The sequence below is a fragment of the Rhizobium sp. X9 genome, assembly GCF_018873185.1.
In the GTDB taxonomy this organism is placed as follows: Bacteria; Pseudomonadota; Alphaproteobacteria; order Rhizobiales; family Rhizobiaceae; genus Agrobacterium; species Agrobacterium oryzihabitans.
The window spans coordinates 2,369,903-2,485,245 of the sequence record NZ_CP071311.1 but is presented as its reverse complement, the minus strand read 5'-3'; the positions used below and the strand labels follow the sequence as shown (position 1 = coordinate 2,485,245).

Genomic DNA, 115,343 nt, shown 5'->3' with positions numbered 1-115,343 from the left:
TTAGTTAAGTAAATAATGGAATTATACTCGGACGCTGATCGGTGGACAATTTGACAATTATTGGTGATGCGATGACTATATGTGTGTTCGCTGTTTGTGGCGAACTTATAGTGTCAGTAACCAGTGAGGTTTACCGTGAGTGCATCCAAGTTTGTTCTGCCTGCCGCCTTCGTCCATCACTATGAAAAGCTTGGGATCGCAGATCCGGCTCTTCGTGACCAGCTCGAAATCACTGCCGGGAATATCTCCGATCTCGGCCGCCGCACGACCGAGCAGAGCTTCCTGCTCGGGGAGCATCTTGTTGCCGCTTCTGGACTGCTCGCCGACGGTCTCTTTGACAAGTGGGTCAAGAGGCGGTGCAGCTTGGCCGCCCGCACTGCGAGGGCCTATATGTCCGTCGCGCGTAATCTCGGCGAATTCCGGGATGATCTGGTCGACCTGTCGGCCAGCCCGACTGTCATGTTCCATCTGGCGCACGCGCCGCATGACAAGATCCGCAATGCGATCGCCCACGGCGAGGAGCATGGCCGTCTTCGTGTGCTCGATGTGAAAACCATCCTGGGTGATGGCGATGAGGGCAAGGGCAAGACTGCCCGGGGCGATCTCCATGGAGCAGGGGGTGTGACCGGCCTGAAGGCGCTGATTGCGGTCAAGACCCGCGATGGCCTGAAGATGTTCGTGACGCATATCGAGGTCATTGTGCAGGCCATCAAGTCGGCGCTGGACCAGAAGCGGGTGATCAAGGAGGCGCTGGCCAGGGAGGTTGAAGATCTCGCCCGTGTCGCGCGCATGGAACTGGAAAGCCTGGCGCAGTTCGTGGAACCGGACAGCGACCTGCGCCGCCATCCGCGCTCGACCCAGTTCCCGAACAAGACCGAGTGGGCGGTGGTGAACGAAACGCTGCAGAAGCTTGGGCTCTTCGATATCTGGCCGAAGTCCAAGGAATTGCCCGGTTGGCTTCGCGATGAGGTCTTGCCGGTCCTCGAATGGGCGATCTCGAAGGAGCGCAAGCCGAAATGGCCGCTGGCTGCGTCGGGGGATGCGGCGAACCTCGATCCGATTGTGGTCGAGGATGGGGTTGAACAGGCAGCGGGCGGAGTAATCAGGCAGAACAGCGAAACGCCGCGGGCTCGCAAGACTATCGACATGGTTCCGCCACTGGCGGCCGGGGTCGAGTCCGAAGGCGCGAACGAAGCATCTCCGGCACTGGCTGCTACGGCGTAAGCTGTCGCGATCGTTCGGATGGCCGGGTCACCGGCCTTCCGATCATGTTTTGAAAGGGCCGCTTGTCGGCTCTTTGTCTTGTCCGGCGTTTTGATGCCGCGGCGTCAATGACAAGCCTTTGGGAGTTGACGCGCCATGATGATCGTGAGCCCGGCGTTAACCTTGTTCCGGTCCCGTTCTCATTTTTTGGCCCAGGGGTCCTTGAGCCCGAGCGCCGGTCCTGCCAGGTTGCGGCTGTTCCGGATGGCCGGGACAAAGACGGCCCCTGCCAGTGTTTGCACCACCGACAAGGGCCTGACCGTCAACCTTGGTTAGAAGGAATCGGGCTATGAGCACGAATATCGTTTCTGTCCCTTATGGGGAAGTTCTCCGTTCCATGATCGACGCGGCCGAGGCTGCCGCAGCTTGCGGGTCCCGCCTGCGCCCCTTCGGCTTTGGCCGCAATGCGGTTCGGGCTCCGGTTCGCGAACCGGCGGTGCTGCGCCGTCATCCGCATCTCGTCCGCTTTACCGATGTCGAGGCCGATCTCGAACTGCTGATCGACCGAGCCATCAACGCCATCATGGACGGCGAACCGGCCGAGGACGAGATCCTCGGTCACTACGTCAACATCGCCTCGCTCGTCCGGGCAGTGTCCTTCAGGGAAGGCAAGCTGCTGGAGCAGGCGGTCGAGCGTCTGGCGAAAGCGAACCCGAGCATCATCGTCCTGACCCAGTCCCTGAAACTGCCGCTGGTCAAGGCCGCCATGGAGGCAGTTGCTGGAAACAACTGGTCAAGCCTCGACGGCATCAAGCTCGATTGCGAGGCACCGGCCAAGGGCAGCTACACGCCGGACCTGATCGTCGTGAACCGCGCCCGGCACACGGCCTATATCCTCGACGTCAAACGGTCGCTCGCATCCTATGGCGACACGAGCCGTCTCGAGGAACTGAAGCTCAAGATGATGGCCACGGCCATGGTCCTGCCGGACTGGCTCTACAAGAACCAGAAGCGGCTGATGGTCGATGCGGTCGAAGTCGCGATCGTCGACGGCGCCAGCCGTCCGAGCGACCATGCCAACGGGGTCTGGGCGCTGTCCGAACTCGATGACCTCTTGGAGATCGACGGCGTTGCCGCCTGCATGGCCGAACTGCGCCTGCGCTTCGCCATCCGGGTGCAGCAGCTTCTCGAGGCCGAGGCGCGCAAGGCACTCGGCGGCAAGGAAGAGGCTGTAATCTCCGCGCCGGAGGCGGTCGTCGCGCCTGCACCCACGTACTCGCGGATCAATCTCAACGGTCCCAGCCGGACTTATGAAGAAGACCAGGCGGCGCGCTCATACGATGATGATCACGATCGCGACGAACCGGGCTTCGATGATGGGTCCGATGAGGACGAGCCGACACCAGCCTTCATCCGGATCGGCTTTGCCCGGCGCCCTGCCAGGCACTGAGCCCGGCCGCACATTGCTCGCTGCCGCCTTAATGGCCTGACCGCCGCGCCCTGACGCTTGCCGTCAGGTGTCGCGTGGCGATCACTGGCTTCAAGGCCGAGGCTTTCCCATCCCGTTGTTCTCATAAGCGCTGGACCGAACGCGGTCCGGCCAAGGAGTTCCCATGTCTTCCGACATCAATCCGGATGTGCCGCCACGCATCCGTTGCGAGGCGATCCCGCCGTCCTCGACGTACCAGAATCTCACCTGCCATCGTGCGCATGGCACCGTCCTGCGCTATCCTCGATCCGGTACTGGTCGCCCGACTGGCGACGATCCCGCGCATCTGATCGGCTTGGCGCTCGGCCATGTCCGGCAGGGTACGGGCTTGACCGGCCTCGTACCGGACACGGTCATCGGCCGATTGCAGACCCATGCCGATACAGGCGACCCGGCCTGCCGCCTGCTGCTCGACTGGCTTTCCAGCCGTAATCGCGATCTGGCGGTCTCAGCTCAGCCGGATGCGGGCAGTCCGGGTTCGGCCGAGCCCCGTCCTCTTCGCCGCCTGATCCGGGAGCGGCGCCAGGCAAGACCTGGGAGCTTGAAGAAGCGCGGGCCGACGAAGGCGCAACCGTCCAATGGCGAAACGGCAATTATTGCCGCGATGACGGAGGGGCGGATCGATGAATAAGCTGTCCCGCCTGTTCCTTCGCCGCCTCGAGCGCATCGCTCGGCGTGACGCCCAGCGCAACGCCCATCTCAACGGCCTCTTGTCGTTGAAGATCGTCGAAGTGGATGGCCACGTTCTGCGGCGCTACTCGCCAGTCTTCGAAACCGCGTCTCTTTCCGGAGACCGCGACCGCGATGTGGCTTGGGTCCGTAGGACCTTCGGCGGCTACCTTCTGCCTCCGCCTCCGCAGTCCGACATTGTGATCACCGAGGGCAAGTCGTCGGCGTCCTTCCTGCAGTCTTTAAACGGGCTCGGTCGGGTAACGGCCAGAGATCATGCCGCAGCGATCGATCACAAACGCCGTGCCTATGCCGTCGGTCTGGTCGGGCGAGCGGGCAGGGCACCGTTGGTCAGCAACATCGTCGCGGCCCTTGTGTTGGCCCGTGCGATCGAGAACGGTCGTGTGCCGCTTGCCAGGATCGTCCGTGCTGCCGCCATGCCGGCGCCTGTCGTCGCGCTGCATGGGCCGATCGCCGGCTTCGAGCAGGCCATGCGCCGCCTCATCGAGACACCGGGCTTCGTGCCGGGCGGCGCCTTGAGTGGTATCGATGGCGAATACGTCTATGACGATGGCACTTTCGCAGGATCCGAAGCGCCGGGGCGAATCTACATTCAGTTTCTCGGGCAAAGCATCGCGCGCCTGACCGGGGCCACGCTTCAGCGGCGGCTGGTGAGTGCAACGACGCGCGACTATCCCGTCGTGGCGATCAGCGAGAGGGCAGAGGCCATTCCGCCGGAAATCGCCATTGCGGCCGACATCGGCCTTGTTGGAGGCTGGTTGGATTACCCCTTCGTCAGTACCATGATCGCGGCGATGCACGGCGCCAGCGGTCTGGCGGCGCTGGAGCAATGGTCGACGGCCTACGACGCGCATTACCTGACGATCGATGACGTCGTGCTGGCCTTCCGGCCGGGTCGCGGCGCATCCGAGGTCATTGCCGTGCTGGCATCCCTCACTGAGCGCAATCGTGTTGCCGCTCGGGAGGATGACGATGATGACGACGAACCGCCTTCCAAGAACACCGGCAAATCGTCGAAGTCGAAGCAGGATGCGAAATCGTCGGAGAAATCTTCATCCGGAAAAGACAGCGGCGGCGGATGGAAGCGGGATAAGCCGTCGGGTGCCGAGGTGATCCAGCCGGAGCCATTGGGGCAGGGGGAAACTGATCGGCCGTCGCTCGCGGTCGAGACGCTCTCCGGTTACGGCAAGGCCAAGACCTGGGCGCTGGATCTGAAGGCTGATCTGGCCGATCACAGGGCGGGTTCTCTCGCCTGGTCGGACATGAGCACCAAGCTTCTGCTCCATGGGCCGCCCGGGACCGGCAAAACGACTTTTGCTCGGGCGCTGTGCAACAGTCTGCAGATCCCGCTGGTCGTCACGTCAGTCTCGACCTGGCTACAGGGCGGGCATTTGAACGACGTCATCGCCAAGATGGCCAAAACCTTCGTAGAGGCCCGCGCGCTAGCGCCCGCCATCCTGTTCATCGATGAGATCGATGGCATCGGCAAGCGGCAGCCGGCCGAACGGGAATATGCCGACTATTGGAACACGGTCGTCAACAAGGCGCTTGAGCTATTGGACGGGGCGGTCAAGAGCGAGGGAGTGATCATCGTCGGCGCCACGAACAGGCCCCAGGAGATCGATGCTGCGCTGAAACGCTCCGGACGCCTTGAGACGCATATCGAGATCCCGATGCCCGATGTCGCAACGCTCACGGAAATCTTCGCCCACCATCTCGGCGATGATCTCGCATCGCTGGTCAATGGAAAGGCGTCGGATGAGACCAAGGCCGATGAGGCTGGTTCCGAGGCCGCGGGGATGAATGCCGACGAGGCAGCACCATCCGACATCCATGCCGATCGAGACAGCGACGAACATACCTTGAGGGACGCTCGGGAAGGAGCCGCGACATGACAACGACATCGAAGCACATTGAACCGGGTACGCCTGAGGCGGCCGTGTCCCTCCTGAAGCGGCTGGCAACGAGGGCGATGGGCCTCACCGGCGCAGACATCGAACGCATCGTTCGGCAGGCGCGGCTGAAGGCCCGCCGCGAAAAGCGGTCGATCCGGTACGAAGATCTCGAGGACGGCATCCGGATGGACCGGCCGCAGGTGCCGTATGATTTGCGCTGGCGGTTCGCCATCCATGAGTCTGGTCACGCAGTCGTACATCATGCCTTGAGGTTGGGACCGATCCATGGGCTCAACATCGATGTGCCTGGAGGCGGTGGTTACAGTCAGCTCGGGTTCACCGCGTCCGGCAGCGACACGCTTGGCTATCGCGAAGATATGCTCGCCATGCTCATGGCCGGACGTGCCGCCGAGCAGATCGTCGTCGGCAAGGTGTCCGCCGGTTCCGCTGGTTCGGACGAAAGCGACCTGGCGCGGGCCACGAAGATGGCGCTCGCCATGGAGCGGTCCCTTGGCTTCGGGGCGATCCAGCCGCTGCTGTACCGCGATGACAAGGATCCTACCATCGTGCTCGACGGCAATCCCGATCTCGCCGCCCGCATCCATGCGCGGTTGGAAATGGCATTTGCGCGGGCCGTCGAGATTGTCAATGAGAACCGCGATAAGCTCGATGCGCTCACCAACGCGCTGTTCGATGCGCAGGCTTTGGATGGCGAGGCCGTAAGACGCCTCCTCAAAGACGGTGATCGACCGCCTTCCGTGTAGACTGTGATTCGGGCGAGCATCGATTGCCATCGGTGATTGCTCCGATGTTGAGTCAACGTCAGTTTGCCATCAAACGGGGTAAGGCGGCGCGCTTGGACAGAGGACGTTTTGGCGAGTCTCGCCGTTCGTTGAGCTAAATCAAGATCCATTGCGCGAAAACGTCTAACCGGCTCACTTCTGCGCGGAAACCAACACTCCAAAGGTCGGTTGTATCTTGAATTAGTCTTTTAATTAGAATAATTCTAAACAGAATATCTTTCTGTGCTTTCCTTTCATCACGGAATGAGGTTGCGTCGACGCAGCATCATCCCGCTGCACACACCATCGCTGCCCGGAGCACCATTCATGCGCGCCCTTCACAAGGAAAATCATCTCATCGAACGCATAGGCTGGCTTCGGGCGGCGGTACTGGGCGCCAATGACGGGTTGATCTCGACGTCGAGCCTGATCGTCGGTGTCGCCGCGGCGACCAACGCCTCGCATGAGATTCTTGTGGCCGGTGTTGCCGGACTCGTGGCCGGGGCGATGTCGATGGCGGCGGGCGAATATGTGTCGGTCAGTTCGCAGGCCGATACCGAGGAAGCCGACATGGCGCGGGAGCGTCACGAACTGGCGACGCAGCCGGAGGCCGAGTTGGCCGAACTCGCCGCGATCTACGAGCAGCGCGGCGTGGCCCCGGAGCTGGCCCGGCAGGTCGCCGAACAGATGATGGCGAAGGACGCCTTCGAAGCCCATGCGCGGGATGAACTCGGATTGGCGAGCCATGTGATGGCAAGGCCGGTTCAAGCCGCGCTGACCTCGGCGGTCACGTTTGCGGCGGGTGCGGCTTTGCCGTTGATCGTCGCCCTGCTTGCGCCGGCCGGAACGGCTGCATGGACCGTATCCCTTGCTTGCATCATCGGTCTTGCGGTGCTTGGCGCAATCGGGGCACAGGCGGGCGGCGCCAGCATCTGGAAACCGACCATCCGCGTGGTGTTCTGGGGCGCTGTCGCGCTGGCCTCGACCGCATTGATCGGCTCCCTGATCGGCCGGGCGGTGTAGCGATGAAACGTCTGTCGCTCGATTTCCAGACCGTCATGTCGGCAATTGCAGTCCTCGGGATGATGCTGGCCGTCGCCGGGACCTGGCCGCCGGCGGAAGGCCTTTCCATTCTAAGATCTCCCGGTCTGGCGATGGTCTATTTGGCCGGAGGGCTTCCCGCCACCTGGAGCGCCCTGACGGCGTTGTGGCGCGATCATATCCTCGACATCGATCTTCTGATGGTCGTCGCGGCCGTGGCGGCGGCGATCGTCGGGGCGCCGTTCGAAGGCGCGGTGTTGCTGACGTTGTTCAGCGTGTCGACCACGCTTGAGCACCAGGCATTGGGACGCGCGCGCAGGGCTGTTGAGGCGCTCATGGCGCTCCGGCCGGAGACGGCTTTCCGCAAAGGAGAGGACGGGACCACGGTGGAGGTTCCTGCTGCGGAGCTTGCCGTCGGCGATGTGGTGGTGCTGCGTCCGGGCGCACGCGTGCCGACCGACGGTGTGATCCTCCATGGCCGCGGCGGCATCGACGAGGCCAATATCACCGGTGAATCCATGCCGGTCTCGAAGGAGCCGGGCGAGCAGGTTTTCGAGGCGACAGTCAACCTTGACGGGGTCCTCGACGTCACCGTCACCAGGACGGTCGGCGACAGCACGATCGCGCGCATGATCCAGCTCGTCACCGAGGCGCAGGAGGCGAAGGCGCCGTCCGAGCGCTTCAGCGCGTGGTTCGGCCAGCGTTATACGGTCGGTGTCCTGCTGGGCTCCGCTCTGGCCCTTGCGGTCTTCTATTGGCTTGGCCGCGACTGGGAACAGGCCCTCTACAAGGCCGCGACACTCCTGGTCGCCGCCAGTCCCTGCGCGATCGTCATCTCAGTCCCGGCAGCGATCCTGTCGGCGCTCTCCGCCGCGGCGCGAGGCGGCGTGCTGTTCAAGGGGGGCGGTGCGCTCGAAACGCTCGCCGCTGTCGATACCTTCGCCTTCGACAAGACCGGGACCCTGACCAATGGACGTGCGGAGGTCACGCGCATTGTCGCCCTGGATGGTGAGGATCGCCGTTTCCTTTCGCTCCTTGCCGGGCTGGAAGCGCATTCCGAGCATCACATCGCTGCCGCCATCCGTCGTGAGGCCCTGGTTCATGGCGTTGAGCCGGTGGCGGTCGTGGACGTTACGTCGCATCCGAGCGCCGGCATCGTCGGCTACGATTCCTTCGGCCCGATATGGGCCGGCAACGCTCACCTCGTCGAGGACATGGGCGCCTCCGTCGATGATCCGGCGTTCCGTGAACTCGCCGACAGTTCTCAGACCGTGGTCTATCTTGGGCGCGGTGCGACCGTTCTGGGGGCGGTCAGTGTTGCGGACGAAGCAAGAGCCAGCTCAGCCCCGGCGCTGGCCGCGCTTCGCGCCGGTGGCGTCAACCGCATCGTGATGATGACCGGCGACCGCAGGCCGGTGGCCTTGCGCATCGGTACGGAACTTGGCCTTGCGCCCGGCGAGGTTCATGCCGAGATGCTGCCGCAGGACAAGGTGCTCCAGGTCGGCGACCTCGCGCGTGATGGCAAGGTCGCTTTCGTCGGCGATGGCGTCAACGATGCCGCCGCATTGGCTCGCGCCGACGTCGGCATCGCGATGGGAGCGGCGGGGTCGGACGTCGCACTGCAGGCCGCCGACGTTGCCCTGCTGTCGGAAGACATGAAGAAGCTGGCGGATGCGCACCGGCTTGCACGGCGGACGGCCGTCATCATCCGACAGAATCTCGTCGTCGCGATCGGCGCCATGCTGGTACTTGTGACCGGCGGCCTGTTCTTCGACCTGCCGCTTCCGCTCGCGGTGATCGGACACGAAGGCGGTACCGTTCTGGTCGTGCTGAATGGCCTACGCCTCCTGTCGGACCGAATCCGCGCCACCGACGGGTATTTCCACCATTCTCGTCAATCTGAGTTCCAGGATCTGTAGAAAAGTAGGGACCTTCGAGACATCCTGTTTTTGACTTTCGATCACAAGGATAATCGCGATGATGACATTCCGACGGGAAGTTTCACATAAGCTGCGCGTTCTTCAACATGCCGACCGTCACGGTGACGTTTCGCAAACCTGCCGCTATTTCGGTATTGGCAGAGCCAGCTTTTATCGATGGAAATCGGCTTTCGAGCGCTTTGGCGAGGCCGGGCTTGAGAACCGATCCTGCGCACCAAAAAATCCCGCTAACCAGAAGCCTGCAGAAATCATCGAGAAAGTCTTGCATCTGCGCACCAGATATCATCTCGGCCCGATGCGCATTTCCTGGTATATGAGCAGGTACCATGCCATCACCATCTCCGACGCCTGCATCTATCGAATTCTGAAGCGGAACGGGCTCAGTCGGCTTCCCGGCGGTACACGTGTCAGGAAAATCCATACTCAGAGATACGAGCAGCGTGTGCCGGGGCATCAGATACAGGTCGATGTAAAATTCCTGAAATTTGAAGGCGTTGACGGCAAGATCGTCAAGCGTTTCCAATACACGGCAATCGACGATGCAACCCGCATCAGAGCCTTGAAGGTCTATGATCGCCACACCCAGGCCAACGCGATAGACTTCATCGACACCGTAATCGCCAAATTCCCGTTCCGCATTCGCGAAGTGCGCACCGATAATGGGCACGAGTTCCAGGCCAAATTCCACTGGCACGTCGAAGACCAGGGCATTCGGCACGCCTATATCAAGCCAGCGTCGCCCCAACTAAACGGGAAAGTCGAACGGTCACACCGTACCGATGATCAAGAATTTTATCAGCTTATGTCATACAAAGATGACACCGACCTCGTTCAAAAGCTTAGCGAATGGGAGAGGTTCTACAACCTTGCAAGGCCGCATGGCGCTTTCAATGGCAAGGCACCTTACGAAATCCTACGCGAACGCCTATAATCAACACCAGGATGTCTCATCGCCCTTCAGAAGATTACAATCTGGACCCACATACGCGCGCATTGGAAGAAGAATGGCCAGCGATCAGCTAGAGGTAAGACTGAGAGGGAAGCATCCGACTGAAGACCTTATCTATGATCGGCTTGTCGACGCAATCATCGACAAGCACCTGCGTGCGGGGCAACATCTGAACGAGGTCAAGCTAGCTGAAGCCTACGATGTTCCCCGATCACGCGTCCGCCGGGTGCTGGAACGTTTGCGAGACGAAGACGTAGTTGTGTTCGAGCTCAACCGCGGAGCTTTTATAAGCCGACCCACCGTCGAAGATGCGCGTCACGTTTATGAGGCTCGACGGGAACTTGAGGTTGTTGTTGTCAAACTGGCATGTCAGCGGGCCACGCCCGCGGATATCGCTCGCTTGCGCGATCACCTTCAGTACGAACGGGAGTCGTTTGATAGGCAGGATCCCAGTGTCAATCGAATTGCCAGCGAGTTTCACCACTTAATCGCAAAGATTGGGGGCAATCCAGTCTTTGAAAAGATGCTCTCCGTTCTGATTCGCCGCGGCGTCCTCATCCAATCCGTTTATGAACGAAAAAGCGGCATTCTGTGCTTAACACACGAGCATGAAGGGCTGGTAGATCTCATTGAGCAGGATCGCCCCGAAGAAGCGGCGCGCGAAATGATCCACCATTTCGACCATATCCTTTCGAGCCTGGATCTCAGTGAAACTAGGCGTCTTGAAGCTGACATATACGAGTTTTTGAAGAGCTGAGGCGCGTCATGCGACGGCTCAGCTAATGTAGCATCCCATTTGGCACGCCACTTGCATTTCACTTATTATTGCACGCAATCGTGCTTGCAATAATGGGGATGAGCAGCTGCAATGGGATATTTCGCACCGATCCGGGACTTAGTCGGCTACGGTCCAGCCCGCCCAACCGGCACATGGCCGAACGGCGCGCGGCTCGCGATCAATGTGGTTGTCAACTACGAAGAGGGGTCGGAGCGATCCTTCGCCATGGGCGATCCCGATCAGGAGGCGATGACGGAGTGGGGAAGCTATCCCTTTCCGAAGGACATCCGCAATTTGGCGATGGAGTCAATGTACGAGTACGGCTCACGCGTCGGGATCTGGCGCATCCTCGACGCCCTCAGGGATTCGCACATCCCCGCTACGTTCTTCGCCTGCGCCGTTGCCTTCGAGCAAAATCCGGCTGTCGCACGCATTGCAGTCAATGACGGCCATGAGATCTGCAGCCACGGCTACCGCTGGGAAGAGGTCTTCCGCCTGACGGAGGATGAAGAGCGTGAGCACATTGCGCTCGCGATCCGCTCATTCGAGAAGACCTGCGGGAAGCGTCCGGTGGGCTGGTATTGCCGATACGGGCCAAGCGTCCGCACGCGAAAGCTGATCTCCGAGGAAGGCGGTTTCCTTTACGACTCAGATGCCTACAACGACGACGTTCCGTACTTCGTGACTGTGGACGGGCAGCGTCGCCTCGTGGTCCCGTACACCTGCGACGTCAATGACATTCGCTTCTGGAACTCCCCGGGCCTCGCCCAAGCCGACGACTTCTTCCTCTACATGCGGGAGACGTTCGAAGTCCTTTATGCCGAGGCTGCCAGCGGTCCGCGAATGATGTCGATTGGTCTCCATCCCCGCATGATCGGGCGGCCAGGCCGCATCCGCTCTCTCAAGCGCTTCTTCGACTTTGCTCGACAGTACGGTGATGTCTGGTTCGCAACTCGGGAAAACATCGCGCGTGCTTGGCTGGAACGCCCGGACTCCGCCGATGCTTGAGCTCATCGCGATCCCTATCACCTCAGAAGCTTTCGAGCCTTTCGGCGATGTTATCTTGGGAGCATCGGGTTCGCTTGAGCCGTGGAACGGCCGCTCCGATGCCGCAGCCACTTTGGAAAGACTGGTCGCGGCGAGGCCCCTCGCGCCCGACCAACACGTCCTGCACCTTCTGGAGCGTCACATCCACTCGACACAGGCGTTCTTCCCCCTCGCGCCCGAACCCTACCTCATCGTGACGGCCCAAACTGCGTCGGACGGAAACCCCGATCTAACAGGCCTTCGCGCATTCGTCGTCCCCGGTCAATCAGTCATCCAGTACCGTCCGGCTGTCTGGCACGCACCGCTGACAACGCTGGGCTCCGGCGGCCACTTCGCGATGCATGTCCACAAGGACGGGTCCGACGCGGATTGCGAGTTCTTCGAGATACCTCCCGTCGCGGTGCGGTTGGAGGTTGCTAAGCGCGCCCGGTGCCGCTCCCCAAACCGGAAAACTGCAGACTTCCAAGACATCCTTCTCAAGGAGTGACAGCAATGCGCATGAACAAATGGTCATCCACCCTTTCCGCCCTGGCTTTGTCCCTCTTGGCGGCAACCTCCACTGCCATGGCGCAGGTGGCGAACGAGACGCTAATCGTGGCGGGTCCTCGTACGCCTGAGTCGCTCGATCAGGAGTACCCGCCGACGGAAGCCGGGCATGAAGCACGCAGAAACATCTTCGAGCGCCTTCTAGTTTACGGCATGAAAGCTGACGAAAGCGGCGCTCAGGTCGAGGACTTCTCCAAGATCGAGGGTGCGCTGGCGGAGAGCTACGAGCTTTCGCCGGACAACAAGTCCATCACCTTCCATCTTCGCCGCGGCGTGAAGAGCGCGGTCGGCAACGAGATGAGCGCCGACGACGTGATGTGGACCTTCGAGCGCGGCTGGAACATGAAGGCCACGTTCCACTGGTACATGACCCAGATCCTCAAGATCGAAAGCTTCGATTCCTTCCAGAAGATCGACGACTACACCGTCAAGGTGACGATCCCCAATCCATCGCTCCTCTTGGCACGCATCTGGATCAATAACGACCTTGGCATTATCGATTCTGTCGAGGTCAAGAAGCATATTACGGCCGAGGATCCTTGGGCCGCGCGGTACCTGGCGACCGATTCCGCATCCTTCGCCCCCTATCACATCGCAAAGTTCTCGCCTGGGCAGGAGGTCGTCTACGAATCCAACCCAAACTACTATCGGGGTGAGGCGAAGCTGAAGCGCGTCATTTTCCGCGAAATGCCGACGTCTTCGAACCGTGTCGCTGCACTTCAGGCCGGGTCGATCGATGTGGCCGAGTGGTTGACGCCGCGCGAGATCTCACTCGTCGAAAAGCTCCCGACCGTCAAGGTATGGAAGGTCTTCGGCAACTATACGCACCGGCTGGAGATGAACAATTCAACGGCTCCCTTCGACAAGGTCGAGGTACGCCAAGCGCTGAACTACCTCGTGCCACGTCCCGAGATCGAGCAGAGCGTCTACATGAACACGGCTCGCCCAACGAAGAGCCCGGTGTCTGAGATCTATCCAGCCTATAGCGAGGCAGCATTCGCCTATGACGATAATGTCGAAAGGGCAAAGGAACTACTCGCCAAGGCCGGCTATCCGGAAGGCTTTAAAACGGAACTTGGCTACCGGACCGGCGAGCCTCTGGAGGAGCAGATCGCCGTCGTTTTGAAGACCGCATTTGCTCGCGCCGGCGTCGAACTAGAACTCGTCAAGTTGCCCGCATCGAGCCTCGTAGAGCGTTACTCCAAGGGCACGATGCCAATGTTCTTTATCCGCGACATGGCAATCGTTCCGGATGCGGCTTACGTGGCCAACCTGTTCATCAACAGCCAGTCGATGGTGAACTTCTCGAAGTACAAGAACGAGGAGGTCGATACGCTGATCAACAAGGCGCTGACGTCGACCGATGAAGCCTCGCGCGAAGCCGACATGAAGAAGGTCCAGGACATCGTGGTTGAGGAGGCTCCTTGGGTCTTTCTGTTCAACCCCGGTTACCAGCTTGCCGTCAGCAGCAAGGTGAAGGGCTACGCTTGGTACACGCCTAACAGCAACAACTGGTACGACTTCAGCAAGTAAGCCTAGGCTCGCGACTTGTACCGTATCGGGCTCGTCCCGGTACGGTACACCCCCAGAAACCGTTCTCGATCGCGGAGACATCCATGTTCATTGCAGCCCGCCGAGGGTGGCAGTCCCTGCCGCGTAGCCTCCAAATCGTCTTGGCAAGGCTCGCCCTCGTCATCCCGCAGATGTTCGGCGTACTGTTCGTCACCTTCTTCCTGATCCGTCTACTTCCGGGTGATCCGGCGGTCCTCCTCCTTGGCAACATGGCGACGCCGGAGGCGGTTGAGCAACTACGGGAGCGCCTCGGCCTCAACGACAGCATTTGGGCGCAGTTCGTCGCCTACTGTGGCAATGTTCTTCAAGGCGATCTCGGCATTTCCATTTTCACTTCGAATCCGGTGACGGTCGACTTGATGGAGCGCGCTCCCGCCACCCTCGAGCTAATCTTTTATGCAATGCTCCTCACCGTCGTCATCGGCGTGACCGTTGCCGTCATGTCGGTCGTTCGGGCCGGCGGCGCCGTCGATATCGGATCTCGCGCTTACGGTCTTGCGGCCGGAGCCATCCCAGATTTCTGGATCGGGCTGATCCTGATTTACGTCTTCTTCACCTTGCTCGGTTGGGCTGCCGCGCCCTTCGGTCGCATCGACGCCCTGCTTTCCGCTCCGCCATACGTAACCGGCTTCTACACGATCGACGCACTGCTGGCCGGCGACATGGAAGCCTTTCGGTCCGCTGTCGGTCGCTTGACACTGCCTGTTGTCACGATCGCCGTTGTCAATGCCGGCGCCTTGATGAAAATGACGCAAAGCATTTTCGCCGGCGTGTGGAGAAGCGACTTCGTACGCCACGCGCGAGCCTGCGGTGTGCCGGAGCGAGTGATCGTCCGGGCAGCCCTGCGCAACAGCCTCCCGCCGATCATCACCATCGTCGGCTTCCTGATGGGCTTCCTTCTTGGGGCAGCCGTTCTGGTGGAAACCATCTTCTCGTGGGGCGGACTTGGCCAATACGCGGTCCAAGCTGTGATGAGCAGCGATTACCCGGCCCTACAAGGATTCATCCTCGTGGCGGCCGCTTTTATCCTGCTCGTCTATCTCGTCGTCGACATCCTCTACGAACTCGCCGATCCGAGGATCAAGGTATGAACATTGTTCCCATTCCACTGCGCCGCCCGGCGGCAGTTATAGGCTTGTCGCTGCTCCTTCTCCAGATGGTGGCGATCGTCTTCGCCCCGCTTCTCAGTCCTTACGATCCAACGCACGCCGATCCGTTGGCCTCGCTCATGCCGCCATCGGCCACGCATTGGTTCGGCACCGATATCAACGGCATGGACGTCCTGTCGCGGATCATCTACGCGACCCGCATCAACCTGCTCATTAGCGTCTCGTCCGTGCTCTTGGCGTTTGTGGTCGGAGTTCCGCTTGGATTGCTGATCGGCTATTATCGCGGCCTCCCGTCGAACCTTGCCATGCGCTTGTTCGACTTCGTTCAGGCCTTCCCGATTTTCGTACTCGGTATGGCGCTCGTTTCGGTGATGGGCCAGGAAATCTGGAATGTAGCGATCGTCCTCGCCATACTCTTCATACCTATCTTCGCCCGTCTAATCCGCGCCGAGGTGCTGTCATTGCGGGAGCGGCCATTCGTGGCGGCGGCACGGTGCAGCGGCGCCACCGACATCGACATCATGTTCCGCCATCTTCTGCCGAACGCTTTGATGCCCGCCATGGTGCAGGTGTCGATCTCCATAGGCATGGCAATCCTCTTGACGGCCGGCCTGTCCTTTATCGGAGCCGGTGTACGCATGCCCGTTCCCGAATGGGGTTTGATGGTGTCTTCCGGCGCTCAGCAGATGATTCTCGGTGTGTGGTGGGTCTCCTTGTTTCCGGGTCTCGCCATTGTCATTGCGGTTTTATGCTTCGCACTCCTCGGCGATGTGGTGCGCGACCTGCTCGATCCCACCAAGGCAAGCAGAAGCGATAAAAAGGCAGAAGAACCGCCAGCCCTACCGATAGGAGAAACGCGATGAGAGGCGTCCGCACATCAGTCGAGCTACCGCTGCTCAAGATCGAAGGCCTGGACGTCGCATTGGCGTATCCGGAAGGGGATAAGCCCATCTTGAAGGATGTCGATTTCGAACTGCGTCCAAACGAGATCCTGGGCATCGTCGGCGAAACCGGAGCCGGGAAATCGATCCTCGCGCGTGCCATGATCGATCTCCTCCCACCGGGCTTCCGCCGCACGAGCGGGGAAGTCTTCCTGCGAGGCAACGCCATCAGCCAGTTCAGGGACGCAGAACGTCGTGCGATGAGAGGGGGAGAGATCGCCCTGATCGGCACCAACGCGAAGGCTCTACTCGACCCTGTCGAGATGGTTGGAAAACAGGTGGCGCGGGTTCTGCGCAGCCACCGACGCTTGTCCAAGGGGGAAGCCTGGCAACAGGCGGTGGAACTTCTGGCCAGCGTCGGGATCGTTAATCCGGAGCAGCGGGCAAGAGCTTATCCGCACGAACTCTCCGGCGGCATGGCCCAGCGCGTTGTCATCGCAATGGCGTTGATCACTGAGCCAAAAATCGTGCTTGCCGACGACGCGACCCTCGGCCTCGATGCAACGGTGTCGGTGCAGGTCCTTGACATGTTGGTGGAGCGTGCCCGGACGCTCGGAGTGTCTATCGTCCTCATCACGCACGATCTCGGCATCATAGCGCATTATTGCGATCGCGTGGCCATCATGCGCCAAGGACGGATCGAGGAGATGCGCGACACGGCTGGCTTCCTGGCTGGCCCGCGGACCTCCTACAGCCGCGAACTTCTGGAGGCTGCGAAGGCTCGCCCCGTTCCCGCCTTGCGACCGACGGGACGGGATGAAGCTGCTCTTCTCGAAGTACGCAGCCTCGTGAAAATCTTCCCTGGAAGTCGACCGGGAGAGACTGTTCGGGCCGTCGACGACGTGTCTTTCAGCGTCAGGCGAGGCGAGACCTTGGCGTTGGTTGGCGAAAGCGGATCCGGCAAGACCACCATCGGTCAATGCTTGGTGCGGTTGCTACAAAGCACGTCCGGGCAGATCGTGTTTGATGGCGAGGATGTCACGCAGTGGCCGGAGACGAAGTTCCGCAAGCTGCGCCGCAGGGTCCAGATGGTATTTCAGGAACCCTACGTCGCTTTGAACCCGCGCTGGCGTGTGCGCCACCTCATCGACGAGCCGCTTCGCATGTTGGAGCGGATGTCGACCGAGGAGCGCCTGAAGCGCGTCCATCACGTCCTCGATCTTGTGAACTTGCCCAGCCGCCATGCGGAGCTCTTCCCGCACGAACTAACGGCTGGCGAACAGAAACGCATCGGTATGGCGCGGGCTCTCGTCACTGAGCCGGACTTCGTGATCTTCGACGAGCCCACGACCGCCCTGGATATCCGGGTGCGCGCCCAGATCATCGATCTTGTGCGGGACCTTCAGTCGCGCATGGGGCTGTCGGCCCTGTTCATCACGCATGACCTGAATTCGGTTCGCTCGCTCGCCCATGACGTGGCGGTGATGAACCGCGGGCGCATCGTGGAAACCGGCGCGATGGAGGATGTGTTCCGGCAGCCGCGGGACCCCTACACCAGAAAGCTGCTCCTGGCGGAGTTAGCCGTCGAGCATGTGGCAGCAGCTCAGGGCATCACACCTGTCTGGAGGGAAACCATCCAATGACCGCAGGATCAATCATCGTCACGGGCGCGTCAGGCCTCGTCGGGCAGCGTCTTCTCGCCCGGCTCGAGGCAGACGGACGTCCGGCGCTCGGTATCGACCTCGCGGCCAAGCCAGGGCATCTGCCGATCGAGATTGCCGATGTCGGGGACATCCATAGGCTTCATGCTCTAGCGGCAAAGACGAACGCGACCTCTGTCATACACTGCGGTGCCGTATCAGGTCCGATGGTGATGATCGACAACCCATACGGCATCGTCCAAGCAAACGTCATGGGAACGGCGAACATGCTCGAACTTGCTCGCATCAGGCAGATGCGGCGGTTCGTCTTCTGTTCCTCGACGAGCGCATACGGCCCGACACCCGAGCCCAATGACGCTTCGCGTGGACTCCCGGAAGAAACCCCGCTGCGTCCCACGAGCGTCTACGGGGCCACGAAGGTTGCGGGTGAGCAGTTGCTTGCGGGCTACCGTCTGCAGCACAGGCTGGATGCCGTGGCAATTCGCCTGTCCTGGGTCTATGGACCCGGACGCACGACGGACTGCGTCATCCGCGTCATGATCGAGGACGCCCAAGCCGGCCGATCCACACGGCTCTCGCACGGACGCGCGTTCCCGCGGCAGTTCATTCATGTCGATGACGCGGTAAATGCGCTTCTCGCAGCACATGATGCGCCCTCATGCCCGCGCCCCGTCTACAATGCGACGGGCGGCCGCTTCCTGTCTATCGACGCAATCGCCGATCTGGTGAAGGAGGCAATGCCGGACGCGGACATCGCGGTCGCCGATGGACCGGATCCGCTCGACGACCATCAGCATCGCTTCGACATCTCGGCAATCGCCGAGGATCTTGGTTTCGTTCCATCCCGGACGTTGGAAGAGGGCATCCGCAGCTATGCGGATTGGCTCAAGCGCCGCTGAGCCTATAACATTGGAGAACAGCATGCAGCAATTCGATCTGACTGGGCGGACCGCCTTGGTGACGGGTGGCAGCCGTGGCATCGGTGGCGCCATCGTCGAACTCTTTGCCGCCCATGGCGCGAAGGTCGGGTATTGTCAGTACGGTGACGATGCAAATGCCCAGGCACTTGCCGCTCGGCTCGCGGAACAGGGAGCATCGGCCGCTCATACGGTGTGCGACGTCTCCAACCCATCCGACGTCGAGTCATTGGCCGACTGGAGTCGCGACGCCCTTGGTCCCGTCGACATTCTAGTGAACTGTGCAGGTATTGGTGGCGATCTTCCGTTCGAAGCGATCTCGTTGGAAAATTTCGACCGGGTGATGGGGGTGAACCTGCGTGGCACGTTTATGGTGACGCAGAAGTTCTACCCCGGCATGGCCGAGCGCGGGTGGGGCCGTATCATCAATTTCGCCTCGCAACTCGCCTACAAGGGTGCTCCGGGCCTCACGCATTACTGCGCCGCCAAGGCGGGCATCGTCGGCCTTACCCGTTCGCTGGCCTACGAGGCAGCTCCGAAAGGTGTGACAGTCAACGCGATCGCACCCGGTCCGGTCGAGACCGAGATCCTGATGGGACTCAGCGACGAGTGGCGTGCGATGAAGAAGGCGCAGCTTCCGATCGGCCGCTTTGGTCAGGTCGGGGAGATTGCGCCGACCGCCCTTCTACTCGCTTCGGAAGCCGGGTCTTTCTACGTCGGTCAATCGCTATCGCCTAACGGCGGCGACGTTCTGCTTTAACTACCTGGGGACGAGCACTATGTTCGACATTATTATTCGCAACGGAACAGTTGCGACCGCATCTGATATCTTCAAGGCGGATGTCGCCGTTCTTGACGGGCGCATCGTTCAGATCGGCGAAGGTCTGGCAGATGCCGCGCGTGTCATAGATGCTGCGGGGCGCCTTGTTGTGCCCGGCGGGATCGACAGCCACGTCCACCTTTCCCAGCCTTCGGGCAACGGCATCGTGATGGCCGACGATTTCGAAAGCGGGACACGTTCCGCTCTCTTCGGCGGTAACACCACCATCCTGCCTTTCTGCCTGCAAGAGAAGGGGCAGTCCTTGCGCGAGGCGCTAAGAGGCTATCACGCTCTCGCGGACGGCAACTGCTACACCGACGTTTCCTTTCACCTTATCGTGTCCGATCCGTCGCCGACGGTTCTGGGACAGGAGCTTCCAGCTCTGGTGGCCGACGGTTATCCGTCCTTCAAGGTGTTCATGACCTATGAGGGCCTGCGGCTCAACGATGCCCAAATTCTCCAGACCATGGATGTCGCGCGTCGTACCGGTGCGCTTGTTATGGTCCACTGCGAGAACGAGGATGCGATTCGCTACCTCATCGGACAGCATGAGGCGGCGGGGGACGTTGCTCCTAAGGCCCATGCCACGACACGTCCCGTTGTCGTGGAGCGCGAGGCAACCCACCGCGCGCTGTCGCTTGCCGAGGTGGTGGACGTGCCAGTTGTCATCGTCCATGTCTCCAATGGGGCCGCCATCGAAGAAATTCGTGCCGCGCGGGCGCGGGGCCGCAAGGTGATCGGGGAAACCTGCCCACAATACTTGACGCTGACCGCCGATAGTCTCGAAGGAATGGATTGGGAAGGCGCAAAGTTCGTCTGCTCGCCACCCCCGCGTGACGAGGCGGAGCAAGCCAACTGCTGGCGCGGGATCGAGACCGGGGTCTTCGACCTTTTTTCCTCCGATCATTGCCCGTTTCGCTACGACGATTCCAAGGGTAAGCTGAACCCAAAGGGCAAGACGAGCTTTCGTCACATTCCGAATGGCATCCCTGGTGTCGAAACGCGCCTGCCGATCCTTTTCTCAGAAGGTGTCATGAAGGGGCGAATTGACCTTTCGCGGTTTGTTGCCCTGACGGCGACTAACCACGCGCGCATCTATGGTCTCGAAACAAAAGGGTCGATCGCAGTCGGCATGGATGCTGATATCGCTATCTGGGACCCCAATATCACCCGCACCATCCGGCACGCAGACCTGCATGATGGAGCGGACTACAGCCCCTATGAAGGCATCAACGTCACCGGTTGGCCAACGACCGTCATTCTCGGCGGGAAGGTCATGATCCAGGATGGCGAACTACTGGGACAGAAGGGTGATGGCCGTTACCGATCCAGATCTCTCTCAGGGCTCACACGACCATCTGTTTCCTAAAACCTCTTGCTCCATGCCGCCGGGCCGAAGGCCGGCGGCAACCTCCGGCGTTGACCAGCCAGGCGTTTCCGATTTCGTCTGCGTAGGAATACATGAACTACCTCCTCGGTGGTCCAAGTTTTCGTCCGCACCCCTACTTGTGCGATTTGGGATGACCCACCTTCTCGGCAACTCGTTGGCTATTGCATCGTAGCCATTTTGCGCTGGATCAGCGCCAGATGGAAAAGCAGCTCAACTTGCGATGGAACTCGACGGATCCGTTCAAGAGCAAGACAATGCTTTGAAATCCTTGGCGGTAGCGCTACTGCTATTTCGCCCCGCAAGCGGTCACTGGCGTAAGGAAAACAGACCTGCACCGACGTGCAAGCAACGACGCAGCATCGAGACTATGTTCGGCAGGATCAAGGCCTGTGGGCGCATTGCTACATGACACAATCAATGCGCCCATACCCGCCTATCGGCAATCCTTATAGCCGCAAAATGTTGCTGTTGGATCGATGATGGGTCCTGAGCCTAGGACCAATATCTTAGTTTGAGCAGATATCCTCGTATTGCCGCCTCGAAATCGCCGCCCATAAGCCTCGCCGGTAAAATCAACGGAAAGTTTCCGTGAACGGCCGACAGAAGCTTCGCATCTTCGGTGGGGTTCGATAATAGATCGTGAATAATCTCACTTTGCGGATCGCATATCTCATAATTTGCCAGACCCCTTGCCCAGCGTTCGGCGTAGACGATCCAGGCGGCGATTGCGAAAGCAAAAGGCTGGAAGTCGGTACCGCGTTCGAGGGCTACGAGGGCAGGGGCGGTCAGTCTTTGGGGGAGTTTCTGGGTGCCATCCATGGCGATCTGGGCGGCCGCATGTGCGATTGCTGGATTGGAGAAACGCTCCTTCAGCTTCTCGGCATAGTCCGAGAGGTCGATGCCGAGTTGCCCGATCGCGGCCGATGCCGCCTGTAGGTGTCGGGAGACCAGCGCCTTCAGATCCGAATCCGCCATCACATCCCTGACGAAGGGCTTGCCCCTGAGGCAGCCGCAGTAGGCGATCAGCGAGTGGGTGCCGTTCAGCATCCATAATTTCATGCGCTCGTAATCGCGGATATCCGGCACCAATATTGCTCCGGCCGCGTCCCATGCCGGGCGTCCGGCGGAAAAACTGTCTTCGATGATCCATTGGCGGAAGGGTTCTGTTTCCACGGCGGAAAAATCGTCATAACCGGTTTCTGCGAGGGCCAGCGCGGAGGTCGTTTCGACCGGGGTCGGGGTAATCCTGTCGACGACGGTGGAAGGAAAGGCTGCTTCCGCTGCAATCCACTCTGCAAGGGACTGCCTGTGGGCGATGCGGGTGAATTCCAGCACGCCTTCCCTTAGTTTTCGTCCATTATCGGGAAGGTTGTCGCAGCTGATGGTTGTAAAGGGGGGGAGGCCGTTTGCGTGGCGCATGGCGAGTGCCGCCGAGATCACACCGATGACGCCACGGGGCGATCCGGGTTCCGATAGATCGTGGATGATATCCGGGTGAGCGGTGTCGAGGCGACCATGCCCGGCCAGCGCGTAACCCTTCTCCGTCACCGTCAGGCTGACAATGCGGCATTGAGGTGCGCTCATGGTAGCGAGCAGGTCGGGGATACGCTCCTGCCCTGAAATTATCGAATGAAGCGAGCCGATCACCGATGCTTTCCTTTCGGCGCCTTTTTCCAGCAGCGTATAGCGGTAATTCTGCGGCGAAAGGAGACCGCCGAGCGCTGAGCCCCGCAGGGAGGCGCCGATGACGCGCCAATCGCCCCCCGCCGCCGCGAGTGCATCATCGGTGTAGGATAGCAGATGCGCACGCGCGAAATTGCCGAGCCCGATATGGACAATGCCATAACCATGCGCTTCCGGCCGATAACCCGGCCATCGGGCAGGTCTGTTGTCAATTGGCTTGCTCGCGGCGCTCAGCCTCATCAGTTGCGTTCCCCGGAAAACATCGGATGGGATATGGCGGTCATGATGCCGCGCAGTTCCGCAAGTCCCTTGAGGCGGCCGATGGCCGGATAGCCGGGCCGGGTCTGGCGAACATGATCATCAAGGATGTTCTGGCCGTGGTCCGGGCGGAACGGTATCTGCCAGTTGTCCCGGCCTTGCCGTTTGCGTTTGGCTTCCTCGGCAAGTATTGCGGCGATGACGGCAACCATATCGGTATTGCCTTCCAGATGGGCGGCTTCATGAAAGGAGCCGCCGGCGCGTCTGTCTTCCAGCGCCACATTGCGCAGATGCAGGAAATGCACGCGGCTGCCGAGCCTCGCCATCATGCCTGGCAGATCGTTGTCCCTGCGGACGCCAAGCGAGCCGGTGCAGAGCGTGATGCCGTTTGCAGGTATGTCGATGGCTTCGATCAGGCCGCGATAGTCTTTTTCGGTCGACATGATACGCGGCAGGCCGAGCAGCGGGAATGGTGGATCGTCCGGGTGGCAGCATAGTCTTACACCGAGATCCTCGGCGAAAGGTGAGACCTCGCCCAGAAAATCCAGCAGGTTCTGGCGCAGCCGGTCGGCGGAGATGCCGCTATAGAGATCAAGATGCGCCTTGACCTCATCGATGGTCATGTGGGTCGCCGCTCCGGGCAGGCCGGACACGATGTTTGCGACAAGCTGCTGCCTGCGGGCGTCATCCATCTCCGCAAAACGCTGCCGTGCCTCTTCGATCAACTCGGCATCGAAATCCCCGTGGGCCTCGGGGCGTTCGAGCAGGAAAAGATCGAAGGCGGCGAAATCCACGGCATCGAAGCGCATGCAGGTTGCACCGTTGCCGAGGCGGTAGGCAAGATCCGTGCGCGTCCAGTCGAGAACGGGCATGAAATTGTAGCAGATCGTACGGATGCCGGCATCGGCGAGATGGGAAAGGCTGGTCTTCCAGTTTTCGATATGTGCGCGCCAGGCTCCGCTCTGGCGTTTGATATCTTCCGAAACAGGCAGGCTTTCCACCACCTCCCAGGTGAGGCCAGATGGCTGATTGTCACGCATGATGGAGAGTTCCCGCTGGCGCTGGGCGATTTCCTCCGGTGACCATACTTCTCCGGGCGGGACGTGGTGTAGCGCCGTGACGACACCTTCGACCCCGGCTTGCAGCATGTCATCGATCGATACCGGATCGGAAGGGCCGAACCAACGCCAAGTCTGCCGCATTTTTAGTCCTTTTCTGAGTGCATGAGTGGAGTTTGGCGAAGGAGGAAAGGGAAGGTTTACCTCCCGCTATTCCTTCATGCCGCTGGCGGCGACGCCTTTGACGAAGTTCCGCCGCATCGCGCCGAAGAAAATGACGCTCGGAATAAGCGACAGGGCTGCGGCGGCGCTGAGGCGACCGAGATCGACGGTGAAGCCCGTCTGGAAAAGGGCAAGCCCCACCTCGAGAACGTATTTGTCGCGGGCGGTATTGACGACCATCGGCCAGGCGAAGGTTGTCCATGCCTGAAAGAAGGCGAGAACGGTCAGTGTGCCGATCGGACCGCGCATCAGCGGCAGGACGATACGGAAGAAAATCCACCATTCCCCGGCGCCGTCCATGCGCGCGGCCTCCATCAGTTCGTCGGGGATGGACGAAATCGCGTATTGGCGAACGAGGAAGATACCGAAGCTCATCACCAGGTAGCCGGCCAGGAGTCCGCCGAGGGAGTTCAGTAATCCCAGCTGCCGCACACCGAGATAAAGCGGTATCATATATACTTCGAAGGGCACGATGGCGGTTGCGAGGACACCGAAGAATATCAGGTTTACGCCGGGGAAACGGAATTTTGCCAGGACATAACCGGTGATGGACGAGGTAAGAACGATGGCCACCGTCGAAATGGCCGCGAAGGCGAGACTGTTGCCCATCCAGATCAAAAGCGGCGTTTCGGTGATGACGGAGGAGAAATTATCCAGCGTTGGCGATTGCGGTATGAGCCGCGGCGGCCATGCCAGCAGTTCCGCCGGGGTCTTGAAGGCATTGGCGGTGAGCATGATGAGCGGCAGGATCATCAAGATGCCGAAAACTGTCAGAATGACATCCACGATGAGTTTGCGGAAGGAAAAACGCCCGGATTTTGGGTTCTGTAACGTGTGGTTCATCGGCGTGCCGCCTTGTCACGGAAGAAAACGAATTGACCGGCCGTCAGAAAAAGTACGATGGCGAGAAGCACCACGGCTTCCGCTGCAGCGTATCCGACGCGGTAATTGCGGAAGCTGTTTTCCAGCATGTCGAGCACCAACACCCTGACGAGCTTGCCCGGCGCGCCCTGCGAGTCCGAGGCGAGCACGAAAGCCTGGCCGTAAATATTGAAGGCGGCGATCATCGTGACAACCGATACATAAAGTGTCACGGGCCGTAGTTGCGGCACGGAGATGTGCCGGAAACATTCCCATGCCGTCGCACCGTCCAGCCGGGCGGCCTCGTAGAGCGAAACCGGGATGTTGCGCAGGCCGATCAGGAAGATCAGGACTGCGTATCCAAGTGCCTGCCAGGAGCATAAAACGATGATGCAGACGATTGACCAGACGGGGTCAAAAAGCCAGGCCTGTGCAGGTATGCCAAAGAAGCCGAGGAAAGCATTCAACGGCCCGAGTTGCCCATCGAAAACCCATTTCCAGGCCATGGCGGCCGGCACGAGCGATACGATATGGGGAATGAAGACGCTGGTCTCGTAAAAACCCGCCAATGCGCTGCCAAAGCGATATTGAATGAGGGCGGCGAGACCGAGCGCGAGGGGGATTGTCAAGGCCAGCACACCGACAGCGATGATCGTGGTGTTGCGCAGGGCTTCGAGGAACAGCGGATCGCTCGCAAGTTCCTGAAAATTGGCGAGGCCGATAAATGGCTTGTTGCGGGAAATGATATCCCATTTGAACAGGCTGAGCCGTAACGTCTCGAAGATAGGCACGACCCGGACGAGCACGAACAGCGTCAGCGGCACGGCCAGCGCACTTATCACGAAGGTCAATTGTTTCCGGCGTTTCATCTGACGGTCCTTTCGTCGCGGGGACAGCCTTGCTGTCCCCGGCACATTGCTTCAGGCGCTGGCGATTATTTCGCCAACAGGCCTTCCCGTTCCAGAATGGAGTCGATCTCCTTGGCCGCGTCGGCAAGCACACGATCGATACCTGCATCGTCCGTCGCGAGCGCCGGATTGGCGAAAGCGGCTTCGAGACGGGCGGCGAAACGTGTCAATATTTCGCTGGAGGGCGCAATCGGCGGCAGGCTGAAATAGGTGTAATCCTTGGGCGGGGCGGCAAATGCTTCCAGAGCCGGGTTTTGGGCGATCACGGCCGCGTAGTCGATATTGTCCCGCGACGGCAGCCAGCCGACATTCTGTAGCAGCCATTGCAGGTTCTCAGGCGAATTCGTCTTTTCGACGAACTCCCAGGCAAGTGCGCTGCGATCGTTTTCGACTGGCACAAACAGCGACGCCGGCACTACCAGTGAGCCCTTCGGTAGCGGCGCGGTCGCATATTTCAGGTTCGGCGCCTTCTTGGGGATGTCGCCGATGACCCAGGACTCGCGAATGAACATCGCGGTCTGCCCAAGTTCGAATGCTTCCGCATCCGCCTTCATCTGCGGGCTGACGGTTTTCGCTACAAAAAGCTGATCGAGATATTGCTTCAGTGTCTTTCGGCCGGCTTCGCTAGCAATCGCCGCTTTCCAGCCTTCGCCCTTCTTCTCGATCAGCGTGCCGCCGAATTGATGAAGATTGATCCAGAACTTTTCGCTGATGCCCTGGCCACCACCGGACAGGCGCATGGACCAGCCGCTGGCGGTGGGGTTTCCGGAAGCATCCCGCTCGGTCAGTTTGGCGGCATATTCGGAATATTGCTCCATGGTCTTCGGCGCGCCGGAGAGACCGGCCTTGGCGAATTTCTCGGTGTTGTAATAGAGCGCCGCCTGGCCGTGATAAAGCGGTACGCCATAGATATGCCCGCCATCCGAGACGGCAGCGGAATAGACGGAGTTAAAGTTTTTCGGGTCTTTCACGAAGGCGGCCACTTTATCCGGCGCGGGCGCCAGCAGGCCGGACTGCACGTAACGCGGTGCCTCGGACTGCATTTCAACGATATCGGCAGCAGAACCAGCGGGCAGCGCAAACGCCAGGCGCTTTTCATGTTCGCGCAGACTGATGGTTTCGACTTTCAGCTCGAAATCCGGATGTGCGGCTTTCATTTGTCCGGCTACATATTTGTAGAAGGGTTCGAGCTCGGGTGATCCGCCCCAAAGCGTCAGGGTTTCCGCCTGCGCTGTCCAGGAAAGGCCAGCCAGAAGTGCGGCAATGGGTAGTGTCTTGAAGGGATGCAATGCCATTTCTGTTCTCCTCTTACGAAATCGACTGTTTTTATCGTTGTATTTATTGGTTAGCGCTGATCGCTTTCGATTCTTGCCCCGGTTGTCTTGTCGAACAGGTGCGTTCCGGCAGGTGATAGTTTCAGCGATAGGGTGCCACCCGGATTGTCCGGCAATCTTTCCCGGAAAACGGCGGTCACTTCCTGTCCGCCGAGTGTCAGCGTAGCGTGGCTTTCCGCGCCCGTGGGCTCCACGGAAACAATTGAGGCCTCGATGCGGGCTGGATCGTCCGCGGTGCAGAGGAGCAGGCTTTCGGGCCTGATGCCGAGCAGCACCTCACCCGAGGAGCGGCCCAATCGTGTCGGAAGCGGGATTTTTGTACCGTTCCGCATCACGAAATCCGTTTCCGTCGAAAGTCCTTCGAGAAAATTCATTGCCGGGGAGCCGATGAAGCCTGCGACGAAGAGGTTGGCGGGCCGGTCGTACAGTTCCAGCGGGGAGCCGACCTGCTCGATGATGCCGCCCTGCATGACCACGATCCTGTCCGCCATCGTCATGGCTTCGACCTGGTCATGGGTAACGTAGATCATCGTGTTACCCAGCCGGCGGTGCAGCGACTTGATCTCCGAGCGCATCTTCACGCGCAACTTCGCGTCCAGATTTGAGAGCGGTTCGTCAAACAGGAAGACCTTCGGCTTGCGCACGATTGCGCGTCCCATGGCGACGCGCTGGCGCTGGCCGCCCGAAAGCTGGCGGGGATAGCGCCCCAGATAGTCGCTGAGGCCAAGGATTCCGGCTGCGGCTTCGACTTCCGTGCGGATGCGGTCGGCCGGGGCGCGGCGCAGCTTCATCGAGAACGCCATGTTGTCGTAAACGGTCATGTGCGGATAAAGCGCGTAGTTCTGGAACACCATCGCGATATCGCGGTCTTTCGACTCGACGTCGTTGATCACCCGGCCATCGATGTGGATTTGACCGTCCGAAACATCCTCAAGCCCCGCAATCATTCTGAGGAGGGTAGATTTTCCGCAACCGGAAGGTCCGACGAGCACCACGAACTCCCCATCTTCCATCGCAACGTTGAGATCGCGCAGGGCGTGAAAGTCGCCGTAATGTTTATGCAGTTTTCTGATTTCCACCCGTGCCATCTTACTTCCCCATTATGCTTGTTGAGAGGCGGAAAGTTCCGTCCCCAATGCCGGCTCGCAAAGACGCAACCCCGCTTCCCCCGGCGACCAGCGGAAGGCGATGAAGTCCGCCGGAGCGCCTTCACGCAAACCGGTTTCGAGACCGAGCGCCTTTGCCGGATTGATCGCAGCCATGGTGATGGCATCCGAAAGGCTGAAGCCTTCCAGACCGGCGACCAATGCGACGCCGTCCGAAAGCGGTTTTGCCGCGCCGGCGAGCAGTCGCGTACCCGACATGGACAGGCGGCCTTCGGCCGAAAGCTCCACGTCGCCGCCGACCGGCTGCCGATAGCGCCCTGGTGGCATGCCCGCGAGCGCAACCATATCGCTGACAAGGATCGATCGTTGCACACCCTTCGCTCTCAACATCGCCGTGAGGGTTACCCGGTCCAGATGGTGGCCGTCGGCGATGAACATCGCCTGCAATCTGTCATTAGCGAGCTGTGCCCATATCAGGTTCGGATGACGCGGCAATGTCTGGGAGACGCCGTTGCCAAGATGGGTGCTGAAGCCGGCTCCCGCTTGTGATGCCTCAGCGATATCGGTACTTTCTGCCGAAGAATGCCCAATGGAAACAAGGCAACCGGAACTGCGCAGGTGATGAATGAAGCTGCAGGCATCGGCCTGTTTAGGGCAAAGGGTCACCAGTCGCACAATTCCGCCCGAGGCTTCTTGCCATTGATCGAATTCCGTTCGGGAAGGGGCGCGAACATGTTCCCGTGGATGAGCGCCCCGTGCCCCGTCTTCCGGTGAGATGAAAGGGCCTTCAACGTGGACGCCCGGAATCATCTTGGCGAGCCATTGATATTTTTTGCGGGCGGCCGCGATGACGGAAAGTGCGTTGCAGATCGTATCGCTTGATGCGGTGATCAGCGTCGGCAGGAAAGCCCTGATGCCCTGGCAGCGCATTCCCACAGCAATAGCGAGGACCTTCTCTTCGTTGATATCATGGCCATTGAAGTCATGCCCGCCCCACCCGTTCACCTGCAGATCGACAAGACCCGGCGCCAGCCAGGGAATATCCCCGTCGAGATCTTCCTCTATATGACGGAGAGCGGCGATCTTGCCGTTTTCGACGGAAAGGCCGATAAGCCGTCCGCTGAGCGCATCGCGTCCGACGATCATGCCGCGCTCCTGTCGATGTCGGGCATGGAATCACCATCGATATAGAGCCGCGCCTGATTATGGGTGCGCAGGATACTCGCGGGGCAGTCTTCCGCAACTGGCCCGGTCAGCATACGTGTGATTGCCTCTTTCTTGGGCGCGCCGGGCACGACGCATATCATGCTGGCTGCGGCTAGAAGTGCAGGAATGGTAACGGTGATGGCCTGCTGCGGCACGTCTGACAGTTCGGCGAAACATTCGTCTTCCACCTGCTGCACGCGGCAATCATCTGCAAGCGTCACGACTTTGACCGCATCTTTTTCGTCGAACCGCGCTTCCGGCGGATCGTTGAAGGCAAGATGGCCGTTGATGCCGACGCCGAGGCATACGAGGTCGAGCGGTTCGGCGGCGAGGCGGCGGGCATAATCGGCGGCGCAGGCTTTGGCGGAAGCGAAACGATGCGGCTCGATGCGATGTACGGTTCCGAACGGCAGGCGTGAAAACAGATGCCGGTCGAGCCAGTTGGCGAAACGCGCCATATGGTCGGCCTCAAGTCCGATATATTCGTCCATGTGGAAGGCCGTGATCCGCGACCAATCGATATCCTTTTCCTGGCAGAGGAGGGCAAGCGTATCCTGCTGGCTGGGAGCGGCGGCGAACATGACCGAAACGCGATCCTTCGCAGCGAGAAGCTGGCGCAGCGTGGCAGCAAGGTCGAGACTGGCCATCCTGGCCATATCGCTACGCGACGCTCCGCTCCGGATGACGAGACGATCGACCTGCCATGACGATGACATATGTAAACTCCCCATTTGTTGCCTTCAGAGAAATGCAACCGATTGCATAAGTCAATAGTGGTTTTTGCAGAAATTTCCATTCGTAATCATCCAGATTGCAGCAATTTTAGGCAGATCAATAATTTATATGGAATGCCTATTGCAAAATTTTATGAAATCGGTTGCATAGACATCATCTGTAATGCGCGCGCTCAGGAAGGAGACAGACGTGTCGGTCATCAAGGTCGGGCTGGTTGGGCCTGGAACAATTGGCAGAGTTCATCGCGATGCGATCGGCGCCACTGAAGGTCTCGAGTTGACCGCCGTCGCAGGCGGCACCGAGGAAGAGCTGGAACTCTTCGCCGCGCCGCAGGGCGTGCGGCTTTTCTCCGATGCCGCATCGATGATCGAGCAGGCGAGTCTTGATGTCGTCGTGATCGCCACTCCGAGCGGCACCCATTATGCGCCGGCGCGGGCCGCACTGGATAAGGGCCTGCATGTCGTCGTGGAAAAACCGCTGGCCGTCGATCTCGATGAGGCGATCGATCTTTATCGGCGTTCGCAGGCGGCGGGTCTAGTCTGCTCCACCATGTCGCAGCGGCGTATGGAGGCGCAGCATCAGGATATCCATCGCCGTCTGCGCTCCGGTGATCTGGGGCGGTCCGTAGCCATCGAAGGCCAGGTCTACTGGCACCGCGCGGATGCCTATTACGATGAAAAGCCGTGGCGAAAGCTCGATGTGCAAGGCGGCGGATCGCTGTTCAACCAGGGCATCCATACCCTCGATCTCATGCTCTGGCTTTTTGGCCCGCTCGCAAGCGTCATGGCGGAGGCGACCAATATCGCTGGACGTGAAGGCGGCAGCGAGGATCTCTGCCAGGCCCTTCTGACCTTCCAGAATGGTGCACGGGGCATCATTGTCACCAGCACGGCGACGCCTCCGGGGCGCCCCGCCTCGTTGATGGTGTTCACGGATCGCGGCCATGTGGCGATCAATCATACGGATGTCGTTGAGTGGACATTCCCCGATCAGCCTCTGCCGACCGCGGCCGATGCCTCGATCAAAAGCGGCGCCGGCAGTCAGGTCAGCATCGGTATTCGGGGGCACGTCGACCAGTGGCTCGATATCCGCGATGCAATCCGCGATGGGCGTCCGGCGGATATTACCTTCCGGGACGGTCTCGAAGCGGTGCGTGTCATCACCGCCATCTATCGATCCGCTGAAACCGGACGCAGAATTGTCATGAGCGACGTGGGAGGCGCGTGATGTCGGTAAAAAAACTTGCCATACTGGGTGCGGCCCATGGCCATGTCAGCTATGTCACCGATGGCCTTACTGGACGCAAAGACGTTGAGCTTGTGGCGCTGGCCGATCATGACGAGCAACGTCGCCGCAGCTTCAGCGAAAAACTGGGCGTTCCGGCCTATGCGGATCTCGATACGCTTCTTGCTGCGCACGAAATCGACGGTGCCGCCGTGGTTGCCGAACCTGGCCTGCGCGCCGGTCTTATCGAGGCATGCCTTGAAAGGAATATTTTCGTCATCGCCGACAAACCTCTCGCCTTGACCGTGGAAGAGGTGGAGCGGATCGGAAGGGCCGATAATGGCCGCAACCGTGTGGCGTTGATGCTGGAAAAGCGCTTTTATCCGGTGACCAGAAAAGCCCGCGAACTCTTCTTGGGCGGGGAGATCGGCGATCTCGTCGCCGTTACCGCAACCGGGCCGCACAAGCTCCTGCCGTCGGCGCGGCCCGCATGGTTCTTTGATCCCTCGCTCTACGGCACGATCGTCAATGATCTCGCGGTGCATGACATCGATCTTGTGCTATGGCTGACGGAGGCGTCATCGGGCCGGATCAGCGGCTGGAAAAGCCCTCGCCATCCCGAGGGGCACCCAGCATTTTCCCTTGCGGGACGTGCGGTTTTGACCCTTGATTCCGGTGTGCAGGCGGCAATCGACATGGACTGGCGTCAACCGGAAGCCGCGATCCGGCATGGCGATTACGCAATGCGTCTTGTCGGAACCCGTGGACGCATGGATATTCTGTTTGGAGAGGGGCGCCTGCTGGTGGAAACCGATGGACGCCGCCTCTGGGAGCCGGAACTGCCGTCGCCCATCGGGCCGGCGCAGGATGCTCTCGATGCATTGACAGGGGTCGCACCTTTGCAGGTATCGACAGAGGAAGCGCTTCTGGCAAGTCGTATCGCGGCACTGGCCGCTCTCAGTGCCGATAACGGGGAGCAGGACTATCGCTGGTAAGAAGGAACAAAAGTCGAAGGAACGCGCGAAGCCGACGCTGGAGGAAATAGCGCATCGCGCGAATACCTCCCGCTCGACGGTTTCGCGCGCCTTCAGCCGGCCGGATCTGTTAAATCCGAAGACGGTCGAGCAGATATTGTCGATTGCGGAGGAACTCGGCTATCGGCCGAACAACATGGCCCGTGCGCTGTCCACGGGCCGGACGGGCAATATCGGTCTGCTCGTCCCGGATATTGCCAACCCGTTCTTTCCGCCGCTCATCAAGGCCATTCAGCAGAATGCCGACGCCTATGATCTCTGTCTGTTCCTAGGCTCTTCCGGTGAAAGCGCGATGCGGGAAAACACGCTTTTCCAGCGTCTGGCGAGCCAGACCGACGGCATCATCCTGGCTTCGACCCGACTTAGCGAGGCGCAGGTGCGGGCCCATGCCGAAAGGCACCCGATAACCCTAATCAATCGCGACATCGCGGGATTGCCGCGCGTGCTGATAGACACGCAGGCGGCGGTGAGGGATGCGATCGGTTTCCTCATCGAGAACGGCCATCGTGATATCGCCTATCTCTCCGGCCCGAAGGAATCCTGGTCGAACCAGCAGCGACTTGAAGCCGCAACCGAAGCGTGCAAGAGTGCAGGCATCCGCTTCGAGGTCATCCAGCTGTCCGAGCCGAGCTTCGAAGGCGGCGAAAAGGCCGCCGAGGAGTCCGTCGCAGCGGGCGTGACCGCGATCCTTGCCTTTGACGATCTGACCGCGCAGGGCGCTCACGCCCGGCTTTCGGCTTTAGGGATCGTCGTGCCGAGGGACATGAGCCTCATCGGTTGCGACGACGCGCTCCCCGCCATGACCCATCCAGCTCTTTCGACCCTGAGCGGCCTTTCGCAGGAGGCGGGGCGACATGCGTTGAAGCTTTTGCAAGACGCTATACTGCATGGAAAAAGCTTGCAGGATATGAAGGTGGTTCTGGGCGCAAGGTTCATCTGCCGTGAAACATCTGGGCCGGCGCAGAGCAAGCGCCAATCGAAACATTAGTTATGGTGGCCCGTTGCCCTTTCTACCATTGCTGACCGATATTCAACATGAGGGACGTCGATTACCCCCACAGGAGGTATTGGTCGTCTATATCTCCGTAGATGGCTGTCGTACTGAGGTCTTCTCTTCGAGAAAAAAGTGTCGAAATCTTATACGGTGAAAGCCTGAATATCGTCGCGACGTGGTTTCGTTGTTGATTATGGGATGGACTGCCCTCGTGAAACATCTTGCTCGATGCCTCGCAAAGGCAATCCACCGGCGTATTAAGAAGCTTCAAAAGTCGAGTTTTCTCAGGTTCTAGGATTGAGGAGATTTTGATGAAGATGAGCAGATCATTGAACCCACCGCACTACAACCGAAAATCACATAAGCTTTATTATGAACCGACCTCTTTACGGGCAATTGGTTCGTTTCCTTTCAAGAGCCAGAGAAATTTTACAATTCTCCGTGTATTCAGGCCCCCGCAACCACTGATACCGACAAACCCGCAGCATCCGCTGCGGGTTTGTCGTTTTTGTAGACTTTCCAATGGCTTGCCGCTTAGTCCAGTTCAGGATCGTGCCCAGTTCGCCGTGCAGCGTTGCGTAAATCTCGCCGCGTTCCCGCCCCGGTGTCAGCGAAATCTTCTCGATCAGGCCGCGCAATGTCTCGGCCGCTTCCTGCCGCTCTTCCTTGCGATTGAGCGCCTTCGTCAGGGCCGAAACCTTCTTTGCATAGATCGCAGAGGCGCTCGGCAGAATGTCCGGCGTGTCCTCTGGCGCGTCGGCCAGCAGAGTGTTTAGTTCGGTCTTGCGCGCCTCCAGTGTGTCCATCTCTGCCTTCATGCTCTCGTTGTCAATCGGCGTCGTAACGGGACCCCTTATCGGCTCCCAAAAGGGACCCCTGCCTCTAGTTGCATCGGGTCAGCGCGCGTAGGCCCGGGGCTCTCCATTTAGCGCAAGGGCCTGCGGGCGCGGGTTGTTTGTCTTTTCGGCTTTAGATCCCATGAGGAGTGAACAGCGGCCGCCGCTCTGGCAGAGTGAGGTTGCATCTAAACACTCGCTCAGGAGGAGCAGTTTATGGAACCTGCATCCATTCAACCGACCGCTGTCCGCATCGATCTTGGCGCAATTTTTGTGTCATTGGAACTGAGCCGATCGACCTGGTTGATCACTTCGTTGTCGCCAGGCAGCGGCGAGAAGATGTCGAAGCATGTAGTGGCCGGTGGCAATGTAGCCGAGTTGCTGGAACGATTTGAGCAGCTACAGCAGAAGGCGCGATTGAGAACAGGGAAATTATTTCCCATCGTAACGATCCAGGAGGCAGGATTGGACGGCTTCTGGATACACCGCGTGCTGGAGGCTCACGGCATCGAGAGTTACGTCGTCGACGCAGCTTCGATCGCGACTTCCCGTCGACGTCGGCGTGCTAAGACCGACAAGATCGATGGAGAGGCTCTGACGCGCACATTGCTCGCGTTCAAGCGCGGCGAGCCACGCGTATGTGCGATGGTCAGAGCGCCAGATCCGAGTGACGAAGATCGGCGTCGGATTTGCCGGGAACGCAAAGTTTTGATTGCTGAGCGGGTCAGGCATGTCAATCGCGTGAAGGGGCTACTCTTTACTCAAGGCGTCAGCGGCTATCAGCCGCTCCGTAAAGATCGCCGTCAGCGGCTGGAGGAGCTTCAGACTGGAGATGGGCGTGAGTTACCGAAACACTTGAAGGCTCAAATCAATCGGGAACTCGACCGTCTCGAGTTGCTGCTAGAGCAGATCGCTGCAGTGGAGAGCGAGCGTAATTCTCTTCTATCGATGGAGGACCAGCCAGCGGTTGAGGCAACCTCGCCCGCAGCGATGCTGCTGTCCTTGAAGGGTGTTGGCGCTGAATTTGCCGCCGTTCTTTGGACCGAAGCCCTGTCCCGGCATTTTGATAATAGGCGGCAGATTGCCGCCTATGCCGGTTTGACACCAACCCCATGGATGAGCGGGACCATCGACCACGAGCAGGGTGTCTCAAAGGCAGGGAACCCTCGGCTGCGCACTACGATGATCCAACTATCGTGGCTGTGGCTACGCAATCAGCCAGCATCAGCGCTCAGCCGTTGGTTTGTGGATCGGGTTCAGTCGAATGGTGGACGCTTAAAGAAAGCCGCGATAGTTGCCTTGGCGCGCAAACTCCTTATCGCACTGTGGAAATTTGTCACTGCGGGTGTTCTCATCGAGGGGGCTGTCATGAAGACCGCCTGACAACCAAAAAATTGCCGAACACACAATCTTCCAGGACTGATCACTCCTGGCGGATCCAGGTGAGCGAACCGCCTCGAAGTCGGGCTTCAAATGCCGCGCTTTAGATTGGTCCCGTTCTCCTGAGCCTTGCCGCTACGCAAGCGGGATAATGGTGCTGCCGGACAAAACGGCGACCGTATGTGAGTTTGAACCGGTGAAGGAAACGTGCCGCGTCAAGCAAGGTGGCTCAGACCATGGGTTCGATACGAAATCGAAGGGGCACGCTATGAAACGATGATTGATCTTGACGACGAAATCCTCATGTGAGCTTTGAGAGCGGTTTTTAAAGCGCCAGGATTCGTTCCCGGTTTCCACGATCTCGCAATGGTGGGTGAGCCTGTCGAGCAGAGCGGCGGTCATCTTGGCGTCGCCGAATACGGCCGGCCACTCGCCGAAGGCCAGGTTCGTCGTGACGATGATGGACGTCCGCTCGTAGAGCCTGCTGATGAGGTGGAAGAGGAGCTGGCCGCCCGCCTGGGCAAATGGGAGATAGCCCAGTTCGTCCATGATGACGAAGTCGAGCCTGGTGATGAAGTCGGCCAGCCGTCCCTGTTTGCCGCTACGTGCCTCCGTCTCGAGCCGATTGACGAGGTCGACGACGTTGAAGAAGCGGCCGCGTGCGCCATTGCGGATCAGAGCACGAGCAAGGGCGATGGACAGGTGAGACTTTCCCGTGCCGGTTCCGCCGACCAGAACGATATTGTGCTGCTCGGCGAGGAAGGCCCCGGTTGCGAGTTGGCGCACCAGGCCTTCGTTGACCGGCGTGTCGGTGAAGTCGAAGTCGTCGATGTCCTTGGCCAGCGGCAGTTTGGCGACGGTGATTTGGTATTTGATGGAGCGCGCTTGCTTCTCGGCGATCTCCGACTGAAGCAGGTCACCGACGATGCGCGGCGGTTCGTGCTGTCGCTTGATGCCGGAGGCCATGATCTCGTCATAGGCGCTACGCATGCCGAACAGCTTCAGCGTGCCCATCATGTCGAGGATTTGGGATCGTTCCATATCAGCTTGCCCTCCTCAGGCTGTCGTAACGGGCGCAGTCGGCCAGAGGCTCATGGGTCAGGCGAAGCGCATCGGGGATGGAAAGGATGGCGGCCGGCTGCGGATCACGCTTGCGGGCCAGAATGTTGATGATGACGGCGGCCGAGAACACGCCCTGATCGATCGCCTCCTGGCAGGCCGCTTCGACGGCGGGGAGCCCGTCCAGGCCCACGCATTCGAGGATCGACACCATCTGCCGGTCGCCGTCATGCATTGCCTTCAGCCGGCGGCGCACCTTCTCCATGGCGGCGGGCAAAACCCAGTCGTGGAACGGCGCACCGTTGCGCAGTGCTCCCGGTTTGCGGGTCAGGACCGGCACGTAATGCCAGGGATTATAGATCGTCTCGCCACGGCCGAAGCAGCGATCGTGTTGGCCGATTTCCACGCCATCCTGCCGGATGACGATGCGATCTGCATAGGCATGTATCTCGGCAGGGCGGCCGACTGCCGTAGACAGTACCGAGTATTTGTTGTTGTCGAAACGCACGAGGCAGGTCTTGCCGATCGAGGCCTGCACAGCGTGGAAGCCGTCGAATTTGCCGGGATAGCCGACCAGGTGCGGCCGCTCCGCATCGAACACCTCCCAGATCGTGCGCTCCGTCTGATCGACGTGCTTATGAGCGCGGGCGTAACTGATGCACTTGTCCAGCAACCAGCCATTCAGTTCATCGTAGGATTTGAAGCGCAGTCGCGGCGTGAAGAAGCGTTCGCGCACCAGATTGACCTGGTTCTCGACCTGGCCTTTCTCCCACCCCGACGCCGGCGTGCAGGCCACCGGTTCGATCAGGTAATGGCTGCACATCTGTAGGAAGCGGCGATTGTATTGCCGTTCCTTGCCGACGAAGACCGTCTCCACCGCGGTCTTCATATTATCATAGATGCCGCGCGTGCAGGCCCCGCCGAAGAAAGCGAACGCCCTGTCATGGGCGTCGAAGACCATCTCTTGCGTCTCGCGCGGATAGGCTCTCACATACATCATCCGGCTGTGGCAGAGCCGGATATGCGCAACCTTCACCGTCGTCGTCACGCCGTTCAGCACGACAATCTCGTGGCTCCAGTCGAACTGGTAGGCCTCGCCCGGCGCGTAATAGAGCGGCACATAGGCTTGCGCCGTCACGGACCCGCGCTCCTTCGCCCATGTTCGGGCGTAACGCCGGACTGTGTCGTAACCGCCCTCGTAGCCGAGGTCGCGCAAGTCCTCGAATATCCGGATCAGTGTCAGCCGTTCGCGAGAAGATTTGGCCTCATTGGCGAGGAGCATTCCATCGAGCTGACCGCGCCAGGGGCCGAGCTTCGGCTGAGGTTGACGGGTCCGTTCGTATTTGAACTCCGTCTCATCGGTGCGCAAAACCTTCCGCACCACTTTCCGCGATATGCCCAACTCCCGGCAGATCGCCTTGATCGACTTGCCCTGAACATGGGCTAGCCGCCGTATCTTCAGAATTGTTTCCACAATAAGCATCCGAACAAAAAGCCTCCGATGAAACCGGAGGCTGTTGTAACCCCATTGCAGATGGGGGTCCCGTTTGGACGCCGATCACCCCATGTGCGGGGTCCTTATTCCATGCCTAATCACACCTCACGCGGGATCGTGCGGCTGTTTGAACACGCGCCCTTGCTGATGTGGTTCGAGCAGGCGAACCGATTAGCGCCGCGAAGCGAGTAGGGGCCTCCGCAGCAGCCACAGAACACGAGGCTGGACAGAAGTGACTTCGGCCGACGTGTGCCGTCCAGGCGGTTCTTTTTGTGGTGCTTGCGTACGGCTTCGGTGACATTGGCAAACTTCTCGGCGATCTCGCCCTGTCGGACACGAACTGAACGCCAGAGTTCGTCATCGACAATACGCAGCTTCGGCACATCCTTGATGATCCACTCCGATTCCGGGTTCAGGCGTGAGACGCGCTTTCCGGTCGATGGATCTTTGATGTAGCGAAGCCGGTTCCAGATCAGACGACCGATATAAAGTTCATTATTCACCAGCCCCGTGCCGCGCTTCACATGGCCGCGGATTGTGGTGTCGCTCCAGAGCTTGCCAGCCGGACCGGGGACACCTTCCTCGTTCAATGTGCGGGCGATTGTGCGCGGACCCACGCCGGCGGCGAACTCGCGGAAAATGCGCCTGACAACATTGGCCTCGGCTTCGTTGATCTCGCGATCACCACGAATGGGATCACCGCGCGCATCGAGCTGCTCATTGTAGCCAAAGCACAGTCCGCCGCCTGACTTGCCGTCCTCGACGCGGCCACGGATGCCCCGATGGGTTTTGGCGGCAAGGTCTTTCAAGAACAGCGCGTTCATCGTGCCCTTCAGGCCGACATGAAGCTCGCTGATCTCGCCCTCGGACAGCGTGACAATGGGAACGCCTGCGAATTTGAGGTGTTTATAGAAGGTAGCGACGTCAGCCTGGTCGCGACTGATGCGGTCGAGCGCCTCTGCCAGCACGATGTCGAACTGGCCCGCCTGCGCGTCTTGCAGCAGCGCCTGAATGCCGGGGCGCAGGATCATGCTCGCGCCGGAGATGCCTGCATCCTTGTAGGCTCCGACGATCTTCCACTTCTCGCGCTTCGCCTGCTCGCGGCAGATGCGCAACTGGTCCTCGATCGACGCCTCGCGCTGATTGTCGGAAGAAAATCGGGCATAGAGCGCAACGCGGGTCATCTCGGCAGTCCTTTCAAGCTCCGTGTCGGGGGAGGTATCTTAATTCCGTTCAGGTTCGGAGGCGGCCTCAACCGTCTTGCCGGTGCGCTCCGCCGCTGACAGTAGCTCGTCATATTGGGTGGCTGACATCAGCACAAACTCGCGCCTGCCATGTCGTGTGATCTCTACCGGCTCGCGGTGAGACTCATTCAGATACTGTCCGAACTTGCGCTGAAATTCGAGGGAGGTTGTGGTTGGCATCGCAGACTCCAGGAGAATAGGTCTGCCCGTATAATACGTGTTACACGTATAAATGCAACGGGATTTGCAAGTCAGCTACGCAGGTGGCGTTGTGCTTTGCGCTCCACTGCCAGTTTACGCTCGAACTGAAGGGCAAAAAGGGCAGGGAAGGCGGAGGGCAAGATAAAGGAAACCGGCACCCTGTCGGGCCGGTTTCTGGGCAAGCCCTTGTCTGCACACTGTTTTGGGGCGCGGCGCACGGCACCCTGCTTTTGGGTCTCGCGTGCCGCGCGCCCATCATCCCTGTCGAGACGGCCCGTAACTATCGTTACGGACTGACTGGAGACACGCCACCGTGGCGGCCCATCTCCGTCTTCGACGATGGCCGCCGTGTCTATGTCGTCTTCCCGCGCGGCATCGTGCAGGGCGAGATGCCGCCAATCTTCGTCATCGGTTCCGAGGGCGAAACGCAGATCATCAATAGCCGCATTCACCAGAACATCCTGATCGTGGATCGCCTGTTCGGCGCGGCCGAACTGCGCCTTGGCAGCGGCGATCGCCAGCAAACCGTCAGGATCGTCCGCGTTGAACCAAGGCAGGCGGCCCAGCCCGCAAAGACCGGGGAGAAGCCGTCATGAGCGAAGAGACGACCACCAACGCAGCCCCCATGCGCCTGCGCGCCGAGCCGCCGCGCGTCACCCGCCTGTCGCGCAAGATGCTGGGCGGTGTGGGCGCTATCGCGCTCCTCGGCATTGGCGGCGCATTGATCTATGCGCTCCAGACCCGCGACATGAGTGGAAATAGAGAGGAACTCTATTCGACCGAGAACCGCCCCACAGCGGACGGGCTGGCCGGCCTGCCGCGCGATTATACCGGCCCGGTCCTGGGACCAGCTTTGCCAGGCGATCTCGGCGGCCCGATCCTCGACGCCCAGAACCGTGGCCAGCCCGTCACGCCAACCGCTATGGCAACACCGACCCGTGATCCCGCCGAGGAGCGCCGCCTCGCCGAGGAGGAAGCCGCGCGCCTCAGCACGGTGTTCTTCCAGTCGGGGCAGAGGACGGCGACCGCACCAGGCTCTACGATTCCGGGCCTTGCAGGTCTCGACCTTGGCGGTCAGCCCGCAACGCAGGGCCGACACACGGCATTCCTGAACGGGCCGGTGGATCGCCAGACCGTCGCCATGGATCGGATCATGGCGCCAGCCTCGCCCTACATCCTTCAGGCAGGGGCCGTAATCCCAGCGGCCATGATTACCGGGATCCGCTCGGACCTTCCCGGCCAAATCACCGCGCAGGTCACGGAAAATGTCTATGACAGCCCGACAGGCGCACTCCTGTTGATACCGCAAGGAACGCGCATCATCGGCCAGTATGACGCTGGTGTGCAATTCGGCCAGCGCCGTGTGCTGCTGGTCTGGAACCGCCTGATACTGCCCAATGGCCGCTCGATCGTGCTGGAGCGTCAGCCGGGTGCTGATGCTTCCGGCTATGCCGGTCTGGAAGATGGCGTCGATTACCACTGGTGGGATATGATGAAGGCGGCGGGCCTGTCCACGCTGCTCGGCATCGGTACGGAACTGGCGACCGACGACGAGGATCGGCTGATCCGAACCATCCGCGACGGGGCACAGGACACCATCAATCAGGCCGGACAGCAGATCGTCCAGCGCCAGTTGCAGGTCGCGCCCACGCTGACCATCCGGCCAGGCTTCGCGGTGAGGGTAATTGTGACAAGGGATCTGGTACTCGAACCATATAGGGACTGACCATGGCGAAGCTGAAACTCGGGCCGCTGACCGACGACAAGCCGGTGAAGATAAATCTGGAATTGCCCGCGCAACTCCACCGCGACCTCATGGACTATGGCGTTCTGTTGGCCGATGGCGCTGCGCCCATCGAGCCTGCCAGACTGATCGTGCCAATGCTGGAGCGGTTCATTGCCACGGATCGCGGATTCGCAAAGGCGCGGCGAGCCGGGCGCTGAAACGATCATTGGTCTGCCAGAAAATGCTATTGGTGGTATCAGATCGAGAATAATCCGCGGTAGGTAGCCTCGTCAGGGTCTGCCGTTTCTTCAGCACTGGCCCTTCACGGGTGCCTGTCCACGACGGCAAGGTCATCGTGATGCTCTCGAACCTGAACTGGTGCAGCAACGGGTTCGAGTTTACCTGTTGGAAGGCGATGTCGTTCGTGGCGCCTCCCATATCGACGCCCATGACCGCGAGATCATCGCCTGGCGGGCCGTGATGAATGCCGGAATCAGCGGCTCGGATATCCACGATCTGCTCGAAGCCATAGCGGCGGTTCTCTGTCCTGCGCGTGCCGGTGTTCATGAGGTTCTCACCGACAATGGCGGGTCCTACATCGCCAAGGACACGCAGATTTTCGTCCGCCAGCTTGGCCTGAAGCCATGCTTCACACCGGTTCGTAGCCCGCAGAGCAACAGCATGTCCGAGGTCATCGTCAAAACCCTGAAGCGTTACTACGTCCAAGTCACGCCGCTGACTGACGCCGCCTCGGATCTATCAGAACCTGGATCGCAGATTACAACGACAACCACCCGCACGCAGAGCTGAAGATGCGCTCGCCCCGCGAGTTGATCGCAACACAAACCTCAACCGCCTGAGTGTCCGGTGAAACGGGGCAATACCGCACCCCTCGTTACTCACTTCACGTTTTGCTTGCTGAATGTTGCCAATATATGCCAAGAAGGCACAACGAAACCACAAAGCCCTTGGCAGTAGTATGATTGAACCGTCCAACGAAATCCTCACACTTGAGGAAGTCGCCGCCTATCTGAAAGCTGGCCGGCGCACGGTCTATCGCTTGGCGGCTAATGGGCAGATTCCCGCGTTTAAATTGGGCGGTACATGGCGCTTCCACCGCGCCGAATTGGATCGGTGGATCGCGGCGCAAATAGCCAGCCAAGAAGAAAAGCCCAAGCCGGACGAGGGGAAGCAATGACCCATGCGTTCGCACTATCGGCAGAGGTTGTCCGCCTCCCTGCGCTTGAACGGCTCACCGGGGAAATCAACTCTCTCCAGAGCAAGCTAATCCTTCTCGTCGGCAGTCGCGCCAAAACGCGCCTTCTGCGCGCTTTGGCGCGACGGTTGAACGCTAAGCCTCTCAATGTTGGCGTGACGCTGGGACGTCGCTTGGCGGTCACGCCCGTCTCAGATCGCAGCTTCTCGACGAACGAACTGCTCCGCGAAATCACCTATTACGTGGACGGTGACGCTCCGCTGCTGCTCGACAACCTCGAAGTGCTCTTTGAGCCTAGTCTGAAGGTCAATCCACTCAACGTCATCAAACTATTGGCGCACTCACGTCCGGTCGTCGCGGCATGGCCAGGTGAAATACGCAACGATCGGCTGATTTACGCCGGTATGGGTCACCCCGAATACCGCGAATACAGCCTCGACGGCGTTGTCGTCTTTGAAACGGCGCAACGCCAATAAGGGGACTGGAAGGTCAGGAATATGAAGTACAAAGATCTCATTCAGTTCGAGCAGATCGAGTCGGTTGTTCAACTGCTCGACGCCGACCGTCCCGACGAAGCCAAGAAGCTCGTTTCGACATTTGTCATCTCCGATGACATGGCCGAACGCATTGCCAAGCTCATGGTGCCGCAGCTCGGCTTCGACGAATCTGTCGATCACAAGGGTGTGCTGATCGTTGGCAACTACGGCACCGGTAAGTCGCACTTGATGTCGGTGCTATCACTGGTGGCAGAAGACGCAGCCTATGCGCAGATGATCCGACACCCCAAGGTGGTCGATGCTGTCGCGTCCATCGGGGGGTGCTTCAAGGTGCTGCGCATCGAGGTTGGTGGCCTTGAAATGCCGTTGCGCCAGATTATCACCCAGCAGATCGAACGCTTCCTCAAGAAGCTCGGCGTCGATTTCACCTTCCCGAGCGCCGATCAGGAGCTGAATAACAAGGACTCCTTCGAGGAGATGATGGCTGCGTTCGGCGAGAAGTTCCCGGATCAGGGGCTTTTGCTCGTGGTGGACGAGTTCCTCGAATACCTGCAATCGCGTCGCGATCACGAACTGGTACTCGACCTGGCCATTCTGCGTCAGATCGGCGAAGTCGCCAAGCATTTGAAATTCCGCTTTGTTGCGGGTGTGCAGGAGGCCATCTTCGATAGCGGACGGTTCCAGCACGTGGCCGACAGTATCCGCCGCGTCAATGAACGCTTCACGCAAATCCTGATCGACCGCCAGGACGTGGGCTTCGTCGTTTCCGCGCGTCTGCTCAAGAAGTCAGCCGACCAGCAGAATAAAATTCGCGAATACCTGAAGCCCTTCGCCAAGTTCTACGGATCGATGAACGAGCGTATGGACGAATATGTCCGGCTATTCCCGGTTCACCCTGACTATCTTAAGACATTTGAGCAGATTCACTTCACCGAGAAGCGTGGCGCGCTGAAGACCATCGAAGCCGCAATGCAGGCCATTCTCGATCAGGACGTGCCGACTGATCGGCCGCAACTGATCGCCTATGAAAACTTCTGGAATACGGTCAAGAGCAACCAGGTGCTGCGCGCCGATCCCAACATCAGGGAGGTCTTGCGCGTCTCTGAAGTGCTGGAATCCCGAATCCAACAGGCATTCACGCGGCCGGCCTACAAGCCGATGGCGCTGCGCGTCATCAACGGCCTGGCTGTGCATCGCTTGACCACCGGCGGCGACATCCACGTCCCGATTGGTCCTACGGCCGCAGAGCTTCGCGATTCTCTGTGCCTGTTCCAGCCTGGCGTCGGGGATATGCCAGGCGAACCGGCTGAGAACTTGCTGTCGATGGTTCAAACCGTGATGCGCGAGGTGCTGAAGACCGTCAACGGCCAGTTTATCTCCAAGGCTGTCGACACGGAGCAGTATTACCTCGATCTCAAAAAGGACGTCGACTACGACGCCCAGATCGATAAGCGCGCCGAAGCATTGTCAGATGACGCTTTAGACCGCGCCTATTATAGCGCCGTCAAGGCGCTGATGGAGTGCAGCGACGATCTTCGCTACCCTGGCTTCCAGATATGGCAATACCAGATCGAATGGCAGGAACGCCGCGTCGAACGCCTCGGCTATCTGTTCTTCGGAGGACCAAACGACCGTCCAACCGCGCAGCCCGAGCGTGATTTCTACATCTACTTCATTCAGCCCTTCGACAAAGGGCAGCGCACCTACTCGCAACAGTCGGATGAAGTGTTCTTCCGCTTGAAAGCGCTAGACGAGGACTACAGGCGCTATCTGTCCCAATACGCTGCCTCGCTCGACCTAGGATCAACCGCCAGTGGCGGCGCGAAGGCTGTCTATCAGTCCAAGGCGCAGGATGCCCTGCGCGCCATGAGCAAGTGGCTGCAAGAAAAGCAGCTGACGGCGTTTGAAGTCACCTATCAGGGCAAGGCCAAGACGTTGCAAGACTGGGCCAAAGGCGTGTCGCTGCGCGACCGCGCGCGCTTGGGGCCGGAGGAAAGGATCAACTTCCGCGACATTGTGAACATCGTCTCAGGCTTGGTTTTGTCCCAGCATTTTGCTGACATCGCGCCCGAATATCCCAAATTTCCGGTGCTCGTCACCGAGGCTAACCGTAAGTCCCTCATCGGCGCCACGCTGCGCGCACTGGCGGGCGGGACCCGCACGAAGGATGCCACCGCCGTGCTTGATGCGCTGGAAGTGCTCGATGGCGAACGCATCGACCCCGCTGGTTCTCGGTACGCCCAGGAGGCGTTGAACCGCCTCAAGGCCAAGGGTCATGGTCAGGTGCTCAACCGCAACGAACTTATCGCCGGCGCAACCGACGTGGAGTATTTTTCTCCGGCCAAACACCGGCTTGAGCCCGATCTGCTGGTCGTTGTGCTGAGCGTACTGGCCTATTCTGGTGACATCGTGCTCTCGATTACCGGTGACAAAATCGACTCCAGCAAGCTCTCCTTGCTAGTCGAACGCTCGCTCGATGAACTCAAGCAGTTCAAGCACATCGAGGCGCCCAAGGAAGTTAACCTCGCGGTCCTGCGTGCGCTGTTCGAGTTACTCGACCTGCCATCCGGCCTGGCGCAGAAGGCCAGCCAAGGCGACGTCGAACCGGTCATCGCGTTGCAAGAAAAGATCAGCGGCCTAGTGCCGCGTGTGCTCAGGGCAGGCTCCGATCTCCAGCAGGGCAAGCTCGCCTTCTGGGGCCAGAACCTGCTGCGCGAGGAAGAAGGCAAGGATTGGTATGCGCGGCTGGATGCGCTCAAGAAATTTACGGAATCCCTGTTGCCCTACAACACCGTCGGCAAGCTCAAAAACTTGCGCACCACCCAGGAAGACATCGACATCCAGAAGAAAAACCTGGACGTGCTCGCCGGTGTCGAGCGCTTGTTGGAACTGATCGGAGAATTGGGAGGCGCCGCATCCTATCTGTCGCAGGCGGAGATGATCTTGGAGCCCGGCCACGACTGGGTGAAGCAGGCCCAAGCGGCGCGCAAAACCCTGTTCGATAAGCTGGCCGAAGACCGCACAGCGGAGCGCGCCGTCGCGGTCCTTGGCGAAGGCCGTCAGACTCTCGCCAGGCTCAAGAAGGATTACGTCACCGCCTATATCGCCAGCCACAGCAAAGCGCGGCTCGGCGTCTCTGAAGAGAAGACACGCAATGCGCTGCGCCGCGACGACCGCTTGTTGTCGTTGCGTGTGCTGGCAGGCGTCTCGCTGATGCCCACCAGTCAGCTCACCGGCTTCGAGGACGCGCTCAACGGCCTGAAAAGCTGCTCCGCGCTTGACGAGCCGACGCTGCTCAGAACGCCGGTATGTCCCCACTGCCACTTCCGGCCGTCCGCCGAGCAACTGGAACTTCTGCCTGCCGCCAGTCGCCTGAACAAGCTGGACGACGATCTGGATCAGTTGCAGACCAACTGGCAACAGGCATTGCTGGGAAATCTGGAAGACCCGTTCACGCAAGACAGCTTGGGCCTGCTGTCGCCCGCATCAAAGGCACTGATCGATGCCTTCCTTGCCGCGCGCAAGCTGCCGGAGCCAGTCACCACCGATTTCGCCATCGCCGTGCAGGAAGCGCTGTCCGGACTGGAGAAGATCACGGTCAAAGCCGACGAACTACGTCAGGCCCTGCTGCAGGGAGGCTCGCCCGCCAAGCCGGATGAACTGCGCAACCGGTTCGACGGGCTCATCAGCGAGCGGGGCAAGGGCAAGGACGCCACCAAGCTTCGGTTCGTGATTGAGTGAGCGCCATGACCAGAGACGACCTGCTCGCAGCACTTCAATCCATCGAATGGAACGACATCGAATTCAAGGAAGCGACTTGGGCTGTGCCCAAGGACGCGCTTTCGACCGTCAGCGCCTTCGCCAACACGGATGGTGGACACCTGGTGTTCGGTATCAAGCAGGCCAACGGCACATTTACCGTCACGGGCGTGACCGACGCCGATCAGATGCAGAACACATTCCTCGGCCAGGTACGCGATACCAACAAGGTTAGTGCGTTCCTGCCGATCGAGCCAAAAAAGCACGACTTGCCGGAAGGCATTGTGCTGGCGTTCTACGTCCCCGAAGCCACACGGCAGCAGAAGCCTGTCTACATCGACGGGAATCCCAAAAAAGCCTACGTTCGCCGTGGCGGTCGTGACGATACCTGCACGGGCGACGAGCTGCTGCGCTACATCCGCGACGCATCGAACATCCGCTACGATGCCGAGACGCTGGATGTGGATATTGGCCGTTGTTTCGATGAGGCCTCTGTGCGTTGGTATCGAGCGCGATTTGCCGCCAGCAACCCCGGCAAAGACACCGCTGCTGATGACACGACATTCCTGCGGAACTGGGGCTTTCTGGCGGAGCAAGGCGGTGTGCTACGTCCCACCCGCGCCGCCATTCTCGTGCTGGGCAGCGGTGAGTACGTTCGTCAGGTGCTGCCGCGCATGGTCTCGGACGTACAGCTCTACCGCAATACCAGCACCGACTATGACTCCACCGCACGCTGGGCCGACCGCCTCTCCGTCGAAGACAATCTCATCAAGGCCTGGCAGGCCATCGTCGAGTTCTACTACCGTCACAGCGAGCGTCCCTTCGCGGTGGACGCGACCACCCTGCGGCGTGACGACGATCCGCCGGACTATATCTCTTTCCGCGAAGCTGCCATCAATCTGCTGATCCATCAGGACTTCGGCGACACCACTCGCGTTCCGGTGATCCGCTTTTTCCGTGACCAGACAGAGTTCTTCAATCCTGGAGATGCCTTTGCCTCGCGTGAGCAGCTTCTCGATCCGGGCGACAAGGAGGTTCGCAATCCTAGCATCGTCAACGCCTTCCGCCGCATCGGTCTGTCCGATCAGGGCGGCACCGGTGTGCGTGCCATTTTCGATAGCTGGCGCAAGCTGGGGTACTTGCCGCCGGAAATCGAGAACCACAGGGCCGAGAAGAGCTTCCGCTTGCGGCTACGCAAGGAAAAGCTCATCACCGAGGCGCAGATTCTGGCGCAGGCCAGCCTAGGCGCACATTTGTCCGAGCACGAGGCGGCGGTTTTTGCGTTCCTGTTGCGTGACGGCCAAGTCGATCTTGCCGACATCAAGGCGCTGACTGGGCTTACCGGTGCGCAGGCAATCGATCTGGCGCAACGCCTGACCGTGCAAGTGCTGACGGAACCGTTCGGCGATGCGACCCCTACATGGCGGTTGGTGCCCCATTTACGAGCCCGCTTTGCTGCCGAGGCGACCAAGAGAACCGCTGAAAGTCAACCAGTTGGGGCAGGAGCGGCGGGGAGGGGCGGCACCGATCAAGTCACCGAACAAGTTGCATCAGATCAGGACGGACTTGATCGGTCACTTGATCGGTTGACGGAGGTGCAGTGGCGTATCGTCGGCTACGCCGATGTCCCGCGCTCGCTGGCCGAGCTGATGACCCATGCCGGCTACCGCCAGCGTCCGCACTTCGTAGCCGCGCATCTGGAGCCACTACTGACCGGCGGCGTACTGCGCCCGACCATCCCCGACAAGCCGCGCTCGTCGCAGCAACGCTATGTCCTCACCGAAACAGGCATCCAACTCAAGCTGCTGCACGAACGGGCCGTGCCCAAGCCGGACGAAGAAAATGGATATTGAAACCTCCGGGGCGATTAGGCTGTTTTTCCCCAACCCTTCATTGACCCTCGTCTATTTTGAAGCGCTGGCCAATGCGCTGGACGCGGGTGCGACCGACGTGTCGATCAGTATCGACGTCCAAGCTTTCGACAAGCCAGACACGTTGACTATTACCGTTTCGGACAACGGCGATGGCTTCACAGACGAAAATTTTGATCGCTTCAAAACCCTGTTGAAGCCCAGGGACAAATTCCACAAAGGAATTGGTCGCTTGGTGTTTCTCAATTATTTTAATCGCGTTGAAGTTGTCAGCACGCGAGACAGATGGCAGAGGACGTTCACCTTCAAAGAAGGCTTTGATGGCAACGCGCCGCTCCAAAATATTGAACAAGCTCAAGACGCAAAAACAGCGCTCACCTTCACTGGCTTTACCGGAGCACGCGTCAGGTCTTACGACGATCTTAAACCGGATGCCATCAAGCCACTTTTGATCGAACAGTTTCTACCGACTCTAGATGCGCGCAAACGCGATGGCAAAGTATTCAAGATTTCGGTCATCTTAAGAACCATTGAAAGCAATGCGCAGAAAGAATTCTTTCCAAACGAAGTAACGATAACGGCCGATGATTTGCCAGCAATGACCAAGATAAGCATCCAGGACCGTACGCTGGATGCCATCTCGACCATCGATATGCACTATCACATTGCACCCGTGTCGGGGAAAGGCAGTTCACTCGTCGCCTTCAGCATCGACGGCCGAACGATACCGGCGAACCTGATCCCTCCTTCGTCGTTTCCGCCCGGCTATCTCTGCGTTTTTCTCTTCGAGTCCGAACTCTTTCACTCGAATGCGGACAGTTCCCGGCAAAGGCTTGTTTTGCCCGAAGGCACACCCGAGGCTCATCTCTTTCGCGTTCTGCGTCGTGAACTGGGCAGGGTTTTGGCGGAAAAGATCCCGCAGGTCACCAAGCGGAATGAAGAAACCAAGGAAAAATTTGTAGAGCAATTCCCTCATTTGCTCGGATTTTTTGAAGACGACACCGTTGGCATAATCGACCGGGATGACGCGTTGTCGATTGCGCAACAGCGGTTTTTCAAAGAGCAGAAAGCGATACTTCAATCCGAAAAATTGAGCGACGCCTCATACGAAAAATCCTTGGAAATGTCCTCCCGAACGCTGACAGAATATATTCTGTATCGGGAGAAAATCATAAGACGAATGAAAGAAATGTCGGGCGGCAATGCGGAATCCGAAATCCACAATCTGATTGTGCCAAGATTTAAGGAGTATTCGCAAAGCACTATGCCTTCTGAGATTTATCAGAACAATGCCTGGTTGCTCGATGACAAGTTCATGGTTTTCAGGACCATCCTAAGCGAAAAGAGCATGGATGCCGTCATCAATGCCATTCGCCTGGATGATGAAAGCGTGGGCGATACCGGCAGGCCTGATATCGCGATGATCTTTTCCGCAGATCCAAACGACACGACCCCAGTCGATGTCGTCGTGGTTGAGATCAAAAAGAAGTCGGATGACGAAAAAGACAACTCTTATGCAGTAAATCAACTTCTCGATCGAGCTGGAAAGCTCGTTGCGCATTGTCCAAATATTCAGCGTGTCTGGTATTATGCGATTATGAACGTCAACGACACAATGGCATTTCGATTGAGACAACTCAAATGGACACCCTTTTTCTCAAAGGGAAGGGTCTATTATCAAGAATTTGAGACGCCGCATCCTGACGGGCGCGTTGTCCCAACGCCGACCTTCGTGGTCTCGTTTGATGCGGTCGTAGCCGATGCCGAAGGCAGGAATCATACCTTCCTGGAAATCCTGCGGGAAGGCATGAAAAAGTATGCGGATGAACACGACGGCAGCAAATCGTCTGGCGCTGAATAAAGAAAAGATAGACTGATATGAACGATCTATTGGACAACCATCGCAGTGGGAAGAGCGGTCCCGTCGAATGCCTCGGCCAAACTTTTGCTAGTGATGACGCGCGGCGGGAGCATTTCCTAAATCTGCTGGCAGAGAAGCTGGAAGATCCAGGGTTCCGCAAGCAGGATGGTTTTCCGAAAGGGTCGAACGCCGCGATTCTCGCCATGTCCGATCCGCCCTATTACACCGCCTGCCCGAACCCGTGGCTGGCGGAGTTCGTGGCACATTACGGCAAGCCCTACGATCCGGCGGTGAAATACAGCCGCGAGCCGCTGGCGATCGACGTGAGCGTGGGCAAGACCGACGCCATCTACAAGGCGCACAGCTACCATACTAAGGTGCCGCACCTGGCCATCGTGCCGTCGATCCTGCACTACACCCAGCCGGGCGATGTGGTGCTGGACGGCTTTGCCGGTTCGGGCATGACCGGCGTGGCCGCGCATTGGTGCGGCACGGCTTCATCCGGCTACCGGCACGAACTGGAAATGGCATGGAAGAAGGAAGGACGCGCCGCGCCCAAATGGGGCGCGCGTCGCGCCGTGCTGAACGACCTGTCGCCGGCAGCGACTTTCATCGGCGCGAACTACAATATCCCCTTCGATGTCGATGCTTTCGCCAAGGCGGGTAAGCAGGTCCTTTCAGAGGTCGAGCACGATTGCGGCTGGATGTATGAGACAAAGCATACAGATCAGAAAACAATCGGAATAATTGAAGAAACGGTCTGGAGTGAAGTGTATTCATGCCCGGAGTGCGCTGGCGAAATAAACTTCTTTGAAGTCTATTATGACGTGGAGGCGTCAAAGGTTCGTGCAAATTCCATCTGCCCGCATTGCAGTGCGGAACTCACCAAGAAGAAGATGGAGCGCATCTACATAAGCGTGCCCGATCGTGCCAATTCGACCGTCGTTTCTCAGCCCAAAAGAGTGCCAGTTCAGATCACCTATAAGATTGGATCTCGGAAGTACACCAAAAAGCCAGACATGGACGATCTGGCACTCATCCAAAAGGTCTCGGAGATGCAAGTCACAGACGACGTGCCATCGATCGAGATACCGCCAATGCATATGACGCATGAAAGAGCAAGGATGGATGAGGCGGGCGTGACCCACCTCAACCATTTCTATCTTCCACGGGCTACGCAATACTTGGCGCGTCTATGGCAAAAAATAGGAAAAATCTCAGACCAGAGGCTTCGCTTGATGATGCGCTTCTGGTTCGATAGCCACATTATCAATTTGTCGATCCAAAATCGTTATCGTCCAGAAGTATCTTTCCCGTATAATCCAATGACCGGTGTTTATTATATCCCTTCGTTGATTTCGGAGGCTTCACCATTTACTGCCTATGCTAATCGACTGAAGAGACTTTCGGATACCTTTCAAGCCTTCTATCTGCGAGAAGCAAACGTCGCTCTCACAACGGGAACGGCGGCATTGTTGCCGCTTCCTAATGATTGCGTCGATTATATTTTTACCGACCCACCATTTGGTGAGAACATCTACTATTCTGATCTAAATTTTCTTGTTGAATCGTGGCACGGGGTAATAACCGACGCCAAACCGGAAGCGATTATTGACAAGTTCAAGAAAAAGGCGCTGCCCGAATATCAGCATCTGATGCAGAGTTGCTTCGCAGAATATCAGCGTGTGTTAAAGCCCGGCCGCTGGATGACGGTGGTGTTTTCCAACAGCAAGGCTGCGGTATGGAACGCCATTCAGGTCGCCTTGCAGCAGGCGGGCTTCGTCGTGGCGGAGGTCACGGCGCTGGACAAGGTACAGGGCAGCTACCGGCAGGTAACATCCACCACCGCCGTGAAGCAGGATCTGGTGATCTCCGCCTATAAGCCGAACGGGGGGCTGGAAGACAGATTTAAGAAGAGCGGTGCGACGCCGGAATCGGCGTGGGACTTTGTGCAGACCCACCTCCGCCATCTCTCCGTCACAAAGCTGAAAGACGCGGAACTGGAATTCATTGTTGAGCGCGACCCCCGCCGCATCTACGACCGGCTGGTCGCATGGTTCGTGCGCCATGGTGCGCCCGTGCCGCTGTCCAGCGATGAGTTTCTTTCCGGCTTACGCAGCCGTTTCCCCGAACGCGACGGCATGGTCTTCTTGCCCGACCAAGTGACGGAATATGACAAGAAGCGCGCGCAGACTGTACAGGCGCCGCAGATGGAACTGTTCGTCTCCGACGAGCGCAGCGCCATCGATTGGGTGGCGGACTTCCTGCGGGCGCGGCCGTCTACCTATCAGGACATCCACCCGGAGTTTATCAGGCAACTAGGCGCGGGCTGGAAGAAGCACGAGACGCGACCGGAACTCGCGGCACTTCTGGAAGCCAACTTCCTACGCTTCGACGGCGCGGGTGAAGTGCCCAGCCAAATTCACCGCTATCTCTCGACCAACTATCACGACTTGCGCAGCCTGGAAAAAACCGATCCGCGCCTCAATGCCCGTGCGCAGGATCGCTGGTATGTGCCCGATCCGAACAAAGCACAGGACTTGGAGAAGAAACGCGAAAGGGCGCTGCTCAAGGAGTTCGAGACTTACAAAACGTTCGCCGGCCGCAAGATCAAGGAATCGCGGCTGGAGGTCCTTCGCGCCGGCTTCAGCGCGGCGTGGGCCGCCAAGGATTACGCCACCATCCTCGGCATCGCCCACAAGCTGCCGGAAGAAACCCTCCAAGAAGATGAGCGGCTGCTCACCCTCTACGACATGGCGCTGACGCGCACTGAAGACGGGGCGTAATTCGTGACGAGGGGCGGCTTCGACATCGGCGATTGGTGCTGGCACACGCGGCAGGCTACGCCCTGCCGCGTTATCGAGCGGCTGGCGCTGTGGGGTGAAGCGGCTTACCGCGTGTGGTTGCCGGCGAAAGACGCGGTGCTGCGCGCACGAACGGCAGACTTGACGGTCCTTTCCAGCGTGCGGCCCACGGTGGAGCAGATTCTCCACGCCACGGCGGCGGCCAAATTGCAGGACGCGCTCGAAGACAATCTGCTGCTCGCGCCGATCCAGTCGAGCGTCATCCCGCTGCCGCACCAGCTCTACGCGCTGAACCGCGCCGTCGGGCAGGACCGTATCCGTTATCTGCTCGCCGACGAAGTGGGGCTGGGCAAGACAATCGAGGCGGGCTTGGTCTTGCGCGAGCTGAAACTGCGTGGCCGCGCCAAGCGCATATTGGTGGTCGCGCCCAAAGGGCTGGTACGGCAATGGCAGGCGGAGATGCGCCAGCATTTCGGCGAGCCGCTCCACTTCGTAGATCCCTCATCGCTGGCGGCCCTGCGGCAATGGCGCGGGGACAGCGCCGAAGACAATGCGTGGCGAATGCACGACCAGGTGATCTGCGCGCTGGATTCGGTGAAGCCGCTGGAATCGCGGCGCGGCTGGAGCCTGGATCAGATCCAGACCTACAACCGCGACCGCTTCGAGGATCTGGTGTCAGCGGCCTGGGATCTGGTCATCATCGACGAAGCACACCGCATGGGCGGCAGCACCGAACAGGTGGCGCGCTACAAGCTCGGCGCAGCGCTGGCGGAAGCCACACCTTATCTGCTGCTGCTGTCGGCCACGCCGCACCAGGGCAAGACCGACCAGTTCATGCGCCTGATGCAGTTGCTGGACCGGGACGCCTTCCCCGACGAAAGCAGCGTCAGCCGCGAGCGCGTACAGCCCTTCGTGATCCGCACCGAGAAGCGCGCTGCGATCAATGCAGAAGGCCAGCCGCTGTTCCGACCCAGGCTCACGCGCTTGCACGCTGTCGCCTGGCAGGCTCGGCACGCGGCGCAGCAGCAGTTGTACGAAGCCGTCACCGAATACGTGCGCCATGGCTACAACCAGGCTCTGGCGGCCAAGCAGCGCCATGTCGGCTTTCTGATGATCCTGATGCAGCGACTGGTGACATCCAGCACCGCCGCGATCCGCGCCACGCTGGAAAAGCGCCAGGCGGTGCTGGACACGCCGCCGACCCAAGCGCGCCTGTTCGACACGCTCAGCCCGGAAGAATGGGCCGATCTCGACGGTGAGGCGCAGGTAGACCTGGCGCTGCAAGCCAATGGTCTTGAGCTGGAGAAGGTCGAGGTCGAGATGCTACTGGCGCTGGCGCGCTCCACCGAGGCCGCCGGCACGGACGCCAAGGCCGAAAGCCTGCTGGAGCTGATCTACAAGCTGCAACAGGAAGAAGGAGACCCGGCGCTGAAGGTGCTGGTGTTCACCGAGTTCGTGCCCACGCAGGCGATGCTGGCAGACTATCTGGAAAGCCGGGGCTTCACGGTCGCCACGCTCAACGGCGGCATGGACATGGAAGCCCGCACCCGGACTTTGCAGACTTTCGCAGGGGACGCTCGCGTGCTGATTTCCACCGACGCGGGCGGCGAAGGTTTGAACCTTCAATTCTGCCACGTCATCGTCAATTTCGACATGCCGTGGAACCCGATGCGCATTGAGCAGCGCATCGGCCGCGTGGATCGTATCGGTCAGAAGCATGTCGTGCGGGCGTTGAATTTCGTGCTGGAAGACACGGTGGAACACCGTGTCCGGCAGGTGCTGGAGGAGAAGCTCGCCGTCATCGCCGAGGAGTTCGGCGTGGACAAGGCCGCGGACGTCATGGACTCGGCGGAAGTGGAGCCGGTGTTCGACGAACTGTTCGTGCAGAGCCTCCAGCATCCCGAATCCATCGAGCGCGAATGCGCCAGCGTGGTCTCACAGTTGCGGACCACGCTGGCGGAATCGAATCGGAACAGCGATCTGCTGGCCGTGCCGCACGATCTCGATGCGGACCAGGCGCGCAAGTGGCGTGACCACCCGGCTCAATTCTGGCTGGAACGCGCCGTCGTCAACGGGCTGGCAGTACGCGGCGGATCGGCGACCCAAGATGGCAACCTCTGGCACGTGCGCTGGGCTGATGGCGCCGAGACGCCACAGGCCTGCTTCGACGCTCGCGCAGCAGGCGAAAACCCGGCGGCGGAATGGCTGACGATGGAAGATCCGCGCGCGCGGGCGATCATCAGTGACGTGCCGCGCTTCGTTGCGGGCCAGCCTCTGCCGGTGATCCGGGTGACGGGCCTGCCCGACTCGGTCAACGGTATCTGGTCGCTGTGGGAGATCGGGCTGGCGGCGCCGGGTGCGAACCGCAAGCGCTTCCTGCCGGTCTTCATCAATGACGAAGGCCGCCCCTTCGTGCCTACCGCCAAGCGGGTTTGGGATTTACTGCTGACCGAAACCGTATCCGTGCAGTCCGTGGCGGACGCGGAGGCTTCGGTGGGCTGGTTCGAGGCATCGTTCGCGGTGGCCGGCGCGCAGGGTGAAGCCCTGTTCGCGGCGCTGGCGGACGAACATCGCGCCCGTATCAAGGAAGAGCGGGATCGCGCCACCTACGCCTTCGACGCTTACAATCAGGCCATCGGGCGCATCGGCCTGCCGGCCGTGCGCCAGTTCCGCCGCCGCCGCCTGCAATCCGAGCACGAGGCACGTCTGGCCGCGCTGGACGATATGAAATCCAGCGTGCCGGAGCTGAATGCCGTGGCGATGGTACGGGTCGACGCCACAGCCGGCAAGACCAGCGAGCGTGCGTCATGAGCCAATGGCATCAGCGCATTCTTGGCTCTTTCACGGCCGATCTTTCCCGGTTGTGGGTGGCCTGCGATCCAGACGGCGTGCTGCTGGACGAGAAGCTGCTGTCGGAACTGCGCGCCCGTGGCTTCGAGGTGATGGGATACGACGATCCGTTCGGATTCCGCGCGGAGTATGAGGAACGGTATCGCGCAGCGTGGGATGCCAACGAGCAGCCGCCATCTCCGGCGCTAATCGTGCATCTGCGGCACGACAACGCGAACGATCTGCCGTGGGACATCGTGCATAACGCCCGCCCATCGGTACGGCTGAATCTTGCCGAGTTGTTCCCCAAACTGGCCTATAGCGCCGTGCGGCAGGTGGAACCGGAACGATTGGAAATGCTGTTCGACGCCCATCAGACCGAGTTGCAGTCGGCGCGCGGTGAAAGCGAGTCGAAGGATTTCATTCTTGAACATGTCTTTCAGTTGACGCCGCGATCCATCCGCGCGTCTGTGGACTTTTGGCGCGAAGTGCTGCGGCTGCACTTCGCAGGCCGCGCCTTGCCGGAGACGTTCGCTGAGCATGTGGCGGCCATCCTGCGCGGCAGAGGCTTGCTCGTCGGCCATCCGATTGCGGAGTGGCTGTCATCCAGGAGCGCGCTGCTGCGCGTGGTGCAGGACGCCTGGTATCTCTATCTGGAAAAGCTGAAGCTGGAAGGCAGGCGTATGTCCGAGCCCGATCCGCCGCATTTCGGCGCAGGCGAGATCGGCACAGCGATCGAGATTCCCTTCGATCACACCGACGTGCGCGCCATCATCGACTCGATGTTCCTCGACGGCAGCTTGCATCCGCTGGCGGTATCCGACGTTCCAACCGCCATACCGGGCTGGATCAAAGCAGGCATTGTCGAGGATGTTTGGTCGCAATTCGCGCTGGCGGAAAAGGGCATCGAGGCGCTTGCCGCAGCTGTGCCGGAAGCGGACGCCCCGCATAAGCTCTGGGGCGACTTCGCCAAACGCTATGGCGAGATGCTTAGCCGGGTTCATGATTTGCCGAAAAAGGATGCTGGCGAACGGATGGTCGCGATCCAGGAGCGCATTAAGGCGATCCAGGTGCTGACCGACGAGCGGTTGCAGGCGTGGATTGCCGCCGGCCACTACGCCGACCTGATCCTGCAACCGGCAATCAAAGGCCCGGTGATGGTGCATCACGTGCCGCGCTTCCTGCGGCAGCGCCGTAGCGCCGGCGAAGCCAAGGTAGCCCTTCTGGTGTTCGATGGGTTGGCCTTCGATCAATGGGTACGGATCAGGGAGCATCTGATCGCCACCCAGCAGCCTTTCGCGTTCGACGAGAACACCGCCTTTGCGTGGCTGCCCACGGTGACATCGGTGTCCCGTCAGGCGCTGTTCTCCGGTTTGAGACCGCGTGAGTTCGACGATTCGATAGACCACACCAACAAGGAAGAAGCCTTGTGGAAGCTGTTCTGGCAAAACGAAGGCGGTATCACTTCCCGCGAGGTGATGTATAAGCGCGCGCTGCATCAGGTCGAGCAACTGGATACCTTGGAAGCCGACATTGCGGACCGCAAGCCCAATGTCTTGGGGCTGGTGATCGATGAGGTGGATGAACGGCTTCACAAAGAGCGGTCCAAGGAAGATGTAGCACTGTGGATCGGGCGCTGGCTCGGCTCCGGCTTTGTTGAACGCCTGTTTGCCTTCCTGCTAAGCGAGGGTTTCAGCATCTACGTCACCGCGGATCACGGCAATGTCGATGCTATCGGCATAGGTCGGCCCAATCAAGGAGTAATCGCAGAAACACGTGGCGAGCGCGTGCGGGTTTATCGTAGCGACGCGTTGCGCGCCGAGTCCGCGGTGATCTATCCGGGTACTGTCGCCCTGGATATCGCCGGGTTGCCAGCGAACTTGAAACCACTCTTCGCTGGCGGGCGCACTGCCTTCGTTCCGAACGGTGAGCAGGTGGTCGTCCATGGTGGCGTCTCGGTCGAGGAACTGGTCGTCCCCTTCGTGAGGGTCTCAGATGTGAGTGTTACTGGGTGAGCTTTGAATGATGACGTTGGCTCCACGAATAGGATTTGATCGGTTCATCGCTGTCGAATGGGCAACGACCGCCCTGAAAGTTCGCGCCGGTACAGCGAAGCTGGAAGACCTAGAGTTATTGCTGGATGACGCCGGTTTGGGCGCCGCCGCGCGAACGAAGACACGCACGGTGTTGAAACGCCTGTGGCTGGACCCACGTGTTGAGTTGGTGGGCTTTGCGGATCGTGGTGCGGAGATCTTCAAGGCGCACCCGGACGTGCCCCTGACAGCAATGCATTGGGGTATGGCCATCGCCACCTATCCCTTTTTCGGTAAGGTTGCCGAGCTGATCGGGCGCTTGTCCGCCCTTCAAGGAGATTGCGCGTCAGCCGAAATTCACCGGCGGATGAGCGAAGCCTATGGCGAACGCGAAGGAACTTACAGAATGACCAATATGGTCATTCAGAGCCAGGCTGCTTGGGGTGCCGTGGAGCGAGTTGAAAAGGGCAAACGTGTCCTCCGCCTTGTTCCCGCCGTTGTGGAAAACGACGAACTTACGGTGTGGCTGATCGAAGCGGCCGTGCGTAACGCGGGCAAGCCGTTAGCGATTCTAGGTCTGCAATCTCTGTCTGTGCTTTTTCCGTTTAACCTGACGCGACCATTAGCCTATCTTGTCTCGAACAACGAACGCCTGGTTGTGAGGAGCGATGGGCCGAACAGCCAGCTTGTGGCTCTGCGTGGTTGAATATGAGCAGCTTTCACAGCGTCAAATCGCAACTTGTACTGAATGTCGGCATCGGTAGTTGCGTGCCCCCGCAACCAAATAGTACAGCATCCATTAAAAGCCGCCCCCAAGGGCGGCTTTTGTGTTTCCAGCAGTCGCAATAAGCCACACGGCGATCAAACCGGCTAAATCCTTGTCCAATAGATAAGCGGCTCTAGACTTGCTGAGCAAGAGCGCTGTTCAGTTCGTGGGTGATGACAATGGGGTTGGCGTGTCCTCGAGTGTGTAGTTATTTCCTATTGGTCAAAAGATATCGTCAACATCAAGTCTCTGCGTTTCAATGTTTACCTGTTTGACCCAATTGTCTTATGGCGCGCTCGTTTCTTTGGAATAAAAAGAGCGCCTAAGGTCGACGCTCTACGCGAATTTTAAATTATGGATCGAGTTTCACCTCAAAGGGATGAGCGGATATCTGATCCGCTGATGTCGAAGCGCCGTATCAATGAATTCCCTGAGTGTTGATGGAAAAACGGTCCTCCATTCACGCGCCGGAAGCTTCTTTGCTGGAAATGCTCCAGCGCTCTTCGATGTAGCCCCGGCACAATAAATCAGTTATTGTGAATATGTTCGAGGGAGCGCGTGCTCAATCGGAAATAGAGGCAGGCCCATGCGCTTGATCGATCCGGTTTGCTTGAAGATGGCCGGCAGAGGGATCACACATATCCCAGGCACGGCGCTGTCAAAATTGCCTTCGGCGGTTCGGAGTTGCCGCCAGGTCACGCTTTCCGATGCGACGCCGCCAATTCATATCACGATCAACCCGCATGGGCGCACTGGACGCAGGGGGCGATGGTTTTACAACCGCCCCCGCGGGAAATGCTGCGGTTTGCTGCGTCAGCGCCAGCGCCAATCAAACTTCGTATCGACTCGTCTCTGAACAGGAGTACTGGCAATCATGATAAAACGCATGGTGGTCATGCTGATCGTCATAGGCCTGATTCTCGGGGGGATATTCGGTTTTCAGGCGTTCAAGAACCGCGCAATCGCGACATATCTTGCCAATCTCAAGGCGCCGCCGCAGATCGTCTCGACGATCACGGCCGCGATGAGCCCATGGCAGACGACGCTGCAATCGGTAGGCAGCTTCAACGCCGTTGAGGGCGCCAGCCTTTCGCCGCAGGTTCAGGGCATCGTGCAGGAGGTCGCCTTTCAGGATGGTCAAGACGTCAAAAAAGGTGATCTGGTCGTGCAACTGCTTGCCGACCAGCAGATTGCTCTGCTTCGACAATATCAGGCGACGGAGGCGAACGCGCAAATTGCCCATGACCGCGATACCAGGTTGATCGCGGCCAGCACCATTGCGCAAAGCCAAGTCGATAGCAATTTGGCGGTCTTGAGATCCGCGCAGGCACAGGTCCTGGCACAACAGGCATTGATCGATCAATATTCAATTCGAGCGCCTTTCGACGGGCGCCTTGGCATCAAACTTGTCAGCCTTGGCCAATATCTTGCTGCAGGAACCCCTGTCGTCACCTTGCAGTCGCTCGACCCGATACAATTCGACTTTTCGATGCCGCAGCAGGTTCTGTCGCAGGTAAAGGTCGGGCAGGATATAAACGTAACAATTGATGCCTATGGCAGCCAAACCTTCTCCGGCAAGATCACGGCGATCAATCCGCTGGTGGACAGCCAGAGCCGCAACCTCACGATCCGGGCCAGCTTCTCCAACTCCGACCACAAGCTGTTGCCCGGCATGTTCGGCAATGTCTCGGTGGTGGTCGGTGAGCCGCAAAACTATATCGCCTTGCCGCAGACCGCTGTCACCATCAATCCCTATGGCAATGTCGTCTATATAATAACAGACAAGGGAGCGGGGGAGGATGGAAAGCCGCAGCTTGTGGCCGATCAGAGGTTCGTCACCACAGGACAGGCGCGTGGCGACCAGATCGCGGTGATCAAGGGGGTCAGCGCGGGTGACGTCGTCGTGACCTCCGGCCAGCTGAAACTGAGCAATGGTTCGCCGGTGGTGATCGACAATACGGTGCAGCCATCCAACGATCCCCACGCAGATCCTGCCAATCCCAACTGAGGCGCGGCGATGAACATCACCGACATTTTCATCCGGCGTCCCGTTCTTGCCCTGGTGGTGACTGCGTTGATCATCGTGATCGGCTACCAGTCGTCCCGCGTGCTCTCGGTGCGTCAATATCCCCTTACCCAGAATGCCGTGGTTACGGTGACGACCGCTTATCCGGGTGCTGCGCCGGATGTGATCGCCGGCTTCATCACGACGCCACTCGAAAACGCCATCGCCCAGGCCAACGGCATCGATTACATGACCTCGTCGAGCACCAGCGGGACGTCGATCATCACTGTCAACCTGCGGCTCAATTACAATGCGGATGCGGCGATGACGGAAATCAACGCCAAGGTATCCTCGGTTATCAATCAATTGCCGTCGGGAACGCAACAGCCCATCATGACGGTTTCGATCGGCCAGACGATCGATGCGATGTATATCGGCTTTCGCAGCGATGTTCTGGCCGGCAACCAGATCACCGACTATCTGACGCGGGTGGTCCAGCCCAAGTTGCAAGCCGTCAACGGCGTTCAGACCGCCGAAATTCTCGGCGGCAGAACCTTCGCATTGAGGGCCTGGCTGGTGCCCGACAAGCTCGCGGCTTACGGGCTGACAGCTGGGGATGTGCGGAATGCACTTGCGGCCAACAACTACATCTCGGGCATCGGCACCACGCGCGGTCAGATGACCCAGACGGTGCTTACGGCACGGACGGACCTGCATTCGGCCGACGAGTTCAAAGACATGGTGGTCACGCAGATCGGCAGCACGACGGTGCGCCTGAAGGATATCGCCACCGTCGAACTCGGGTCGCAGAACCCCGATGTCCAGATCAGCTTCGATGCGCAGACCGGTGTCTTCATCGGCATCCAGATCGCGCCGACGGCAAATCTGCTCGACGTGATTGCCGGTGTGCGTGCGGCGTTCCCGGAGATTCAGAAACAGCTGCCACAAGGGCTCGAAGGCTATATCGTCTATGATTCCAGTATTTTCGTCACCAAGTCGATCGATGAGGTGGTGAAAAGCCTGGTCGAGGCTCTGGTGATCGTCATTTTCGTGGTGTTCGCCTTTCTCGGTTCGCCGCGTTCGGTTGCCATCCCCATCGTCGCCATCCCGCTATCGCTGGTCGGCACCTTCGCGATGATGCTGATCTTTGGCTTTTCAATAAACCTGCTGACCCTGCTGGCTTTCGTGCTGGCCATCGGCCTTGTGGTCGATGACGCCATCATCGTCGTGGAAAATGTCAACCGTCACATCGAGGAGGGCGCCGCGCCGATGCAGGCAGCACTGGCTGCCGCTCACGAGCTGGTCGGGCCGATCCTCGCAATGACTGTGGTGCTGATCGCCGTCTATGTACCGATCGGCTTTCAGGGCGGCCTGACCGGTGCTCTTTTCACAGAATTCGCCTTCACGCTCGTCGGCGCCGTGACCGTTTCCATGATCATCGCGCTGACCCTGACGCCGATGATGTGCTCGCGCATCCTGAAGCCGCATCTGACCGACCGCAGCGGCTGGGAGGAGCGTATCTCGGATTTTATCGATCGGCGCTTCTCGGAAATTCATAGACCCTATACCCGATTGCTGCACGGCAGCCTGAATACGATACCGGTGGCGCTGGTATTTGCCGCCATTGTGCTTGGCAGCATCTATTTTCTGTACACAAGCGCCAAGAGCGAACTGGCCCCCAATGAGGACCAGGGATTTCTCGCCGCGCAGGTGACCAATGCCCCCAACGCAACGCTTCAACAGAAACTGCTCAATTCCGACCAGGTCACCAAGATCTTCCGCAGCTTCCCGGAGACCGACAAGAGCCTGCAGGTTGAGGTACCGGGCACATCGTTCCAGGGCATGGTGCTGAAGCCGTGGGACGAACGTGCAAGAACGGCAGACCAGTTACAGCCGCTGGTGCAGGCCGAAATGGCGAAAATCGCGGGAGGCCAGGCGGTTGTCTTCCAGTTGCCGCCGCTGCCCGGCGCCAGCGGCTTGCCGGTGCAGTTCGCCATCGGCAGCACGGGTAGCTTCGACCAGCTCAACGAAGTATCCAGCTCCGTCCTGCAGGAAGCGCAGAAATCCGGTGAGTTCATCTTCCTGACGAAGGATCTTTACGTCGACAATCCGCAATATTCTATCCTGATCGATCGTAGCAAGGCATCGGCGCTTGGCCTGCCGATGAGCACTGTGGGAGCATCACTCGCTTCCATGCTGGGTGGTGGCTATGTCAACTATTTCAGCATCGACAACCGCGCTTACCAAGTCATACCGCAGGTTGAACAACGCTCGCGCCAGACCATCGATCAGATCATGGACTACCCGATCGCAAGCGTGAACGGTGCGAAGATCCCGCTCTCGGCGATCGCCACGGTGAAGCTTGAGGCAACCCCACGATCGGTCGCGCATTTCCAGCAGTTGAACTCTGCCACCGTTTCCGGCGTGCCCGCGCCGGGCGTTGCCGTCGGTGATGCCCTGGAGACGCTGAGGTCGATCGCGGCGCGGACGCTGCCGCAGGGCTACACGGTAGACTTTGGGGGGCAGTCCCGCCAGTTTGTGCAGGAATCGAGCGGCATGGCCGCCACTTTCGCTCTTGCACTCATCATCGTTTTTCTGGCGCTATCGGCGCAGTTCAACAGTTTCCGCGATCCGCTGATCATTCTTGTGTCGGTGCCCATGTCTATAGCGGGCGCACTGGCTTTCATCAGCCTTGGAATCGGCGGGGCAACGATGAACATCTATACGCAGGTCGGGCTGGTCACATTGATGGGACTGATCAGCAAGCACGGCATTCTGATCGTAGAGGTGGCGAACACGCTGCAGGCTTCCGGCAAATCCAAGCGCGAGGCGATTGAAGGCGCCTGCGGCATCCGGCTGCGCCCGATCCTTATGACGACCGGAGCCATGGTTCTGGGCGTGGTGCCGCTGATACTGGCCACCGGCGCTGGTGCGGCTGCCCGCTACAATATGGGTTTGGTGATTGCCACGGGGCTTGCCATCGGCACATTGTTCACGCTCTTCGTGGTGCCTGCCGTCTACATGGTGCTGGCCGCAGATCACCGCAGGCAGGATGGCGTTGCGGCACCATAACGATCAATCTGTCCGACTTTTGAAAGTATTGGTGATTGGCCACTCCCTCGTGCCGTTTCCGGTTTGAAGGTGATAACCGGAGTTTGGCGAAAGCGACTGTCAAATATTCCTTTCATCGGGTCATCAGACGGGTGAATGCAGGAATGCTGGCATGGAATTGCCCTCTGATCGCTTGGCGAGATAGAGGCGGGCGGTGTCAAGCGCCTCGCGAATGGTCACATCCATGTCAAGATAACGATAGGTCCCAAGTCGTCCGACAAAGGTTATCGACACTTCCCGCTCGGCACGCGCCACATATTCGGCGAGCTGTTCCTTGTCCTTGACCAACCGAACGGGATAATAAGGGATGTCCTCAGGCCCGCATTCGCGGGAGAACTCCCTGTAGCAGACGGAGCCGGTATGTTCTTCCCACGGAGAAAAGTGCTTGTGTTCGGTGATGCGGGTAAAGGGTATTGAGGCGTCACCGTAGTTCATCACCGCGCAGCCCTGATAGTCGCCGTCATAGGTGAAGCGCTCGAAGTCGAGTGTTCTGTACGCCAGGCGGCCGAGTTCGAAGTCGAAATAGCCGTCGAGCGGACCGGAATAGAAGACGTGTTTAGACGTTGGTGCCTCTGCACGGCGGAATTGTGTGCCGAGCTTAACCGTGATGTTCGGATGATCGAGAATGCGCTCAATCATGTGCGTGTAGCCGGTTTCCGGCATGCCCTGATATTTGTGGAAGAAGTAGTTGTCGTCATAGTTGAAGCGCACGGGCAGGCGTTTCAGGATGGAGGCCGGCAGGTCTGTCGGCGAGCAGCCCCATTGCTTCTCCGTATATCCCTTGAAGAAGGCTTCGTAGAGTTCCTGGCCGACGAAGCGCAGTGCCTGCTCCTCGAAAGTCTGCGGATCGGTGATCGACTTGTCCGCCTTTTCCTCGATGAAGGCTCGTGCTTCATTGGGCCGGAAGTTTTTGCCGAAGAACTGGTTGATTGTGTGCAGATTGACCGGCAGGGAATAGACGCGCTCGCTGCTCGTCGTTTTGACGCGGTTCTTATAGGGCATGAAAGTCTGGAAGCTGTTCACATAATCCCAGACTTCCCTGTCGTCGGTGTGGAAGATATGGGGACCGTAAACGTGGATCATGACGCCGGTCTCGCTGTCACGCTCTGTGTGGCAATTGCCGGCGATATGGTCGCGGGCATCGATGATCTCGACTGCATGGCCTGCCAGTGCGAGTTCTCGTCCTATGACCGCTCCAGAAAGGCCGGCGCCTACGATGATGATTTTTTCGTCTGCGCGCATTGAAAATAAATCCTGCTTATATGACGCCCCGTAGGCGGTAAAATTTGCATTGAAAAGCGCAGCTGAGCGCGTGTCTCGGCCAGCCGATCTCGCTCAGTTGTCTGGCTTCTGCCAGAGGCGACGATCATATGGGATCGGTGCGTAGTCGTGCCGCTGATTGAGCTTTTTCAGATAGCGCTTGCGGTAGCTCTGTTCATCTTCAAACTCGATGTTTTCCAATACGGCTTCCGCACCCAATTCATAGTAGAGATCGAGATTGCTGAGATCCGGCACAGGCGTTTCGCCGCGCTCACATTCGCCCTGCATTTGCCAAAAGAGGTCCTCCAGACGTCGCGCCAGAGCAGGAATATCCCGCAACACGCTCGTTTCGCGCTGCCGGGCGATCGACTCTCTCACCTCCAGGAGGCTCTTCCGATCGCGTTCGAAACCGATGGCGCGGGCGACATAGTCTTCCGGCGAAGAGCAAAGCATCTCCGGGACACCGGCTGCGGTAACGATGCTGCCGCAGAAGCGTGCGGCAAACGTCTTTCCCGACATGGTGAGGACAGGCAGGCCGGATGTTATCGCATCCGCGGCCGTGGAGTGGGCACCATAGGGGAACGTATCCAGGAACAGATCGGCGACGCCGATACGGGCAATATGCTGCGGGTTCTGGACCTTCGGTGCAAATACGAGCCGTTCCGGCGCGACACCGCTTTTTTCCGCGACGTCTCGCAGGCGCTGATTGACATCGTCATCGCCGGTCAGCAACCACAATAGGCTGCCGGGCGTCTGTGACAGGATTGTCATCCATCGTGCAAAGCAGTTTTCCGTGATTTTCTGCATGCCATTGAAACTGGCGTAGACGAACGCATCCTCTGGCAATCCGACCTCGGCTCGGCTCGGCCGGGCGGCTATGGACCGCTTTCGGTCCAGCGGCTGGTCGCAGGCGATGCGCAGCACCTTTTCGGAGTAATAGATTTCGTTTTCTTCCGGGATCATGTATCCGTCAGAGATCAGATACTGATGGAACGGGCTTCCCGTCGATCCCGGATAGCCGCAGAAGCTGACGATGACAGGCGCAGGGCGATAGGCGAAAATCTTTGCGCGGGCGTCCTTGGTATAGCCGTTCACGTCGATCAGTATATCGATTTCGTCGGAGATGATTTGCGATGCGGCAGTGGCATCATCCAGGCCGTTGATATCCCGCCAGCAATGGACCGCGGCCTTTATTCGCTCCTGCGTGCTGTCCGTATTGCGGACATTGCCGCAATAATAGGCGAAAACTTCAAGGCTGTTCTTGTCATGCAACTCCAGAACCTCGCAAAGAGCAAAGCCCACGGCATGATCGCGAAGATCCGATGAGAGGTAGCCGACGCGCAGGCGCTGACCGGTTCCGGACTTCTGCTTTGGCGACCTGCGCGGAAAACGGCTCAGGTCCGGACATGCGCCGACGAGTGTTTTGCTAAAGCGATATGCCTTGGCCAGCTGGAACATCGGATCGTCAGCGTAGCAGCTTAACGTCAGAGACGAAATTGCATCGATCATCTTGCGGGGGGCAAGGTGGTTTGACGGCGGAAGCACCGGCCACTTGCACTGGCGCTGCCGCAACGATGCCCAGTGCTGCCCTGCCTCCGGCGATTCCGGCCGCAGCTCGAACGCCTGCAGCAATGCGTTTTCAGCCTCTTCAAACTTTCCGGCGCCTTCGAGGACGCGACCGATATTCTGCAAGATCATATGCCGATGTCCGACCGCCTCGGCGTCTATATGGTGCGTGGCTGCGGCATAGTGCGACCATTGCTCCACCGCCTGACCGATAAGCCCCGCATCTTCAAGCACACGACCGAGATTGATGTGGCCGGGGGCAAATTCCGGGTTGGCTTTCAGGCAGGCGCGGAATGCCTGGACGGCACCCACGGGATCGCCACCTTGACTGAGAACGACAGCATAGTTGAAGTAAGCGAGATGGATAGCGGGACTATTGTCGTTGAATGCGACCCATGTCTTGTAGAGTTCCGCAGCAGCGTCGTGTTGACCTGCGCCATTGAGAGCCTCGGCCAGGCGCAGCAAATCCAGAAGACTCAGCCGCTGGTTCCGCGCGAGATCAAGTGCATTGGAAGCATCGTCGTTTGAAGTAGCGGCGTGGTTGGCGGTCATGGCATCCTGCGGCAAGACGACGAGGGGTTCGAAAGTAGAAACAGCCTGTTGACGGGCCGTTTTTTAGCTATCGCAGATAACTTGCCTGTGGCTGGATGTGTTTACTCAGGACTACTTGTGCGGAGCGGGACTAAACCTCTACGAAGCTTGTGGTTTAGCGAGGTGAAATTTCCCAAGGCTCGCTCCGGCGCCATCCTGCTGGCATCGGAGCCTCGCATGTTCTAGCGAAGAGAATGTTTCATTCTGTAGCTTGCCAAAGCGAGTGACGGATTGATTTGATAGACGCTGTGGAAGTCTTCATCTGTGAAGTATTGGTAAGAATGTGCGACATGTTCCCGGAAAAGGCCGAGTAGATCGTGCCGCATCTGTTGGTTTGCCCATTCCAGCAACCCCGCCTTGAAGATGATGAAGATCGGATAAAATTTTGCCCTGAAGATCGGGCTGTCTTCAAAAAGCTTCTCGGCGTCTCTCAGCGCTTTGAACATTTCGAGACGACGTTCGTCGAAAGTACTCGTGTGCTGCTCACGTCCTGGGACGAGACGATGCGTCGTCAGGCTGCTGTTAATGGCCAGAAAGCGCCCGGCATTCATATAGGCTGCCCAATGCGGCAGGATGTCTTCGTTGATTCTGGCTGTCGAGAAGTGCCAGTTTGTTCGGCGGATGAATGATGTCCGCAGGATCTTGTTCCAGGGGTAATTGATCGTCACCAGGAACTGCGCGGCCGAGTCGAGATCGATCATCGCGCTTTCGCGATCGCCGAGGACATTATCCCAGATATTTTTGTCAATGGGCGACATTTCCCCGGGAGGGCCGTCGGCCGTTCTCAACACATCATATCTGAATGCTGCGACATCGATATTCGTGCTGTCCATCAAGGGTAGAACGGTATCGACAGCTCCCGCGCCCAAGATGTCGTCGGCATCGTGAAACAGGCAATATTCGCTGTCGATCGTCGCCAGCGCCCTGTTGCGAGCAACGCCCGGCCCAGTGTTCATTGCGTTGCGCATCAGCCTTATATTGGCGTGGCGCGCAACATATTGCTCAACGATGTCGCAGGTATTGTCGGTGGAGGCATCGTCAACGACGACGATATCCATGTCGGTTTCATTGCGCAGAACACTATCGAGTGTCTCGCCGATGAGATTGGCTATGTTGAAAGCCGGGATGATGACGGATATTTTTGCCACGACAGACACTCGATGTTTTCTGTTGCATTCTGCATTTAAAATGCATCCGCGCTATGACGCGGCCCTCTGCCGCGTCATAGATTTTCTGTTTTCTCCAAGTCTTATGCTGTCTTGTAGGCCTTGATGACAGCCTCGACCTGTCCATCGTTCATTGCCCCTAGCTGTTTGGCAGAGAACGCCGCAGCGTTGGTGCCGCCGAGACCGGCAAGGGTCGCGGTCGAAAGGCTGGCGATGACTGTGGCGCTTAAGGCCTTGATCTCGTCGGTGGAGAAGAGCTTGAGTTCGTCGCTGCTCAGGGTCGCGACCTGGGCGGAACTGAGGCCGGCGATCTGATCAGAGGCAAGTGCTTTGATCTGTTCGCTGGACAGGGCCGCGAAATGCGACGAAGACATGGCGGCGATCTGCGCTTTGGTCAGTGCCGCAGTGCTTTCGGTGCTGAGACCGGCAAGGGCAGCTGTGGAGAGCTTGGCCATGGCGGTGACGCTGAGGGCCTTGATCTCGCTACTCGAGAAGGTCGCGAGGTCGCTGCTGTCCAGGGCTGCGATCTGGGCTGTGCCGAGGCCGGCGATCTGATCCGAGTTGAGGGCCTTGATCTGGTCGCTGGACAGTGCCGCGAACTGCGTCGTGGAGAGGCCTGCGACCTGGGCTCTGCTGAGAGCGGCGATGCTGGCAGTGCCCAGCTTTGTTGCATCGAGGCTGGCGAGGGCCTTGGCGCTGATGGCCTTGATCTCATCGGTTGAGAAGGTGGCGATGGCGTTGGAGGAAAGCGCGTTCAGCTGTTCCGAAGAGAGTGCTGCGATCTGCGTCTTGGTCAGTGCCGCAGCGTTTTCGGTGCCGAGACCGGCAAGGGCAGCTGTGGAGAGCTTGGCCATGGCGGTGACGCTGAGGGCCTTGATCTCGTCAGTCGAGAAGGCCGCGAGGTCGCTGCTGTCCAGGGCTGCGATCTGGGCTGTGCCGAGGCCGGCGATCTGATCCGAGTTGAGGGCCTTGATCTGGTCGCTGGACAGTGCCGCGAACTGCGTCGTGGAGAGGCCTGCGACCTGGGCTCTGCTGAGAGCGGCGATGCTGGCAGTGCCCAGCTTTGTTGCATCGAGGCTGGCGAGGGCCTTGGCGCTGATGGCCTTGATCTCATCGGTTGAGAAGGTGGCGATGGCGTTGGAGGAAAGCGCGTTCAGCTGTTCCGAAGAGAGTGCTGCGATCTGCGTCTTGGTCAGTGCCGCAGCGTTTTCGGTGCCGAGACCGGCAAGGGCAGCTGTGGAGAGCTTGGCCATGGCGGTGACGCTGAGGGCCTTGATCTCGTCAGTCGAGAAGGCCGCGAGGTCGCTGCTGTCCAGGGCTGCGATCTGGGCTGTGCCGAGGCCGGCGATCTGATCCGAGTTGAGGGCCTTGATCTGGTCGCTGGACAGTGCCGCGAACTGCGTCGTGGAGAGGCCTGCGACCTGGGCTCTGCTGAGAGCGGCGATGCTGGCAGTGCCCAGCTTTGTTGCATCGAGGCTGGCGAGGGCCTTGGCGCTGATGGCCTTGATCTCATCGGTTGAGAAGGTGGCGATGGCGTTGGAGGAAAGCGCGTTCAGCTGTTCCGAAGAGAGTGCTGCGATCTGCGTCTTGGTCAGTGCCGCAGCGTTTTCGGTGCCGAGACCGGCAAGGGCAGCTGTGGAGAGCTTGGCCATGGCGGTGACGCTGAGGGCCTTGATCTCGTCAGTCGAGAAGGCCGCGAGGTCGCTGCTGTCCAGGGCTGCGATCTGGGCTGTGCCGAGGCCGGCGATCTGATCCGAGTTGAGGGCCTTGATCTGGTCGCTGGACAGTGCCGCGAACTGCGTCGTGGAGAGGCCTGCGACCTGGGCTCTGCTGAGAGCGGCGATGCTGGCAGTGCCCAGCTTTGTTGCATCGAGGCTGGCGAGGGCCTTGGCGCTGATGGCCTTGATCTCATCGGTTGAGAAGGTGGCGATGGCGTTGGAGGAAAGCGCGTTCAGCTGTTCCGAAGAGAGTGCTGCGATCTGCGTCTTGGTCAGTGCCGCAGCGTTTTCGGTGCCGAGACCGGCAAGGGCAGCTGTGGAGAGCTTGGCCATGGCGGTGACGCTGAGGGCCTTGATCTCGTCAGTCGAGAAGGCCGCGAGGTCGCTGCTGTCCAGGGCTGCGATCTGGGCTGTGCCGAGGCCGGCGATCTGATCCGAGTTGAGGGCCTTGATCTGGTCGCTGGACAGTGCCGCGAACTGCGTCGTGGAGAGGCCTGCGACCTGGGCTCTGCTGAGAGCGGCGATGCTGGCAGTGCCCAGCTTTGTTGCATCGAGGCTGGCGAGGGCCTTGGCGCTGATGGCCTTGATCTCATCGGTTGAGAAGGTGGCGATGGCGTTGGAGGAAAGCGCGTTCAGCTGTTCCGAAGAGAGTGCTGCGATCTGCGTCTTGGTCAGTGCCGCAGCGTTTTCGGTGCCGAGACCGGCAAGGGCAGCTGTGGAGAGCTTGGCCATGGCGGTGACGCTGAGGGCCTTGATCTCGTCAGTCGAGAAGGTCGCGAGGTCGCTGCTGTCCAGGGCTGCAATCTGGGCTGTGCCGAGGCCGGCGATCTGATCCGAGTTGAGGGCCTTGATCTGGTCGCTGGACAGTGCCGCGAACTGCGTCGTGGAGAGGCCTGCGACCTGGGCTCTGCTGAGAGCGGCGATGCTGGCAGTGCCCAGCTTTGTTGCATCGAGGCTGGCGAGGGCCTTGGCGCTGATGGCCTTGATCTCATCGGTTGAGAAGGTGGCGATGGCGTTGGAGGAAAGCGCGTTCAGCTGTTCCGAAGAGAGTGCTGCGATCTGCGTCTTGGTCAGTGCCGCAGCGTTTTCGGTGCCGAGACCGGCAAGGGCAGCTGTGGAGAGCTTGGCCATGGCGGTGACGCTGAGGGCGTTGATCTCGTCAGTCGAGAAGGTTGCGAGGTCGCTGCTGTCCAGGGCTGCAATCTGGGCTGTGCCGAGGCCGGCGATCTGGGCCGAATTAAGAGCCTTGATCTGGTCGCTCGACATCGCTTCGATCTGGCTGGCATAAAGCGCAGTGACCTGAGCCGATGACAGGCTGCTGACCTGAGCAGCGCTCAATTTTGCGATCTGGGATAGGGTTAGTGCCTTGAAGGAGGTCGCGGAAATTGCCCGGATGTCTTCAGAGCTGAAAAGAGCAAGGCTATCCGTGCTCAAAGAGGCGATCTGAGACGAGGTTAGCGCCTTGATCTTGGTGCTATCCAGGGCATTCACATCCTCCGACGTTAGACTGGCAATTGTGGACGTAGAAAGCTTGGAAATCTGCACAGCAGACAGTGAGGAGAGTATTGAAGTCATGAACGTGTCCTTTGAACCGAATGGCGACTGGTCACGCCTATCTGCCGCCAGACACCGTGCTTGATGACAACGGTCCGACATCCGCAAATAAAGCGAAATTGTGGAGAACATGGCTCATGTGAACCTGCGCTGGAAAAGCATCATGCAATTCGAGCCGGATGATGGGCCCGGATTTTCCACGCTAGCTTGTGCGAATGCGCTTAATAATTTTTACCGCTTAAGAATTTTCGCGATATGCGGGTGATATCAGGTAAACATTTAAAACTGAGTTAATACTTTCGGTTCTCGCATTAAATTCTTTAGAGTTGTTTATTATTAGTATTTATAAAACATAATGTTCTTAAATTACTGCGTGATCCGATCGAGTTTTGCACTAAAATCAGATACATATTTTATGCGCGTATAAGTAGAGCGTGTTTCAGAGGTGCCGGGGCTCGGCACCATCCAGGGAGGCTCTTCCGCTATGGCATGCCAGCGCGCCAAACCCAGTAAGCATCTTTTCGCAGCATCGCGTGGAAACTCGCCGGTAGTGTCGGTGGTTTTCCCAATTTAAAGAACAGGCGACAAAGGCGAGAAAATTTGATAGATTTAAAACAGCCGGTTGCGGTTTGACGCATAGGTAAAAAGTCACCGCACGTCCTTACACCGCCAGCCGGATCATGGCGCAGGAGGAGAGATGCTATGACGGCATTCCATGTCATGGCCGGCGCGAGCGGCGGATTTGCACGCCCGGAAGTCCGGAAGATAGGTATTGCGGATCTTGTTGATGCTCTGAGGTTGGGGCTGGCGGATTTTCGGGAGAAACCGTCGCACTATGTCTTCATCTGTCTCATGTATCCGATAGCGGGTGTTTTTCTCGTCATGTGGAGTTCCGGCGCCAATCTATTGCCGCTGATTTATCCCTTGATGTCGGGCTTTGCGCTGATCGGCCCCATTGCGGCCATCGGTCTATATGAAATCAGTCGACGCCGCGAGCAGGGGCTGGATACCTCCTGGCGCCACGCACTGGAGGTTCGCCACTCTCCGGCGCTGCCGTCGATCCTCGCGGTCGGCTTTATGCTGTTTGCTCTTTTCATCGTCTGGCTGATTGTTGCGCAGCATATCTATACCACGACTTTCGAAGCGGTCGGTCCGGTCTCTTTCTCAACATTTCTGTCAGATGTTCTGACGACCTCGCAGGGCCTTTCCCTTATAATCTGGGGCAATCTGGCCGGTTTCGTTTTTGCGGTCATTGTGCTGGCGACAACTGTTGTGGCGTTTCCGCTGATGCTGGATCGGGATGTGGGTGCTGTCGCGGCCGTGGATGCGAGCATCCGCGCCACGCTTGCCAATCCGGTGCCGGTTGCACTTTGGGGCTTGATTGTCGCGGCGCTGCTCGTCGTCGGGACGATCCCGGTTTTCATCGGCCTTGCTGTGGTCATGCCTGTCCTCGGGCATTCGACCTGGCATCTGTATCGAAAACTGATCGTTCCCGTTTATCCAAATCGCATGCCCTGAATTCATAAAGGAAATCCAGTTGTAGATCATCCGTCCCGCCGTTGCGGCCCGCCTTGCGCGGGCAGTCTCGGCCGGGATGGCGATGGAGCGCGTGAGGATGTCATGTCGTATCGTTTTCCTGCCATCTGTCTGCTTTTCGCCATTACCCTTCCGCTTGAGGCGCACGCCCAGGAGGGTGACCCTGCTGCAGGCGCCACGGTCTTCAAAAAATGCGGCATTTGTCATGTCGCCGAAACGGACCAGAACAAGGTCGGCCCCTCGCTGAACGGCCTGTTTGGCAGAACCGCCGGCACGCATCCGAATTTCGCCTATTCCCAGGCGATGCAGGATGCCGGCAAGGCCGGACTGGTGTGGAGCGAGACGTCGCTTCGCGACTATCTGCACGACCCCAAGGCGAAGGTGAAGGGCACGAAAATGGCGTTTGCCGGACTGAAGGACGACACCGATATCACCAATCTGATCGCCTATCTGAAGCAATATTCCAAGTAGCGTGATGACGCGCGGAAGAGCCGGGGCGGATCGGGAGAATTGGGCCGATTGAGGGGCGAGCCGCTGTTGGCGCCGCAATTGCTCGCCATACCTGTTCATGAGATAATGCTAATACGTTTCGCGACAGGATTGTAGAAATTGTCGCGGCCGTGTCAGGGGAGGAGACGATGGCTGTCGTTGTGGTTCTCGTTCTGCTGGTAGTGGGGTCAATCGCTTTCCACCTGCTGAGCCCTTGGTGGTGGACACCGATTGCCTCGAACTGGAGCTACATCGACAATACCATCATCATCACCTTCTGGATCACCGGCTTTGTTTTCTCGGCCGTCGTGTTGTTTGTCGCCTATTGCGTGTTCCGCTTCAGGCACCGCCCCGGAAACCGGGCGGCGTACCAGCCCGAAAACAAGCGTCTGGAATGGTGGCTGGCGGGTGGAACCGGGATCGGGGTGGCCGCGATGCTGCTGCCGGGCCTTTTCGTGTGGAAACAGTTCGTCACGGTGCCGGACGGCGCCAGCGAGGTGGAGGTCGTCGGTCAGCAATGGCAATGGAGTTTCCGGTTGCCAGGAGCGGACGGACGGCTCGGACGGGCGGACACGCGCGCCATTACGTCGGACAATCCGCTTGGTTTGAACCGGAACGACCCGGCCGGAATGGACGACGTCATCGTTGAAGGCGGCGAGTTGCATCTGCCCACCGGCAGGCCGGTGAAAATGCTGCTGCGCGCGATTGACGTGGTGCATGATTTCTACGTGCCGGAGTTCCGGGCCAAGATGGACATGATCCCCGGTTCGGTCACCTATTACTGGTTCACCCCGACACGGACGGGAACCTTCGAGGTTCTCTGCGCGGAACTGTGCGGCGTCGGCCACCCACAGATGCGCGGCACCGTCGTCGTTGATACCGAGGCTGACTATCAGGCCTGGCTGCAACAGCAGCCGACATTCGCGAAATCGCTGGCATTGGCGGAAAAGTCGGCGGCCCGATGAGCGCCATGTGTCGTTGAAGGGAAAAGCAGCATCGGGGGAAGAGGGAGGATGGAATATGGTCGAGATTGGGTCCGGCGCCGGGCAGGTCATCCAGCCCGCTGAAGTTGATGATGTCGAGCTTTATCATCCGAAAAGCTGGTGGACGAAATATGTCTTCAGCCAGGATGCCAAGATCATCGCCATTCAGTACTTCCTGACTGCAACGGCAATCGGCATGGTGGCATTGGTTTTGTCCTGGCTGATGCGACTGCAACTCGGTTTTCCCGGCTATTTCTCCTTCATCGATGCGGAACATTATTATCAGTTCATCACCATGCACGGCATGATCATGGTGATCTATCTGCTCACCGCGCTGTTTCTCGGTGGTTTCGGCAATTATCTGATCCCCTTGATGCTCGGCGCGCGAGACATGGTCTTCCCCTATGCGAACATGCTGAGCTACTGGCTTTATCTGCTCGCCGTCCTCGTGCTGGTCGCCGGTTTTTTCGCGCCCGGCGGGCCAACGGGTGCAGGCTGGACGCTTTATCCGCCGCAGTCCCTGCTTTCGGGAACGCCTGGCGGGCGCGACTGGGGCATCATCCTGATGCTCTCGTCGCTCATCCTTTTCATCATCGGCTTCACGCTTGGCGGGCTGAACTACGTCGTCACGGTGCTGCAGGGGCGCACGCGCGGCATGACGCTGATGCGAATGCCCCTGACGATATGGGGCATATTCACCGCGACCGTCATGGCGCTGCTCGCCTTCCCGGCACTTTTCGTCGCCGCTGTCATGATGTTGTTCGACCGATTGCTCGGCACGAGCTTCTTCATGCCTTCCATTGTGGAGATGGGTGAGCAATTGAAGCAGGGGGGCGGCAGTCCGATCCTGTTCCAGCATCTGTTCTGGTTCTTCGGCCATCCGGAAGTCTATATCGTCGCGCTTCCGGCCTTCGGCATCGTTTCTGATCTCATCAGCACCCATGCGCGCAAGAACATCTTCGGTTACCGGATGATGGTCTGGGCAATCGTCATCATCGCGGCGCTGAGCTTCGTCGTCTGGGCGCATCATATGTATGTCAGCGGCATGAATCCGAACTTCGGGTTCTTTTTCGCCACGACGACGCTGATCATCGCCGTGCCGACGGCGATCAAGGTCTATAATTGGGTGCTGACGCTCTGGCGCGGCGATATCCATCTGAATTTGCCGATGCTGTTTGCGCTCGCTTTCATCGTCACATTCGTCAACGGCGGATTGACCGGCCTCTTCCTGGGCAATGTCGTCGTCGACGTGCCGCTTTCGGATACCATGTTCGTCGTTGCCCATTTCCATATGGTGATGGGGGTTGCGCCGATCATGGTGATCTTCGGCGCGATCCACCACTGGTATCCGAAAGTCACCGGCCGCATGCTGAATGCGACTATGGGGCATATCCATTTCTGGATCACCTTTATCGGCGCCTATGCCATCTTCTTCCCCATGCATTATCTCGGCCTGATCGGTGTGCCGCGCCGTTATTACGAACTGGGTGAAACCGCTTTCATTCCACCTTCGGCGCATACGCTGAACATGTTCATCTCCGTCGCAGCACTTGTCGTCGGCGCTGCCCAGCTTCTGTTCCTGTTCAATCTCGCCTGGAGCCTGCGCTGGGGCAAACAGGCTGGCGGCAATCCATGGCGGGCGACAACACTGGAGTGGCAGACCCCGCAAACGCCGCCGGTTCACGGAAACTGGGGCAAGGAATTGCCGGTCGTCTATCGCTGGCCCTATGACTACAGCGTGCCCGGCGCGGCTGAGGACTTCCTGCCGCAGAACCAGCCGGCTGCGGCCGGGCCTTCCGAGAGGGCGTTGTCATGAGCGCCATTCTCATTTTCCTGGCCGGGATCGGCGGCATCATCGGCTGGTGGATGGCAAGGCAGAGACTGGCCTCCAAGCCCTGGCTGGAGGTAGGTCTGGCAGGCGATGCGCCGCAGATGCGCGGATCGTCGGAGTCAATAGCGAAACTCGGGCTCGGCATCTTCCTTGCCGTCGTCGGCGCGCTGTTTGCGCTGTTCATCAGCGCCTATCTCGGGCGCATGGGCGGTGCCGACTGGTGGGGTATCCCGATCCCCCGGTTGCTGTGGGTGAATACTGTGGCCCTTGCCACCAGCAGCGTAGCGCTGCAATGGGCGAAAACCGAAGCCCGCCTGGATCGCCGCGAAATGCTGGACGTAGCTCTTGCCGTGGCGTTTGTTGCGGCTGTTCTCTTTGTTGTCGGGCAGGTTCTGGCGTGGCGGCAACTGGCGTCCGCGGGTTATGTGCTGGCGGATAACCCATCGAACAGCTTCTTCTATATGATCACCGGATTGCATGGCCTGCACATATTGGGCGGGCTTTTCGTGCTCGGGCGCACGGCAATCCGCGCCCGGATCGGCCCTGCTGCGAGAGTTCGCCTGAGCGTGGAGCTTTGCACCATCTACTGGCATTTCATGTTCGTCGTCTGGCTGATCCTTTTTGCAATCTTCGCCGGCTGGGCGAATAGTTTTGTCGATCTCTGCCGTCAATTGATCACCTGAGGAGTGTCGATCATGACCGCATCCATGGAAAGACCTTTAAACGATCCACATCTGCGGCCAACGGGACTACGCGGCGTTGCCGCCGATCTGTCATCGGACCAGCGGGCGTTCAAGAACGTCTCCTGGGGCAAGGCGATGATGTGGCTCTTCATTCTGAGCGACACCTTCATTTTCGGCTGCTTTCTCCTGGCCTATATGACGGCGAGGATGTCGACCGCTGTCGGCTGGCCCAATCCGAGCGAGGTTTTCGCTCTGACGATCGGTGGCAAGGATATTCCGCTGATCCTGATCGCCATCATGACCTTCGTCCTTATCAGCAGCAGCGGAACGATGGCCATGGCCGTCAATTTCGGATACCGCCGCGATCGCCGCAAAACCGCAGCGCTGATGGTGGCGACGGCCGCTCTCGGCGCGACGTTCGTCGGAATGCAGGTATTCGAATGGACGAAACTGATCGGGGAAGGCGTTCGCCCCTGGGAGAACCCCTTCGGTGCTGCGCAATTCGGTTCGTCTTTCTTCATGATCACGGGCTTTCACGGCACCCATGTCTCGATCGGGGTGGTGTTCCTTCTGATCATGGCGCGCAAGGTCCGGCGGGGAGATTTCGATCAGGAAAGAAGGGGATTTTTCACCAGCCGGAAAGGCAACTACGAGATCGTCGAAATAATGGGGCTTTACTGGCACTTCGTCGATCTGGTGTGGGTATTCATCTTTGCATTCTTCTATCTGTGGTGAGTGAGGATGACATCATGGCGCAGCAACAGTCACAACAGGGACAGCAGCATCCGATAAGACTTTACATGGTGGTCTGGGGACTGCTTTTCGTCCTCAGCGCCTGCTCCTATCTCGTCGATTATCTCGGCATACAGAGCTATCCCAGATGGTCTCTGATCATCGCTTTTATGCTCCTGAAAGCGGGGCTGATCATTGCGATTTTCATGCACATGGCCTGGGAACGGCTGATCTTGATCTACGCCATCCTTCTTCCGCCCGTCCTAGTGCTGGTTTTCACAGCTTTGATGGTGTCGGAATCCAACTACACGCTCCTGACCCGGTTGGCCTTTCTAGGGGCTAGTTCATAGATCCTTGACTAAACTGTCACTTAGTGCCAAAAAGGAGTGGCACTAAGTGACAGAGGTAAGTTGTGGATCAATCGAAGATTGAACAGGGGCGGCTTTCGGTGGCGCGGCATGCGGCCGAACTGTTCTGGAGAGATGGGGTCGAAAAGACGAGTGGTGATGCGATTGCCGCCGCTGCCGGTCTCTCCAAGCGCACGGTCTGGAGGTATTTTCGTTCGAAGGAAGCCTGCATCGAGCCGCTTTTCAAGATCACGGGGATGCGCTTCATCGAGCTGTTGCGCTCCTGGCCGCATGATGTCTCGATCGAGGCCTATCTGCACGATACTCTGGGCTCGATGCTGAAGACCGAGCAGGAAATTCGTGACGGTGTCGCCGTGGCGCGGTTGATCTCGCTGCTGAAAACCGAACCGGCAATCCGCTCGGCCTATCTGATGGCGAGTGCGCAAGCTGAAGACGATCTTGTTGCCGTCGTCGCCGAACGCTCTGGACGTGCACGCGAGGATTTCGACGTCAAACTCTGCGCGGCGGCGGCGATGGCCGCCGTGCGCGTCGTCGACGAAGACATATGCACCGCCACCTTCACCCATGGCCGCCACTTCGAACATCACGAAGTCTGCGACCGGCTCTCCGCAGCCATTCGAACCGCGGCAACTCTCCCGATCTGCGATCCGGTTGACGTTTAGACAGCTCGGCCAATCTCTCCCGCCCCAAGAGGAACTCAATATGATTGTCTATCCTGAAACCCGGCGTACCGACACGGTAGAGAACCATTTCGGCACAGAGGTTGCGGACCCCTTTCGGTGGCTCGAAGGCGACGCGCGCAAGCAAGATGAAGTCGCAGACTGGGTCCGCGCGCAGGACAATCTCGCGCGATCGCATCTGGCCGAGCTGCCCGGTCGTGGCCACTTCCGGCGGCGGCTGGCCGCGCTTCTCGATCATACACGGCTAACCGCGCCCGTGAAGCGCGGAAACCGCTACTTCTTTTCCCGCAACTCCGGTCTCGATGACCAGGCGGTTCTCGTCATGCGCGAGGGAGTGGAAGGCGTGGATCGCGTCCTGATCGATCCGAATACATGGTCCGACGATGGCGCGACGGCACTTGCCGAATGGGCAGTCAACGAAGACGGGCGATATCTGGCCTTTGGTCGACAGGAGGGCGGCACGGACTGGCGTACCATCCGGGTTCTCGATATCGAGAATGGCAAGACACTTCCGGACGAGGTCGTCTGGGCGCGCTTCACCACCATTGCATGGGCCCGGGACGGGTCCGGCTTTTTCTATTCCCGCTTTCCGGAACCGCCAGCGGAGAACGCCTTCGACGCCCCCGTGACCGATCATTCCATTTACTTCCATGCACTGGGTACTGCACAGGGCGACGACCGGCTCGTTCACGCGACGCCGGAAGGGCAACTTCTCATACAGACGATGGGCGTGATGGTGGACGGGCGCTATGGCGTGATTTCTTCCATGCCCGGAGCGGGCGGCAACGCGTTGTCGATCATCGATTTTCAGCAACCCGACTGGACCCCGCGCCCCATCGTCGACACCTATGATCACAATTGGGGCGTGGTGGGGAATGAGGGCAGCCGGTTTTTTCTGGCAACAGACAAAGGGGCGGAGCGTGGCAAGATCGTCGCATTCGATTTTGCCGAAACCGAGCCACGTTTCGTCGATCTCATCGGCGAGCGGGAAAATGCGACTCTCAACGATGCGGCGCTCCTCGGTGGACGGCTTGTCATTACCTATCTCGTTGACGCAAAATCGGAAATCCGTCGTTATCGGCTCGATGGCGCACCCGACGGTACGATTGAGCTTCCGGGCATCGGCACCGCCGGCGGTTTTTGTGGACGCCCTGACGATGATGAGGCTTTCTTCGTCTTCACCGGCCACAACGCGCCGACGACGATTTACCGCTATGACGTTGCGCATCGAACGCTTACGGTCTGGGACAAGCCGGAGGTTGCGGTCGATCTCGACCGCATCATCGTCGAGCAGCGCTTCTACCATTCGAAAGACGGTACGCGCATTCCGATGTTCATCGTGCGTCGCTCAGACGTTGATACACCGGCGCCAACCATTCTTTATGGCTATGGCGGTTATGGCATAAGCATGGTTCCCCATTATTCGCCGGCGGTCCTTGCCTGGGTCGAGGCGGGCGGTGTTTACGCTGTCGCCAACCTGCGTGGCGGTGGAGAATACGGCAAGGCTTGGCATGATGCCGGGCGGCTTTTGAACAAACAGAATGTCTTCGATGACTTCATCGCTGCTGCCGAATATCTGAAGAGCGAAGGCATAACCTCTGATGGAGGCCTTGCGATCCAGGGCGAATCCAATGGCGGGCTGCTGGTCGGCGCGGTGGTCAACCAGCGGCCGGATCTCTTTGCCGCAGCGCTGGCCGGCGTCGGTGTCATGGACATGCTGCGCTTTGCCCGTTTCACCAATGGACAATTCTGGATTGGGGATTACGGCGATCCCGCAAAAGAGGCCGATTTCCGCAATCTCCTGTCCTATTCGCCCTATCATACGATCCGTTCGGGTGCGTCCTATCCGGCTATCCTGGTAACGACGGCCGATACGGACGATCGGGTCGTGCCTGCCCACAGCTTCAAATATGCAGCGGCACTTCAGGCCGCCCGACTGGGCGACCGACCTCGAATTCTTCGGGTCGATACGCGTGCCGGACATGGTGCAGGAAAACCGATGGGAAAGGCGCTCGATGAGATGGCCGATCTCTGGGCGTTCGCCGCGCGCTGGACAGGTCTGGACGTCAAGGCGGTGGACTGACGGACTTCTGGAAGCCGCCAATCGCCTGACCCGGCTATGATCTTACCGTTGATCACTCGAGAGATCAGCATTGCTCAACCCCGGCAGGACTGTGCGGATGTGCTCGCCCAGAACTCTGGCGGTCGAGGATGTCTGCGGATCGGCAAATTCCATCGCAATACCGATGGTTGGCAGGGGCGGAAGCCCCATTTCCACGATATGAAGATCGGGCGGAACGGCTGTCCTCGTCAGGACACTGATCGCATGGCCGGAGCGCGCGATTGCGATGAGGCCGGCAAGGCTGTTGCTGGCAAAGGCAACCCGGTACCGACGATTGGCAGCTTCCATGGCATCGCAGGCCGCACGATGGTCAAGTGTTGCCGGTGCCGAGAGAGCAAGCGGCAGAACGTCCTTGGCAAGCAGATCCGGTTCCGGCTTATCCGCAACCCAGACGAAGCTTTCCCTGCGCAGGACGTCGTCGTGGTTCGGATCGGATTGCGAGACCAGCGCGATGTCGATCAGTCGCCGCTGCAGGAGGGGACGCAACTCTATCGTCGGCGCGCAAACCATGCGCAGCTCGACTTTGGGGTGGGCGGCACAGAAGCCGCGCAACAGTTCCGGCAGGAAGGCAATCGAATAATCTTCAGGGCACCCAAGGCTGACGGTGCCCTGAAGTGTTTCCCCGCTCATGTCGGCAAGAATTTCGTCATGCCGGGCAAGGAGTGCGCTGGCGTGGGCAAGAAGTTTCTCGCCCGCGGTCGTCAGCCGTACGCCCGAACCCGTTCGCTGCAGCAGGGTGTGGCCAACCAGCTCCTCAAGCCGCTGCATCTGCGTGCTCAGCGCCGATTGCGTGCGCCCAACCTGCATCGCAGCCACGCTGATGGAGCCGGCACGGGCAACGATGACAAAGTTCTTCAGAAGCGTCAGGTCGAGCATGGCGATATCAAAATTATCAATATCTGAATAAAATACTATCAATTGGACTGTGGCGGCAAGCGCTTGTTATTCTCCGGGAAGATAAATTTGGGGAACGCATCATGGACAATCTCGCAAAAAGCTTTGCCTCGCTGAATGATGAGCTTGCCTTCTGGGCGGCTGCCAACAAACATCTGACCCGCTACGGACCCGCCTTCGAGGATATCATTGTCGAGCGCGCCGAGGGCAGTTTTGTCTATGATGCGGATGACCGCGCCATTCTCGATTTCACTTCGGGCCAGATGAGCGCTTTGCTCGGACATACCCACCCGGATATCGTCACTACCGTCAACCGGCAGATGGCTTCGGTCGCGCATCTCTTTTCCGGCATGCTGTCGCGCCCGGTGGTCGAGCTTGCAACGCGGCTGGCGGCTCTGGCGCCGGGGCTGGACCGCGTGCAATTGCTGACGACCGGGGCGGAATCCAACGAAGCGGCGATCCGCATGGCAAAGCTCGTCACCGGCGGTCACGAGATCGTCGCTTTCGCGCAGAGCTGGCATGGGATGACGGGCGCTGCGGCTTCGGCCACCTATAGCGCCGGCCGGCGGGGTTATGGCCCGGCCACGGCCGGCTCGCTGGTCATACCAGCCCCGAATGCCTATCGCCCGCGCTTCAAGAACCCCGATGGATCAAACGACTGGCAGGCGGAGCTGGACGATGCTTTCGAGCTGATCGACCGTCAGTCGACCGGGAACCTGGCCGCCTTCATCGCCGAACCCATCCTGTCGAGCGGCGGTATTCTCGAACTCCCGCTCGGTTATCTCGCCGCCCTGAAGAAGAAATGCGAGGAGCGCGGCATGCTGCTCATCCTCGATGAAGCCCAGACTGGCGTCGGCCGCACTGGGCACATGTTCGCCTTTCAGCGTGACGGCGTGACGCCTGATATCATGACGCTGTCGAAGACGCTCGGCGCCGGCCTGCCGCTTGCTGCCGTCATGACCAGCGCAGAGGTCGAGCAGAAGGCATTCGAGAGGGGCTTTCTGTTCTATACCACCCATGTTTCCGATCCGCTGCCGGCGGCTGTCGGTGTAACGGTTCTCGATGTCGTGGCGCGCGATGGCCTTGTCGAGCAGGCGATCTCCCGCGGAAACCGCCTGAAAGACGGTCTCTTGTCGCTGCAACAACGGTTCGAATGTGTCGGCGATGTGCGCGGGCGCGGGCTTCTGCTCGGACTGGAAGTTGTCGCAGACCGGCACACGAAAGCCCCCGGTTTCGAGCTTGGCGCCCGTATCATGCAGGAAGCGATGCTGCGGGGCATGAGCATGAACATCGTCAAGCTGCCCGGCATGGGTGGCGTCTTCCGCATTGCACCGGCCTTGACCGTCTCGGATGCCGAGATCGATCTTGGACTGGATATATTGGCGTCGTCGATCGAAGCGGCGCAGAAGGCCGGCTAGGTTCGCCGCAGTCGTGATTTGCCTCTCGCCGGTGTCTGCACGCGCCGGCGAGAGGCAAGGTTACGTAGATTATGCCCGTTTGCTGACGGTGTTCGTTCCGAAGATGAGCTGCTGCGCCATGGGCCGGCCAATAAAGCGCTCCGGGAAGATCGGCTGTGGAGCGCTGGCCCTGTTCAGTCGCTCAAGCTGATCCTGCGTGAAGGAAATGCTCAAGGCGCCGAAATTATCCTCGGCCTGCTCAAGGGTGCGTGCGCCCATGACCGGGGAAACGACTGCGGGATTGATCAGCGTCCAGGCAAGGGCGACCTGCGATCGCGAAACGCCGAGTTCCTCCGCGACTGCGCCGACGACATCGGCGACGGCGAGCGAGTGTTCATTGAGGTGGCCGGTCGATGCGATCACGCCCTTGCGGGTTGCCGCGACATTCGCCCCATTCTCGTCGCTCAGATCCGCGCGGCCATATTTGCCCGTGAGGATGCCGCCGCCGAGCGGGGACCAGGGAAGAACACCGAGGCCCAGCGCCCTGGCCATGGGCATAAGCTCATGCTCAACGGTCCGCTCGACCAGGCTGTATTCGATCTGAAGCGCTACGAAGGGTGACCAGCCGCGGAGATCGGCAAGGGTCTGCATCTGCGCCACGCACCATGCGGGCGTGTTGCAAATACCGACGTACAGGATCTTGCCGGCTCTCACGAGATCATCGAGCGAGCGCATGGCTTCTTCGGGCGATGTCGTGAAATCCCAGGCATGCAGGTAGAGGAGATCGATCCGGTCCGTGTCCAGCTGGCGCAGGCTCGTCTCCACCGAACGCACGAGGTTGAAACGATGGTTGCCGCCGGAATTGATATTCGCCGGATCACGGGCCATCGTAAATTTGGTTGCAAGCACGATATTATCGCGCTTTTCTTTGATGAAGCCGCCAAGAAGGCGTTCCGAGGCTCCGTTGGTGTAGTTGACGGCGGTATCGATGAAGTTGCCACCTCTGTCGACATATGCATCGAAAATGCGTCTCGCTTCTTCAGCGTCGGCTCCCCAACCCCAGTCAGACCCGAAGGTCATCGTGCCAAGCGAGAGCGGCGAGACACGCAGCCCGGATCGGCCGAGCAGTCTGTATTGATCGAGTGATTTCACTTCAGCCATGTTGGTATACTCCATTGGTCTTCGTTGATGCGCTGGGATGCGCCGGGTGGGTGACACCTTTTTCCGCGAAAGACCTGCGAGGGCGGTAGACCGGATTTCCGGAATTCTTGCACGATTGTCTCAAGCAGACGGGACAGGACTGCCTCTTCTGCCTGAGCTATTGTCCGGCGCTCTTGCACGATTGTCCGAGAAGCGGAGTTCTGGCTTCCATCACACAGGCGCATATGAGATAAATGGCGGATGACCTCAGACCGCCACATCGTCGATATCATCACCCGACACGCGCCACGAGACGGCACGTTTGAATGCCGGTTGCCGGGGGTGAAGCTCATCCGCTGTTCGCACCCGACAGTTCCCATGCCGGTGATCTATGAGCCGACGCTTTGCCTTGTGGCGCAGGGCCGCAAGCAGGCTATGCTGGGGCAATCGGCCTTCATCTATGACAAATCGCGTTATCTGATTGCCTCCGTCGATCTTCCCGTCATGGGTTCCGTCATCGAGGCGAGTGCGGAAGAGCCGTATCTGTGCATGCAACTCGATCTCGATACGGTCGAGCTGGCGGAGCTGGCGATCCGCTATCCGTCGAAATCTCCCGGAGAATCCCGGCCGCCTGCCGGCCTGCTGCTGAATGAGACCAATCCCGGGGTGCTCGATGCGGCGGCACGCCTGTTGAGCCTTCTGGATACGCCTGACGATATTAACGCGATTGCGCCGCTGGCGCTGCGGGAAATACTCTATCGGCTGCTGACCGGGCCGGGCGGTGACGTTGTCCGGCACATGGCACAGGCGGGTACCCATCTCCATCAGATTGCCCGGGCAATCGTCTGGATCAGAAGCCATTTCCGCGAAGCCTGCCCCATCGAGACAGCGGCCGAAATAGCCGGAATGAGCCGCTCCACCTTTCACGCTCATTTCAAGGCGATCACCTTGATGAGTCCGTTGGAATTCCGGGCGGAACTGCGATTGCAGGAGGCAAGACGCCTGATGCTCAGCGAAGGGCTGGATGCAGCAACCGCGGGGTTTCAGGTTGGCTATTCAAGCCCGTCGCAGTTTTCCCGCGAATATGTTCGGGTTTTCGGAATGCCGCCATCGAAGCACGCCAATCTCCTGCGTCATCGTGCGGACGATCGGCAAGTGCAGGGCACGGCCGTCAGCTAGGAGCGAGCTGCGTTTTCGCAGCCGCCTCAACGCAGCAGGTCCGGAGTTTTCTTGAGGGCTTCGGCCCAGACCGCATACCCTGCCGCATTCATATGAACCAGATCGGGCAGATAATAACGGAACATCGGCAGGCCATTTTCGCCGATGAGGCTGGTGCTTGGGTCGAGCCATGTGGTGCCCTCAACGCTTTCACACCAGTCGCGCGCCAGCCGGTTGAACAATTCGAACTCATCGCGGTAAATCCAACGGGCCGGACTGTGCTTGATTGCGAGGACAAACACTTCCGTCTGCTGCATCGCCTGGGAAATGCATTCGCGCAAATCCTGAAGGTGCCGCAACGTCGTCTCGGCCTTGAGACCGTCGCTGGCGATATCGTTTTCACCGAAATAGAGCGCCACTTTACGGGGCTTCAGGGGGATCAGAAGCTGGTCCAGATAGTGGATGGCCGAGAGGCAGGTGCCGCCACCAAATCCCAGATTGACGATATCAAGCGAGCCCAGATCCTCGGTGACCGAGTTCCAGATTCGAAACGAGGAAGAGCCATAAAAGGCGATCGGGTCCGCCGGCAGGCCGATGCGCTGAAGGCGGGCAAGGACGGTGATGATATCGTTTTCGTGGCGGCTGGTGCCGATACTGGCAGGAAAGTCGTACATTTCGGTCCTCGAATTTGTGATCTGACAGCCGGACGCGCTGCTTGTTCGGCGTCCGGCCTAGCGGCGCCTCGATTTAAGCCAGTGTTTGCTGCAGCACGGCCAGCGCGCCTTTCGTCAGGGCGTCATCCGTTCCCATCGAGGTCTTGAGATCGAAGACGTCTGCGGCAACCACATAAAGATCGTTCAGCCCGTCATTGCCGACAATGGCCGCTGCCCCGCCTTCCGAATACCATCCCGCGTCGCGGGCCTGACGAAACTCCTGTCCGATGACCAGTCCCCACACATAGGATCGCAATTGATCGGCTGAAAGCCTCCCGACAAGACCGCCGGTTCGCGCCGAAAACAAGAGCGACAACATGGCAGTCGACTGTTTTGCCTCGTCCAGACCCCAACGATATGCATCCGGGTCCTCGACCGGCGGCTGTGTCGAGCCCCGGGCGATGAAGGAATGGTTGACTAGCAGATTGAAAATCTCGCCGGTCACGAATGTCTGAAAGCTGTCGATCCGGCCCGACTTCACCCTCGCCCATTTGCTGTGCGTTCCGGGCAATATGATCGTCGCATCGGGAACAAGGCCATGGCCGACGATCTGGGTTTCTTCGCCGCGCATGACGTCCGGAAAAGGTCGGCGTGCAGGGTCGTTCAGGCCCGGCAGGAATACCAGATCCGATCCGTTCGGCAGCGTGCGGCGCACCGTCCCGGCGGCAAGTTCGGCCGGGCCTGCCGGGCAGGGCACATAGGGAACTTCGATCCAGCCGTTGCGGCTGGTGATCATGCCCAGTGCCGCGACGGGCAATGCCCCGTGCGCGGAAAACCAGGGAGAAAGTGCCGCCATCAGGACAGCTTCGTGCTCCCCCTTGCTCAGGCTCGAGATACCCTGCTCCGTTTCAAGATGATCCAGTTCCTTGCCGTTTTGGCTGACGAGCGTTGCCCGCAACGATGTTGTTCCCCAATCGACGATGATGGATGTCGCTTGTCCTGCCATTCCGTGAACCTCCTCGCTCATTTCATCTGGGGGCTTGTCATAGGGCGCAAGTCTATGTAGTGTCAATTAGTGAATTCAAGGTATCAATATATGATACTTAATGAGGAGGAGTAAGAGAGTGGTTGGCCTTAAGGGGATTTTGCCTGTCTTGCCGACGCCTTTTCTGGCGAGTGGCGGCGTTGACGAAGCGGGTATGGAGCGGCTGGTGAAGTTTGCGCTTGAGAAGGGTGTGGACGGTGTCGTGTTTCCCGGTTTCGCCAGTGAGGTCGAGACCCTCAGCGCAGGGGAGCGGGCGGCGTTGCTGAAGATCGTCGTTGCGGCCGTTGCCGGCCGGGTGCCGGTCGTCGCAGGTGCCAGCGCTGCCGACTGGCGGGAGGTTGTCGAGCACGGTCGCGCTGCGGCGTATCTCGGCATTCGCCATCTGATGGTTCAGCCGCCGAAATCGGTGGGCACGGATGCGCCTGCCCTGATCGCGTTTCTCGGCAAGGTCGTCGAGGCGCTGCCGGAGGTGGAGATTATCCTGCAGAATGCGCCGGCGCCGCGGGGTTCAGACCTTTCGCCGCAGGCGATCGTCGAGATCGTGCGTGCTCTGCCTCAGGTCGCCTATGTGAAGGAAGAGACGCTGCCGGCGGGCCCGGCCATCAGCCATATCATGGCCCATGCGCCCGACACCCTGAAGGGTATCATCGGCGGCGGCGGCGCCCGTTACATTCTCGACGAATATGCCCGCGGCGCGACTGCCGCCATGCCGGCTCTGGAAATTGTCGAGGAACATGTGGCGATTGATCGGGCGATCAATGCAGGAAAGCATGATGAAGCCCGCAAGATCTATGTCCGCACCCTGCCGCTTCTGGTCCTGCAGGCGGTGTACCGCATGCGCCTGACCAAGCATGTGCTGGTGCGTCGCGGCGTCATCGAAGGTGTCGGTGTGCGTGCGCCCACGCCGGATCTCGATTCGGCGGCCATTGCCGATATCGATGCCAATCTGGTCGAGCTTGGCCTCCTTGCTCCGGAGGCCGCATGAACAGCCCCATCGCAACCATCGAGGTTTTTACGCTGACGCAGCCGCGCAAGGTTCCGTATCTCGGCGCCCTGCGTGAGGGGGAGGTGGTCAATCCCAACGGCTATATCGTGCGCAAGGGAAACCGCACGGTCTATCCGACCTTCGACCGCAGCGTGCTGGTGCGCATGACGACATCGGCCGGTACGGTCGGCTGGGGGGAGACCTACGGTATCGTGGCGCCCGGCGCGGTTGCCGCGCTGATCAACGATCTTCTCGCCGGTTTCGTCGTTGGGCGCGATGCTTCGGACCCTTCGGCGATCTACGACGATCTTTACGACATGATGAGGGTGCGCGGTTATACCGGCGGCTTCTATGTGGATGCGCTCGCCGCTCTCGATATCGCGCTATGGGATATTGCCGGACAGGAAGCCGGCAAGTCCGTTCGCGATATGCTGGGTGGCGGCGTTGATGTTTTTCCGGCCTATGTTTCAGGCCTGCCGGAAAAGACGCTCAAGGCGCGTGGTGAACTGGCAAAATACTGGCAGGATCGCGGCTTCAATGCGTTCAAGTTCGCAACACCCGTGGCGGACGATGGCCCGGCTGCCGAAATGGAAAATCTCCGGCACGTTCTCGGACCGGATGCAAAGATCGCCGCCGACATGCACTGGAACCAGACGCCCGAACGGGCGCTGGAACTCATTGCCGAGATGGAGCCCTTCGATCCCTGGTTTGCCGAAGCACCGGTCTGGACGGAAGACATTGCCGGTCTGGAGAAGGTTTCCAAGAACACCGAAGTTCCAATTGCCGTTGGTGAGGAATGGCGCACCCACTGGGACATGCGCGCCCGCATCGAGCGCTGCCGTATCGCAATCGTGCAGCCGGAAATGGGCCACAAGGGCATCACCAATTTCATCCGTATCGGTGCTCTCGCTTCCGAGTACGGCATCGATGTGATCCCGCACGCCACCGTTGGCGCAGGCATATTTCTTGCCGCCAGCCTGCAGGCGTCATCGACATTGCCAACGCTTAAAGGTCACGAATTCCAGCATTCGATCTTCGAGCCGAACCGTCACCTGCTGGAAGGCGACATGGATTGCCGGGAGGGCACATATCACCTGCCGTCCGGACCCGGACTTGGGGTAAGGCCGTCGGAGGCGGCGCTCGGTCTGATTGAACGTATCTGAACTGGTTTTTTGGAGGAGGAAGCCATGAACAAGACAATAAGCCGGCTGGCGCTCGGCACCGCAACCGCCGTTTTGATGACAATGGGCAGCCTTGCCCCGGCCAGGGCCGATACCGTCCTGAAATTCATCTCCTGGCAGACGGATGATGCCGGTACCGGCGAATGGTGGCATTCGGCGATTGCCGCATTCGAAAAACAGCATCCAGGCGTGAAGATCGAATTTACCAAGGCGGAACGCAGTTCCTATGCGGATACGATGACGACGCTTTTCGCGGCCAACCAGCCGCCGCAGATCGTCCATCTCGCATCCTTCGAGTTCCAGATGTTCGCCGATAGCGGATGGCTGGAGCCGCTGGACCCGTGGCTGAAGAAGGACGGGATCGACATGACCGGTTGGGCCGGTCAGCAGAAATGCGAATGGAATGGCGAGACTGTCTGCATCATGACGAACTATTTCGGTTTCGTCATGGCTTACAACAAGAAAATCCTCGACGCGGCCGGCATTGCCGTGCCGAAGACCTATGACGAGTTTCTGGCTGCCGCGAAGGCAACCACCAAGGATCTCAACGGCGACGGCATCATCGACCAGTTCGGCACCGGCCACGAAACAAAGGGCGGTCCGGGTCAGTATCTGACGGAAATGCTGAACTACATCATCGATGCCGGTGCTTACTGGACCGACAAGGACGGCAATGTCACCATCGATACGCCTGAAATGGTCGAGGGTCTGACGCGCTGGAAAACCGTCATGAAAAGCGGTGTCAGCCCGGTGGACATGAGCGCCAGCGACGTGCGCAAGCTGTTTGCCGATGGCAAGATGGCCATGCGGCTGGACGGCCCCTGGCTTTATGGCACCACTGAGAAGGGTTCGGCCAAGAGCGATATCGTCTACGCCGCCCCGCCGCTTCATCCGCCGCTCGGCGGATCGTCGAACGTGCTCGCCATGCCGGCGGATATTCCCGACGATCAGAAGGCTCTGGTCTGGGATTTCATCAAGCTGACCATGACACCGGAATTCCAGCGCAGCTATGCGACGCTGGGCGGCAATACGCCACCGAGCCCAACCGCGGATGTCTCCGGCGTCGAAAAGACCATTCCGCATTTCCCGGTGCTGATCGAGACGATGAAGGCCGCCTCCGAGGCCGGGATCGACCGCATTCCGACCGGACTTGAACTCTTCTACAACGAGTTCAGCAAGATGGTGATGGAAGAAAGCCAGCGGATGATCATTCAGGATCTCGATCCGGCGGCGGTAGCGAAAACCATGCAGACAAAGGCCGAAGCCATCAAGGGTTGATCCCGTTGTCTTGCCATGGTCCGGAAAGGGCCATGGCCATCATCCGCATCCGGCAGGAGGACCATCCATGACCGAACCCGTTCGGGCTGGGCGTCGCAAGTTCTTCGATCTTGCGCGCCCCAGCCGGCAACATCTCCTCGGCTATATTCTGATCGCGCCAGCAGTCCTGATGGTTGCCGCCATCATCGTCTGGCCGCTGATCCTTGCAATCGACCTGTCGTTTCAGCAGGTCAAGATACCCCGGCTTGGCGGCGCGAGCCGGCCGTTTTCGGTCAGCAACTACACCTGGCTGTTCTCCTCGCCGGAATTCTGGCTGGCCTGCTGGGTGACGCTGAAGCTGGTTATCGTCGTGACCGTCGGCAGCGTCGCGGTCGGCCTCAGCACGGCGCTTCTCGCCAATAACCGCTTCAAAGGTCGGACCGTCGCGCGGCTGGGAATGGCGCTGCCCTGGGCGGTGCCGGAAATCATCGCGGTCGTCATCTTCGCATGGATGTTTGACACGTCTTTTGGCCTGTTCGGATGGCTGGCGATAAAGCTCGGTTTCACCGACCAGATGATCCCCTGGGTCAGCAGTTCCACAGCCGCCTTCTGGGCGGTGTCGATCACCATGGTGTGGAAGGGCTTTCCTTTCGTGTCGATCATGTGCCTCGCCGGCCTGCAGTCCATTCCCGCCGATTATTACGCCGCCGCCAAGGTGGATGGCGCCAGCGTCTGGCAGCGTTTTCGCTGGATTACCATGCCTCTGCTGATGCCGGTCCTCGGCGTCACGCTGGTGCTGACCCTGCTTTGGGTGTTCCGCGACTTTTCCATCATCAAGGTTCTGACCGGCGGCGGCCCGCTGCGCTCGACGCAGACGCTGTCGATCATGACCTACGATCAGGCCTTCCAGTATCACAACTTCGGTCGCGCTGCCGCCGTCGGCGTGCTGACGCTGGTGATCTGCATCATTGCCAGCCTGCTGATGCTCGGCCGGCGCTCGAAATCAATCTACTGAGGAGGCTTTGATGAAACGTAGCTTTGCACAGAGCCTTGCCCTCTACGCGACGGTGATCTTCACGCTGGTGATGATCCTGTTCCCGGTCTACTGGCTGCTGGTTACCGCCCTTTCCACCACCGACGAACTCTACCGCCTGCCACCGACTTTCTGGCCGGACGATCCGCAATGGGACATTTTTGCCCGTGTCTGGGCGGCAAAGCCGATCCTTCTGTGGCTGTGGAATTCGATGCTTGCCGCTGTCGGCTCGGTTGCGCTGTCGATGCTGGTTTCGGTCAGCGCCGGTTACGCCCTGTCTCGCTATTCAATGCGGGGCGGCGCTACCATGGGAATGTTCGTTCTCACAGCCAAGATGTTGCCCGCCACGCTACTCGTCATCCCGCTGTTTTCGATCTTTTCGAGCTTCGGTCTGATCGGCAGCCTATGGACGCTGGTGCTTGCGCATTCGACCATGATCATTCCCTTCGCAACCTGGATGCTGAAGGGCTATTTCGACACGATTCCTAAGGAACTCGAGCAGGCGGCCATGGTTGATGGCTGCTCGCCGATCGGCGCAATGGTGCGTGTCGTGCTTCCCATCGCAACACCCGGGCTTGCCGCCACCGCGCTTTACGCCTTTGTGCTCAGCTGGGCCGATTACGCCTATGCGCGCACCTTTCTGGTCAACTCGCCGGACAACTGGACGGCCAATCTCGGCATCACCACGATGCAGGGCGAATATGTCACCTACTGGAACGACATCTCTGCCGCATCGGTGTTCATCGCGTTGCCGATCATCGCAATCTATCTGTTCCTTGAACGTTATTTGGTCGGCGGTTTGACCGCTGGCGCGGAGAAATAAGCATGGCCAATATTTCCATTCGCAACGTCAGCAAGTCCTATGGCGCGCTCAACGTGCTCAGACCCTTCTCGCTTGAAATCGAGAATGGCGAGTTCGTGGTGCTGGTCGGGCCTTCCGGCTGCGGCAAGTCGACGATGCTGAAGATCCTCGCCGGTCTCGAGCCGGCAAGCGAAGGGCAGATTTTCATCGGCGACCGCGAAGTGACCGACCTTGCGCCGGGCGACCGCGACATCGCGATGGTTTTCCAGAATTACGCGCTTTATCCGCATCTGACGGTCCGCCAGAATATCGGTTTCGGGCTGAAGATGCGCGGCACGGACAGGCAGGAGATCGACAGGCGCGTCGACGATGCGGCGCGTATCCTCGAGGTGACGCCCTATCTCGATCGCAAGCCGAAGGATCTGTCGGGTGGTCAGCGTCAGCGCGTGGCTCTGGGACGAGCGATCGTTCGCCAGCCGCAGGCGTTCCTCATGGACGAGCCGCTGTCCAACCTCGATGCCAAGCTGCGTGTCCACATGCGTGCCGAAATCGGCGCGCTGCACAAGCGGATCGGCGTCACCACCGTTTATGTGACGCATGACCAGGTCGAGGCGATGACGATGGCGGATCGTGTCGTCATCATGCAGGGCGGCATCATCCAGCAGATCGCGGCACCGGACGAGCTGTTCAACAACCCGGCCAATCTTTTCGTTGCCGGCTTCATCGGCTCTCCGGGCATGAACTTCCTCAATGCGGATATACGCGACGGTACGCTCACCCTTTTTGGGCAAAAGGTCTCACTGCCGGGTGCGGCGCGCCATCAGGGAAGCGTTGTCGTCGGTTTGCGGCCGGAACATCTCGTGCTCGGCGATGCACCCGTCACATTCGGCGTTCGCCCGACGCTGGTGGAAAGCCTCGGATCGGAAAAATACGTCTATTTCGATGCTGAGGGTGCCAGGATCGCCGATGGCGAAGAGGGCAAGTCCAAGGGGCTGATTGCCCGCGTTTCGCACACCGGCAACCTGCCGGGGAATGAAGAGCTGCGGCTTGGTTTCGATCCGGCCCAGCTTTATCTCTTCGACGCGAAGAGCGGAGAACGGCTATGATCCTCGTTACCGGATCGGCGGGTCGAGTCGGCCGCGCCGTCGTTGCCGCGTTGCGTGCAGAAGGCCGTGCCGTTCGCGGCTTTGATCTGCGGCCGTCCGGCACGGGCGGTGAGGAGGTCGTGGGGTCGCTGGAAGACACAGAGGCATTGGCTGGCGCCATTGAAGGCGTCACCGGCGTTCTGCATCTCGGCGCATTCATGTCCTGGGCACCGGGAGATCGCGATCGCATGTTTGCCGTCAATGTCGAGGGCACGCGCCGCCTTCTCGATGCGGCTGCGGCGGCCGGCGTGCGGCGGTTCGTGTTCGCTTCCTCAGGCGAGGTCTATCCTGAAAATCGCCCGGAATTTCTGCCGGTAACGGAGGAACATCCTCTCAATCCCAATTCACCCTATGGTCTGACGAAGCTGCTGGGTGAGGAGCTTGTAAGTTTCCACCAACGGACCGGGACAATGGAAACAGTCATCCTGCGTTTCTCGCATACGCAGGATGCGGCCGAACTGCTGGATGAAGACAGTTTCTTTTCCGGCCCCCGGTTTTTCCTGCGGCCGCGCATTCGCCAGCAGCAGAACTTCGGAAACGTGGCGGTCGCCGAGCTTCTCCAGTCACGGGATATCGGCGAAGCATCGCATGTTCTGGCACGCAACGAGGAGGGACGGCCTTTCCGCATGCATATAACGGACACCCGCGATATGGTTGCCGGCATTCTGCTTGCCCTGGACCACCCGAAAGCGGCGGGTGGCATCTTCAATCTCGGAGCGGATGAACCAGCCGATTTCGCCGAACTTCTGCCGCGCATGGCGGCATTGACCGGCCTGCCAATCGTGACAGTCGATTTTCCCGGCGCCGGCGTTTATTACCATACTTCAAACGAGCGGATCAGAAACACCCTGGGGTTTGAAGCGCAATGGACGATGGACCGGATGCTGGACGAAGCGGCCACCGCAAGGCGACAGCGCCTCGCGAAGGAGCAGACGCGATGAAGCCCGAAACACCGGGGGGAACGGCGGCTCTTTCCAAGGGGCTGACGCTTCTCGATATGGTCGCCGATGCGCCCGAGCCGCCGCGCTTTGCCGAGCTTTTGCGTGCCTCCGGTCTGCCCAAGCCGACTTTCGCCCGCATCCTGCGCACACTTATCGCCTATGGCCTTGTGCGGCAGGATGAGGCGCGTGGCACCTATGTTCTGGGACAACGTTTTCTCGAAATGTCCCATAAGGTCTGGGAGAGCTTCGATCTCGTCTCGGCCGCGACCCCGGAACTGGAACGGCTGGCGGCTGAACTTGGCGAGACCGTCGCGCTTTGCCGGCTCGACGGCATCATGACGCAATATCTGGCCGAGCGCTCGCCCAATGGCCTTTCCGTCCGCGTCGAAGTGGGGCGGCGTGTGCCGTTGCATTGCACGGCACCGGGCAAGGCGCTGCTCGCCTTTCAGGATCCCGCCGTTGGCCGTTCTCTGCTGGATCGCCTCACGCTCGATCCGCAGACACCCAAGACCATCACCGCTCTTGATGCATTGCAGGCCGATCTGACACTGGCGCGGGCGCGGGGTTATTCGATTTCTTACGAGGAACACCTGCCGGGCGTGAATTCTGTCGCAGCGCCGGTGATGGGCCGGGACAATACGCCTATGGGTGTGCTTGTCGCGCTTGGGCCGTCGTCGCGTCTCGACGCTTCCAATATCCACCCTGCCGGACGCGAGCTGATTGCCGCTGCCCGCCGCATCACCGGTGCGGCCGGTGCCGTCGCCATCAGTTCCCGACCCCGTCCGCGCTCGGCGACAGGCCGACCGATAGCCGAACTCAGCTGCATTCTGCCATGGGGTGCGCAACTGGGCGAAAGCCCGGTCTGGCATGAGGCCGAAAACGCGCTTTACTGGGTCGATATTCTCCATCCGGCTGTCCACCGTTACGATCCGGCCACCGGCCGTAACGAGACGTGTGAGACCGGCAAGCTCGTCAGCGCGGTCATCCCGGTTACGGCCGGAAGGTTGCTGGTGGCCTCCCAGGACGGGGTCGAATGGCTCGATTTTGCGTCTGGCCGCCTAACGCCTTTCGTCAGCCCGGAGGCAGGCATTGCCGACAACCGGCTGAATGATGCCAAATGCGGGCCGGATGGCGCGATCTGGGTCGGATCGATGCGTATCGACGCTTCCAAGCCAACCGGTGCACTCTATCGGATCAATGCCGACGGCGCATTCGAGCGCAAGGAAGGCGGCATCATTGTCTCCAATGGTCTCGGCTGGAGCCCGGACGGCAGAACCTTCTATTTCGTCGACACGGTGCCGGGGCTCATACATGCCTATGATTGCGATCCGGCGACGGGCACGCTTTCGGAGCGGCGCGAATTTGCCCGCATCCCCGTGGCCGATGGCCGGCCGGACGGTCTCGCCGTGGATGCGGAAGGAGGCGTCTGGTGCGCGATCTGGGATGGCTGGTGCGTGCGCCGCTACCTGCCGAACGGCAAGCTGGACCAGGTCATCGAAATGCCGGTGCCGCGTCCAACCAGCATCGCCTTTGGCGGGCCGGACCTGTCGACGCTGTTCATCACCAGCGCCCGTACGCGCCTGCCGGCATCCACGCTTGCCGATGCGCCGCTATCCGGCGGTCTGTTTTCCTGCCGCCCGGGTATTGCCGGTGCGCGCATCTCATTGTTCGAAGGATAGAAATGCGTCTCGAAAGCGTCTTTGGTTTGAAGGGTCGTACGGCTCTGGTCACCGGTTCCAGCCGCGGCATCGGTGCGGCGATTGCCGAGGGGTTGGCGGGTGCTGGTGCGCATGTCATCCTGCATGGGATCAAACCCGGCAGTGCTGCTGCCGTGCAGCAGAAAATTGTCGACAATGGTGGCGTGGCTGAGGAACTGGCGAGTGATTTATCCGCACCCGGTGCCGGTCGTGATCTCATCGATCGCGCCGAGGCGATCGCCCCGATCGATATTCTGGTCATCAATGCCAGCGCCCAGATCAATGCCGTTCTTCCAGATCTGACGCCCGAAGATCTGGCGTTTCAGCTGGCGGTCAATCTGGGATCGACCGTGGATATGCTGCAATCCGTCCTGCCGCGCATGGCAGCTCGCAAATGGGGAAGGGTGGTCTCTATCGGTTCCGTCAATCAGCTTCGGCCGAAGAGCATCGTCAGCGCCTATGCCGCCACCAAGGCTGCCCAGCACAACCTTATCCAGAGCCAGGCCCGTGATTATGCGCGGGACAATGTTTTGCTCAACACGCTTGCTCCGGGCCTGATCGACACGGACCGCAACGCCCATCGCCGCGATGGGGATCCCGATGGCTGGGCCGAATATACCCGTACGCTGAACTGGATGGGCCGCGCAGGGCAGCCTGAAGAGATGGTGGGCGCGGCAATCTTCCTGTCTTCGCAGGCCTGCAGTTTCATGACAGGCGAGAGTGTTTTCCTGACCGGTGGCTATTAACCGCGCAACACCAGTAGCTCAGTCGTCGGATATCGCCTTGGTCCTCTACTTCACGTGGTCGGTGCCTGCCGGAAAAGTCAGCTGCACCCTTGCGCCATCCCCGGGCTTTGAACTGATATGCGCTTCGCCGCCGCTCTGGCGGACGAAGCCGTAGACCATGGCGAGGCCGAGGCCGGCGCCGCCATATTCTTCGCGTGTGGTGAAATAGGGTTCGAACGCCTTGTCCACGGCCTCGGGCGTCATGCCGATGCCCTCGTCGGTAACGGCAATTATCAGCGCATCTTTCTCGGTCGTGGCCTCGATCAAGATCAGGCCGCCATCCGGCATGGCGGCTGCGGCATTCAGGCAGAGATTGAGAATGGACTGCTCGAAGAGGGCGGGATCGAGCGGGATCGACGGGAGGTCGTCATCGAGATCAAGCGCGATCCGGCATTTCGGGCCGACCGCGATCTCGAGGATATCGGCCATGCCGCGCAGCAGGTTGGCGACGTTGATGTGGCTGGCATGGATCGGCTGCTGGCTGCCGATCGTCAGCATGCTGCTGGCGAGAGACCGGCCGCGGTCTGCCGCCTTGCGGATACGGGCGATGTGCCGTTTCTGGCGGTCGTTGAAACCGGCTTCCCGTTCCAGCAGGCCGAGGCTGCCGGTGATGATGCCGATCATGTTGCCCACCTCATGGCTGACCTGGTGGGTCATGCGCATGATGCCGTCCAGCCGCTGGGCCTTTACGGCTTCTGCTTCCTGGCGATCGAGAGCCGTCACATCGCGGGCGAGCAGGACGATGCCGCCATCCGGCTGGCGTGACATCGAGACTTCGATCACCAGCTGATCTGCGGTGCGATGGCGCACGACGGCGCGGTCCATCAACTCGCCGTGCCCGCTTTCAAACGGCAATAATGCGGGATCGATTTCCGGGATCGGTTCGACAAAACGGCGAAGCGGCAGCTTTCGCGATGAGCCGGAGCGTCCGACAAGCTCGATGATGCGGCGGTTCATGGTGATTGGCCGGCCCGCCGGATCGAACAGCGCTATTCCCTCATTCATGTTGCGGAAGGTCGAGCGGATGGTGCGGGCCGCCGCTTCCGCCGTGCGCCGGAGGCGGGAGACACGATCGACGCTTTCATGGAAAGCACGGAAGGCGTCAAGCAGGCGGATCAGCTCCGTCTCAGGCCCGGTGTAGGATGGTGGGCCGACATCCTTCTCTCCCTTGGCAAGCGCATTCATGCCGTTGGAGAGAGAGGCGATGCCGCGCGAGACGCGCATCACCGAACGGATCGAAAAGATCGCCACCACGAGAACCAGAAGAGAAGCGACGGCGACGATGACCAGCAGCCGGCTAAGGGCATCAGAGGTCGAGATCAGGTCCTCGTTCAGGCTGCGGGCAACGGCATCGCCCTGGGTTTCCGTGACGTGGGAGAGATCCCGCGACACGGTGTGAAGCCGCGATACCGAGGCGCGGATCGCAAACATTTCCAGAAGATAGCGGCTCTGGGCCTCGAAGACCCGCTCATAGGGCTGCATTTCCGCCAGCGGAAGACGCTCGCCGGGATAACCTTCCTGACGTGCCGTCGTTTCGGCGACGTAGCGGCGGCGCAGTTCGCCCAGCTGGAAGAGGCTGTCGGACGCGGATGCGGCCTGCACGATGCCGTTCATCCGCCGGCGCAGTTCAGGATCGACGATGCCCCGGCCGGTGGCGATTTCGCCGAGTGCCGCTGCCGCGTCCGCCTTGTGGCCCTGCGCCGCATCGGCATCCTTTGCCAGATCCAGCGTCTGCACCCTGATAAGCTGGAGAAGTTCGACGATGCGGTCGTTGGAAAAGCCGCGCGTGACCCGATCGTCGCTGCCCGGTCCTGTCATTTCCAGCAGGATATCGACCTGCTGAACGACGGACCTGCTTTCGCTGGAAACGCGATAGGGAGAGGCGGCGTTCATCAGGAAGGGGGCGCTTGAGACGAGGTCCGACACCTGTCGCGAGACCAGGGATGCCTTGGCGAGGCTGGAAAAGGCCTGCAACCCATAGGCCGCCATTTCATCCCGCGCGCGCTGCAGGCCGTAAATGGCGATGGCCGAGAGGCTGAAGACAAGGATGCAGATGAAGACGATCGCAAAGGGCAGGCGAAAGGCGATGGAGGAAAGGAAGGAGCGGCTGATCACGGGGAAAGCTCGCCCTCGTCGGTATGCAGCACATAACCCTTGCCGCGCCGCGTCTTGATGTGACGCGGCAGGTCCGGATTACGCTCGATCTTGCGCCTCAGCCGCAGCACCAGCACATCGACATTTCTGTCGATGTAGCGGTCGCTTTCAGAACCCAGCCGGTCGAGGATTTGCGAGCGGCTGACGGGCTGGTTGGGCGTTTCGGCCAGAATCTCCAGAAGCGCGAATTCGGCGCTCGTCAGCGTCTTGCTGCGATCGCTGAGGCAGACCGCCCGGCGCGCATCAAGATCAATCGCCCAGTCACCGAGGTTGAGTGCCGCGCGGCCATGATCGCGCTCGCTATCCTTTTCCTGTTTCAGCGAGGGGATCGTCCGGCGCAGGACGGCCTTGATCCGGGCCGTGAGTTCGATGGGTTCGAAGGGTTTGACCACGTAATCGTCGGCGGCCGTCTCGAGCCCCAGGACCCGGTCGGCGGCGCTGCCGGCAGCTGTTACCATGACGATGCCGATGTCGATGTCGATCTGGCTGCGCAATCGCTGGGCAAAGGTCCGGCCTGACGTGCCGGGCAGATTGTGGTCGACGAGTACAAGCTGCATCCTGTCCCGCGCTAATATCTCGTCCGCCTCCTCGGCGGAGCGCGCGCAGGTGGGCAGCCAGCCCTCGGCCTCCACGAGGTCCGAGATGAGCTCTGCCATATCCGGATCGTCCTCGACGATCAGAATGCGAACCTTCTGATTAAGCACTTTGTATTCCTCCCGCCATCATCATAGGCACGGTGACGGCGATCTTCAAAGGCTCGCTGGTTATCTCTCCTGTCATAATTGTAATATCTGTAATCTTGTTCGGCGGTGCGGTGAAAGATTGGTAACCATTCTTCGATTGCGGCGCGGGCAGGATGTGACATGCTGTTGGTGGAGACTGGAACGGGGAGGTTCCGGGCAGGGAGGCTTAATTGAAAGCATTGACCGCACTTGCGGCGAGCATGGTCCTATGGCTGTGCGGCGCAGGGCATGGCATGGCCGAGCCGAAGTTGAACGTCCTTTGCGGCGTCGACGAGGCTTGGTGTTTGACCATGCAGCGGGCTTTCGAGGCCAAGGCAGGTCTCGAGATTTCGATGGTGCGCAAGAGTACCGGCGAAATTCTCGACCAGATTCGTGCCGAACGATCCGATCCGACCGTCGACGTCTGGTGGGGCGGTACTGGCGATACCCATTTGCAGGCCGGCTCGGAAGGCCTGCTGGAAGAGTACACGCCCGTGCATCAGCGGGATCTGCTGCCCTGGGCGCAGAATTTCTATGCGATGTCCGGCTCGAAATCGGCTGGCATCTATGCCGGTGCACTGGGTTTTGCCTATAATTCGGAACTGCTCGCGAAGAACAACCTGCCCGCACCCACCTGCTGGAAGGATCTGGCGAAGGATATCTATCGCGGCCACATCCTGACCGGCAATCCGAACTATTCCGGCACGGCCTTCACCATGCTGGCCACCCTCGTTCAGCTCTTCGGCGAGGAGGAGGCTTTTGGTTTCATGGCAAAGCTCAATCAGAACGTCGTGAGCTATACCAAGGTTGGTGCAGCGCCGGTCAAGGCGGCGGCGCGGGGCGAGATCGTGATCGGCATTTCTTTCATGCATGATGCCGTGACCCAGAAGATCGAAGGTTTCCCGCTGGTGATCGTCGCGCCCTGCGAGGGGACGGGCTATGAGATCGGTGCGGTCAGCATCGTCAAGGGCAACCACAATGATGCGCTGGCACAGGCCTTCGTTGAATTCGCGCTGAGCCCGGAGGGGCAGGCAACCGGGGCCAAGGCCGGGCAAAATCAGGTGCCATCAAACGCCCGGGCGACATTGCCGCTGACGGCGCCTGACATATCGATGATCAAGATGGTGGATTACGACTTCGCCACCTTCGGACAGCCGGAAGAGCGAAGTCGGTTATTGAGCCGCTTCGATAGCGAAATCCACCCGAGCCAGACCCAGTAGGGCCAAAAAACCAACACCTCAAAAAGGCAGCGCGCGCGCCGCAGGGCGCCGCGACCGGCAGCGCCATGTTCGCGCATGGCCCAAGAATTCAGACGCAAGCTACAGGAGGATAACCATGCGACTGACGATACTTTCCACCCTGCTTTTTGCCGGCACGGCACTGAGCGCCGTTTCCGCGCAGGCGGCGGGCGAACTGAACCTCATCTGCTCGGCCGATGTCGTCATCTGCGAGCAGATGAAGGGCGATTTCGAAAAGTCGCATGACATCAAGGTCAATATGGTGCGCCTGTCTTCCGGCGAAACCTATGCCAAGGTTCGTGCGGAAGCCCGCAACCCGAAGACCGATATCTGGTGGGCCGGCACCGGCGATCCGCACATGCAGGCGGCATCCGAAAACCTGACGCTGGAATACAAGTCGCCGATGCTGGATCAGTTGCAGGACTGGGCCGTCAAACAGGCGGAAAGCACCGGTTACATGACTGTCGGCGTTTATGCCGGCGCGCTGGGCTGGGGCTACAACACGGAAATCTTCAAGTCCAAGGGCTATAAGGAGCCGAAGTGCTGGGCCGACCTGCTGGCGCCGGAACTGAAGGGCGAAATCCAGATCGCCAATCCGAATTCCTCCGGCACCGCCTATACGGCGCTCGCGTCGCTCGTGCAGATCATGGGCGAAGATCAGGCGATCGACTATTTGAAGAAGCTCAACGCCAATATCTCGCAATATACCAAATCCGGCTCGGCACCGGTCAAGGCGGCGGCGCGTGGCGAGACGGCGCTCGGCATCGTCTTCATGCATGATGCGGTGGCGCAGACGGCGGAAGGCTTCCCGGTCAAGTCGATCGCGCCTTGCGAAGGCACGGGTTACGAAATCGGCTCCATGTCGATCATCAAGGGTGCGCGCAACCTCGACAATGCCAAGACCTGGTACGACTGGGCGCTGAAGCCGGAAGTGCAGTCGCGCATGAAGGACGCCAAGTCCTTCCAGCTTCCCTCCAACAAGACGGCGGAAGTGCCGAAGGAAGCGCCGAAGTTCGAGGACATCAAGCTCATCGACTACGACTTCAAGACCTATGGCGATCCGGCCAAGCGCAAGGCGTTGCTGGAACGCTGGGACCGCGAGGTCGGTGCGGTCGCCAACTGATCTGAAACACTGATCTTAACTCCGGCGACAGGCATCCCGGCTTTTTAAGCCGGGGTGTCCGCCACTCTTTCATCGGCATGAAACAAGCGAGGTCGGCCATGACACGTGGCAATCGCAGGCTGGACATCGTCCTGGCGTTCGGGGCTTTTGCCCTCATTCTTCTTCCCTGGTATCGCATCGAAGGCGGCTTTTTCAGCTTCCGCTGGCTTTCCGGATTTTTCTCGTCGGCCAGCAATGCGCCCGGTGTGCTGCAGATCCTGTCCTATGGCAAACCATGGCTGGTTGGAATCGTTGTCTTTTTCCTCGCTGCGTGTCTTGTCCGGCCTATCGGCGATCCGATGCGGCGCGGCAGACTGCTTGCCGTCATCGGCGCTGCCGGCCTCGTTTTCCTCGCCTTGCAGGGGCTGGCCATCGGCTTTACCGGCTGGAGCTGGGCGGTGAGCGAAAACCTCTTCGGCATGCTTGCCGATGGTCAGCCCTCCATGGGGGCAGGGGCCGTCGTCATGTCGTTCGTCTTCGTGCTGCTTTTTGCCTTCGGACTTGCCGAACGTGGCGTCATGAAAGGCGACGCCTTTGTCGTCGGCGCCATTTCCGTTCTGGTTTTCCTCGTCACGGTTTTTGTCTTCTATCCGATCGGCAGCATGCTCGTTGCTTCCGTTCAGGATTTCGATGGCTCCTTCAATGCTGATGGCTTCATTCGTAATATTCAGGATCCCGGCATCTGGAGCCTTGGCTGCGTCACAGGCGAAGAGCGCTGCGGCGTTGCCTGGCGCACGCTGTTCCTCGCCCTGATGACCGCCTTCGGCTCGACCGTGCTCGGTCTCGGCTTTGCGTTGATCGCCACCCGCACGCGCTTTCCCTTCAAGAAGGGCCTGCGGCTTCTGACGGTTCTGCCGATCATCACGCCGCCTTTTGTCATCGGCCTTGCTTTGACGCTGCTTTTCGGCCGCGCCGGCGTCGTCACCGAATGGCTTTTCTATCTCTTCGGTATCGAACCGGGTCGCTGGCTTTACGGCATGACCGGCATCTGGATTGCGCAGGTCCTTTCCTTCACGCCCATCTCGTTTCTGGTGCTGATCGGCGTGGTCGAAGGCGTCAGCCCGTCGATGGAAGAGGCGTCGCAGACGCTGCGTGCCGACCGCTGGCGCACCTTCTGGCGGGTGTCGCTGCCGCTGATGAAACCCGGTCTCGCCAATGCCTTCCTTATCGGCTTTATCGAGAGCATGGCGGATTTCGGGAATCCGCTGGTGCTTGGCGGCACCCATGGGGTGCTGTCGACGGAAATCTTCTTTGCCGTCGTCGGCTCGCAGAACGATCCCTCCCGCGCCGCGGTTCTGGCGATCATCCTTCTCTGCTTCACGCTTTCGGCCTTCCTTGCCCAGCGTTTCTGGCTGGCGGGCAAGAATTTCGCGACGGTGACGGGGAAGGGCGACAGCGGCGCGCATATCGCGCTTCCGCGCGGCCTGTCCATCGGCGTCCATGCGGTCGTCGTGCCGTGGATGATCTTCACCATCGTCGTTTACGGCATGATCCTTGTCGGCGGTTTCGTGAAGACCTGGGGTCTCGATAATTCACTGACGCTTGACCACTATATCCGCGCCTTTTCCGTCAGCTTTTCGAATGGCTCGATCGCCTGGACCGGCGTTGCCTGGAACTCGTTCTGGACGACCATGGAGATCGCGCTGGTGTCGGCGCCGCTCACCGCTGCCGTCGGTCTTCTGACGGCTTATATCATCGTGCGGCAGAAGTTTGCCGGTCGGAACCTGTTCGAATTCGCGCTGATGATGAGCTTTGCCATTCCCGGCACGGTCATCGGTGTCAGCTACATCATGGCCTTCAACCTGCCGCCGGTGGAAATGACGGGTTCGGCACTCATCCTCATCGCCTGCTTCGTCTTCCGCAACATGCCGGTCGGCGTGCGTGGCGGCATCGCGGCGATGAGCCAGCTGGACAAAAGCCTCGATGAGGCCTCGCTGACGCTGCGGGCCAATAGTTTCCGCACCATCCGCAAGGTCATCCTGCCGCTCTTGAGGCCCGCGATCACGGCCGCACTGGTCTATTCCTTCGTGCGCGCCATCACCTCCATCAGCGCCGTCATCTTCCTTGTCAGCGCGCAGTACAACATGGCGACGTCCTATATCGTCGGTCTCGTCGAAAACGGCGAGTACGGTGTGGCCATTGCCTATTCCTCCATGCTGATCGTTGTGATGATCACGGTCATTACCGGCTTCCAGCTTCTTGTGGGTGAGCGCCGTCTGCGTCGCGAAAACCGTGTCGCCGGCCTGCCGTCCGCTTCCTCCGTTCCTCTCGCTCAGGAGAAAACCGCATGATTTCCGTAAAGCCCGGTTCCGTCACCTTTCAGAATGTCCGCAAGACTTTCGGCGCCTTCACCGCCATTCCCGACCTCTCGCTCACCATCGAGCCCGGCACGCTGGTGACCCTGCTCGGCCCCTCCGGCTGCGGCAAGACGACGACGCTGCGCATGCTGGCGGGCCTCGAACATCCGACCTCCGGCCGCATCCTCATCGGTGACAAGGATGTCACCATGCTGCCGGCCAATGAGCGCGATGTCTCGATGGTCTTCCAGTCCTATGCGCTTTTCCCGCACATGACCGCGCTCGACAATGTCGCCTATGGCCTGCAATCCTCGGGATTGCGCAAGGCGGAAGCGCGGGAAAAGGCGGAGGAGGGGCTGAAGCTCGTCGGCCTCGCCGGCATGGGCCACCGCCTGCCTGCCGAACTTTCCGGCGGCCAGCAGCAGCGCGTCGCGGTTGCCCGTGCGCTGGTGCTGGAACCGCAGGTTTTGTTGCTCGATGAGCCGCTTTCCAACCTCGATGCCCGCCTTCGCCGCCGGGTGCGCACCGAAATCCGCGAATTGCAGCAGCGGCTTGGCTTTACCGCCGTTTACGTGACACATGATCAGGATGAGGCGCTGGCGGTTTCCGACCGGATCATCGTGATGAAGGAAGGTGAGATCGCCCAGTCGGGTGCGCCACGCGACCTTTATGAAGCACCGGCCTCCGCCTTCATCGCCGATTTCATGGGCGAGGCGAATGTCGTCGGCTGCGAAGTGTTGAGCCTTGAGGGCCCCGACGCGCTGATCCGCGTCGGAGGTGTGGATCACCGGGTTGCGGCACGCAACGCCCGGCCCGGCCCGGCAAAGCTTGCGGTTCGCCCCGGCTCTATTTCCATCGGCCAGCCGGGCGGGCATGGGCTTGCGGGGCGGGTGCTGCATAGTGCCTATCTCGGCGGTCATGTCGAGTATGAAGTCGAGACCGATATCGGCACGCTCTTCATCGTCGACCATGCGGTTGAGACCAGTCTGCCGCCGGCAAGCGATGTCACGCTCGGCTTCAGGAACCGTGGCATTGCCTTGATTCAGGCCTGAGTTTTTCGCCGATCTCACCCAGGGAGGGGCAGACGTGGTTCTGCCCCCGGCATTTTCCGTCCGGTCATGTCAAATAAATGTCTCACCGGGTCGCCTTAAGACTGGCTTAAGGTGCCGGCTGACTGTGTGTCGCCAAACAGGAGACATGCCGCAGAATGCACGACAGACCAATATTCATCAGCCGCCGAAACCTTCTTGCCCTGGGAGCCGCAAGTCTTCTGGCAAGCTGCGCCACATCCGGCCAGCCGCCGATGACGGCAACGCCGGTAAAGAGCGACGAACCTTTGCCAGCCGTAACGCCAGTGACCCCGGCGATGTATGCGGCGATGCCGGACGAGACCTTTCCGATCCCGGCCGTGAACATCAAGCAGGTGGATCCAAAATACTGGCGGCAGGTCGTCGATTATCCGACCGAAGAGAAGCCCGGCACGCTGATCGTCGATACGCCGAACAAGTTTCTCTATCACGTGCTTCCCGGCGGGAAGGCAACGCGTTACGGGATCGGCGTCGGGCGCGACGGCTTTTCATGGTCCGGTCGAGCGACGGTCGCCTATAAGCGTGCGTGGCCGAAATGGACGCCGCCGGACGAGATGGTGGCGCGGCAACCCGCGCTCCAGCCCTATAGCATCGCGAATGGCGGCATGCCCCCCGGTCTTAAAAACCCTCTCGGCGCGCGTGCGCTTTATATCCATCAGGGTGGAAAGGACACTCTTTATCGCCTGCATGGAACGCCGGAGGCCTTCTCCATCGGCAAGGCGGTATCCTCGGGCTGCATTCGCCTACTGAATCAGGACGTCATCGATCTCTTCAACAATGTAAGGGATGGCAGCTCCATCGTGGTTATCCCCGATCCCTCGAAGCGCTCGCAACTCGGCGTCTGACTGCTGGCATATGAAAGAGAGACTTATTCCCATGGCACACCAAATTCGAAACCGCGTGGACAAGGCAGGCCTTGACGGGCTCAGACGCCGCGCCTTTCTCCTTGGCTCGCTTTCGGCAGTTTCCGCCGCCGCATTTCCGGCCGCCGCATCCGCAAACAGTCTCAGGCTTGAGATGATCCTGCGTGATCCCGCAGCACCCGTTTCCGGCAACCCAGCCGGTAAACTCAACATGGTCACCTTCCTCGATTATAATTGCCCGTGGTGCAAGAAGACGGCCATTCCCATGCGCGATGCGGTCTTGAAGGACGGGGATATCAGGGTGGTCTACAAGGACTGGCCGATCATTACGAAAGATTCCGTCGAGGGCGCCCGTCTGGCGCTGGCGGCAAATTACCAGGGCGGTTACGAGATCGTGCATCATGCGCTGATGGCGATCAAAGCCCGCAGGGTGGAAGCGGACGAGATGCGCGCTGCCGTGCGCGCGACAGCCATTGATTTCGCGCGCCTTGAGAGTGATCTCAAATCCAGGGCGGCGGAGATCAATGCGCTGATTGAGCGCAATCACGAACAGGCGATGTCGCTGCAGCTGACCGGAACACCGGCCTTCATCATCGGCAAATTTCTCGTTCCCGGCGCTATTCGGAGCGCGGAGGAATTCACCAGCCTTTTCGAAAAGGCACGCGAGCAGGTTTAGTTTTGTCGGATAATGGTGGTTTCAGGTCCGGTCGGACAGGAAGCCACCATTCTGTCTATTTAAGAGCGATGGTGAGCAATGCACCTGCGTTTCTCGCTAGCCTCGCGCTTTTGCGATTGCGTCCTTCAGACCCTTGCGGTCGAGGACGCCGGCAAAGCTTGTCGACCCGACGACAAATGAGGGTGTGCCGATAAATTTGAAGGCGGCGGCCTGCACCCAGTTCCGGTCCAGCAGGCCGGAAATCCACGCCTGATGCTGAACCACGGCCTTGCCCACGCCTTCGAAGGTGAGGCCGGCTTTCGCAAGGGCTTTTTCGACATCATCCTGTTGCAACTTGTTCGGCGTATGAAACATCGCGTCGAGCGTCTTGTCGTATTTGCCGAGCTTGGCGCTTGCAAGCACCGCCTGCGCCGCCATGACCGACGCACCGCCGAAGACCGGCCAGTCCTTCAGCACAAGCCTGACCTTGCCGTCCTGCTCTACTACGTCGCGGACCATCTCGTAGGACGTCTTGCAGTAGGGGCACTGGTAATCGAAATATTCCACGACCGTCACATCGCCTTTTGGATTGCCGAGGACCGGTGCGTCGGGGTCGTTCAGCACCATCTCCCGGCTGGTCGGGTCGCTTTTGGCGGCAACAAATGACGGTGCAAAGGTCGCAAGGCCAGCCATTGCGACGAGCTTTCGGCGGGTGAGGATCATTGAAGGGTTCCTGAGGTGTTTGTGATTGCAGGTTTCATGAGGGCTTGCTGTGTCTGCGTCACCGCATCGATGACGGATCGCACCGAAATCTCGCCCACCATGCGGGCGGAGGAGAGTTCGGCACCGCTTCTGTCGAAGAACAGCATGGTCGGTGGGCCGACGACGTTGTTGTCCTTCATCAGTTGTTGTTTCGCAGGCGTGAGGTCTGAAAGATCGACGGAGACGAGATTAGTATTCGCAAGGCTTTGAGCAACCTGCGGATCGGCGAGGACCGAGCGCTCTATGACGCGGCAGGAAACGCACCAGTCCGCGGTGAAATAGACGAGGCTCGGCTTTTTCGCACCGCTTACCGCTTCTCTCAGTTCATCGCCGGATGCGACTGTGGTGAAACTCGCCTTTGTCAGGCCGGGCAAGGAGGATGCAACGACGGAACTGCCGGAACCCTGAAGCGGCTGGAGCATGCTCGTGCTGCCGCTTGCCGCACCGAAGGCGAGAAACGCGCCGTAGAGAACGGAAAGAAGGCTAGCGGATTTCATGAGCCGGCGACCGACACCCGCCTGTGGTGACAGCGTATCGAAAGCACCGAAGAAGACACCAAGGGTCACGAGCAATGCTGCGGAAAGCGCGAGTGTTGCGGGTGCGGGAATGAGCCGGTCCAGATACCAGATGGTCGTGCCGAGGAAGATGAAGCCGAACAGCCAGCGGACCTGCGCCATCCAGGCGCCCGCGCGCGGCAGGAGCGTTGCCCCGGAGGTGCCGATGAGGATGAGCGGAATGCCTTTGCCGATACCCAGTGCAAAGAGCGCGGCAGCGCCGAGAAGCACGTCTCCGGATTTGGCGATGTAGAGCAGCGCGCCTGCGAGCGGCGCGGTCACGCAGGGGCCGATCAGCAGTGCCGAACTGAAACCGAGGATGGCGGTTGAGCCGAAGGATCCGCCGAGTGAGCGTTGTGACCGCGCCAGCCGATCCCGCAGCCCCGATGGAAGCTGCACCTCGACCACGCCAAAGCTGGCGATGGCAAGGAGGGTGAAGACAGCGGCGGTGATGAGGATGGCCACCGGCGATTGAAGGACAATCTGAAAGCTCTGGCCGAGCCATGCGGCAAGTATGCCGAACAGGCTGAAGGCGGCGGCGAGAGCAACGACATAGGTGGAGGAGAGGAGGAAGCTGCGCCCCGGCGACAGGGAGGCTCCCTGACGACCCAGCGTGGCCGCAAGGATCGGGTACATGGGAAAGACGCAGGGCGTGAAGGCGAGCAGCACGCCGAGGCCCATGAAGGAGGCGAGCAGAAGCGCGATGCCGCCCTGATCGAGCATTCCCTCCACCATTCCCGGTTCGGCGGCGGGCGCAGGCCGATCTATTTTTTCTGGCTGTGCGGCCGGGGACATCGGGATGAAGGACTGGAATGCCGGCGGCGGTGACGGGTTCATCCCGAACGGCGCATCCACTTCGATCCTCGATCCGGTGATAGTGACCGTTCGCACCGGATAGCAGATGCCGCCATCCTGACATCCCTGAAACGTCACTTTCATCGTTTGGGGCGCATCGGCGAGCGTGGCGGCCGTTTGCCCGAAATAAACCTCCGTATTGCCGAAGCCGGGATCGTCCTTCATCTCGCCGGGCAATGTCTGAAGATCAAGTTGTTTTCCGTCATTGTCCGTGGCGTTGAGGGCGTCTCTATAGAGATAATATCCCTCTGCTATTTGCCAGCGGAAGGTGGCGGCTGTTCCCGTGCGGTCGATCGAGAACTTGAACGCATCTGCCATGTCCATCGGGGGATTGAGCGCGAAGGCGGGTCCGCAGACGGTGAAGATGACGAGGAGCACGAACGAAAAATTGAGACGCATTCTTTTTCCTTATGGGATAGGCCTTTTAGGAGAGGCCTATGGGATAGTCCATGAGTGGCGCAGGCTTCCGGTGGCAAGCTTAAGCCAGCCTTAAGGTTCGTTTTTCAGGTTCCCGCACGTCAAAACATCCGTGCACCGGAATGATGGAGTAGTTTATGCGTCTGTTAGTGGTCGAGGACGATGATGTCCTGCTGGATGGTCTTCGTGTCGGGCTGCAGCTTGCCGGCTTCACCGTCGATGCCGTCACGACCCTTGAAGATGCGAAAACGGCTATCGACAGCTGCCGTTTCGACGCCGTCGTTCTCGACCTGATGCTGCCAGACGGTTCCGGCCTCGATCTTCTGCGTCACACCCGCAATGAGCGGAACCGGGTGCCGATCCTGCTGCTGACGGCGAAGGACGCGACCACGGACAAGATTTCCGGCCTCGATGCCGGTGCCGACGATTATCTGGGCAAGCCGTTCGATCTGGACGAAGTCGCCGCCCGCCTGCGGGCCATCATCCGCCGGGGCGAAGGCCGTTCGGAGGGGACGCTGTCCGCATTGGGCGTGACGCTCGATCCGGCGAAGATGGTGGCGAAGAGGGCCGACAGCATCATTCCCCTGTCGCGCCGTGAATTCGCGATCATCCATGCGCTCATGCAAAACCCCGGCATGATCTTTTCCAAACCGGTTCTGGAGGAAAAGCTCTATGGCTGGCAGGAGGATGTGGAAAGCAACACCATTGAGGTTCACATCCACAAGCTTCGCTCGAAGCTGGGTGCCGGCTTCATCGAAACGGTGCGGGGCGTGGGCTACCGCGTTGGGAGGGCTGCGTAATGTCAATCCGGGCAAGATTGTTCACCGTGCTGTTGTTGATGACGGGCGTCGTCTGGCTGTCCGGCTGCGTGTGGATCTATACCAGCACCAAGGCGCGGCTGGAGCATGTTCTGGATGCGCGTCTGATGGAATCGGCAAGCATGGTCGCTTCCCTTGTCGGCGACCGTCCGGCCGATATTGGCGTTGTCGGCCACATGCCCGCAACGGGTGGTCATGCGGATGATGATGCGGCCGCGTCGATACCTTCCTATGAACGCCAGCTTGCCTGCCAGATCTGGTCCGTCAGCGGTCGTCTCCTGAGCAAATCGGACAGTGCGCCCACCGCTTCCCTGTCTGAACATGCCTCGGGTTATCAGAATACGGTCATCAATGGTGTCGAATGGCGGGTTTATGCCGTGGTCAAGCCCGATCTCGGCGTCAGGGTTCTGGTGGGAGACAGCATTCAGGTCCGCGACCGTCTTGTCGATGACGTGATCAAGGGACTTCTCTATCCGGCGCTTTTCATCATGCCGTTGATGGCCGGTCTCATCTGGTTCTGTGTCTCCCGCGGGCTTGCTCCTCTTCAGAAGCTTGCAAATGGCCTGAAAGCACGCGATGCAACCGAGTTGCATGCCTTTGCCGATAAGGGAACGCCATCGGAGCTTCGGCCGATGATCCAGGCGTTGAACAGTCTTCTGGCGCGTGTTCAGGCGACCCGGGAAAGGGAGCGTGAATTCACGACCTATGCCGCACACGAGCTGAAGACACCGCTTGCCGGCCTGAAGACGCAGGCGCAGGTGGCGATGCGCTCGGCCGATCCCAAGGTTCAGCAACAGGCACTCAGGCGCATCGAGCAGAGCGTCGACCGGACAAGCCGGATGGCGAAGCAGCTTATCGATCTGGCCGCCGTCGACGCCACCGAAACGCAGACGGCGAAAACCGGCGTGGATGTTCCCCGGCTCATTCTGGATGTCATTCAGGAACTTGAGCCGCTGAGACGATTGCGGGAGGTGGATATTGCCTGCCGGCTCTCGGAAGAGGCGGATACGATCCTCGTCGAGGCGGACCGCTCGCTCCTTCGTCTTGCCATCAGGAATGTCATGGAGAATGCCGTGCAGCACTCGCCGAAGGGCTCGACAGTCGAATGCCGCGCCGAGTTGATCGGCGGCAAGGTCAACGTCGTTGTCATCGATGAAGGGGCGGGGATCGCCGTGGAGGAGCAGGAGCGTGTGCTGCAGCGTTTCTACCGTTCGCCGCGATCGGAACCGGGCGGAAGCGGCCTTGGGCTTGCGATCGTCAAGATGGCCGTCGACCGTCTGGGAGGGCGATTGCAGTTCTTGAGATTCGATCAACGGTTTGCGGTGTCTCTGGAGGTTTGAAACGAGGGCCGCAATGCTGCGGCTCCCGTTTGTCTCAAAGGTCCTTTGCGAGACGCAACGCATCGTAGATCGCCGCATGGGTGTTGCGTGCCGCAACCGCATCGCCGATGCGGAACAACCGATAGGTTCCGGCAGGATTGCGCTCGACGGTCTGGGCAGCGCCCGCAAGCAAGGCGTCATAGGATATTTCGCCGAGGTTCTTCGAGCCCGGCTTGAGTTCGAAATAGAGATCGTCCAGCGGGATCGTGCCATGATTAACGACGATCTGGTCCACGGTTCTCGATTTCGTCACGCCGCCATAATCGCTGCCGATGTGGGCGATGAGCTGGTTGCCGCTTCTTTCCGCGGCCTCCAGACGGTAGGTGACGGTGAAGGTGACGTCGCGTTTTTGCAGCGAGCGCATGTAGGGAACGAGGTTCATCGCCATGACCTCAGGGGCAAAGGCGCGGTCCGGCGTCATGATCTCCACTTTCGCGCCTGTCTTCGCGAGACATTCGGCGGCCTGCAGGCCCGCATGGTCGCCGGCATCGTCGAAAACCAGCACATTGGTGCCCGGCTTCACGTCGCCGGAAATGATATCCCATGCCGAGACGATGAGATCGTTGCCTTTTGAAAGCACGTCTGTATGCGGCAGCCCGCCGGTGGCGATGATCACCACGTCGGGATTTTCCGAAAGAACCGTGTCCGCTTCCGCCCATGTGTTGAAGTGGAAGGTGACGCCGAGCCTTTCGCACTGGCTCATGCGCCAGTCGATGATGCCAATCATTTCGCGGCGGCGTTCGCTTTGCGCGGTCAGGCGGATCTGGCCACCGGGATTGTTTGCGGCCTCGAAGACGATGACCTCATGGCCACGCTCGGCACTGACACGCGCGGCCTCGAGGCCAGCCGGGCCGGCGCCGACGATGACTATCTTCCGCCGTTGGGCTGCCCTGGTTATCTCATGCGGCATGGTTTCCTCGCGGCCGGTTGCCGCATTGTGAATGCAGAAAGCGAGGCCGCCCTGATAGATGCGGTCGAGACAGTAATTGGCGCCAACGCAGGGGCGAATGTCGTCCTCCCGCTTGTCCATGATCTTTCGCACGATATGCGGGTCGGTCATGTGAGCGCGCGTCATGCCGACCATATCGACCTTGCCGGAGGCGATCGCATATCGGGCGGTGGCCACATCCTGGATCTTGGCGGCGTGAAAGGTGGGGAAGCTGGTCGCGGCGCGGATTTCACCGGCAAAGTCCAGATGCGGGGCATTGGCCATGCCCTGAATGGGAATGACGTCGGTCAGACCGGGATCGGTGTCGATATGGCCGCGAATGACGTTCAGATAGTCGATCAGGCCGCTCTCCTTCAGCCGTCTGGAGATTTCGAGGCCCTCTGCCTTTCCGGTGCCGCCCTCGAGACATTCGTCGGCTGTATAGCGAACCCCGAGGATGAAATCGTCGCCGACGCGTTCGCGCATCGCCTTGAAGACGTCGAGACAGAAGCGCATGCGGTTTTCAAGCGAACCGCCATAGGGACCGTCCAGCTCGTTGGTCAGCGGCGAGACGAACTGGTCGATGAGATGGCCATAGGCCTCCAGCTCGATGCCGTCCATGCCGCCCGCCTTCATGCGTTCTGCGGCATCGGCAAAATCCTTGATGATGCGCTCGATATCCCAGTCCTCGATCTTTTTTGGAAAGGCGCGGTGGGCAGCTTCGCGGTGATGGGAGGGGGCGAGGATGGGCAGCCAGTCACCCTTGTCCCAGCGGGTGCGGCGGCCAAGATGGGTCAGCTGGATCATGATTGCCGCGCCTTCTTCATGCACGGCGTCGGTCATTTCCCTGATCCACGGAACGATTTCATCCTTATAGGCCAGCAGATTGTTGAAGACGGGCGGGCTGTCCTTCGAGACGGCGGCGGAACCGGCCGTCATCGTCATCGCCACCCCGCCTTTCGCCCGCTCGACCGTATAGGCGCGGTAACGCTCCTTGGGCATGCCGTCTTCCGGATAGGCGGGTTCATGCGAGGTGACGATGATGCGGTTGCGCAGCGTGAGATGCTTGAGCCGGTAGGGCTGAAGAAGGGGATCATTCGACATTGCCGTTCTCCGGATGAGGCTGATGGAGGAAGGCTAGGTGGAAATGTACATAGGTGTCAATTAATAAAACACGTGTGTTTATGCTTTCGACAGGGGTGGACATTCGGCTTGTCGCAACCAGGCGGATTTGATAGAAATCACCATGGAAGCGACATTGAACGAGACCGGTTGGCGCGGATCGCAGGAGGGGTGGCTGGAGGCTGCCTATCAGGCTCTGCTCGAGTCCGGTGTGGACTCCGTCAAAATCCTGCCATTGGCAAAAAAACTTAATCTGTCACGCACAAGTTTCTACTGGTTTTTCAAGGATCGGGAGGAATTGCTGGCCGCGCTCGTTTCCCGTTGGCGCGAGAAGAATACCGGAAGCATCGTCAGGCAGTCGGAGGCCTATGCGGAAACATTGGCGGAAGCGATGCTGAATGTTTTCGATTGCTGGCTGGATCCCGGCCTTTTCGACAGCAAGTTCGAATTCGCGGTTCGAAGCTGGGCGCTTCAGTCGGATAATATTCTTGCCGAGGTGCGCAAAGCCGATCAGACGAGGATGGATGCGCTTTCGCGCATGTTCATGCGTTTTGGCCATTCCGAAACCATGGCGGATGTGCGCGCCAGAACCACCTATCTCGTCCAGATCGGCTATATCTCCATGCAATCGGAGGAGGATGTGGCCGTGCGGATGAAAAGGATCCCGGATTATATTGCGATTTATACCGGCGAGGTGCCGCAACAGCGTGAACTTGACCGATTTTATGCAAGGCATGGATACAGGCCCGGGCCAAATGCCTAGCGTGTGTTCGGCAGACGCTTTCTGAGAAGTCGCGCGATGGCGGTCGGCTTGTGTCTGGCAAGGTGCTAAAGAAGAGTCCGGCTCCCGCCTGCAATGTAACTGCAATATTCACCGACCAGTGGTGGGCTGCAAGAACTCACCTTTGAGG

General features: G+C 59.7%; 89 protein-coding genes and 3 pseudogenes. 66 read left to right on the top strand and 26 right to left on the bottom strand.

Going from position 1 to position 115,343, the window contains the following annotated elements; all coding sequences use genetic code 11:
• The first annotated feature begins 135 nt into the window (after positions 1-135).
• From JZY08_RS12085 to hydA, 18 genes are all read left to right on the top strand, one after another.
• Positions 136-1,224, top strand: a complete 1,089-nt coding sequence (locus tag JZY08_RS12085; protein WP_216330282.1) for a hypothetical protein — start codon at positions 136-138, stop codon at positions 1,222-1,224.
• A gap of 328 nt (positions 1,225-1,552) precedes the next feature.
• Positions 1,553-2,653 carry a hypothetical protein gene (locus JZY08_RS12080; RefSeq protein ID WP_216330281.1) on the top strand — a complete coding sequence of 367 codons (1,101 nt, stop codon included), beginning with the start codon at positions 1,553-1,555 and terminating at the stop codon, positions 2,651-2,653.
• Positions 2,654-2,816: 163 nt separating this feature from the next.
• Positions 2,817-3,323 carry a hypothetical protein gene (locus JZY08_RS12075; protein ID WP_216330280.1) on the top strand — a complete coding sequence of 169 codons (507 nt, stop codon included), beginning with the start codon at positions 2,817-2,819 and terminating at the stop codon, positions 3,321-3,323.
• The gene (locus tag JZY08_RS12070; protein ID WP_216330279.1) at positions 3,316-5,277 is read left to right on the top strand and encodes an ATP-binding protein; all 1,962 of its coding nucleotides are present in this window, start codon (positions 3,316-3,318) and stop codon (positions 5,275-5,277) included. Before JZY08_RS12075 ends, JZY08_RS12070 begins: the two co-directional genes overlap by 8 nt.
• Entirely contained in the window at positions 5,274-6,041 is a 768-nt protein-coding gene (locus tag JZY08_RS12065) for an ATP-dependent Zn protease (protein WP_216330278.1), read from the top strand. The genes JZY08_RS12070 and JZY08_RS12065 overlap by 4 nt, the downstream gene beginning before the upstream one ends.
• 345 nt (positions 6,042-6,386) lie before the next feature.
• Complete coding sequence (locus JZY08_RS12060; RefSeq protein WP_216330277.1) at positions 6,387-7,082, top strand: VIT family protein; 696 nt, start codon at positions 6,387-6,389, stop codon at positions 7,080-7,082.
• 2 nt (positions 7,083-7,084) lie between these two features.
• Positions 7,085-9,019, top strand: coding sequence for a cation-translocating P-type ATPase (locus JZY08_RS12055; protein WP_216330276.1), 1,935 nt, complete (start codon positions 7,085-7,087; stop codon positions 9,017-9,019).
• A 58-nt stretch (positions 9,020-9,077) separates the two neighbouring features.
• Complete coding sequence (locus tag JZY08_RS12050; protein WP_125269949.1) at positions 9,078-9,971, top strand: IS481 family transposase; 894 nt, start codon at positions 9,078-9,080, stop codon at positions 9,969-9,971.
• 73 nt (positions 9,972-10,044) lie between these two features.
• The gene (locus JZY08_RS12045; protein WP_216330275.1) at positions 10,045-10,746 is read left to right on the top strand and encodes a GntR family transcriptional regulator; all 702 of its coding nucleotides are present in this window, start codon (positions 10,045-10,047) and stop codon (positions 10,744-10,746) included.
• 111 nt (positions 10,747-10,857) lie between these two features.
• On the top strand, positions 10,858-11,775 hold the full coding sequence (locus JZY08_RS12040; protein ID WP_216330274.1) for an allantoinase PuuE: 918 nt from the start codon (positions 10,858-10,860) through the stop codon (positions 11,773-11,775).
• On the top strand, positions 11,768-12,301 hold the full coding sequence (locus JZY08_RS12035) for an ureidoglycolate lyase (protein ID WP_216330273.1): 534 nt from the start codon (positions 11,768-11,770) through the stop codon (positions 12,299-12,301). The genes JZY08_RS12040 and JZY08_RS12035 overlap by 8 nt, the downstream gene beginning before the upstream one ends.
• 5 nt (positions 12,302-12,306) lie before the next feature.
• Complete coding sequence (locus JZY08_RS12030) at positions 12,307-13,893, top strand: ABC transporter substrate-binding protein (protein WP_216330272.1); 1,587 nt, start codon at positions 12,307-12,309, stop codon at positions 13,891-13,893.
• Between the two features lie 83 nt (positions 13,894-13,976).
• Entirely contained in the window at positions 13,977-15,023 is a 1,047-nt protein-coding gene (locus JZY08_RS12025) for an ABC transporter permease (protein WP_216330271.1), read from the top strand.
• Positions 15,020-15,904, top strand: coding sequence for an ABC transporter permease (locus tag JZY08_RS12020; RefSeq protein WP_216330270.1), 885 nt, complete (start codon positions 15,020-15,022; stop codon positions 15,902-15,904). Before JZY08_RS12025 ends, JZY08_RS12020 begins: the two co-directional genes overlap by 4 nt.
• Complete coding sequence (locus JZY08_RS12015; protein WP_216330269.1) at positions 15,901-17,565, top strand: ABC transporter ATP-binding protein; 1,665 nt, start codon at positions 15,901-15,903, stop codon at positions 17,563-17,565. The genes JZY08_RS12020 and JZY08_RS12015 overlap by 4 nt, the downstream gene beginning before the upstream one ends.
• The gene (locus JZY08_RS12010) at positions 17,562-18,482 is read left to right on the top strand and encodes an NAD(P)-dependent oxidoreductase (RefSeq protein ID WP_216330268.1); all 921 of its coding nucleotides are present in this window, start codon (positions 17,562-17,564) and stop codon (positions 18,480-18,482) included. Before JZY08_RS12015 ends, JZY08_RS12010 begins: the two co-directional genes overlap by 4 nt.
• Positions 18,483-18,504: 22 nt before the next feature.
• A complete protein-coding gene (locus JZY08_RS12005; protein ID WP_216330267.1) occupies positions 18,505-19,260 on the top strand; it encodes an SDR family NAD(P)-dependent oxidoreductase in 756 nt (251 codons plus the stop codon).
• A gap of 19 nt (positions 19,261-19,279) precedes the next feature.
• Positions 19,280-20,689, top strand: a complete 1,410-nt coding sequence (gene hydA / locus JZY08_RS12000) for a dihydropyrimidinase (RefSeq protein WP_113382623.1) — start codon at positions 19,280-19,282, stop codon at positions 20,687-20,689.
• Between the two features lie 513 nt (positions 20,690-21,202).
• Here hydA and JZY08_RS11995 read toward each other — a convergent pair.
• The 8 genes from JZY08_RS11995 to JZY08_RS11960 form a co-directional block, all read right to left on the bottom strand.
• Positions 21,203-22,633, bottom strand: coding sequence for a mannitol dehydrogenase family protein (locus JZY08_RS11995; protein WP_216330266.1), 1,431 nt, complete (start codon positions 22,631-22,633; stop codon positions 21,203-21,205).
• Positions 22,633-23,853: a mannonate dehydratase gene (gene uxuA / locus JZY08_RS11990; RefSeq protein WP_216330265.1), complete on the bottom strand. Its 1,221-nt coding sequence runs from the start codon at positions 23,851-23,853 to the stop codon at positions 22,633-22,635. The genes JZY08_RS11995 and uxuA overlap by 1 nt, the downstream gene beginning before the upstream one ends.
• A 66-nt stretch (positions 23,854-23,919) precedes the next feature.
• A complete protein-coding gene (locus tag JZY08_RS11985) occupies positions 23,920-24,774 on the bottom strand; it encodes a carbohydrate ABC transporter permease (protein ID WP_125270084.1) in 855 nt (284 codons plus the stop codon).
• Positions 24,771-25,661 carry a carbohydrate ABC transporter permease gene (locus tag JZY08_RS11980; RefSeq protein ID WP_216330264.1) on the bottom strand — a complete coding sequence of 297 codons (891 nt, stop codon included), beginning with the start codon at positions 25,659-25,661 and terminating at the stop codon, positions 24,771-24,773. Before JZY08_RS11980 ends, JZY08_RS11985 begins: the two co-directional genes overlap by 4 nt.
• A gap of 65 nt (positions 25,662-25,726) precedes the next feature.
• On the bottom strand, positions 25,727-26,995 hold the full coding sequence (locus JZY08_RS11975) for an ABC transporter substrate-binding protein (RefSeq protein ID WP_216330263.1): 1,269 nt from the start codon (positions 26,993-26,995) through the stop codon (positions 25,727-25,729).
• Positions 26,996-27,045: 50 nt separating this feature from the next.
• Positions 27,046-28,122, bottom strand: a complete 1,077-nt coding sequence (locus JZY08_RS11970) for an ABC transporter ATP-binding protein (RefSeq protein ID WP_125270081.1) — start codon at positions 28,120-28,122, stop codon at positions 27,046-27,048.
• Positions 28,123-28,134: 12 nt separating this feature from the next.
• Complete coding sequence (locus tag JZY08_RS11965; RefSeq protein ID WP_216330262.1) at positions 28,135-29,286, bottom strand: amidohydrolase family protein; 1,152 nt, start codon at positions 29,284-29,286, stop codon at positions 28,135-28,137.
• Positions 29,283-30,062, bottom strand: a complete 780-nt coding sequence (locus tag JZY08_RS11960) for a 6-phosphogluconolactonase (protein WP_253204020.1) — start codon at positions 30,060-30,062, stop codon at positions 29,283-29,285. The genes JZY08_RS11965 and JZY08_RS11960 overlap by 4 nt, the downstream gene beginning before the upstream one ends.
• 208 nt (positions 30,063-30,270) lie before the next feature.
• Here JZY08_RS11960 and JZY08_RS11955 point away from each other — a divergent pair, with 208 nt between their 5' ends.
• The 3 genes from JZY08_RS11955 to JZY08_RS11945 are packed head-to-tail and all read left to right on the top strand — an operon-like array spanning position 30,271 to position 33,327.
• Complete coding sequence (locus JZY08_RS11955) at positions 30,271-31,308, top strand: Gfo/Idh/MocA family protein (RefSeq protein ID WP_216330261.1); 1,038 nt, start codon at positions 30,271-30,273, stop codon at positions 31,306-31,308.
• Complete coding sequence (locus JZY08_RS11950) at positions 31,308-32,300, top strand: Gfo/Idh/MocA family protein (RefSeq protein WP_216330260.1); 993 nt, start codon at positions 31,308-31,310, stop codon at positions 32,298-32,300. The genes JZY08_RS11955 and JZY08_RS11950 overlap by 1 nt, the downstream gene beginning before the upstream one ends.
• Positions 32,266-33,327 (top strand): LacI family DNA-binding transcriptional regulator, encoded by a 1,062-nt coding sequence (locus JZY08_RS11945; protein WP_253204019.1) that lies wholly within the window; start codon positions 32,266-32,268, stop codon positions 33,325-33,327. Before JZY08_RS11950 ends, JZY08_RS11945 begins: the two co-directional genes overlap by 35 nt.
• A gap of 392 nt (positions 33,328-33,719) precedes the next feature.
• Here JZY08_RS11945 and JZY08_RS11940 read toward each other — a convergent pair whose 3' ends face one another.
• Positions 33,720-34,139 (bottom strand): hypothetical protein, encoded by a 420-nt coding sequence (locus tag JZY08_RS11940; protein ID WP_216330259.1) that lies wholly within the window; start codon positions 34,137-34,139, stop codon positions 33,720-33,722.
• A 246-nt stretch (positions 34,140-34,385) separates the two neighbouring features.
• Between JZY08_RS11940 and JZY08_RS11935 the strand changes: the two genes are divergently transcribed.
• A complete protein-coding gene (locus tag JZY08_RS11935; protein WP_072495381.1) occupies positions 34,386-35,552 on the top strand; it encodes an IS110 family transposase in 1,167 nt (388 codons plus the stop codon).
• Positions 35,553-35,684: 132 nt separating this feature from the next.
• On the opposite strand, the gene istB is transcribed toward JZY08_RS11935, so the two are convergent.
• From istB to JZY08_RS11915, 4 genes and pseudogenes are all read right to left on the bottom strand, one after another.
• Positions 35,685-36,590, bottom strand: a complete 906-nt coding sequence (gene istB, locus JZY08_RS11930; protein ID WP_246669768.1) for an IS21-like element helper ATPase IstB — start codon at positions 36,588-36,590, stop codon at positions 35,685-35,687.
• A pseudogene (istA, locus tag JZY08_RS11925) lies at positions 36,532-38,091 on the bottom strand (IS21 family transposase). Before istA ends, istB begins: the two are co-directional and overlap by 59 nt.
• A gap of 110 nt (positions 38,092-38,201) precedes the next feature.
• Positions 38,202-39,287, bottom strand: a complete 1,086-nt coding sequence (locus JZY08_RS11920) for a recombinase family protein (protein WP_216330258.1) — start codon at positions 39,285-39,287, stop codon at positions 38,202-38,204.
• A gap of 39 nt (positions 39,288-39,326) precedes the next feature.
• Positions 39,327-39,527 carry a type II toxin-antitoxin system prevent-host-death family antitoxin gene (locus JZY08_RS11915; protein WP_216330257.1) on the bottom strand — a complete coding sequence of 67 codons (201 nt, stop codon included), beginning with the start codon at positions 39,525-39,527 and terminating at the stop codon, positions 39,327-39,329.
• Positions 39,528-39,796: 269 nt separating this feature from the next.
• Here JZY08_RS11915 and JZY08_RS11910 point away from each other — a divergent pair.
• From JZY08_RS11910 to JZY08_RS11840, 15 genes and pseudogenes are all read left to right on the top strand, one after another.
• A pseudogene (locus JZY08_RS11910) lies at positions 39,797-40,144 on the top strand (TrbG/VirB9 family P-type conjugative transfer protein); the annotation flags it as partial.
• Positions 40,141-41,274 carry a TrbI/VirB10 family protein gene (locus tag JZY08_RS11905; protein ID WP_216330256.1) on the top strand — a complete coding sequence of 378 codons (1,134 nt, stop codon included), beginning with the start codon at positions 40,141-40,143 and terminating at the stop codon, positions 41,272-41,274. The pseudogene JZY08_RS11910 and the gene JZY08_RS11905, both read left to right, overlap by 4 nt.
• A 2-nt stretch (positions 41,275-41,276) precedes the next feature.
• A complete protein-coding gene (locus JZY08_RS11900; protein ID WP_216330255.1) occupies positions 41,277-41,492 on the top strand; it encodes a DUF2274 domain-containing protein in 216 nt (71 codons plus the stop codon).
• 116 nt (positions 41,493-41,608) lie between these two features.
• Positions 41,609-42,134: pseudogene (locus tag JZY08_RS11895) on the top strand (DDE-type integrase/transposase/recombinase); the annotation flags it as partial.
• A gap of 119 nt (positions 42,135-42,253) precedes the next feature.
• Positions 42,254-42,472 carry a helix-turn-helix domain-containing protein gene (locus JZY08_RS11890; RefSeq protein WP_216330254.1) on the top strand — a complete coding sequence of 73 codons (219 nt, stop codon included), beginning with the start codon at positions 42,254-42,256 and terminating at the stop codon, positions 42,470-42,472.
• A complete protein-coding gene (gene brxF / locus JZY08_RS11885; protein ID WP_216330253.1) occupies positions 42,469-42,966 on the top strand; it encodes a BREX-3 system P-loop-containing protein BrxF in 498 nt (165 codons plus the stop codon). Before JZY08_RS11890 ends, brxF begins: the two co-directional genes overlap by 4 nt.
• A gap of 21 nt (positions 42,967-42,987) precedes the next feature.
• Positions 42,988-46,728 (top strand): DUF6079 family protein, encoded by a 3,741-nt coding sequence (locus tag JZY08_RS11880; RefSeq protein WP_216330252.1) that lies wholly within the window; start codon positions 42,988-42,990, stop codon positions 46,726-46,728.
• 5 nt (positions 46,729-46,733) lie between these two features.
• Positions 46,734-48,599: an RNA-binding domain-containing protein gene (locus JZY08_RS11875; RefSeq protein WP_216330251.1), complete on the top strand. Its 1,866-nt coding sequence runs from the start codon at positions 46,734-46,736 to the stop codon at positions 48,597-48,599.
• Complete coding sequence (locus JZY08_RS11870; RefSeq protein WP_216330250.1) at positions 48,589-50,478, top strand: ATP-binding protein; 1,890 nt, start codon at positions 48,589-48,591, stop codon at positions 50,476-50,478. The genes JZY08_RS11875 and JZY08_RS11870 overlap by 11 nt, the downstream gene beginning before the upstream one ends.
• A gap of 17 nt (positions 50,479-50,495) precedes the next feature.
• Positions 50,496-53,264: a DNA methyltransferase gene (locus JZY08_RS11865; RefSeq protein ID WP_216330249.1), complete on the top strand. Its 2,769-nt coding sequence runs from the start codon at positions 50,496-50,498 to the stop codon at positions 53,262-53,264.
• A gap of 3 nt (positions 53,265-53,267) precedes the next feature.
• Entirely contained in the window at positions 53,268-56,093 is a 2,826-nt protein-coding gene (locus JZY08_RS11860) for a helicase-related protein (RefSeq protein ID WP_216330248.1), read from the top strand.
• A complete protein-coding gene (gene pglZ / locus JZY08_RS11855; protein ID WP_216330247.1) occupies positions 56,090-58,126 on the top strand; it encodes a BREX-3 system phosphatase PglZ in 2,037 nt (678 codons plus the stop codon). Before JZY08_RS11860 ends, pglZ begins: the two co-directional genes overlap by 4 nt.
• 7 nt (positions 58,127-58,133) lie before the next feature.
• Positions 58,134-58,850: a hypothetical protein gene (locus JZY08_RS11850; protein WP_216330246.1), complete on the top strand. Its 717-nt coding sequence runs from the start codon at positions 58,134-58,136 to the stop codon at positions 58,848-58,850.
• 934 nt (positions 58,851-59,784) lie between these two features.
• Entirely contained in the window at positions 59,785-60,918 is a 1,134-nt protein-coding gene (locus JZY08_RS11845; RefSeq protein ID WP_216330245.1) for an efflux RND transporter periplasmic adaptor subunit, read from the top strand.
• A gap of 9 nt (positions 60,919-60,927) precedes the next feature.
• Entirely contained in the window at positions 60,928-63,987 is a 3,060-nt protein-coding gene (locus tag JZY08_RS11840; RefSeq protein WP_216330244.1) for an efflux RND transporter permease subunit, read from the top strand.
• Between the two features lie 123 nt (positions 63,988-64,110).
• On the opposite strand, the gene glf is transcribed toward JZY08_RS11840, so the two are convergent.
• The 4 genes from glf to JZY08_RS27575 form a co-directional block, all read right to left on the bottom strand.
• Entirely contained in the window at positions 64,111-65,268 is a 1,158-nt protein-coding gene (gene glf / locus JZY08_RS11835; RefSeq protein WP_003498738.1) for a UDP-galactopyranose mutase, read from the bottom strand.
• 93 nt (positions 65,269-65,361) lie between these two features.
• Positions 65,362-67,404 (bottom strand): tetratricopeptide repeat protein, encoded by a 2,043-nt coding sequence (locus JZY08_RS11830; protein WP_216330243.1) that lies wholly within the window; start codon positions 67,402-67,404, stop codon positions 65,362-65,364.
• A gap of 221 nt (positions 67,405-67,625) precedes the next feature.
• Positions 67,626-68,591, bottom strand: a complete 966-nt coding sequence (locus tag JZY08_RS11825; protein ID WP_216330242.1) for a glycosyltransferase family 2 protein — start codon at positions 68,589-68,591, stop codon at positions 67,626-67,628.
• A gap of 101 nt (positions 68,592-68,692) precedes the next feature.
• Complete coding sequence (locus tag JZY08_RS27575) at positions 68,693-71,665, bottom strand: ice nucleation-like protein (RefSeq protein WP_253204018.1); 2,973 nt, start codon at positions 71,663-71,665, stop codon at positions 68,693-68,695.
• 918 nt (positions 71,666-72,583) lie between these two features.
• Here JZY08_RS27575 and JZY08_RS11815 point away from each other — a divergent pair.
• The 9 genes from JZY08_RS11815 to JZY08_RS11775 all read left to right on the top strand — a co-directional run bounded on the left by JZY08_RS11815 (position 72,584) and on the right by JZY08_RS11775 (position 81,266).
• A complete protein-coding gene (locus JZY08_RS11815) occupies positions 72,584-73,399 on the top strand; it encodes a DUF2189 domain-containing protein (protein WP_216330241.1) in 816 nt (271 codons plus the stop codon).
• A 102-nt stretch (positions 73,400-73,501) separates the two neighbouring features.
• Entirely contained in the window at positions 73,502-73,888 is a 387-nt protein-coding gene (locus JZY08_RS11810) for a cytochrome c family protein (RefSeq protein WP_216330240.1), read from the top strand.
• 167 nt (positions 73,889-74,055) lie between these two features.
• The gene (locus JZY08_RS11805) at positions 74,056-74,871 is read left to right on the top strand and encodes a cytochrome c oxidase subunit II (protein WP_216330239.1); all 816 of its coding nucleotides are present in this window, start codon (positions 74,056-74,058) and stop codon (positions 74,869-74,871) included.
• A gap of 55 nt (positions 74,872-74,926) precedes the next feature.
• Positions 74,927-76,705: a cbb3-type cytochrome c oxidase subunit I gene (locus JZY08_RS11800; RefSeq protein WP_216330238.1), complete on the top strand. Its 1,779-nt coding sequence runs from the start codon at positions 74,927-74,929 to the stop codon at positions 76,703-76,705.
• On the top strand, positions 76,702-77,403 hold the full coding sequence (locus JZY08_RS11795; RefSeq protein WP_216330237.1) for a cytochrome c oxidase subunit 3: 702 nt from the start codon (positions 76,702-76,704) through the stop codon (positions 77,401-77,403). Before JZY08_RS11800 ends, JZY08_RS11795 begins: the two co-directional genes overlap by 4 nt.
• Positions 77,404-77,415: 12 nt before the next feature.
• A complete protein-coding gene (locus tag JZY08_RS11790; RefSeq protein WP_216330236.1) occupies positions 77,416-78,138 on the top strand; it encodes a heme-copper oxidase subunit III family protein in 723 nt (240 codons plus the stop codon).
• Positions 78,139-78,152: 14 nt separating this feature from the next.
• The gene (locus JZY08_RS11785) at positions 78,153-78,485 is read left to right on the top strand and encodes a cytochrome C oxidase subunit IV family protein (protein ID WP_216330235.1); all 333 of its coding nucleotides are present in this window, start codon (positions 78,153-78,155) and stop codon (positions 78,483-78,485) included.
• Positions 78,486-78,547: 62 nt separating this feature from the next.
• Positions 78,548-79,165, top strand: a complete 618-nt coding sequence (locus tag JZY08_RS11780) for a TetR/AcrR family transcriptional regulator (RefSeq protein ID WP_216330234.1) — start codon at positions 78,548-78,550, stop codon at positions 79,163-79,165.
• 40 nt (positions 79,166-79,205) lie between these two features.
• Positions 79,206-81,266: a prolyl oligopeptidase family protein gene (locus JZY08_RS11775; RefSeq protein WP_216330233.1), complete on the top strand. Its 2,061-nt coding sequence runs from the start codon at positions 79,206-79,208 to the stop codon at positions 81,264-81,266.
• Positions 81,267-81,308: 42 nt separating this feature from the next.
• On the opposite strand, the gene JZY08_RS11770 is transcribed toward JZY08_RS11775, so the two are convergent.
• A complete protein-coding gene (locus JZY08_RS11770) occupies positions 81,309-82,181 on the bottom strand; it encodes a LysR family transcriptional regulator (RefSeq protein ID WP_216330232.1) in 873 nt (290 codons plus the stop codon).
• 101 nt (positions 82,182-82,282) lie between these two features.
• On the opposite strand from JZY08_RS11770, the gene JZY08_RS11765 reads away from it, so the two are divergent.
• A complete protein-coding gene (locus tag JZY08_RS11765) occupies positions 82,283-83,617 on the top strand; it encodes an aspartate aminotransferase family protein (RefSeq protein WP_216330231.1) in 1,335 nt (444 codons plus the stop codon).
• A gap of 69 nt (positions 83,618-83,686) precedes the next feature.
• Here the strand turns inward: JZY08_RS11765 and JZY08_RS11760 are convergent, their stop codons facing one another.
• Entirely contained in the window at positions 83,687-84,757 is a 1,071-nt protein-coding gene (locus JZY08_RS11760) for an aldo/keto reductase (RefSeq protein WP_216330230.1), read from the bottom strand.
• A gap of 240 nt (positions 84,758-84,997) precedes the next feature.
• Between JZY08_RS11760 and JZY08_RS11755 the strand changes: the two genes are divergently transcribed.
• On the top strand, positions 84,998-85,915 hold the full coding sequence (locus JZY08_RS11755) for an AraC family transcriptional regulator (protein WP_216330229.1): 918 nt from the start codon (positions 84,998-85,000) through the stop codon (positions 85,913-85,915).
• Between the two features lie 26 nt (positions 85,916-85,941).
• Here the strand turns inward: JZY08_RS11755 and JZY08_RS11750 are convergent, their stop codons facing one another.
• Together JZY08_RS11750 and JZY08_RS11745 are read right to left on the bottom strand one after the other, a co-directional pair.
• Complete coding sequence (locus JZY08_RS11750) at positions 85,942-86,568, bottom strand: GDSL-type esterase/lipase family protein (RefSeq protein ID WP_216330228.1); 627 nt, start codon at positions 86,566-86,568, stop codon at positions 85,942-85,944.
• Positions 86,569-86,641: 73 nt separating this feature from the next.
• Positions 86,642-87,553 (bottom strand): 2-dehydro-3-deoxygalactonokinase, encoded by a 912-nt coding sequence (locus JZY08_RS11745; protein ID WP_216330227.1) that lies wholly within the window; start codon positions 87,551-87,553, stop codon positions 86,642-86,644.
• 118 nt (positions 87,554-87,671) lie between these two features.
• Between JZY08_RS11745 and JZY08_RS11740 the strand changes: the two genes are divergently transcribed.
• The 9 genes from JZY08_RS11740 (at position 87,672) to JZY08_RS11700 (ending at position 97,379) form a co-directional block, all read left to right on the top strand.
• On the top strand, positions 87,672-88,577 hold the full coding sequence (locus tag JZY08_RS11740; protein WP_253204017.1) for a dihydrodipicolinate synthase family protein: 906 nt from the start codon (positions 87,672-87,674) through the stop codon (positions 88,575-88,577).
• Complete coding sequence (locus tag JZY08_RS11735) at positions 88,574-89,740, top strand: mandelate racemase/muconate lactonizing enzyme family protein (protein WP_216330225.1); 1,167 nt, start codon at positions 88,574-88,576, stop codon at positions 89,738-89,740. The genes JZY08_RS11740 and JZY08_RS11735 overlap by 4 nt, the downstream gene beginning before the upstream one ends.
• Before the next feature lie 24 nt (positions 89,741-89,764).
• Complete coding sequence (locus tag JZY08_RS11730) at positions 89,765-91,036, top strand: sugar ABC transporter substrate-binding protein (RefSeq protein ID WP_216330224.1); 1,272 nt, start codon at positions 89,765-89,767, stop codon at positions 91,034-91,036.
• 67 nt (positions 91,037-91,103) lie between these two features.
• Positions 91,104-92,030, top strand: a complete 927-nt coding sequence (locus tag JZY08_RS11725) for a carbohydrate ABC transporter permease (RefSeq protein ID WP_216330223.1) — start codon at positions 91,104-91,106, stop codon at positions 92,028-92,030.
• 10 nt (positions 92,031-92,040) lie between these two features.
• Positions 92,041-92,871, top strand: coding sequence for a carbohydrate ABC transporter permease (locus JZY08_RS11720; protein WP_003492168.1), 831 nt, complete (start codon positions 92,041-92,043; stop codon positions 92,869-92,871).
• Between the two features lie 2 nt (positions 92,872-92,873).
• Positions 92,874-93,956, top strand: coding sequence for an ABC transporter ATP-binding protein (locus tag JZY08_RS11715; RefSeq protein WP_003492167.1), 1,083 nt, complete (start codon positions 92,874-92,876; stop codon positions 93,954-93,956).
• A complete protein-coding gene (locus JZY08_RS11710) occupies positions 93,953-94,936 on the top strand; it encodes an NAD(P)-dependent oxidoreductase (RefSeq protein WP_216330222.1) in 984 nt (327 codons plus the stop codon). Before JZY08_RS11715 ends, JZY08_RS11710 begins: the two co-directional genes overlap by 4 nt.
• The gene (locus JZY08_RS11705) at positions 94,933-96,615 is read left to right on the top strand and encodes an SMP-30/gluconolactonase/LRE family protein (protein WP_216330221.1); all 1,683 of its coding nucleotides are present in this window, start codon (positions 94,933-94,935) and stop codon (positions 96,613-96,615) included. The genes JZY08_RS11710 and JZY08_RS11705 overlap by 4 nt, the downstream gene beginning before the upstream one ends.
• A gap of 2 nt (positions 96,616-96,617) precedes the next feature.
• Positions 96,618-97,379 (top strand): SDR family NAD(P)-dependent oxidoreductase, encoded by a 762-nt coding sequence (locus tag JZY08_RS11700; RefSeq protein ID WP_216330220.1) that lies wholly within the window; start codon positions 96,618-96,620, stop codon positions 97,377-97,379.
• Positions 97,380-97,424: 45 nt separating this feature from the next.
• On the opposite strand, the gene JZY08_RS11695 is transcribed toward JZY08_RS11700, so the two are convergent.
• Both JZY08_RS11695 and JZY08_RS11690 read right to left on the bottom strand, forming a co-directional pair.
• On the bottom strand, positions 97,425-99,533 hold the full coding sequence (locus tag JZY08_RS11695) for an ATP-binding protein (protein ID WP_216330219.1): 2,109 nt from the start codon (positions 99,531-99,533) through the stop codon (positions 97,425-97,427).
• Positions 99,530-100,276 carry a response regulator transcription factor gene (locus JZY08_RS11690; RefSeq protein WP_216330218.1) on the bottom strand — a complete coding sequence of 249 codons (747 nt, stop codon included), beginning with the start codon at positions 100,274-100,276 and terminating at the stop codon, positions 99,530-99,532. The genes JZY08_RS11695 and JZY08_RS11690 overlap by 4 nt, the downstream gene beginning before the upstream one ends.
• Before the next feature lie 239 nt (positions 100,277-100,515).
• On the opposite strand from JZY08_RS11690, the gene JZY08_RS11685 reads away from it, so the two are divergent.
• From JZY08_RS11685 to JZY08_RS11660, 6 genes are all read left to right on the top strand, one after another.
• A complete protein-coding gene (locus JZY08_RS11685) occupies positions 100,516-101,514 on the top strand; it encodes an ABC transporter substrate-binding protein (RefSeq protein ID WP_216331557.1) in 999 nt (332 codons plus the stop codon).
• Between the two features lie 115 nt (positions 101,515-101,629).
• Positions 101,630-102,655, top strand: a complete 1,026-nt coding sequence (locus tag JZY08_RS11680; protein WP_216330217.1) for an ABC transporter substrate-binding protein — start codon at positions 101,630-101,632, stop codon at positions 102,653-102,655.
• A 98-nt stretch (positions 102,656-102,753) separates the two neighbouring features.
• Positions 102,754-104,985 (top strand): iron ABC transporter permease, encoded by a 2,232-nt coding sequence (locus tag JZY08_RS11675; protein ID WP_216330216.1) that lies wholly within the window; start codon positions 102,754-102,756, stop codon positions 104,983-104,985.
• Positions 104,982-106,043 carry an ABC transporter ATP-binding protein gene (locus JZY08_RS11670; RefSeq protein WP_216330215.1) on the top strand — a complete coding sequence of 354 codons (1,062 nt, stop codon included), beginning with the start codon at positions 104,982-104,984 and terminating at the stop codon, positions 106,041-106,043. Before JZY08_RS11675 ends, JZY08_RS11670 begins: the two co-directional genes overlap by 4 nt.
• Positions 106,044-106,198: 155 nt before the next feature.
• A complete protein-coding gene (locus JZY08_RS11665; RefSeq protein ID WP_216330214.1) occupies positions 106,199-106,924 on the top strand; it encodes a L,D-transpeptidase in 726 nt (241 codons plus the stop codon).
• 31 nt (positions 106,925-106,955) lie between these two features.
• Complete coding sequence (locus tag JZY08_RS11660) at positions 106,956-107,618, top strand: DsbA family protein (RefSeq protein WP_253204016.1); 663 nt, start codon at positions 106,956-106,958, stop codon at positions 107,616-107,618.
• Between the two features lie 96 nt (positions 107,619-107,714).
• On the opposite strand, the gene JZY08_RS11655 is transcribed toward JZY08_RS11660, so the two are convergent.
• Positions 107,715-108,317: a DsbA family protein gene (locus JZY08_RS11655; RefSeq protein ID WP_216331556.1), complete on the bottom strand. Its 603-nt coding sequence runs from the start codon at positions 108,315-108,317 to the stop codon at positions 107,715-107,717.
• Positions 108,317-110,167 (bottom strand): protein-disulfide reductase DsbD, encoded by a 1,851-nt coding sequence (dsbD, locus tag JZY08_RS11650; protein ID WP_216330212.1) that lies wholly within the window; start codon positions 110,165-110,167, stop codon positions 108,317-108,319. The genes JZY08_RS11655 and dsbD overlap by 1 nt, the downstream gene beginning before the upstream one ends.
• A 155-nt stretch (positions 110,168-110,322) precedes the next feature.
• On the opposite strand from dsbD, the gene JZY08_RS11645 reads away from it, so the two are divergent.
• Both JZY08_RS11645 and JZY08_RS11640 read left to right on the top strand, forming a co-directional pair.
• Positions 110,323-110,985 carry a response regulator transcription factor gene (locus tag JZY08_RS11645; protein WP_082182888.1) on the top strand — a complete coding sequence of 221 codons (663 nt, stop codon included), beginning with the start codon at positions 110,323-110,325 and terminating at the stop codon, positions 110,983-110,985.
• Positions 110,985-112,343, top strand: a complete 1,359-nt coding sequence (locus JZY08_RS11640; protein WP_003492128.1) for an ATP-binding protein — start codon at positions 110,985-110,987, stop codon at positions 112,341-112,343. The genes JZY08_RS11645 and JZY08_RS11640 overlap by 1 nt, the downstream gene beginning before the upstream one ends.
• 34 nt (positions 112,344-112,377) lie before the next feature.
• Here the strand turns inward: JZY08_RS11640 and JZY08_RS11635 are convergent, their stop codons facing one another.
• Positions 112,378-114,414, bottom strand: a complete 2,037-nt coding sequence (locus JZY08_RS11635; RefSeq protein ID WP_216330211.1) for an NADH:flavin oxidoreductase — start codon at positions 114,412-114,414, stop codon at positions 112,378-112,380.
• Positions 114,415-114,556: 142 nt separating this feature from the next.
• Between JZY08_RS11635 and JZY08_RS11630 the strand changes: the two genes are divergently transcribed.
• Positions 114,557-115,195, top strand: a complete 639-nt coding sequence (locus JZY08_RS11630; protein WP_216330210.1) for a TetR/AcrR family transcriptional regulator — start codon at positions 114,557-114,559, stop codon at positions 115,193-115,195.
• Positions 115,196-115,343 lie beyond the last annotated feature (148 nt).

What these genes read in the sequence shown, in the direction of transcription:
- JZY08_RS12080 (WP_216330281.1), top strand. Translation starts at nt 1,553, where the DNA reads ATGAGCACGAATATCGTTTCTGTCCCTTATGGGGAAGTTCTCCGTTCC.
- JZY08_RS12075 (WP_216330280.1), top strand. Translation starts at nt 2,817, where the DNA reads ATGTCTTCCGACATCAATCCGGATGTGCCGCCACGCATCCGTTGCGAG.
- JZY08_RS12070 (WP_216330279.1), top strand. Translation starts at nt 3,316, where the DNA reads ATGAATAAGCTGTCCCGCCTGTTCCTTCGCCGCCTCGAGCGCATCGCT.
- JZY08_RS12065 (WP_216330278.1), top strand. Translation starts at nt 5,274, where the DNA reads ATGACAACGACATCGAAGCACATTGAACCGGGTACGCCTGAGGCGGCC.
- JZY08_RS12060 (WP_216330277.1), top strand. Translation starts at nt 6,387, where the DNA reads ATGCGCGCCCTTCACAAGGAAAATCATCTCATCGAACGCATAGGCTGG.
- JZY08_RS12055 (WP_216330276.1), top strand. Translation starts at nt 7,085, where the DNA reads ATGAAACGTCTGTCGCTCGATTTCCAGACCGTCATGTCGGCAATTGCA.
- JZY08_RS12050 (WP_125269949.1), top strand. Translation starts at nt 9,078, where the DNA reads ATGATGACATTCCGACGGGAAGTTTCACATAAGCTGCGCGTTCTTCAA.
- JZY08_RS12045 (WP_216330275.1), top strand. Translation starts at nt 10,045, where the DNA reads ATGGCCAGCGATCAGCTAGAGGTAAGACTGAGAGGGAAGCATCCGACT.
- JZY08_RS12040 (WP_216330274.1), top strand. Translation starts at nt 10,858, where the DNA reads ATGGGATATTTCGCACCGATCCGGGACTTAGTCGGCTACGGTCCAGCC.
- JZY08_RS12035 (WP_216330273.1), top strand. Translation starts at nt 11,768, where the DNA reads ATGCTTGAGCTCATCGCGATCCCTATCACCTCAGAAGCTTTCGAGCCT.
- JZY08_RS12030 (WP_216330272.1), top strand. Translation starts at nt 12,307, where the DNA reads ATGCGCATGAACAAATGGTCATCCACCCTTTCCGCCCTGGCTTTGTCC.
- JZY08_RS12025 (WP_216330271.1), top strand. Translation starts at nt 13,977, where the DNA reads ATGTTCATTGCAGCCCGCCGAGGGTGGCAGTCCCTGCCGCGTAGCCTC.
- JZY08_RS12020 (WP_216330270.1), top strand. Translation starts at nt 15,020, where the DNA reads ATGAACATTGTTCCCATTCCACTGCGCCGCCCGGCGGCAGTTATAGGC.
- JZY08_RS12015 (WP_216330269.1), top strand. Translation starts at nt 15,901, where the DNA reads ATGAGAGGCGTCCGCACATCAGTCGAGCTACCGCTGCTCAAGATCGAA.
- JZY08_RS12010 (WP_216330268.1), top strand. Translation starts at nt 17,562, where the DNA reads ATGACCGCAGGATCAATCATCGTCACGGGCGCGTCAGGCCTCGTCGGG.
- JZY08_RS12005 (WP_216330267.1), top strand. Translation starts at nt 18,505, where the DNA reads ATGCAGCAATTCGATCTGACTGGGCGGACCGCCTTGGTGACGGGTGGC.
- hydA (WP_113382623.1), top strand. Translation starts at nt 19,280, where the DNA reads ATGTTCGACATTATTATTCGCAACGGAACAGTTGCGACCGCATCTGAT.
- JZY08_RS11995 (WP_216330266.1), bottom strand. Translation starts at nt 22,633, where the DNA reads ATGAGGCTGAGCGCCGCGAGCAAGCCAATTGACAACAGACCTGCCCGA.
- uxuA (WP_216330265.1), bottom strand. Translation starts at nt 23,853, where the DNA reads ATGCGGCAGACTTGGCGTTGGTTCGGCCCTTCCGATCCGGTATCGATC.
- JZY08_RS11985 (WP_125270084.1), bottom strand. Translation starts at nt 24,774, where the DNA reads ATGAACCACACGTTACAGAACCCAAAATCCGGGCGTTTTTCCTTCCGC.
- JZY08_RS11980 (WP_216330264.1), bottom strand. Translation starts at nt 25,661, where the DNA reads ATGAAACGCCGGAAACAATTGACCTTCGTGATAAGTGCGCTGGCCGTG.
- JZY08_RS11975 (WP_216330263.1), bottom strand. Translation starts at nt 26,995, where the DNA reads ATGGCATTGCATCCCTTCAAGACACTACCCATTGCCGCACTTCTGGCT.
- JZY08_RS11970 (WP_125270081.1), bottom strand. Translation starts at nt 28,122, where the DNA reads ATGGCACGGGTGGAAATCAGAAAACTGCATAAACATTACGGCGACTTT.
- JZY08_RS11965 (WP_216330262.1), bottom strand. Translation starts at nt 29,286, where the DNA reads ATGATCGTCGGACGCGATGCGCTCAGCGGACGGCTTATCGGCCTTTCC.
- JZY08_RS11960 (WP_253204020.1), bottom strand. Translation starts at nt 30,062, where the DNA reads ATGTCATCGTCATGGCAGGTCGATCGTCTCGTCATCCGGAGCGGAGCG.
- JZY08_RS11950 (WP_216330260.1), top strand. Translation starts at nt 31,308, where the DNA reads ATGTCGGTAAAAAAACTTGCCATACTGGGTGCGGCCCATGGCCATGTC.
- JZY08_RS11940 (WP_216330259.1), bottom strand. Translation starts at nt 34,139, where the DNA reads ATGGACACACTGGAGGCGCGCAAGACCGAACTAAACACTCTGCTGGCC.
- JZY08_RS11935 (WP_072495381.1), top strand. Translation starts at nt 34,386, where the DNA reads ATGGAACCTGCATCCATTCAACCGACCGCTGTCCGCATCGATCTTGGC.
- istB (WP_246669768.1), bottom strand. Translation starts at nt 36,590, where the DNA reads ATGGAACGATCCCAAATCCTCGACATGATGGGCACGCTGAAGCTGTTC.
- JZY08_RS11920 (WP_216330258.1), bottom strand. Translation starts at nt 39,287, where the DNA reads ATGACCCGCGTTGCGCTCTATGCCCGATTTTCTTCCGACAATCAGCGC.
- JZY08_RS11915 (WP_216330257.1), bottom strand. Translation starts at nt 39,527, where the DNA reads ATGCCAACCACAACCTCCCTCGAATTTCAGCGCAAGTTCGGACAGTAT.
- JZY08_RS11905 (WP_216330256.1), top strand. Translation starts at nt 40,141, where the DNA reads ATGAGCGAAGAGACGACCACCAACGCAGCCCCCATGCGCCTGCGCGCC.
- JZY08_RS11900 (WP_216330255.1), top strand. Translation starts at nt 41,277, where the DNA reads ATGGCGAAGCTGAAACTCGGGCCGCTGACCGACGACAAGCCGGTGAAG.
- JZY08_RS11890 (WP_216330254.1), top strand. Translation starts at nt 42,254, where the DNA reads ATGATTGAACCGTCCAACGAAATCCTCACACTTGAGGAAGTCGCCGCC.
- brxF (WP_216330253.1), top strand. Translation starts at nt 42,469, where the DNA reads ATGACCCATGCGTTCGCACTATCGGCAGAGGTTGTCCGCCTCCCTGCG.
- JZY08_RS11880 (WP_216330252.1), top strand. Translation starts at nt 42,988, where the DNA reads ATGAAGTACAAAGATCTCATTCAGTTCGAGCAGATCGAGTCGGTTGTT.
- JZY08_RS11875 (WP_216330251.1), top strand. Translation starts at nt 46,734, where the DNA reads ATGACCAGAGACGACCTGCTCGCAGCACTTCAATCCATCGAATGGAAC.
- JZY08_RS11870 (WP_216330250.1), top strand. Translation starts at nt 48,589, where the DNA reads ATGGATATTGAAACCTCCGGGGCGATTAGGCTGTTTTTCCCCAACCCT.
- JZY08_RS11865 (WP_216330249.1), top strand. Translation starts at nt 50,496, where the DNA reads ATGAACGATCTATTGGACAACCATCGCAGTGGGAAGAGCGGTCCCGTC.
- pglZ (WP_216330247.1), top strand. Translation starts at nt 56,090, where the DNA reads ATGAGCCAATGGCATCAGCGCATTCTTGGCTCTTTCACGGCCGATCTT.
- JZY08_RS11850 (WP_216330246.1), top strand. Translation starts at nt 58,134, where the DNA reads ATGATGACGTTGGCTCCACGAATAGGATTTGATCGGTTCATCGCTGTC.
- JZY08_RS11845 (WP_216330245.1), top strand. Translation starts at nt 59,785, where the DNA reads ATGATAAAACGCATGGTGGTCATGCTGATCGTCATAGGCCTGATTCTC.
- JZY08_RS11840 (WP_216330244.1), top strand. Translation starts at nt 60,928, where the DNA reads ATGAACATCACCGACATTTTCATCCGGCGTCCCGTTCTTGCCCTGGTG.
- glf (WP_003498738.1), bottom strand. Translation starts at nt 65,268, where the DNA reads ATGCGCGCAGACGAAAAAATCATCATCGTAGGCGCCGGCCTTTCTGGA.
- JZY08_RS11830 (WP_216330243.1), bottom strand. Translation starts at nt 67,404, where the DNA reads ATGACCGCCAACCACGCCGCTACTTCAAACGACGATGCTTCCAATGCA.
- JZY08_RS11815 (WP_216330241.1), top strand. Translation starts at nt 72,584, where the DNA reads ATGACGGCATTCCATGTCATGGCCGGCGCGAGCGGCGGATTTGCACGC.
- JZY08_RS11810 (WP_216330240.1), top strand. Translation starts at nt 73,502, where the DNA reads ATGTCGTATCGTTTTCCTGCCATCTGTCTGCTTTTCGCCATTACCCTT.
- JZY08_RS11805 (WP_216330239.1), top strand. Translation starts at nt 74,056, where the DNA reads ATGGCTGTCGTTGTGGTTCTCGTTCTGCTGGTAGTGGGGTCAATCGCT.
- JZY08_RS11800 (WP_216330238.1), top strand. Translation starts at nt 74,927, where the DNA reads ATGGTCGAGATTGGGTCCGGCGCCGGGCAGGTCATCCAGCCCGCTGAA.
- JZY08_RS11795 (WP_216330237.1), top strand. Translation starts at nt 76,702, where the DNA reads ATGAGCGCCATTCTCATTTTCCTGGCCGGGATCGGCGGCATCATCGGC.
- JZY08_RS11790 (WP_216330236.1), top strand. Translation starts at nt 77,416, where the DNA reads ATGACCGCATCCATGGAAAGACCTTTAAACGATCCACATCTGCGGCCA.
- JZY08_RS11785 (WP_216330235.1), top strand. Translation starts at nt 78,153, where the DNA reads ATGGCGCAGCAACAGTCACAACAGGGACAGCAGCATCCGATAAGACTT.
- JZY08_RS11775 (WP_216330233.1), top strand. Translation starts at nt 79,206, where the DNA reads ATGATTGTCTATCCTGAAACCCGGCGTACCGACACGGTAGAGAACCAT.
- JZY08_RS11770 (WP_216330232.1), bottom strand. Translation starts at nt 82,181, where the DNA reads ATGCTCGACCTGACGCTTCTGAAGAACTTTGTCATCGTTGCCCGTGCC.
- JZY08_RS11765 (WP_216330231.1), top strand. Translation starts at nt 82,283, where the DNA reads ATGGACAATCTCGCAAAAAGCTTTGCCTCGCTGAATGATGAGCTTGCC.
- JZY08_RS11760 (WP_216330230.1), bottom strand. Translation starts at nt 84,757, where the DNA reads ATGGCTGAAGTGAAATCACTCGATCAATACAGACTGCTCGGCCGATCC.
- JZY08_RS11755 (WP_216330229.1), top strand. Translation starts at nt 84,998, where the DNA reads ATGACCTCAGACCGCCACATCGTCGATATCATCACCCGACACGCGCCA.
- JZY08_RS11750 (WP_216330228.1), bottom strand. Translation starts at nt 86,568, where the DNA reads ATGTACGACTTTCCTGCCAGTATCGGCACCAGCCGCCACGAAAACGAT.
- JZY08_RS11745 (WP_216330227.1), bottom strand. Translation starts at nt 87,553, where the DNA reads ATGGCAGGACAAGCGACATCCATCATCGTCGATTGGGGAACAACATCG.
- JZY08_RS11735 (WP_216330225.1), top strand. Translation starts at nt 88,574, where the DNA reads ATGAACAGCCCCATCGCAACCATCGAGGTTTTTACGCTGACGCAGCCG.
- JZY08_RS11730 (WP_216330224.1), top strand. Translation starts at nt 89,765, where the DNA reads ATGAACAAGACAATAAGCCGGCTGGCGCTCGGCACCGCAACCGCCGTT.
- JZY08_RS11725 (WP_216330223.1), top strand. Translation starts at nt 91,104, where the DNA reads ATGACCGAACCCGTTCGGGCTGGGCGTCGCAAGTTCTTCGATCTTGCG.
- JZY08_RS11720 (WP_003492168.1), top strand. Translation starts at nt 92,041, where the DNA reads ATGAAACGTAGCTTTGCACAGAGCCTTGCCCTCTACGCGACGGTGATC.
- JZY08_RS11715 (WP_003492167.1), top strand. Translation starts at nt 92,874, where the DNA reads ATGGCCAATATTTCCATTCGCAACGTCAGCAAGTCCTATGGCGCGCTC.
- JZY08_RS11710 (WP_216330222.1), top strand. Translation starts at nt 93,953, where the DNA reads ATGATCCTCGTTACCGGATCGGCGGGTCGAGTCGGCCGCGCCGTCGTT.
- JZY08_RS11705 (WP_216330221.1), top strand. Translation starts at nt 94,933, where the DNA reads ATGAAGCCCGAAACACCGGGGGGAACGGCGGCTCTTTCCAAGGGGCTG.
- JZY08_RS11700 (WP_216330220.1), top strand. Translation starts at nt 96,618, where the DNA reads ATGCGTCTCGAAAGCGTCTTTGGTTTGAAGGGTCGTACGGCTCTGGTC.
- JZY08_RS11685 (WP_216331557.1), top strand. Translation starts at nt 100,516, where the DNA reads ATGGTCCTATGGCTGTGCGGCGCAGGGCATGGCATGGCCGAGCCGAAG.
- JZY08_RS11680 (WP_216330217.1), top strand. Translation starts at nt 101,630, where the DNA reads ATGCGACTGACGATACTTTCCACCCTGCTTTTTGCCGGCACGGCACTG.
- JZY08_RS11675 (WP_216330216.1), top strand. Translation starts at nt 102,754, where the DNA reads ATGACACGTGGCAATCGCAGGCTGGACATCGTCCTGGCGTTCGGGGCT.
- JZY08_RS11670 (WP_216330215.1), top strand. Translation starts at nt 104,982, where the DNA reads ATGATTTCCGTAAAGCCCGGTTCCGTCACCTTTCAGAATGTCCGCAAG.
- JZY08_RS11665 (WP_216330214.1), top strand. Translation starts at nt 106,199, where the DNA reads ATGCACGACAGACCAATATTCATCAGCCGCCGAAACCTTCTTGCCCTG.
- JZY08_RS11660 (WP_253204016.1), top strand. Translation starts at nt 106,956, where the DNA reads ATGGCACACCAAATTCGAAACCGCGTGGACAAGGCAGGCCTTGACGGG.
- dsbD (WP_216330212.1), bottom strand. Translation starts at nt 110,167, where the DNA reads ATGCGTCTCAATTTTTCGTTCGTGCTCCTCGTCATCTTCACCGTCTGC.
- JZY08_RS11645 (WP_082182888.1), top strand. Translation starts at nt 110,323, where the DNA reads ATGCGTCTGTTAGTGGTCGAGGACGATGATGTCCTGCTGGATGGTCTT.
- JZY08_RS11640 (WP_003492128.1), top strand. Translation starts at nt 110,985, where the DNA reads ATGTCAATCCGGGCAAGATTGTTCACCGTGCTGTTGTTGATGACGGGC.
- JZY08_RS11635 (WP_216330211.1), bottom strand. Translation starts at nt 114,414, where the DNA reads ATGTCGAATGATCCCCTTCTTCAGCCCTACCGGCTCAAGCATCTCACG.
- JZY08_RS11630 (WP_216330210.1), top strand. Translation starts at nt 114,557, where the DNA reads ATGGAAGCGACATTGAACGAGACCGGTTGGCGCGGATCGCAGGAGGGG.